The following is a 115,343-nucleotide window of genomic DNA, read 5'->3' as shown; positions in this document are numbered from 1 at the left end:
GATAAAATCCGTCATTTCCTCTGAATTGATGAAATATTTTCTAATGTGAAGCAAATCCAATCCTTCCTGAAATAATTCGTTGATTATTTCAGCTTCATTTTGAATTCGTTCTTCGGGAGTGATTACGATGATCATATATAAATTTCTTTCCCTTTTTCGATGAATTCCTGAGATTTGTCGAACATTCCTTTTTCTGCGGATTCACGGATTTCTTGTGTAATTTTCATCGAACAGAATTTTGGTCCGCACATCGAACAGAAATGCGCAATCTTCGCTCCGTCCGCAGGAAGTGTTTCATCATGATAAGACCTTGCCGTATCCGGATCCAATGAAAGATTGAACTGATCTTCCCAACGGAATTCGAATCTTGCTTTACTAAGGGCGTTGTCTCTGTACTGCGCTCCGGGATGTCCTTTTGCTAAATCTGCCGCATGAGCAGCCAGTTTGTAGGTAATAACTCCAACTTTTACATCTTCTTTATTCGGAAGTCCTAAATGTTCTTTGGGAGTTACATAACAAAGCATCGCACAACCAAACCAGCCAATCATAGCCGCCCCAATTCCGGAAGTGATGTGGTCATAACCCGGCGCAATATCCGTCGTCAACGGACCTAAAGTGTAAAACGGTGCTTCATCACATACTTCCAATTGCTTCTCCATATTTTCTTTGATCATGTGCATCGGAACGTGACCGGGACCTTCAATCATCACCTGAACGTTGTGCTTCCAGGCTATTTTTGTCAATTCCCCTAACGTTTCCAGTTCTGCGAATTGTGCTTCATCATTGGCATCAGCAATCGAACCCGGACGAAGGCCGTCTCCCAAAGAAAAGGCAACGTCATATTTTTTCATGATCTCGCAGATTTCTTCGAAATGGGTGTACAAAAAGTTTTCTTTATGATGAAAAAGGCACCATTTTGCCATAATAGAACCACCTCTGGAAACAATTCCTGTCACACGTTTTGCTGTCAAATGAATATATCTCAACAAAACTCCGGCGTGAATCGTGAAGTAAGAAACGCCCTGTTCTGCCTGTTCGATTAAGGTGTCTTTAAAAATTTCCCAAGTCAAATCTTCTGCAACACCTTTTACTTTTTCTAATGCCTGATAAATCGGGACGGTACCAATCGGAACCGGGCTGTTTCTGATGATCCATTCCCTGGTTTCGTGGATATTTTTTCCTGTTGAAAGATCCATGATCGTATCAGCTCCCCAACGACAAGCCCAGACTGCTTTTTCAACTTCCTCTTCAATGCTTGATGAAACGGCACTGTTTCCGATGTTGGCATTAATTTTAACCAAAAAATTTCGGCCGATAATCATCGGTTCGCTTTCGGGGTGATTGATGTTATTGGGAATGATTGCTCTTCCGGCTGCAATTTCGTCTCTTACAAATTCGGAAGTGATTTTGCTTTTTGGAGTTTTTGCGCCAAAGCTGTTTCCCGAATGTTGAAAAGCCAGATCTTTTGAAACAGAATCCAATTGTTCGATCTTTTGGTTTTCTCTGATCGCGATATATTCCATTTCGGGAGTGATGATGCCCTGTCTCGCGTAGTACAACTGGGTAACTTCATGACCTTCTTTAGCCACTTTCGGTTTGTGATTGTAAGAAAAACGCAATTCATCAAGCTTTGAATCGGCTAGGCGGGCTTTTCCATAGTCAGAAGTAATTCCGTCAAGAACTTCTACATCATTTCTATCCAAAATCCATTGTTCTCTGATTCTTGGGAGTCCTTTTTCAATGTCAATTTCAGAATTTTCATCAGTATAAGGTCCTGATGTATCGTAAATTGTGACAGGAGGATTTTCTTCAATTTTTCCGCTGGAGAGTTTTGTCGGACTTAAATGTATTTCGCGCATCGCTACACTGATGGGGTGAATTTTCCCTTCAACATAGATTTTTTTTGAGTTCGGAAACGGCGAACGTGTGATGTTGTGAGTCATAAAAATATTTTTTTACCCGCCCTGAGTGGCAGTGATTATTAAAACTGAATCTTTATCGTTGAGAAATGTTTCCGCCCAGAATAACTGCGGAATAATGCGATTGTTGAGCGCTACGGCAATACCTTTTTTCTTTTCAGGCAGTTCCATAGCGATGAGAGCTTCCAGATTTTCGGGAAGTACTTCAAAAGTTTTTTTTGTGTGATTGATTGTGAGCTCCATTCCTAAATTTTTAAAACACTTTAGGAATGCCCGTCATTGTACAATAGAATGTACAGCAAAAGCCATCTCACTTTTCCCTACGCTAGTATGATCTAGAAATCAGGTTCAAAGGGTAAAATCTCAGCCCGTTTTCAACGGACACCCCTAAAGTTTGTGACGAAGTTAGACATTTTTTGGGAATGGGCAAAATTTTTTGATGGAGATGGAAGCAGGAGGATGGAAGAAGGAGGTTCTAATATGCAAATATTTTAATTTATTTAAATAAAAAATGGAAGCCGAATCACTTCCAGCTTCCATCTTCTAACATCCTTTCTTATTTATTATTCTTCACAAGCTCTCCATATCGCATCATTTTGCGGAACGGAAGCCGTAATTTCAATATCTTCTTTAGTGACAGGATGAATAAACTTCAATTTTCTGGCATGAAGATTAATTCCACCATCGGGATTGGAGCGTGGTGCACCATACTTTAAATCACCTTTAATAGGAACTCCGGCTTTGGATAACTGAGCTCTGATCTGGTGGTGCCTTCCTGTTTCAAGATCAATTTCCAGCAAAAGATAATTATCTAATGTCTTGATAACATTATATGTAAGAATCGCCTCCTTTGCTCCGTCTGTAGCTTTTGGGAAAACGATGGCTTTATTATTTTTTTCATTTTTCTTCAAATAATGAACGAGCCTTTGAGTCTGGGGAATCATTTCTTTGGCAACAACCGCCCAGTATGTTTTTTCAATTTCACGGTTTTTAACCATCTGGGTCAGCCGGGTAAGCGCTTTTGATGTTTTGGCAAAAATCACCAAACCAGAAGTGGGCCTGTCAATACGATGAACCAAACCCAGAAAAACATTTCCGGGTTTGTTATCTCTTTTTTTGATGAAATTTTTGATGGAATCTAATAGTGATTCATCGCCGGTTTTATCGCCCTGTACAAGCTGTCCGACTTTTTTATTAATCACCAAAAGATGGTTGTCTTCATATACTATCTGCTCCTCCATGATCTACTGACGGTAAGTGGGTCTGTTTGTAAATGAAAGAATGATACCCCCCAAAAGGCCGATCGTTTTTATTCCTGATATTTTCCATTCTAAAGGAAATAATGCTCCCACAATACACAATGCCGCAGCACCGTACATGGCATACATTAAATTTTTATTGGTTAAAAATGGAGCCTGTAAAAAAAAGCTGATCCCGATCAATACATAAAAAACTTTTCTTGAAAGCAAAAGATTGATTTCCGGAGAGAAGAAATTAAACCATCCTGCTGCAAGACAAAGCAATGCAACGATTGATAAAATTCCCTGAGTAGATTGTTGGTTTTTCATTAATGAGTATAAGAATATTAATAACTTTCGTTTTCGTTAGGGAAATCCTGGCCTTTCACATCTTTCACATATTGAGCAACTGCTCCGGTGATTTCTGTGTAAAGATCAAGATATCTTCTTAAAAATTTCGGACTGAATCCTTTATTCATACCCACCATATCGTGATACACCAAAACCTGTCCGTCACAATGAGGCCCTGCTCCGATCCCGATGGTTGGTATTGAGATTGATTCTGTCACCTTTTTAGCTAAATCTGCCGGAATTTTTTCCAAAACAACAGAAAAACATCCCAACTCTTCCAAAAGCTGGGCATCAGCAATTAGTTTTTCAGCTTCAGCTTCTTCTTTTGCTCTTACTTTATACGTTCCGAATTTATAAATCGACTGTGGTGTCAATCCCAGATGCCCCATCACAGGAATTCCTGCATTGATTATTTTCTTGATGGATTTTGAGATTTCTTTTCCCCCTTCAATCTTTACAGCGTGTGCGCCGCCTTCTTTCATCATCCTTACAGCAGACTCCAAAGCTTTTTCCGGATTACTCTGATACGTTCCGAAAGGTAAATCGGCAACCACCAAGGCTCTGTCCGTACCTCTTACCACACTTTGGGAATGATAAATCATCTGGTCTAAAGTAATCGGCAGCGTTGTTTCAAAACCAGCCATTACATTTGCAGCAGAATCTCCGATCAAAACTGCATCAATTCCTCCCGCATCCACCATTTTTGCAGTGGTAAAATCGTAAGCCGTAAGCATGGTTATTTTTTCCTTGTCGAATTTCATTTTACGCAAGGTTTCAGTCGTAACTTTTTTAATTTCAGAGTGAACAGACATAATTATCTATTTTAAAAGTTAAAAAGTCGGCGCTGGGCCGACTTAAAATTGTATGATTTTATAAAACTACGTGTCCTAGTTTCATTAATTTGTCGTGGTTGAGAATTTTTATATTTCTACCGTCTACTTCTATGAGATTATCCCCTTTAAATTCGGAAATAAGACGGATAGCACTTTCTGTAGCTGTCCCGATAATGTTGGCGATTTCTTCTCTGGTTAAAGAGATTTTAATAAAGCCTTCAGGATCTACACCCAGTTTTTGCTCAAGAAGCAATAGGATTTCTGCCAGTCTTTCTCTTACCGTTTTCTGAGCAAGGAAGGTAATGGTATTGGAAGATTCTCCCAATTCGTAGGAAATTTTCTGAAGCATCACAAAAGATAGCTGAGGATCCACTTCCAAAAGATGCATAAATACTTCTGACGGTAAAAAAGTAGCTTCAATGTCTGTCATAGCCTCCGCCTTTGCCTGGAAATTTTCCCCGCAAAGTAAAGAACGATATCCGATAATGTCCCCTTCTTTGATAAATCTAAGAATTTGATCTTTTCCGAAAGCACCTGATTTTGAAAGCTTAGCTGCACCTTTTTCTATCACGTAAACTCCTTTCGGAATTTCACCATCCTCGAAGATGGTATCATGCTTCTGAAAGCTTAGCTTTTTTTTTGCGTTGATATACTTCTCAAAATCTGCACTAGAAAGTCTTTCCTTGAATGATTTATCATTAAAAACTCTGGCGAACCTCTCTTCAATGGCAATCTGTTGTTCTTGCGACATTTTATATGACATTTATCACAAAAATAGAACTTTTTAACTCGATAAACAAAAAAAATTGTTATAATTTTGTAGTTCAATAATTTATGGAGGTGAGCGAGAACTGTTTTCATTGTGGTCAAGGTATAGAAAAGGAAAGAATTTTATTTGATGAAAAGACTTTCTGCTGCAACGGTTGCAAATCTGTTTACGAGATTCTGAATACCAATAACTTAACTAATTTTTACGAGCTTAATAAAAGAGCAGGAATCCGGCCTGATGACAGCTCTTCACAATTCGAATATCTTGATACTCCTGAAATATTTGAAAAAGTAACCGATTTCTCCGAAGGAAACACAAGCTTAATCACATTCAAAATTCCTGTAATTCACTGTTCATCATGTATCTGGCTATTAGAAAGCCTTCATACTTTAAATAAAGATATTAAATATTCCCAGGTTAACTTTACGAGGAAAACCTTACAAGTCTCATTCAATCATAACGATTTAAAATTAAGCGAATTAGCTAATTTTTTAACGAATTTGGGATACAAACCTGTTATCAGCCTTGAAACTGCTGATAAAAATGTTGAAAATCTGGACAAGTCTCTGCTGGTAAAATTTGCCATTGCGGCTTTTGCCTTTGGAAACGGAATGTTTTTGGCCTTTCCGGAATATATTGGCGGAGAAGATTACTGGATGGAGCACTATAAAGGGCTTTTCAGGGCTTTGATGTGTCTTCTGGCTATTCCTGTTGTTGTTTATTCGGCTTCGGATTATTACAAATCTGCTTGGTACGGTTTAAAAAATGGTATTGTCAATATAGACGTACCTATTGTTCTGGGAATCATCGTTCTTTTTGGACGAAGCCTGTACGAAGTGGCAACAGATTACGGCCCGGGATATTTTGATACGTTATGCGGACTTTTATTCTTCATGCTTTTAGGTAAAATCTTTCAAAAAAGAACCTACAGCGCGCTTTCTTATGACAGAGATTACAAATCTTTCTATCCGATTGCCGTAACGAAGGTTGATTTTGAAGGAAAACAGCAAAATATCCTGCTTTCAGAAATAAAAATAGGTGACAGAATTCTGGTAAGAAATCAGGAAATCATACCGGTAGATGCGATTTTGATTAACGGAGAAGGAAATATTGACAACGGATTTATTACCGGAGAAAGCGCCACGATCAGCAAACAGCCGGGAGATAAAATTTTTGCAGGAGGAAAACAAATAGGATCTTCCCTAGAGCTTGAAGTCATTAAAAATGTGGATCAGAGTTATCTTACACAGCTTTGGAACAAAGAAGCATTCAAAAAGCATGAAACGGGTCTTGACACACTTACAAATACCATCAGTAAATATTTCACATTCATTATTTTAGGTATTGCTTTAATTTCCGGAATTTATTGGGCTACAGTGGATCTGGAGAAAATGTTCCAGGTGATTTCTGCCATTTTAATTATCGCATGTCCATGCGCGCTCGCATTATCTGCGCCGTTCACTTTCGGGCACATAATGAGGATTTTAGGACGGAATAAATTTTATGTAAAAGATACTTTAACGATAGAAAAAATCGCGAAGCTTGATACGATTGTTTTTGATAAAACAGGAACGATTACACACAGGAAAAAATCAAACATAAAATATGAAGGCTCTGAGATCAAAGAATTTGATTTACTGAATATTAAAACCTTATTAAAGAACTCCAACCACCCGCTTTCCAAATCTTTATATGAATTCATCGAGGTTAATGACGACTATTTTCCGGTAGAGAACTTTCAGGAAATTTCCGGAAAAGGTTATGAAGCAAGCATACGGGGAAATGTGTATAAAATAGGCTCCGCAAAGTACAACGACCAGGAATCCAAAAATCTGGAAACAGCCGTTTACATCAGCAAAAATGATGAATTCTTAGGAAAGTTCATTTTTAAAAATGAATACCGCGAAAACCTTAAACAATTGTTTAAAAAACTTACAAATTATAAAGTTTTCATATTAAGCGGGGATAATTCTTCGGAGGAAAATCAATTGAAGGAACTTATCCCGAATTATCAGGGAATGGCCTTCAACCAAAGCCCGGAAGATAAGCTGAATTACATCAAAAATCTTCAGGACCAGAAAATGAAAGTGGCGATGCTTGGAGACGGCCTGAACGATGCCGGAGCTTTAAAACAAAGCAATGTGGGGATTGCAATTGCCGATGACACCAACAGTTTCACACCTTCTTCCGATGTTATTATGAACGGAGAAAAAGTAGTTACTCTGGATAAATATCTGAATGTCTGCAAAGGCTCGATTACGATTGTGAAAATGACATTTATAATCAGTTTTCTTTACAATGTTGTAGGTTTAAGTTACGCAGTTACAGGACACATGCATCCGCTTTTCGCCGCAGTCATTATGCCGGCAAGTTCTATCACGGTGGTTTCGTTCACTACACTTTCGACCTGGATACTGGGAAGAAAATATTTCAAAAAACAGGCGTAAAAGCCCTTATTTAGACTGATTTTAAATTAGCTAAAACCCGTATTTCGTGATGAAAGTCATTATTTTTCACTAAATTTGAACCCCGAAAATAGGTTAATTTTGTTGTCTGATGGATATTCTATATTTAATGATCCTTTGCAGCGTTTCTTTGGCTGCTGTTTTCCTGGTCGTGTTTATAGTGTATGCCAGAAAAGGACAGTTTGAGGATGATGAATCTCCGGCTGTACGAATTCTCTTCGACTCTGATGAAATCAAGGAAAAAGAGAAAGATGGCAACAAAGAAGAAGATCATGAGAAAGGAGAAAATAATAAAATTGAAGAAAAAAGTGAATAGTTGATATGGAAACACAAAAGTTTAGTTATGACAACAATATTGTCCGGGCATTTCTTTATGCGACCGTAGTTTTCGGGATCATAGGGTTTTTGTTTGGGCTTACAGCAGCATTAATGCTTTTCTATCCGGAGCTTCCAGAGTTCTTCTTTGGAACGGATGATACTACCATCCAGAGTTTGAGAAGCGGGGACATCCAGGGACTTATAAATTCTCAGGGTGCATTTGGATTCGGTAGAATCAGGATGTTGCATACTACGACTGTAATTTTTGCTTTCGTATGTAATAGTGTTTTTGTAGGGGTGTATTATTCTTTACAAAGACTATTAAAAACAAGAATGTATAGTGATACTTTGTCTTGGATCCATTTCTGGACATGGCAAATTATGATTATCGCTGCTTATATTACATTCTTCATGGGAATCAATACTTCAAAAGAATACGCTGAGCACGAGTGGCCTATTGATATTCTTATTGCATTTTCATGGGTTATCTTCGGAGCGAATATGTTCCTGACTATCGCGAAGAGAAGAGTAAGACACTTATATGTAGCGATCTGGTTCTTTATCGGAACATGGATTGCGGTGGTAATGCTTCATATTTTCAACAACCTTGAGGTTCCTTTATCTTTCACAGGATGGAAATCATATTCAGCTTATGCAGGGGTAAAAGACGCTATTGTACAATGGTGGTATGGCCACAATGCAGTTGCATTTATCTTAACAACGCCGGTTCTTGGTTTGATGTATTATTTCTTACCAAAAGCTGCGGACAGACCGGTTTTCTCTTATAAACTGTCTATTATTCACTTCTGGTCATTAATTTTCGTATATATCTGGGCTGGTCCTCACCACCTTCAGTATACTGCTTTACCAGCTTGGGCTCAGGCTGTGGGAACGGGTTTCTCCATCATGCTTATTGCACCATCTTGGGGAGGAATGCTGAACGGGCTTCTTACATTAAGAGGAGCTTGGGATAAGGTAAGAGAAAATCCTATTTTGAAGTTCTTTGTAGTAGCAGTTACCTGCTATGGTATGGCAACTTTCGAAGGTCCTTTATTGGCAACAAAAAACATTAATAAAATCGGTCACTTTACAGACTGGGTTATTGGTCACGTACACTTAGGTGCACTTGGATGGAATGGTTTCATGGCATTCGGGGTGATCTATTATCTGATCCCAATCCTGTGGAGAACGAAACTATATTCTACCAGAATGGCAAACTGGCATTTCTGGCTGGGAACACTGGGTATTATCTTCTACGCAGTACCAATGTATATCTCAGGATTTACTCAAGGATTAATGTGGAAGCAGTTCAACCCGGACGGAACTTTAGTTTGGAAAAACTGGCTGGATACAGTAACAGCAATCATTCCTTACTTTAAAATGAGATTCTTAGGAGGATTCTTCTACCTTTGCGGGGCAATCTTAATGGTTGTCAACCTTGTTGCAACGGTAAGAAAAGGATCATTCCAGAAAAATGTACCTACAGAAGCACCGGCATTGGCAAATATCAGCGGGAAACGTAAAGAAGGAGAAGGTACTCACCTTTGGCTGGAAAGAACACCAATGTTATTAGGTATCTTATCTTTATTAACAATCTCAATCGGTAGTATGGTGGAAATTATTCCTACCCTTTCACTTAAGAAAAGTGTACCTACCATTTCAGCAGTAAAACCATATTCTCCACTGGAATTAGAAGGTAGAGATCTTTATATCAGAGAAGGATGTAATGCTTGTCACTCGCAGATGGTAAGACCATTCAGAGATGAGATTACAAGATTCAACGGTAAAAACGGACAGTATTCTAAAGCAGGAGAATTTGTTTATGACAGACCATTCCTTTGGGGATCGAAGAGAACAGGACCTGATTTACACAGAGAAGGTGGTAAAAACCCAAGCTCTTGGCATTACAAGCACATGTATAACCCGAGATCTACTTCTGCAGGGTCTATCATGCCGCGTTACCCTTGGTTAATTGCAAATAATCTTGACAGATCTAAAATGGTAGACAAAATGAAGTTAATGAAAAACTCATTCGACGTACCTTATACAAAAGCTGAAATAGATTCTGCAAACTCATGGGCAGATAATCAGGCATCAAAAATCGTAAGAGATATCTTCTCTGAAGCAAGCGACCTTAAAGAAGCTTATGCTAAGAGACCTAAAGGAGAACTTGAGAAAAAAGAAATTGTAGCTCTTATCTCTTATCTGCAAAGATTAGGAACCGATATCAAAACAACAGAAATAAAAACAGCAAGTAACAACTAAAAACATTAAAAGGTTCACATCATGATACCTCAGAACTTTAAAGATATATTATCCAATACAGAAAATGCTGGCTTTTACCAGACGTTGGCTCTGATTTTCTTTATGTTTTTCTTCGTGGCTTTAGTAATCTATGTTTTTAGCAGACCTAAAAAATATTACAAGGAAGAAGAGGAAGCACCTCTGCAGGATGACGAAAATGATGACGATTTTAATTTAAAAAATTAAACTACTTATTATGAAACAAAGAACACCGGTTGTTGTAAACATTTTAATAATAATTGGACTTTTAATAGTTTTTTATTATCTGTTTGTACAAAGTTATGCTTTCTTAGGATCACCATATTTCTGGGGAACTGTAGTAATTGCTGGTATTTTAGCATATATCCACAGTGCCATCGGGGATTTGATTGAAAATAATAAATTCAAAAAATTATCTCCGGAAGAAAAAGCAGCTTATCTGGCTGAGAAAAAAGTTCCTTACTTTAAAAGATTATATAACGCTGCATTCAAAAAACAATCTGCAGCTGAAGAAAAAGATATCCTTATCGACCATGGTTTCGATGGAATTATGGAGCTTGATAATGCATTACCAAAATGGTGGGTAGGATTATTTTATTTTGGGACCGCTTTTTGTATTGTTTATGTTGCAGCCTATTCTTTCACAGATTTCGCGCATCCTTTGAGCGAATATGAGCAGGAATATAAGGAGCAGCTGGCGAGCATTGAAGAGTACCAGAAATCTCAGCCGCCTGTAACAATTGAAACAGCAAAATATTCAGCTGACAACATTGCAGAAGGAAAAGAATTATTTAAAACAAACTGTGCATCTTGTCACAAGGAAGACGGTAGCGGTGGTATCGGGCCAAACCTTACTGATAACTACTGGATCAACCAGCCGGAGAAAACATTATTTAAGACTGTTTTCCACATGGACTGGAATGGTTCTCCTACCAACCCTGCGATGAGACCATTCGGGAAAAACGGCGAGGTTTCCGGTGCTGAAATTGAAAAAATTGCAGCGTATGTATACCACATTAACCAGGAACTTCCTCCGGTAACACAAGATAAAGGTGGTGCTGCCCCTCAGGGAACCGAAGCGCATTGGGAAAAAGAATAATTAATTTTAAATAAAATTAAAAACCATATGAAAAACATAATTTGTTATTAGAAAAAAAATAGTAACGAATTATGTTTTTCTTTTTTTAAATACTTACTAAAAATGTCAGAAATAGAAGAAACAGAAGTACGAGGCGGACAGGGACAGGTTCTGGACCCTGAGACTTACAGAGATTCTATAGGGACAATGGATCAATCCGGTAAACGGAAATGGGTATATCCAAGAAAGCCAAAAGGCAGATATACCAACTATAGATATCTTGTAAGCTATATTTTACTAATCATTTATTTTGCGATGCCATTCATCACGATCAATGGCAATCCATTAATATTATTTAATGTGATAGACAGAGAGTTTTTCATTTTCGGGCAACCCTTCTATCCACAGGATTTTTTCATCCTTACCCTTGGAGCTATTGCTTCTTTGATATTTATTATTGTGTTTACGATTGCTTTCGGTAGAATTTTCTGCGGATGGATTTGTCCTCAGACAATTTTCCTTGAAATGATTTTCCGTAAAATAGAGTATGCTATTGAAGGAGACAGAAACAAGCAAATGAAGCTCGACAGACAGGAGTGGAACAGCGAAAAAATCTGGAAAAGAGGTCTGAAATGGACAATTTACGTCATTATTTCATTAATTATTACCCACTTTATGCTGATGTATATCGTAGGGTATAAGGAGATTTTCAGGATTATCTCTGAAGGGCCTTTTGCGCATCCCACCAATTTTATTGTAATGGTTCTTTTTACTGCAGCGTTTTATTTCGTATTCGCATGGTTCAGAGAACAGGTTTGCACGTTGGTATGTCCTTACGGAAGATTGCAGGGAGTTTTGATTGATAAAGATACTATCAATGTTTTTTACGATTTTAAAAGAGGGGAAAACAGAGCAAAATGGAGAAAAGGCGAAGACAGGAAAGCAGCAGGAAAAGGAGACTGTATCGATTGCCACCAGTGCGTAGTAGTATGCCCTACCGGAATTGATATTAGGGATGGACAGCAGCTGGAATGTGTAAACTGTACAGCCTGTATTGACGCCTGTGACGAAGTAATGGAAAAAGTGGGTCTTCCGAAAGGGCTGATCAGATATGCATCTGAAAATGAGATTGAAAAAGAAACAGACTTCAAATTTACGGGAAGAATGAAAGGTTTTGCCTTATTCCTGGTACTTTTAGTAGGATTCCTTGGATATCTTCTTTATAACAGAGGCGAAATGGAAGCAAAATTCATCAAGCCTGCAGGAAGCACATTCTTTGTAAGAGACGGTAAGATCACCAATACCTACAATTATACCTTCCTGAATAAAACGAACGATAAAAAGATTGTAACCATTAAAGTAATTGAGCCTAAGCATGGTGAAGTAATCTACAGTGCATCCAGCAAAATCCCTGTAGAAAGAGACAAGATCACAAAAGGAACCATCAATATCAGCTTCCCGGAAAGTGAAATGAATCTTTCCAAACAAAATATTACCATCGGGGTTTATGATATGAAGGGAAAACTGGTGGATTCTTACCAGACTTATTTTGAAGGACCATTTAAATTACAATTTTAATTCAGAAAAATGAAAAACTTTAGTTGGGGACACGGTGTTGTAATTGCATTATTTGCATTCATTATTTTTATACTATCCATGCTGTTTCTTTTCCCGAACGGGCAAAAAAACTCAGAAATGGTAACAGATAATTATTATGAAGAAGAATTAAAATACCAGGATGTAATTGATGCTAAAAAAAGAGCTGACGAGCTGCAGGAAAAACCAGCATACAGCCAGGATAAAGCAGGAATTAAGATAACTTTCCCGAAAGATTACGACAATTCCAATACTACGGTAAAATTTGTTTTAAACAGAACCGACGATCAGAACCTTGATATACATAAATCTGTGCAGCTTGATGCCAATAAATCTTTTCTAATTCCTGCCCAGGTTTTAAAAATGGGTAACTATACGTTGAGACTCACTTGGACCAGAGACAAAACAGACTACAGAATGGATTATGATGTGATATGGAAATAGCACTTATTGTATCAGCCATTGGTTTAGGTTTCGCTTCCGGATTCCACTGTATCGGGATGTGCGGGCCTATTGCCCTGTCGATGGGATTAACAAAGAAGCAGGCCACCAATTATTACCTTCAGAACCTTACCTATCAATTCGGAAGGATCTTTACGTATTCGCTTTTGGGAGCTGTTTTAGGAATCATCGGTGAAGGTTTTGAAATGGCTGGTTTTCAGAAATATCTTACCATTGCTGTGGGAGTTTTGCTCATCATAATGGCCGTATCTTCATTTGGAGGAAAAGATTTTGTTTCAAAAATCCCTTTCTTTTCTAAATTTTTATTTAAAGTTAAGTCAAATTTGGGCAGGCTTTTACAAAAAGCAGATTACCGCTCAAGATTTACCACAGGTTTACTGAATGGCTTCCTACCCTGCGGAATGGTTTATATGGCTCTAACGGCAAGCCTTGCAAGCGGAGGAATCTGGCAGGGGGCTTTATATATGGCTTTATTTGGGTTGGGAACACTTCCATTCATGTTTGCGATAGTTTTGCTCGGAAACCTTATGAATCAGGCTTTCAGGGTAAAAGTACTGAAAGTAATTCCTGTAGTAATGATCATTTTAGGAGGATTATTTATTGTGAGGGGCCTTGAACTCGGAATTCCTTATATTTCGCCAAGAGCAGAAGCAATGACTGTCTCCAAAGATAACAATGGCCAATGCCATCTTCCCGGAGATCACAGCACACACAGCCATAGCACCAATTGTCATTAACTAATAGAACATACCATGAAAAAGATTTTATTTTTATTAATCATCAGCATTTTTATTTTGCAGTCGTGTTCCGTAAATTCGGAAATTACTTATCATAAAGATTCGGCTTCTACTACTATTACTAATATTGATATGAAAGAAGCTATGACGATGATGAAATCCATGATCCCGGACTCTGCAAAAACAGATGAAAAAGGCTTTGACGAGCTTGAAAAGATGCCGAGAACATGGACCAGTCTTTATGAATGGGAAAAGCAAGAAGGCAAGCTTAAAACCACCAATCCGGATTCCATCAAAATCATGAAAAAAATCTTTATGAAGTCAAATTTTGATAAAGACGAGCTTGCAGGAATTTCTATGAAAATGGATCATTTTACCAAAGAGGATTACAAAACCGTGGGTGCGATGTCAAGAGACGAAAAACTGCCCATCGATCAGATGGCAATGAACTCATGGGACGGGAAAACCTTAATTATAGACACCGAAAAACTTAGTCTGGACGGCGTTAAAGATATTCTTGCCACAAAAGGTGTTTCAGGACAAGTTTCCGAAACCTCTTTGAGCACTCTGAAAATGATGTATAAAGAAATCGGAACTACATTAAAATTTGAAAATAAAATAAAATCCATTTCAGGAAAGCACGACTGGATCACAAAAGCAGATGATTATTCGAAAATAAATTACGACCTGGATTATCTCTTCGGCGAAGAAAAGGATAAAAAACCTTTGAAAAACGCTGACAAGAAAATTACCGTAATTACAGAATAAAACAACAAAACCCTCCAATTCCAGAGGGTTTTTATTTATCTAAAATAATTCAATTTTAATTAATCAAATCAAATCTCGCATATTCAGCAATCTTCTTCGGAAGCTTTATCCCTTGTGCTGTCTGATTATTTTCCAATAAAGCAGCCATAATTCTTGGCAAAGCCATTGCAGAACCGTTTAGTGTGTGAACTAACTGAGATTTTCCGTCCGCCTTGTAACGGCATTTCAATCTGTTTGCCTGGAAGGTTTCAAAATTAGAAACAGAGCTTACTTCAAGCCACATTTCCTGGGCTGCGCTCCACACCTCAAAATCATACGTCATGGCAGATGCAAAACCAGTATCTCCACCACAAAGCCTTAATACGCGGTAAGGCAATTCAAGATCAGTTAAAATTTCTTTGATATGCTCTACCATTTCTTCCAAAACTGCGTAAGAATTTTCAGGCTTCTCGATTCTTACGATTTCTACTTTTTCAAACTGGTGAAGACGGTTCAGACCTCTTACATGAGCTCCGTAGCTTCCCGCTTCTCTTCTGTAACATTGGGAAAAAGCCGTATTTTTAACCGGAAGATCCTTTTCATCAAATAAAACATCGCGGTAAAGATTCGTTACCGGAACTTCCGCAGTGGGAATCAAATAAAGATCATCAGCCTGAATGTAATACATCTGGCCTTCTTTATCCGGCAATTGTCCCGTTCCATAACCTGAAGCTTCATTTACAACGTGAGGAGGATTCACTTCCATGTACCCTTTTTCAACATTTTTATCTAGAAAATACTGAACCAGCGCTCTCTGTAACCTTGCTCCTTTTCCAAGATAAACCGGAAAACCGGCACCGGCAATTTTTACACCCAGTTCAAAATCGATAAGGTTGTATTTTTTTGCCAACTCCCAGTGAGGAATTGCCCCTTCGCCAAGACCTGCCACATCATGGGACTGATAAATAATTTCATTATCATCAGCAGATGCACCGTTTTTTACCAATTCATTCGGGATGTTAGGAAGCTTGTATAAAATATCCAGTAATTCCTTTTCTTTTAGGTCTAATTGAGATTGTAATTCTTTACTCGACTCTTTATATTGTGCTGTTTTAGATTTTGCGGATTCTGCTTCTTCTTTTTTTCCTTCTTTCATCAGCATTCCTATTTCTTTCGAGATTTTATTGATCTCGGAAAGCTGGGAATCCAATTCAAACTGAATTTTTTTTCTTTGTTCGTCAGTAGCAATAGCCTCGTCTACCAACCCAAGATTCTTGAATTGTCTTTTCTTAAGACCTTCTAAAACGCGCTCTTTATTGTCGCGCAAAAAATTGACTTGTAACATTTTATTTAGATGTTAGTTATTAGAATGTTGAGCATCAAATGTCAACAGTTTTGCAAATGTATAAATTATTTTATGATCGTAACTACGTTTGATGCACCTGGCTCTTTAGTAAATCTCAGCGTATCATTATAATACACTTTCGAGACTTCAAAAACTGTTGGGGTCCAGCGATACTGGATTTCCAGCTCATCATTGATGGTGTCCAGAATAGTATTATTCAGTCTTTTAATCATTGAAACCGTAATGACCGAGTGATACGTTTTATTGTTTGGATCCAGTGTGTCCAGTCCTACTCTTTTGGCTCCTGCAATGTATTCAATAAAAAGCGTGGAGTCTGCCGTAGCTTTTAGAGAGCTGCTTACAGGCGCATTGTCTGAGGTGCCATTTACATCATTCATGGAATAAGTAAAATAAGTAGTATCCTTTTTTTTATGGAAAAGATCTCTCCCCGCACTGTTTTTCATATAAATATTCAAGATCTGATCAATTTTCTGCAAATCTTCATCCTCACCCGTTCTGCAGCTGAGAAAGGCACAAAAAATTACCAGAAATCCAAAAACAATATTCTTCATGTCCAACAAAGATAAAAACTTATTTTAAATTCTTTTATCTAAAGCTTAAAGGTTTAGTCTTAATTTTTCTTTATTATTTTATTGAAAAGAATTCTAATCTCAGACTTTGAAAGGATAAAATCCCGGATATGAAAATCTGTTATCTTATAAAACCTCCAGAAAAGCAATGCAGAAGACAGAATATAGGAAACAGAAGTAATTACACATGCCCCCGGGATTCCCCATCTCGGAATAATATAAAAAGAAGAAATTACGGTGAAAACAAGCCCTATCATTGACTTTACATTTAAAATCCTCAATTTATTGATTCCTGCAAAATAATACCCAACAATATTGCTTGTTGCTATCGCCAGAATTCCCGGCGAAAGAAGCAATACAATTTCTTTTGTCTGGCTAAAATCTTTTCCGAAAATCATGGAATATACCTGTGAAGGCATCAGCAGCATAATGATGATAAATAATAAGGTGATCAAAAAGCTGATTCTCAAAGAAACCTTTGTTTTCTCAATAGCTTCATTTGTGTTTTTATTATTTACCACATCCGCGTAAAGTACAACTGAGAGACTACGGCTCACAGTCCAGACTGCTTCTGAAAACGCAACCCCGATGGAGAAAATACCTACACTTACAATTCCTTTAAAATATTCAAGAAAATAGAATGACAGTCTGTTATTTAAGAACTGTAAAAAACCACTCAATTGTGTTTTCCAGCCATAATCGAATAACTTACTCCAAACTTCCCTCGAAAACGAAATATTTTTAAAATCACAAAGTCTCAGCACCTGAGAAGAACTGATTAAAAAAAGAACGCAAAAACAGCTGATCTGGGCAATAAAATAAGAAGTAACAGAAGTAATTTTAATGATGTAAACAATGACAACAATGAATAAAATATGAACCAACTGCTGTAAAACAGTATATAAATTAAACATTTTAATGTTCTGCTGTCCTACAAATAAATTCACATTGGCGGCCAGAAGCGAAGAAAAAATAGAAAGTAAAATCAAATATCCGGAATATTCTGAAGCATGATTTAAGCTTAAGATCAAAGGAATTAAAAGCCCGATTGCAATAGACCATAGATAAGCAAACGGTAAAATTTCCTCCGTTTTGAACTTTGAAGCGAAATAACTCATGCTGCTTCCTACAAAAACATTGGCAAAAAAACTGATGATCGTAAGGTCTGCGATAACTATGGAAATCACCCCTTTCCCTTCGCTGCCCCACATATTGGTAGAATAAATCACCAATCCGAAATTTAATAATAAAATTAAAAATCTGGATGCAAAGGTTTTAAGAATAGCAGACTTCATGTTATGGCATTGAGTTTTTGATGAAGTTTACAAAAGAATCTTTAATAAGGTTCCAGTTGTATTTCTTTTCATATTCCTTTCTTGCATTTTGGGCGTGCAGAGAATATAATTCCGGATTTATGAGATAATTAAGAATAATTTCCGAAATCTGTTCAGCATTTTCAGGATCAACCAAATATCCAAATTTTGAAACGTCCACATGCTGCCTGGTTGCTTTCAAATCTGTATAAATTACAGGCTTTCCAGAGCCAGCATAGTAAAATATTTTAATGGGAAGACAATGGTGGTTTTCATAATTTAAACTACGCAGGTCAAAGCAGATATCTGCTTCTGAATAAGCCTCAGTAAAGGTTTCAAATGAGGTTGACCTTCCTATTCTTATATCTTCAAATTTATATTTATCAATAAGATTTTGAAAGTATTTTTCATCTTTTTCTTTTCTGGCACCTCCAATTAATAAAATAGAAATATGTAAATCCGGTTTTTTTCTCCTCAAGTTATCAACTGCCGCAAAAAAATTTCCAATTCCTTTTTCTTCTGAAAACTGGCCTGTGTAGCAAAGTGATATAGCATTCGGTTTTAATTTGTTTATATGCTGATAAATATATTGATCGTCAGGATAATAAGAAGAAATAATTCTTTTCTTAAACGGGAAAAAATAAGCTAAAGGAAACTTCTTTGTCTCTTCTCCAAATATAAAATGAGTGCTTATCCAGCCGGCATATAACTGAATCAGGAAAAATTTAATTGCATGAATGATATTTAAAGGAAAGGAAAAATTTTCGACCATCCGCATTGAAGGATACCATTCCGTAATATCATAGAAAACATTTATTTTTTTATTTTTCCTGAAGTTTTTGGTAGCAATTACCGCTAAAGGCTCAGAACAGATGATACTATCCGGTTGAAATGAATCGCAGACTCTTTCGAAAACTTTTGTTTTCTCTTCCGTGCTTTTTTCGAGAACAGGATAAGACTCCACATCAATTCCGTCTATAACACCCTGAAAATCCGATGAGAGACTGCAAATTTTAACCTGACAACCTGAATTTTTCAATGCTTTTGCCTGATGATAAAAGATTCTATCATCATCATATCTGTGGGCTGTAGTTAAAAAAAGGATTTTAGGCATTTGCTTTTTTCTCCCCCGAAGAGGAATTTCTACAAATATAGTTTTAAAACGAAAAAAGTGGAACTGCTTCCACTTTTATTTATTGATTTACTGTAAATTTATTTAATTCCAGCCGCCCAGCTTCTCTCAAAGGGCAAAAGGAAGTTACCCAAAAACTCCAGATAGGTATTTTTAGAAAAATCAAAAACCTGGATATCTTTAGAAATTTCGCCGTTTCTTACTTTTGACTTAAAATCTATAAGCTTCATGGTTTTTACTTCTCCATTTTCGATGAAGCTCGCTTTCATTCTGTCGAATAATCCCAATTGATATTCCTCATCAATTTCTCTCATCACTTTTCCCAACGCATCAATGCTGCAGCCGGAAGCCATTTCTTTTTCTTCATCCACACAGATGATGATAAACTGATTTTTTTCAATTTTAAAAGATGATGAAAGCGGTTTTCCGTGTGCTGCCCAAGTCGACAAAAAGTCGAATAATTTTTCTGTAATTGCTTTGGCTTCCTTAGTTTCCAAAGGCCTTGATGCAGGATATATGATTACTCTGTAGTCGTTTGCTTCTACTATATTTGATTCTTCAATCTTCATTTCTGATACATTTAAAGTTCAAAATTACACAATTTTCCTGAGTTTAAAGCCATTATACTTTTTACTTAAAGCATATAAAAATAGGATTAATAGCATCATAATTAAGCCAAAGAAAAATCTTAACCCTGCGGAATGTGGAAAAAATAAAAATTTAATATAAATATTTACGAAAATCAAAAGCGCGCAGGTTCTTATCCATGAGTCTTTTGAAAAATAAAATGTTAATCCTAAAAGTCCGACAGCCGTCAGGGTAACTTTTTTGAAATAAATAATCTTAATAAAAAGTATATCTAAATATTCTTTCATACTAAAGTTTGGCGGAGGACCCGAAATGAATGCACGTCTTTGTATGAAAGTGTCATAAAACAGATGTTTCCATCCCGGATAATTAAAAAGCTTAATAATCGTAAAATATAAAAGTAAAATAATGACTCCTTGAATGACAAGAGTCAAATCTAATTTTTTATTTTTAAAATATCCGTAAACAAACAGAACCGCTAAATAACTTAAGGTAAAGGGTACATAATCCGGTCTTGTAAAAGTAATAGCAAAAAGAATGATGAACATGATCCATTTACCCCAATTTTTAAGGAACCCAATCATGAAAATCAATAAAAACTGGAAGATAAACATATCAGGTGTGGCCACTCGTGACATATAAGTCATAGGCGGCAAAACCATTATTCCTACCGTTAAAAAGCTTGTAAGCAGGTAATTTTCAGGGAAAATAATTTTTAAAGCAAAAAACAACAGCAATCCTGAAAAAAAATAAGAAATGGCACTCAAAACGATAACTGAATCCGGTGATGAGAATCCTAATTCATACATGACAAGAATTGCCAGATTATAGCCCACTTTAATCTGAAAATAAGGAAGTTGCTCCATGAAAGATTGGGTATTGGTCGCAAAAGACTGCCTTATTTTATCCTGTACCGGGAGTGTCCCTAAAATATCTCTGTACTCCGTCTCAGGTGCATCTTTTTTAATCTCCTGATAAGTAAGTACCCGGATTTTATCTGGAGAATCAGGAAATTTTAAATTATATAAACAGCCAATGTAGCCAGGCATATCCCAATCGTACACCCTGTTTTTATAGTTCCAAAAGCTGAGAATCGCAATAGCTGTTACTATAAAAAAAAAGGAAACCCTCCATTGTGCTTTCATGGATACCAATTCGGTTGATCGTCTTATAAATTATAAATCTTCCGCTTCAGCAAGAAGTTCCACGATATCTTTTACAGCTACTTCTGTATTTTTATTAAAATGTTTGACACCATCGGTAAGCATCGTATTGCAGAACGGGCAACCCGTAGCAATTACTTTTGGCTCAAAGGACAATGCTTCTTCCGTTCTTTCTATATTGATGTCTTTATTTCCTTTTTCCGGTTCTTTAAACATTTGGGCACCTCCTGCTCCACAGCAAAGACCGTTTGTTTTGCAGCGTTTCATTTCTACAAGCTCGGCATCCAGCTTTTCCAGCAGAACTCTTGGAGCTTCATATTCGTCATTTGCCCTTCCAAGATAACATGGATCATGGAAAGTAATCTTTTTTCCTTTGAAGGCTCCACCTTCAATTTTCAAACGTCCTTCCTCCATCAGTTTTTTAAGGAACTGTGTATGATGAATTACTTCAAAATTCCCTCCAAGGCTCGGATATTCGTTTTTAAGAGTATTAAAACAGTGTGGGCAGGCCGTTACAATCTTTTTTACTTCATAAGCGTTCAGAACTTCAATGTTCGTTAAGGCCATCATCTGGAAAACGAACTCATTTCCGGCGCGTTTTGCAGGATCTCCCGTACAGCTTTCTTCCTGTCCCAGAACAGCAAATTCTACCCCTATTTTATTTAATATTTTGCAAAATGCTTTCGTAATCTTTTTGGCGCGGTCATCAAAACTTCCCGCACAGCCAACCCAAAACAAAACTTCAGGTGATTTTCCTTCGGCAGCATATTCTGCCATTGTTTTAATTTGCATTTTCTTTCTGTTTAATTAAAAAATCAGCATAATATTCTTTAGCCGTTTTCATGACCTCTGCTGAAACAATTGATATGAACAAAGGATTGGCCTCATCATAATTGATATATTTCCAGATATTCCCTGTAGACTTATCATTAACCGCAATGATCATACTCTCTTTGCTTAGTTCCAAAGTACTGTCATCTACAAACTTTGATTTCATACCCTGAAGCTCCATCATATTCGTCATCATTTTCTTCTTTTCATCATCAAACTTTTCTTTCAGAAAAGACATTTTCATATTCATCGGGTAGGTAACAAAAGCATACTTCCCTTTTTCTTTTGTATTATAAACTTCAGAAACTTTAAATGCAGCAGGATTGATATCAGCAATATCCATTTTAAACTCTTCATCCCCTTCCAGCATTGACTTAAAAGCATTAATTAAATCCTGTTTATTTACCTTGTCAAAAAGCGCAGGATGAGTAAGATCCATAATTCCATCGTAGTTCTTATTCTTTAATAAAGACATGAATGAATTGGAATCTTCAAGAATTTTTTTCTGATCTGAAGTCTGTGCCATCAGCAATGATACACACATCAACAAAAAAACTGCAAGTATGTTTTTCATAATGGTTTTATTTAATCATTTGCCCAATTCAGACGGTCTGCCTGGTTATACTGCCAAGGTGCGGCATTATTTTCAACATTCGTCATCATCAGGTTGAGCTCCTGAGGTGCAGCAGACTGCTCCATTACCAGGAATCTTCTCATATCAAAGATGATAGAAAGCGGATCAAGCAATACAGGGCAGGCCTCTGTACATGCATTACAAGTGGTACAAGCCCAAAGTTCTTCTTTTGTGATATAATCGTTTAGAAGCTTCCTTCCGTCGTCTACAAACTTCCCGTTTTGGTCAATGTTTTTTCCAACTTCTTCCAGACGGTCTCTTGTTTTCATTAAAATTAATCTCGGGGAAAGTTTTTTTCCGGTAATATTTGCCGGGCAAACTGCTGTACAACGTCCACATTCTGTGCAGGAATAAGCATTCAGCAATTGAACCTGATTCAGATCAAAAATATCTTCTGCACCAAACTTCGAAGGTGCTTCTTCCGCCTGTCCTTCAGCCGGAGCAGCATAAGGATCTGCATTGGGATCCATCATCAGCTTGATTTCTTTGGTAACAGATTCAAGGTTATTGAATTTCCCTTTTTTCTCCAAATTAGCGTACCAAGTACTTGGAAAGGCTAAGATAATATGTAAATGTTTAGAATAATAAAGATAGTTCATGAAGAACAAAATCCCTACAAAGTGGAACCACCACGCTGCTCTTTCTACAAAAACTAAAAAGCCATTATCAAAACTGAATACTTCAAAAAACGGCACAAAAGTCATCTGGCTTACAGGAAAGCTTCCATGTGCATGAAGAACACCTCTTTGCTGCAAAATCCAGTCGGTGGAGTTCATAGTAAGAAAAGCCATCATTAAGGCAAATTCTATGATAAGAATCCAGTTGGCATCCTGTTTTGGCCATCCGAAAAGCTCCTTCATCGTTAATCTTTTCACCCCGTAAAAATTTCTACGGATAAAGAATGTTACCACCCCTATTATCACTAACAGGGCTAAAATTTCAAGCGTAGACGTAAAGAAGCTGTAAAAGCCATCTCCAAGAACAGTTGCTAAAAATCTATGTGTCCCGAAAATTCCGTCAACAATGATTTCAATAAGTTCTATATTAATAATAATAAAACCTACATAAACGAAAAGGTGCAAAATCCCTGCAACAGGTCTTTTTGACATTTTGCTTTGTCCCATTGCCACTCTGGCCATGGTTTCCCAACGCTCACCTTTCCTGTCGTTTCTGTTGATTTCACGTCCTAATCTGATGTTTCTGTATATCTTCTGAAGACTTTTTGCAAACAGCCCAAAACCTGCAACTAATAAAATCAGAAAAAGAATATTATCGATATATTGCATGGCCAGTGTATTAGTCTTTGTTATTCTTACCAAATACCGAGAAATTAATGTATCTCTTCGGATTTGCTTTCATATCTTCAATTAATGAATTCAGATTGGTAGAGGCGGAATTCAGATTGTTGTAAAGCTGCTCATCTTTCATTAATTTTCCTAAACTACCTTCCCCATTGTTAATTCCTGCTACTACCTGGTTAAGCTTTCCAACGGTAACATCTAGGTTAGCAATCGCAGCATTCAGTTTCTGAGTATCGATGCTTTCTGCAAGATTTCCGTATTTATCAAGGGTTACTTTACCGCTTTGCATAGTAAGGCTTGCATCATCCAGTACTTTCTGAAGTTTAGGGTCATTGTGTCCTACCAAAGTATTTACGCTTCCTGCGGTAGTCTGCAGCGCGCTTACTGTTTTATTAAGATTTGAAAGCAAAGCTTTAATTTCTGCTCTGTTCTGCTCATCAACAATTCTGTTTGCATTAGACATTAATGAGTCTACACGGTATAAAACAGTCTGCAATTGATCTTTAACCGGCCCTACCTGCGAAGAAAGGCTTCCCAGCGTTCCCAGCTTGAAGGCTCCTTTCAGAGTATCTCCGTCTTTTGCTGTCGGCCCGCCGTACATGAGGTTAATTCTCATTTCTTTTCCTGACATTAATCCCGGCTCAAAAATTTCCAGTGTGGAATTTTTTGAAAACTCAAAATTATTATCTACAGTAATTTTAACAAGAAAATCAATTTTCCCGTCTTTATCTGTATGAGGAATGATTTTGTCAACCTGCCCTACCTTCAAACCATTGATGGAAACAGGAGATGATTGCGCTAATCCTTCTACATTATCATATTTTGCGTAAAATATATTATCTGTGGTAAAAAGGCTTCTGCCCTTCATAAATTGGAATAATACTACAAAACCAACAATAGCTAAAAGTGCGATTACACCAGCTTTTAATTCTTTACTGAACTTCACTTGCTAAATTTTTTCTAATGAGCAAATATACTACATTTAAATTAATGTTTTTCTTTATTGCTCTGCATTACACACAAAAAAAGTGGCAAAAATTCTGCCACTTTCATTATTTATAAAATTAATTTTTTACTGTTGCTGAGAACCCATTTTGTCCCAGATTTCTATTCTGTAATCATCGATATCAGAATTGTCCTGCAGGCTCTTTAACCAAGACTGGCCAAACATTCCTGCATTTCTCTGGCTGATAGATTCTGTAAATTGCTTAATATCTCCAGGCTGCTTGTTTACGATTTCATTCTTTTTAACTAAAACATAAACCCCTGTTCCTCCCTCAATTGGGTTAGAAATCTTACCTTTTGCAACACCAAATGCTGCTCCGGCAACTTTAGGCTCCATGGCACCTGCAACTGACGGGCTCAATAGGTTTACCTGTGCAGATTGTTTTGTAGTTCCAAACTGCTTAGCAATCTGATCAAGGCTTCCGGCTTTACCAATTTTTTCAGAAATCTGTTTTGCAGCTAATTTATTTTTAACCACCACTTCAATCTGATCTCTTACAGATTCCGGATCTGCCGTTCCTCTTTCCTGCTTACCGTTAAGATAGACTACAATTCTGTCTCCGGTTCCGTCTACATTAAATAATTCAGTATCTCCTTTCTCTCTTTTTTTATCAAAAGCCCAAGCTAAAATATCTGCATCTTTATCTGTTCCAAGACCTTGGATCTGACCATCAAATCTTTTTGCCTGTTTTGGATTGGAGAACTGATAGTTTCCTTTTTTAGCAATATTCACAAAATCGTTGAAAGACTTTCCCTGAACCTGCTGAACGAATCTGCTTGCTTTTTTATTAACATCAGCTTCCGTAGCTTCAGACGGCTTAATTGCTTTCACAAGGTTAGCAACTTTATAGCCCATTGCTCCCGGTTTTTTATCTTCTATATTAATGATATGGTACCCGAACTGAGTCTCCACAACACCTGTAGCACCTTTAGGATTATTAGCTAAATAAGTTAAGAACTCAGGAACGAAAGGCGTTTCCGGAGTTGTCCATCCAAGGCTACCACCCTGAGCAGCAGAATTTGGATCGTTTGATAACTTAAGGAATTCTGTGAATTTACCAGGATTGGCTTTTACAATAGCTCCGATAGAATCTGCTAGTTTTTTAGCCTGTTCTTTAGATCTTGAAACACCTTCTCCCGCAGGGCTTCCTTTAAATGCAATAAGAATATGTCTTGACAATGTAGAATCCGAAGTCTTTTTATCCAAAAGTTTAGAAACTACATAGAAGTTTTGTTCTTTGTAAGGTCCGAACGTCTGCCCGATCGCAGCAGTAGTGATCTGCCCCTGAATAGTCTGTGGCAATTGGTTTGGCTTCAAATACTGATTATTAAAAGGCATATCAGAATTTGCCATTACGAACATTGAGTCGTTAGTAGTGTTTTGGAAGTTTTCCGCACCTCCGCTTGCATCAGTTCCTGCTGAGAATAGTTTAGTAATTTCTTTCTGAGCCGCTGCATCATCTGCTGCACTTGGCTGAGAAGGAAAATAAACAACACCTATGTTTCTGCTTGGTTCCGCTTTGAACATTACAGGATGCTGCTTAATATAATTTGCTAAATCTTCAGTAGTAACTTTGATATTATTTTTTTGAAGGTAAGCTGCGTAATCAATTTTAACAAAATCGATTTCGGCAAGCTGATCTCTCTGCTTCATAAGCTCTTCAGCTTCTTTTTTCCCGGTAGTAATACCCTGAGAAATATTAGCAAAAACCTGTCTTGCCATCAATCTGTACTCGATTGACTTTCTGGTTTTCAACCATTGGTTGTAACCTTCCGGGCTTGCAGCCTTCATTTCTTCGATCTGTTTTTTAAGCTCCTGAGTTTTGAAATTCCCTTTCTCGTCAAAGAACTGCTTTTGCTGTGCAAACATCTGATCATACTGGATCTGATTCCAGAAATAATCTTCCGTCATCTCAAAGCCCATTTTCTCAAACTGCTGTTTGATAAGCTTTGACTGCACAAGCAACTGCCAAGCCTGCTCCTCAAGACCGGCCTTCGGCTGACCTTGCTGGTCGGCCTGCTGCTGCAGCACAAAAAGTTGATCATTAAACTCTTCGCGGGTAATTTTCTCACCATTTACTTTTCCTAAAACATCAGGATTTTTACCAAAAACCTTATCAATACTATCGGGATTCACTAAGAACGCCAAAAGCGCCAGTGCAATTACTCCCATCAAAAGCCAAGGTCTACTCCTAATTTGTCCTAAAATTGCCATTATATATATTATAGTTTTTTATCAGTGTGCGAAAATACACATTTTTAAGAAATTACGGAAATCAAAGACCTTTTTTTAATTTTTTAAAATTTTATTTTTACAAAAAAGGAAATTTTGACCATATTTTTTATCAAAAAATGAATGGCATAAGTCTTGTGCCATAAAGCATACCTTAATATGCTGCCCGTTTTTAAAGCATATTATAAAATTTCACGTTAACGAATTAACACGATAATGACAATTTGTCATTCGATTTACTATGACAGAATTTGAAGATATAAGTTTAGAAGAAATGATAAGCGACGGATTTGATATTGTTGCTGAAGAGATCAGCCTTTCTGATCTTTCGGAAACAGAAAAAAATTCTGAGCAAAAGATATTCCCTATCCTTCCGGTAAGAAATATGGTGATGTTCCCCAATGTGGTCATCCCGATTACTGCAGGAAGAAAAGCATCCATACAGCTCCTGGAAGAAGCCCAGAAAAACGGAGACCTGATAGGAATTGTAAGCCAAAAAAATTCTGATCTGGAACAGCCTCATGAGAAAGATCTTTACCAAATAGGTACTTTAGCGAAAATCATCAAGATCATTAAGCTTCCTGAAGGCAATATTACAGCCATCACCAAAGGATTTTACAGATTCAAGATTAAAAAAATTGTTGAAACCCAGCCGTATTTCAAAGCTGAAATCAATAAATTAAAAGACGGAAAGGCAAAAAACAAGGAAGAATACGAAGCATTACTGGAAAACGTAAAAGATCTTGCTTTAAAAATCATAGAGCTCGATCCAAACATCCCGAACGCGGCCAATTTTGCTATAAAAAACATCAACAATAATGATGATTTATTAAATTTCATCTGCACGAACGCTAATTTCCCATCCATCGAAAAGCAAAAGCTGCTTGAAGAAAAAAGCCTGATGGAAAGAGCCAACAAATGTTATGAAATGATGCATGAAGATTTCAGAAAACTGGAATTGAGAAATCAGATTCATCAGAAAACTTCAAAGGATCTGGACAAACAGCAGAGAGAATATTTTTTAAATCAACAGATCAGAACCATTCAGGAAGAATTGGGCGGCGGACCGGAAAGCGACGTTGAAGACCTCATAAAAAAAGCCCGTGAAAAGAAATGGAATGATGAAGTAGAAGAACATTTCCAAAAGGAAATCAACAGGTTACAGCGTCAGAATCCAAACTCACCGGACTATAATGTTCAGAGAAATTATCTTGATTTCTTTACAGATCTTCCGTGGGAAACCTATACAGAAGACGTTTTTGATATTGCAAAAGCCGAAAAGATTTTAGACAAAGCTCATTTCGGGTTAGAAGATATTAAGAAAAGGATTTTGGAGCACATGGCTGTTTTAAAGTTAAAAAACAACATGAAATCCCCTATTCTTCTGTTGGTAGGGCCTCCGGGAGTAGGTAAAACTTCTTTGGGAAAATCTATTGCAGATGCCCTCGGAAGAAAATATGTAAGGCTGTCTCTGGGCGGGCTTCATGATGAAAGTGAAATCCGTGGTCACAGGAAAACATACATTGGGGCAATGGCGGGAAGAATTCTTCAGTCCATCAAAAAATCCGGAACTTCCAATCCTGTAATTGTACTGGATGAAATGGACAAAATCGGGCAGGGATTACACGGTGACCCAAGTTCTGCACTTTTAGAAGTTCTTGATCCTGAACAAAATAAGTCATTCTACGATAATTTCCTGGAAATGGGTTACGATTTGTCTAAAGTACTCTTTATTGCAACAGCAAATTCACTTTCAACCATCCAGACTCCGTTATTGGACAGAACGGAAATCATCCAGATTGCGGGTTATACTCTGGAAGAAAAAATTGAGATCGCAAAAAGACATTTAATTAAAAAACAGCAGGAAGAAAATGGTTTGGATTCAAAATCATTCAAGCTTGGAAATGCTGAATTAAAGCACATTATAGAAGCCCACACTTCAGAAAGCGGTGTAAGAACCCTTGAAAAGAGAATTGCGGGAATTGCCCGATGGGTAGCCCTGCAGACAGCTTTAGTAAAAGAATATGATTCAAAAATTTCGATTGAAAAAATTGATGAGATTCTGGGAGTTCCAAGACCAAAAAGCTTGTCAGAAATCACCGGAGTTCCGGGTGTGGTGACAGGTCTTGCCTGGACAAGCGTAGGCGGAGATATCTTATTCATTGAAAGCATTTTAAGCAACGGAAAAGGTGCTTTAACCATGACCGGTAACCTGGGAACAGTGATGAAAGAGTCCGCAACCATTGCTTTGGAATATATTAAAGCAAAATATGATGAACTGGGAATTTCTCAGGATGATATCGAAAAGAAAAATATCCACGTCCACGTTCCGGAAGGGGCAACTCCAAAAGACGGACCTTCAGCGGGTATTGCCATGCTGACATCCATGGTGTCTTCCTATAAAAATAAAAAAGTAAAACCTCATCTTGCGATGACCGGCGAAATTACCTTAAGAGGAAAAGTACTTCCTGTAGGCGGAATTAAAGAAAAACTACTGGCCGCAACAAGAGCCGGAATTAAAGATGTTATTCTTTGTGAAGCCAACAGAAAAGATGTAGAGGAAATTAAAAAAGATTACCTTAAAAACCTTAAAGTACATTATGTCAACAGAATGGAAGAGGTCATTGATATTGCCATCGAAAAATAATTCATAACATATTAACATTCTCAATAAAAAGAAACCACGTTCCAGAATCTGGGACGTGGTTTTGATTATGACTTGGATATTTAGGTTAAATTAATAAATCACCCTGTTAATCCGAAGGGTTTTTGTATTTTTATAGAGTAGATTTTGATATTATGAATTTTATTCGGCTCCCATTTCTCGTTAAGCTTACACTGGTTGTGATTTCCATCATCGGGATCGGTTACCTTCTGGCGTTGGGCGAAAGTATTTTTGCCCCCTTCTTTTTAGCATTTCTTATGGCAATGCTTTTTCTGCCGGTTGCTACCTTTATGGAAAGAAAACTGAGATTTACCCGGTCGATATCTACTATTGCTTCGGTTTTGATTATGCTGATGATCTTAACGGGCATGGTTTATTTCTTCGGGTCACAGTTATCAGATTTCAGCAAAGATATTCCGCATCTTAGGGTTCAGTTTACGAAGGTTTTTAATGAGCTTCAGAATTGGGTTTCAGATACTTTTCATGTAAAAATTGATGAGCAGCTGGATTATCTGGATCAGGGAGTGAATAAGCTTCTTTCTTCATCCGCCGTGATCCTGGGGTTCACATTCGGAGTGTTTTCCACGGGGCTGGGTTTTATTGTTTTTTTTATTCTTTTTTTTATTTTCATTTTAAACTACAGAAGAGTTTTAAATAATTTTATTGTAACAGTTTTTAACGAAAAACATAAGGCCAGCGTTCAGGAAATCGTGAATGAAGTGAGAATCATGACTAAAAAATACATCATAGGATTATGTTTGCAGGTGGTTATTGTTTCTATCCTTACTTCTATTGTTTTAACAATTTTAGGGGTGAAATATGCTATTCTGCTAGGTATTCTTACGGGATTATTAAATGTAATTCCTTATCTGGGCATCTGTATCGGGCTGTTGATTTCCTGCTTTATTGCCTTTGCGACTACAACTCCCACTACGTGCATTTACGTAATCATCGGCTATGTAGGAGTTCACATTGTAGACGGAAATATTGTCCTTCCATTTGTGGTAGGTTCTAAAGTGAAAATCAACGCACTTTTCTCATTTATCGGAATTGTTATCGGCGAACATCTTTGGGGAATTGCAGGAATGTTTCTATGTATTCCGGCTATTGCTATCATCAAAATCATTTTTGAAAGAGTGGAAGGTTTGCAGCCTTGGGGAAAACTGCTCGGCGAAGAAGAAAAACCAAACAAAAAGAAAAAGAAATACAAGATATCCAAAAATATTACGCTGGAAGAGATGGATTAAATATGAGTAATGAGTAATTGGCAATGAGTAATAAGAAATCAATAGTAATTTTAAATTTTATTTGATTTTTAATCAACGAATTAGAATTTTATTTAATTTTAATAAAAAATTCTCACACTCATGAAAATCGTAAAATTTATTTTTGCCCTTCTGTTTGGCCTGATGTTTATCAACGCAGGATTAAACAAATTCTTAAATTATATGCCAATGGAGAAGCCTACTCCTGAGCAAATGAAGCTTTTTGCTGCATTCAATGAAATCAGCTGGCTGATGCCATTAATAGGAATTGTAGAAATCATTGGCGGCCTGCTATTTATTTTCCCAAAAACAAGAGCTTTAGGCGCTATTGTTATTTTACCTGTAATGGTAGGAATTGTCGCTCATGTTTTCACATTAGATAAATCTCCAATGGGAATGACAATCGCAGGAGTTTTATTTCTAATCAATATCTGGATCATTATTGATAATAAAGAAAAATATAAGGCTTTGGTGAGCTGAAAGTCAATAGTGAATGGTCAATGGTCAATGGTGAATTTGCTTTGCTTGTCAATTTTAAATTCACTTGCTGGGAAAATCCACCATTGACCATTCACTATTCACTTTATCATACAAATGCACTAAATCCAGTAATCGATCTACCTACAATCAGGGAATTAATTTCTTTTGTTCCTTCATAAGAATAAATAGCCTCTGCATCAGCTACAAATCGGGCTACATCATATTCCAGGAGAATCCCGTTTCCGCCCATCACTTCACGTGCTCTGGAAACGATATCGCGCGTTCTCATTGTACAGAAAACTTTGGCTAAAGAAGCATGTTCATCTTTTAAAATCCCTTCGTCCTGCATTTCCGAAAGCCTGAAAACCATAGTCTGCATTGCCGTAAGATTCGACAGCATTTCCACCAAATGCCCCTGAATCATTTGAAAAGAAGCGATCGGCTTTCCGAATTGTTCTCTTTTTCTGGTATAATCCAAAGCACTTTCATACGCTCCTCTTGCACAGCCAGTTGCCATCCAGGCTACTCCGGCGCGCGTCATTCTCAATACTTTAGCTGTATCTTTAAATGAATTGGCATTTTGCAGCCTGTTTTCTTCTGTCACCACACAATCTTTCAGCGTAATCAATCCGTTTTGAACGATTCTTAATGCCATTTTTCCTTTGATTTTCTCAACAGAATAACCCGGATTGTCTTTTTCAACGATAAAGCCTTTCACTTCGCCATCATCAAGATCTCTTGCCCAGATGATGATTAAATCAGCGAATGTTGCGTTACCGATCCATTTTTTCTGGCCGTTCAGTATCCAGCCTTCGGGCGTTTTTTTGCAGGTAACCGTTAAGCCGCCGGCTGCTCCGGAACCCACTTCAGGCTCTGTAAGGCCAAAAGCTCCTATTTTTTCAAATTTCTGCATCTGCGGAAGCCATTTTTGTTTTTGTTCTTCCGAACCGCAGATATAAATGGAGCCCATCGCCAGACCGGACTGTACCCCAAAAAACGTGGCTATTGAAGCATCAATCCTTGCCATTTCCATAGCAATGACACCTTCCATTAAGAAAGGCATTCCTGGACAGCCGTAACCTTCATAAGTAACACCGCAAATATTCAGTTTTTGAAATTTCGGAATTAATTCATGTGGAAACTCATCACGAAGCCAGTAATGATTCACCAGAGGTTTCACTTCTTTTTCCATGAAAGCCCTTACTTTTAACTGAACTTCTCTTTGTTCCGGGCTTAAGGTGTGATAAATATCGTAGAAATCACCATCAATAGGCGGAAGATCCTTCTTTTTTTTATTGGGATCCAGCATTTTCATCATTCCGCTAAGCTGCTTATCATCAAGCTTGGAAAAATTTTCCATAAGCTTGGGAAGGTTTACTTTTTGGGAAATTGTGCTCAATTGATCAAAATCTATTGTTCTGAATAATTCTATTGCGTTTCTGATTTTGGAAAAAGTATTTGACATAGTAATGTATTGTGTGTTTTGATTGTAAAAAGATAAGCAAAAATTACTCCGAAAACAAAAGTACACATACAACATTATTTTACAAATTATTGATTTTTAAATATTTAAATCAGAATTTCTCTTTACAAATTTTTTACCCGCGTTTTTCAAACATTACAAACGTTTCCTCCTGAACTTTGGATTAAGCAAACAATAAAAAATCAATATATGAAAACCACTTACATTAAATTATCAATCGTATCAGCACTTTTACTAGGAATCTATTCATGTAAAAAAGGAGAAGCGGCATCCAGTGCCTATGAAGCTTCTTCCGGTGCCGATTCTGCCGCAGTAATGACATCGGACAGCATTTCTTCTGTTGCTACCATGAAGGTAAAAGACAAACAGTTCATCAAAACAGCAGATGTAAATATGGAAGTCAAAGATGTTTATGAAGCCACCATTTCCATTGAAAAATTGGTTCAGGATTTGGGAGGATTTGTAACGCACAGCAATTTAAGGAGCAATGTCATATCAGAAGAAACCTATAATACCAATGATGAAGACGCCGTATTGGTGAAAAAATACCAGTCTGAAAATTCAATGCAGGTAAGGGTTCCAACCGAAAAATTAGGCGAGCTTTTAACTTTAATCAACAATAAAAAACTTTTCCTGAATTCAAGATCCATCAACGCAGAAGATGTAACTGCAGGAATAAAATATGCCGAGCTTGAAGGAAAAAGAATCAAAAAAACAGGCGAAAATATTTCGCAGCTAAAGGCCAATAAAGATAAAGTGAAACTAGACGACGAAAATATGTCCGAAAATAATCAACAGCAATTGGCAAATATGGATGTTACCGACCACCTGAAGTACAGCACTGTTGATATTTACATTAAAGAACCCAAAGTAAGAACCGCAGAAATAGCCATTACCAATACAAAAAATATTGATGATAAATATAAGTTTGATTTTGTATACAGCGTAAAATCTGCTTTTGTGGAAGGTTTTTATATGATTCAGAAAATTATTGTGGGGCTGATTACTATCTGGCCGATTCTATTGATTGCCGCAGCCATTATTTTTTTGATCAAGAGAAAAAAAACGGTTAAAAAAGATCAGCCGGCTTCTGAAATTTAATGCTGTCCTAACCTTTATGGTTATCAATATATATTTTAAGCTTTTAAAACAATTGCTGCTTTTTTAACGTAAAGTTTGAATTTTAATACTTTACAAGAGAATCAACAATTGATTGAATGAAGCGATCTTTTAAAAAAGAGAAACCTCCAGATTTTTTGGAGGTTTTTTATCTAAAATTTCCTTTTCAGAATTTCGGGTTTTGTGGTATAAAGATGGAGAATCAGTTCTCCGAAGAGCGTATTCGCCCAAGCAAACCAAGATCTTGTAAAATCTTTCGGATTATTTACATCAAAAGATTCATGGATAAATCCGGTTCCGGCATGAGTGTTTTTTAGCATTTTTAAGCATGAAATAATCTCTTCATCCTCATCAGTCGTTAAAGCCTGCATAATTAAGCCCAAAGGCCAGATTTTGTGCTCCCCTATATGCGGACCGCCGATTCCTTTCGCAAATTTACCTTCACTAAACCAGGGATTAGAATGGCTTAAAGAAAACTTCCGTGTATTTTTATACACTTCGTCGTCTTTTGATCTGTAACCCAGATAAGGAATTGATAATAAGTTCGGAACATTGGCATCATCCATAAATAAGGCGTTTCCAAATCCATCAATTTCCAATGCATAAATTTTTCCTGCTTCAGGATGATTTAAAATAGCATATTTCTGAATAGCTCCATCCACTTCTTCAGCCAAATTCTTAAATTGAGCCGAAGAATTTTCATCCTTTAAAATTATTGAAAAAATCTGCGCTGTTTCCCTCAGAGAAACCACTGCAAACATATTGGAAGAAATCAGAAACGGATAAAAAGTAGCATCATCAGAAGGCCTGAACATGGAGTGGATCAAGCCTATTTTCTTGGTGGGATTTCCAAAACCGGCTGCAAATTGTGTATCTAAAGCATTACCGTTTGCCCTTTGAAATGCATACGACCCTTTTGAATCTTTTCTCTGCTGTTCTTTAAAAGTCTGTAGGATCAGAAGCATTGCCTTTTTCCAGTCGGAATCAAAAACTGAGGAGTCTCCTGTTTTTTTCCAATAATTATAAGACAGCCGCATCACATAGCAGAGGGAATCAACCTCCCATTTCCGCTCATGGACGCCGGGCTTCATCAATGTTCCATCACTTTTCCATTCGCTTATTTTACTGCTGTCATCGAAAAAGGCATTAGCATAAGGATCAAGAAGAACGCATTCTACTTGTTTATTGATAACACCTTTCAACAGATTTTTTAATTGCTCATCTTCGTTAGCAAGGCTCAAATAAGGATACACCTGCGCTGAAGAATCCCGAAGCCACATCGCATCAATATCCCCGGTGATGACGTACGTATACGGTTTTCCGTTTTTATTGTAATATTTTACCGTAGTATCTAATGTATTGGGGAAACAATTCTCAAACATCCACGCCAGTTCTTCATCAACAATGGACTTTTTTACTGTTGTGATTGTTTTTTCAACAGCCTTGGAAGTGAATTTTCTTTGATCTAATGCAGGCCTTTTCGAAATATAATTATCGGCATAAAAAAACTTCGCAGATGTGGGTATCGCAAAAAAGCCCAACCCGATTCCTGATTTTTTAATAAATTCTCTTCTATTGATCATTGTTTTAAATTAAAAATATAAATCTAAAATAACAATTTTAATCTATCTGTATTTTATTAATAGCAAAGACATCGTTATTATTTAATATGTCTCATAAAGCCAATTACCTATTTTTAATCACCAATTAACATCATTGAAGTAAAATTCCTTAAATTTGCAAATCAATAATTTTGCATAAGGATCAGATCATTCGTAATCCAAAGTCCTTATCCGTAAAACCTTAATTTCTAAATATATGCTATCAAAAATAAATCCTACTCAAACCAACAGCTGGAAAGCTTTAGACGAACAATTCGCAAATAATGATTTTGACCTGAGAAGCCTTTTTGCATACAATCCGAACCGCTTTAATGAATTTTCAGTCAAAAGACCTGGTTTTTTATTTGATTATTCAAAAAACTTAATAGATTCCAAAACAAAAAATCTTCTTTTAAACCTGGCAGAAGAATGTGAATTAAAAGATGCTATTTCCAAAATGTTTTCGGGAGACAAGATCAATGAAACAGAAGGAAGAGCAGTTTTACATACAGCTTTGAGGGATTTTTCCGATAAGGAAATTCTGGTAGACGGAGAAAATATAAAGCCTCAGATTAAAAGGGTTTTAAACCAAATGAAATCTTTTTCTGAAAGTATTATTTCAGGAGAGCATAAAGGTTTCAGCGGAAAAGAAATTACAGATGTTGTGAACATCGGAATCGGGGGTTCAGATTTGGGCCCTGTGATGGTTGTTTCGGCTTTGAAGCATTTTAAAACAAGATTAAATGTACATTTTGTTTCCAATGTAGACGGAAATCATATTGCAGAAGTTGTAAAAAATCTAAATCCTGAAACTACTCTATTCATCATTGCTTCAAAAACATTTACCACCCAGGAAACCATGACAAATGCAAACTCTGCAAAAGACTGGTTTTTAAAAGCAGGAAAGCAGGAAGATGTTGCAAAACATTTTGTAGCTTTATCTACTAATGTTCAATCAGTTAAAGACTTCGGAATTGCAGAGGAAAACATTTTCGAATTTTGGGATTGGGTCGGCGGAAGATATTCATTATGGAGCGCCATTGGTTTAAGCATTGTTCTGGCAGTAGGATATGAAAATTTTGAACAATTATTAAAAGGAGCTTACGACACAGATCAGTATTTCCAAACGGCAGATTTCTCTGAAAACATTCCCGTTTTGATGGGATTAATTGGAATCTGGTATCGTAATTTTTATGCGGCAACAACGTATGCCATTCTTCCTTATTCTCAGTATTTAGACAGGTTTGCAGCGTATCTTCAACAGGGAGACATGGAAAGTAACGGTAAATGTGTTGACAGAAATGGAGAATTCGTAGAATATGAAACGGGACCCATTATTTGGGGAGAACCGGGAACTAATGGACAACACGCTTTCTATCAACTGATTCACCAGGGAACCGAGCTGATTCCTGCTGATTTTATTGCCTATGTAAAAAGCCCAAACAAAGTTTCTGATCATCAGGATAAATTACTGGCAAACTTCTTTGCTCAGACCGAGGCACTCGCCTTCGGGAAAACGGAAGAGGAAGTTGAGGAAGAATTAAGAAATGCAGGAAAGACTGATGAGGAAATTGATTTCGTATTAAACTACAAGGTTTTCCACGGAAACACACCTACTAACTCAATACTATTCAAAGAACTAACTCCTTTTTCATTAGGCCAGCTGATTGCCATGTACGAGCACAAAATTTTTGTACAGGGTGTGATCTGGAATATTTTCAGCTTCGACCAGTTCGGGGTGGAATTAGGAAAAGTGCTGGCTAATAAAATCCTGTCGGAACTTGAAAGTAATGAAACAATTAGCTCTCACGACAGCTCTACAAATGGATTAATCAATTATTATAAAAAACATGCTTAACACAATTAAACGAAAAATTAATTTTATTAAATTATCATTAAGTTCCCATACAAAACATCTGAAAAAAGATATTGATCTTAAAAAAGAATGGCTTGGTAATGATTATGGAGGCTTTTTTATTGCCCCCGAGTTTTTGAATCAAAACTCTATCGTCTATTCTTTTGGTATTGGTGAAGACATTTCTTTTGATTTGGGCGTGATCAATAAGTTCAAAAGTTTTGTATTTGGCTTTGACCCCACTCCTAAATCTATTAACTGGATAGCTTCACAGAATATTCCCTCTAAGTTTAGCTTCTTTGATTATGGGATTGGTAGTAAAACCATGAAAGATATATTTTATCTTCCTAAAAATCCGGATTATGTATCCGGAAGCACTATACAGCAGAGTAATGTGAATCTGGATTCCAAGATTGAAGTTCAGCTTAAAAATTTAAGCGACATTTCTGCTGAATTAGGTCATAAAAAAATAGATGTTTTAAAAATAGATATAGAAGGTTCAGAGTATGATGTAATTGAAAATATTTTAAATTCTGATATTGAAATTGGGCAAATTCTGGTTGAAATTCACGAACGTTTCTTTAATGATGGAAAACAAAAAACTATAAACATGCTAGGGAATCTCAGAGAACATGGTTTCTTAGTTTTTGGTATTTCTGAAACATTTGAGGAAATCTCATTAATAAATAAAAATCTAATTAAGCAATAATAAAAAATGGCAGAAATTCTTGACGGATTAAAAGTATCCAAAGAAATAAAACAGGAAATAAAGGCTGAAGTTGAAAAAATTCTTGAAAGCAAAAGAAGAGCACCCCACCTGGTGGCTATTCTCGTTGGAAACAACGGAGCAAGTAAAGCGTATGTAAATGCTAAAGTGAAAGACTGTGAAGAAGTGGGTTTTCAATCCAGCTTAATCAAATTTCCAAGCACGGTTTCTGAATCTGAATTATTGGAAAAAATCGATGAATTAAATAAATCTAAAGCCGTTGACGGATTTATCGTTCAGCTGCCTTTACCGGATCAGATTGATCAGGAAAAAATCATCAACGCTATCGATCCAAGAAAGGATGTAGACGGATTCCACCCTGAAAACTTCGGTAAAATGGCCTTGGAAATGGATACATTCCTGCCTGCAACACCGTTCGGGATTTTAACATTATTGGAAAGATATAATATTGAAACAAAAGGTAAAGACTGTGTAATCATCGGGAGAAGTAAAATTGTGGGAAGACCAATGAGTATCCTGATGGGAAGAAAAGATTTCCCGGGAAACTCTACGGTTACTTTGACACACTCTTATACAAAAGACATCGAAGAATATACTAAAAAGGCAGACATCGTTATTACAGCTTTAGGTGATCCTCATTTCCTGAAAGGAGATATGATCAAAGAAGGAGCCGTGATTGTAGACGTAGGTATTACAAGAGTAGACAACGATTCTCCGAAAGGATATTATCTTGCAGGCGACGTAGATTTTGACAGCTGCGCGGCAAAAGCAAGCTGGATCACGCCTGTTCCGGGAGGAGTTGGGCCTATGACAAGAGCGATGCTGATGAAAAATACCATCATTGCTTACAAAACTTCGGTCTATAACGACTAATTTTAAAATGAAAATAGAAGAAGATATTTTATTAAAAGAAGGTAAAATGCTCCCTGTGATGGAGCATTTTTACACTCTTCAGGGAGAAGGAGCACATACCGGGAAAGCAGCTTATTTCATAAGACTAGGCGGCTGCGATGTCGGGTGTCACTGGTGTGATGTAAAAGAAAGCTGGGACCCGAATTTACATCCATTAATGAATGCGGAAGAAATTGCTGAAACCGCAGCAAAACACTGTAAAACAATCGTTTTAACAGGGGGAGAACCTCTAATGTGGAATCTTGATATTTTAACTTCCAGATTAAAAGACCTGGGATGCACCATTCATATTGAAACTTCAGGGGCTTACCCAATGAGCGGTCACATTGACTGGATTACCCTTTCCCCTAAGAAAACGGGGCTTCCAAAAGAGGAAATCTATCAGAAAGCTCACGAGCTTAAAGTGATTGTTTTTAATAATAACGATTTCAAATTTGCTCAGGAACAGGCGGCAAAAGTTTCGGCAAACTGTACATTATATCTTCAAAGCGAATGGAGCAAACGAGACGAAATGTACCCGAAAATCACAGACTTCATTTTGGAACATCCAGAATGGAGAGCATCAGTTCAGACCCATAAGTATCTCAATATCCCGTAAAATTTATGTAAATTAGCCCTTCGTATCCGTTAATACTCATAGATGCAGAGAATTCGATACTCTAGATACCTGAAATCGATCATTGTTTTGCTTGACCTCCTGGTTATTGCATCTATTTTTATATTCTTTTTCGTCAGCAGAAATCAGGACCTCAAATACAATCAGGAAACCTGGTATCAGAACGTTTTTTCTTTGGTATTATTATTTTTGTTCTGGATGCTTCTTAGCGGCAGGACAAGAATTTACAATATCCCCAGAAACCTTACCTATACGCTGTTTCTGGAAAGGCTTCTCGTACATTTTTTGCTGTTTATTCTTGGAGTATTGCTGATAGGAAAAGTAAGCTATAATGTATTTTTTAATTCTGATATTTACTGGCTGTCTTTTTATCTTTTCTTCTTTATATTTTTAACTAAATCATTAATATTTTTCGGGATTAAATATGTAAGAAGTCTGGGGATCAATCACAGGAACATCATGTTTTTAAGTGAAAACAGCTCCACAGAAGTTTTAAAGAATATTTTAAAGGAAAGAAAAGATTACGGTTACAAAATTTTCGAATACAATAACTCCGAAATAAAGAGTAAAGAATTAGTAGAATTCTGGAAAACGAACGGGATCCACACCTTATTTATTCCTATAGAAAATTCTTACGAAGAAAAAACAGAAAAAGAAATATTCCTGCTTGCAGAGGATAATAAAGTACATATTTCCCTGATCCCCAGTATTACACAAAGTGATTTCTTTTTGTATGACATGGGATATATTCAGACACAACCCGTTCTGAACCAGGCAAAATATCCTTTAGATTATTATTCTAATTTTTTACTGAAAAGAACTTTCGATATTCTTTTTTCCGTCATTATTTTAGTTGGGATTTGTTCGTGGCTGTTCCCGATTATTGCAATTTTAATTAAATCTTCATCAAAAGGGCCCGTTTTTTTCATACAGAGAAGATATGGTTTTCATGAAGAGGTTTTTAGCTGCATTAAGTTCCGGACCATGATTGTAAATGACGAATCTACCACAAAAACTACAAGTGAAAATGATTCAAGGATTACCAGAATCGGTAAATTTTTAAGAAAAACAAGCCTTGATGAGATGCCGCAGTTTTTGAATGTGCTGAAAGGTGAAATGTCCGTTGTAGGTCCCAGACCGCACATGCTGGCAGTAGACAATTATTATAAGCCGAAAATCGGTCGGTACAGCCTGAGAAGCATGGTAAGCCCCGGAATTACCGGGCTTGCACAGGTAAACGGGCTTCGGGGAGATGCAGGAGATGTGGAAGTGGAAATGAATAAACGGGTTCTGGCAGACGCCTTTTATGTAAGAAACTGGAGTTTTGTACTGGATCTTGTTATCATTTTAAAGACCGTTTTGTTGGTTGTAGGTGGTGATAAAAATGCAAAATAGGATGTAGGAAAAGGGTAAATGTAATTTTAATTTAACATTAATTCCGGCCTCAGTCTTAGCCTCAATCTTAATCTAATTAAATAAAAAAAGTCTAATTTAGCAGAATGTTAAAAAAGTTTTTTACAGCAGTAGGAGAATACATGATCCTCATGGGTAAATCCATGCAGAAACCTCAGAAAATGAAGGTATTCTGGAAGCTGTTCATGAGAGAAATCAATGATTTGGGAGTCAACTCATTCGGGTTGGTGATCTTTACATCTATATTCGTGGGGGCCGTAGTAGCCATTCAAATGTTTAATAACTTTGATGCTTCAGATTTCCCGATCCCGCCTTCATTTGTGGGTTATGCTACAAAAGCCGTATTGGTTCTGGAATTTTCACCCACCATTATCAGTTTGATTCTGGCGGGAAAAGTAGGTTCTTATATTGCTTCAAGTATCGGTACAATGAGGGTTTCTGAACAGATAGATGCTCTGGACATTATGGGCGTAAATTCTCCCAACTTCCTTATTTTACCAAAAATACTGGCCTGCGTTATTTTCAATCCATTGCTGATTGCCATCAGTATTGTATTTGGTATCGGCGGAGGTTATGTAGCCGGAATTTTAACCGGAAACTGGACTACCAATGACTATATCACGGGTATTCAGATGTATATGCCGAATCTTTTCATTTACTATGCTTTTACGAAAACCATAGTTTTTGCTTATATTATTGCAACGGTTCCTTCTTATTTCGGGTATAATGTGAAGGGAGGTTCTTTGGAAGTAGGTAGAGCGAGTACACAGGCGGTAGTTTGGACGATGGTATTTATCATCCTTTCCGAATTATTATTAACCCAATTAATATTAAGCTAAATGATTGAGGTAAAAGATCTTAAAAAAAGTTTTGATGAAGTTGAAGTTCTTAAAGGTATTTCAACCTCTTTTGATAAAGGAAAAGTAAATCTTATCATCGGGCAGAGTGGATCCGGTAAAACCGTTTTCCTGAAAAGCTTACTAAATGTTTACCAACCCACTTCAGGAGAAATCCTTTTTGACGGGAGAGATATTAATGTGATGACGCGTGAAGAAAAGCAGCATCTTCGTTCGGAAATCGGGACCGTATTTCAGGGAAGTGCTTTGTTTGACTCGCTTACGGTAGAGGAAAATATTATGTTTCCTCTGGATATGTTTACCAATCTAAGCTTCAGGGAGAAAAAGAAACGTGTTTTTGAAGTTATCGGAAGAGTACATCTTGATAAGGCCAATAGAAAATTCCCGTCCGAAATCTCAGGGGGAATGCAGAAGCGTGTTGCCATTGCAAGAGCAATTGTAAACAACCCGAAATACCTTTTCTGTGACGAGCCGAACTCCGGACTGGATCCTTATACATCCAATGTCATTGACGATCTTCTTCTGGAAATCACACAAGAATATAATACTACCACCATCATCAATACGCACGATATGAACTCTGTAATGACGATTGGCGAGAAAATTGTTTACCTAAGATTAGGAATTAAAGAATGGGAAGGCAATAAAGACATTCTCATTACTGCAGGCAATAAAAATTTGATAGACTTCGTTTATTCATCGGAGCTTTTCAAGGAACTGAGAGAATATTTACTGGAGAACAATAAAACTATTGATAATACAATCACAAAAATAGACGAAAATGAAAAAGGTACTTAGTTTAGCATTAATCGGTTTTTCTTTATTCGCTTCTGCACAGATCTCACTGGCGGGTAAAGCGAATATCATATTCCCGACAGGATCTCCTTCATGGAAGAATATTAAAGGATCAGTAAACCAGGCAATAGAAGGAGAAGGGAAAAATAATGTAGGCTTCAATGTGGGTCTTTCATTAAGAGTTCCGTTACCGGCTTCTTTATTTCTGATGCCGGAATTGTATTACACGCATTTTAAAAGTGATTTTACAGACCCTACTTCCAATACTACTTTTGATATTAAAAGTAACCGTATTGATGTACCTGTTTTATTGGGTTACAATATTTTAGGTAATACTTTAGGGGTTTTTGTAGGTCCTGTAGCGAGCTACAATTTAAGTAAAGAGGATACTTTCAATGATTTTAATGAAAATGCAAGAGACAATTTTACGGTAGGCTACCAATTCGGAGCCCAGGTAGAAATCTCTAAATTGATTTTAAATGCAAAGTATGAAGGTGCTTTCAGCAAAGATTCCAGAAACTTTATCAACAGGGTAACCGGAGAAGAAGTTAGATATGACAACAGACCGAACCTGTTTATGGTAGGTGTCGGATACAAATTTTAATCAGATTTAAAAATTGATTTATAAAAAATCCTCAAATTTAAATTTGAGGATTTTGATTTTGTTGATTTCTGAGTTCTGCTTCACGTCTTGCAATATCTGCAGCCTGCTTTTCCAGATCTTCTTTATCTTTTTGTAATTGTTTAAATTCTTTTCTTTTCTGCTCCTGCTTGATGGCGCTTCCTTTACTTACATAGCCTACCAATCCGCCGATAATTAAGCCTATCCCTATCCCGGCCATTATTCCCATGATATGGGGCATCCTGATTTGTTCTACGGCAAAATCTGTTGTAAGATAAAAAAGTAAAGCTGAAACGGCCAAAAGAACCAGTCCTGTAAGTGATAAACTTTTCATGATGTTGTGTTTAAGTGGTTAAAAAATTAAAAAGCCTCATCAAATTTACTAAAAATTTAATAAGGCCTGCTCAAGATTAAAATTCTATATTCGTTTATATCTTTCCACCTGCTGCCTTATAATATTCAAGCGCCTGAGGAAGATCTTTATTGATATCTGAAATTCTTGTTTCCGGGTTTGGGTGGGTAGAAAGGAATTCCGGTTGTCTTGCACCTTTGGATGCAGCTTCCATTCTTCCCCAGAAAGGAACTGCCTCTCTTGGATCGTATCCGGCCATTCCCATCAGGTATAGTCCCATTTTATCTGCTTCAGACTCCTGGTTTCTGCCATATTTTAATAACGCCACTTGAGAACCGATAGGATAAACTTTCTGGAAAACACTTGCCCACTGAGCATTTGAAATAGTTCCGCCAAGAATAGCGCCTCCGTACTGTGCTACCATAGCCTGAGAAATTCTTTCGTTTCCATGTCCTGCCAATGCGTGGGAAACCTCGTGCCCCATTACTACGGCAAGTCCGTTATCATTTTTTGTAACAGGTAAAATCCCTGTATAAACGGCTACTTTTCCGCCCGGCATACACCATGCGTTCAGTTCGTTGCTCTGTAAAAGATTAAACTCCCAATTGTAATTCGTAAGGTCCGCAGAACGTCCGATAGACTGATAATATCTTTCTGCTGCAGACTTTATTCTGGATCCCACACTTACCACTCTTTTAGCATCTGCCGTTCCTGTAATTACTTTTGATTTACCCAAAGTAGATTTATATTCCTGGGCAGACATGGTCATAATTTCTGAGTTATTTGCTAATTGCAAAGAAGATCGTCCCGTAATAGGGTTTGTTGTACAAGCTACAACTGACAGAGCAACCGCTCCTATTCCTAATAAAAAATTTAATTTCATAGTTTTGAGTGTATTAGTTCAACCTTAACAATTTTTATTCCAAAAGTATTCGGAAGGCATATATTTGCATACATTTTGCTATTTAAATTTAATAATTATTTTACGATCATGAAAAAGTATATTTCTATCATATTTATTTTCGGATTTTTGTTTCTCTTCCAAAACTGCTCCTCCCAAAGCGGGATGGATTCTCAAACGGTAAACATGCTGGTGAATTCTCAGGATTTCTCCTTCCGTGCAGAAAGAGCAACACCTACCAATTATGATGTGATAAACGTGATGAATTCCTTACCGAATTCTACCTCAACAAGGATCTTGGATCTTACCGGAGGAAATTACAGTATTGATTTAAGAAGTGACAAGCTGGAAGTGGTTCTTCCTTATTTCGGGAGAGTTTTCAACCCTAGTTATGGTAACAGCGATAAAAACAGCTACAGATTTACCTCAAAAGATTTTACGGTAAACAAATCTCAAAACAAAAAAGGAAACTGGGTAGTAAGAATTAAACCGAATGATGTGAGCAATGCAGATGAAATAATCATTGAAGTTTTTAAGAACGGAAAAGCATTCACATCCATTAGGAGTAACGACAGACAGCCAATTTCTTATGACGGCTACATCACAAAAAATGAAGAGGTAAAACCTCAGCCTTAATCATTAAAAAGGCTTCGAAAGCCTCCTCAGCCTGACAGCGTAAAATCATACAGCTACCCTCAGACTGCTATTAAAATATCTAAATGGGAAAATTAAGTTATTTATTCTCAGATAAGAATTTTTCAACAAATAATTTTGCTTCGGTGCTTGGATTGGAAACCATCGTCGAAGCATTTTTTTTGTGCTGAATATACGCCTCTTCCACGGAATCATTTTTTTTCATCATCGATAAAATATATTCCTGAACCCAATATTCAAACCGTTTTTCTGCCTGCTGAATTCTTACTTCTTCGAAGCGGTTGGTTTTCTTTTTAAGGTTAATGAATTCATCAATTTTATTAAAAACCTCACCCAGACCTTCATTGTTCAAAGCAGATCCGAACAATACAGGAACTTTCCAGTTTTTTTCTTTTGGCGGAATAAAATCTAATGCTCTTTTTAATTCAAGTCTTGTATTTTTTGCTTTCTGAAGGTTATCAGCATCCACTTTATTAATGAAAATGATATCCACCATTTCCATAATTCCGCGCTTGATTCCCTGAAGCTCATCTCCACCACCGATTATTTTTAAAAACAAAAACACGTCCGTAATATCCGCAACCAGCACTTCAGACTGGCCAACTCCTACAGTTTCAATTAAAATATAATCATAACCTGCTGCTTCACAGATCATCATGGTTTCAAAAGTAGTATTGGCAACACCTCCTAAGAATCCCGAGCTGGGAGAAGGGCGGATAAAAGCATTTTCTTCTTTTGCAAGCTCTTCCATTCTGGTTTTATCACCCAAAATGCTGCCTTTATTGATGGCTGAACTGGGATCAATGGCTAAAACAGCCACTTTTTTTCCATTAGAAATCGCCAGCCTTCCGAAATTTTCTATAAAAGTTGATTTTCCCGCACCCGGAACTCCTGTAACCCCTACCCTGATTGAATTTCCTGTAAATGGCATGATCTGCTTCAATAATTCCTCGGCTTGTAGTCTGTGTTCAGCCTTTTTACTTTCAACTAAAGTAATAGCTTTTGCGATCAGGCGTTTGTTTCCTGACCGTATTCCTTCTATTAACTCTTCTGTAGAAAATTTCATTGATTCAAAAATAGACAATTAAACGTCAATGGTCAATAGTGAATTCATTTTCGTTTATTTTTTAGGTTATTAATTTCTTAAACCACCCCGTCAAAAATTCTCCGAATTTTCGCCACCACTCCAGAGGAGGAGAATTTTCCGCGCTATATTTGAAATAAGGGATTTACAATTCATTTACACAAATTATTTGTACTTCTTCTAAATTAAGACCGGCTTTATTCTCTCGGACGGGTTTTTGCTACATTTGTTTAAATCAAATTTTTAAACTAATGAGAAAAATTATCGCTGTAGCATCATTTACTGCTGTTTTATTGGCATCATGTACATCGAAAGCCTCTACAGCTACAGCTCCTACGGGACCTGCAACTTCTACAGCCGAGCAAATTGCACAGGGAAAAACCATTTTTGAAAATTCATGCGGCAGATGTCACAAATTACCTGATCCTACGGCTCATACATCAGTTCAGTGGGTTGGGATTATGAATTCGATGGCCCCAAAAGCTAAGCTTACAGACGAGCAGCATCAATGGGTTTATGATTACGTGGTTTCTGTGAAAAAATAAATCACTTCAAAAAAATAATAATATGAAAAAATTGATTTTTGGTATGTTTCTGATTTCCGCACTGATGGTGACATCCTGCGGACCGAAAAGTACTGCTGTAACCGGACCAAAATACACCTCATCCGAACAGCTGGCTCAGGGAAAAACCATTTTTGAAAACTCCTGCAACAAAATGTCACGGATTACCCAATCCTGAAAAGCATGACGATCAGGGATGGATAAAAACCCTAAGCAGAATGGCTCCAAGAGCTAAACTGAGTGATGATCAGCATCAAATGGTTTACGATTATTTAATTTCTGTAAATAAAAAATAGGCTTCTGTTGAAGTCTATTTTATTTTGATTTTTATCGTTCTTGATGCTAAGACGTAAAGATCTTTATTTTTGAGAATGTTAACTTTTTGTTTCAAGGGCATTTCACTTAGCAAATGATCATTGAAAACAAGACGAATGATTATTTACAATTTGATAGTTCACTTTAAATCAATCCCCAAACCAGGTTTGTCGGATAAGATTATTTTTCCGTTTTCAACAAAGCTTCCGGTGGCATAATCATTGGAAATAAGATTGGCTCCGTCAAGGTCAGCATAATCTGTAAGCCCTGTGAGGGCACATCCTGCAGAAATTCCAATAGTAGATTCCGTCATGCAGCCGATCATGATTTTATAGTTCAGCTCGCGCGCTCTTTTAATCATTTCTAAAGCAGGAGTCAATCCGCCGCACTTCATTAATTTGATATTGATGCTTTTGTAATACGGAACTAACTCATCCAAAGAATGTAAATCCTGAGCATCTTCATCCGCCATCCAATTGGCAAAACTTTCTTTTTTTAAAATTTTATAGCGGTCAATCGGTCTTGGCTGTTCTAAATAGGAAAACTTTTGAATATCAAAATTTTCCTGAAGCCAGATACAATCTTCATCGGTAAAACTTGCGTTGGAATCCAAGGCAATGTTTCTATTTAATTTTAAAAGCCTTTCAATATTATTTTTATGTAAGCCATTGCATTTTACTTTGAATTTATTCCAGCTGCTGTTTTCAATTTTTTTAATCTGATGATCTATTTCTCCTATGGAAATAGTGATTGAACTTTCAGATAAATTTTCAGAAGGAAGCTGATTTAATTCAATAAAGCTTTTGTTTTCCAGCTTTCCGAAAAGATCCCAATAGCCACAGTCCAGTGCAGAAAGCAAAAACGGATGAAGATTTAAGCTTAATAAATTTTGAAAAAATTCTTTCGGATGATTGATTTTCATGGCTTCGATTCGAAGCTGGATTTGTTTTAATTTTACTATAAAATCCTGAAGGTTAATCTGGTAATAATCAATGGCCACGCATTCTCCATAGCCTTTGTAATTTTGATGTGATAATTCTATCAGCAACGCTTCCCTTTTATCATAATTTCCATAAGAGATTGAGAATGTTTCCTTTAAGTAAAGTTGTTTTAATTCAAACCGTAATTCCATAATTAAAGCTACAAAAAAAGGAGACTTAATCCGTCTCCTTCTTCTTTTTATTTGCTTTTTTCCTCGGCATTTTAGATTTCACAAATTTCTTTCGGTCTTTTACTGTATTCAAACTGTACTCGGTAAAGCAATATTTTTCAGCTTCTTCCAGAAATTTTAACGCGTTGATCAAGCTTCCTCTTTTTTCTGAAAGTAAGGATCTGTACATCCATAAAGAAACCTTGTCTATCCCTTTAATTTTCAAAGAATAAGCTATCAACTTATCTGCTTCCTGAAGGTCATCATTATCCAAAAGACATTTAATATAATATTGCGGAACATTTAAATTCGTAACATCACATTGCATTGCTTCTTCAAAATACAGCTTTGCTTTTTCGTAATCGTTCAGCATTTCGCTGTAAATTCTTCCCATCAGACAAAGACTGTCTGCATCTTCAGGATCGTAAGACAAAGCATAGTTTAGTGCTTCCAGACAATCCGGCAGGCTGTAAGGATAATTATCCAGCGCCTCGAAGTAATATTTACTTTTAGTTAAGGTCATTTTTGTAGTTTTTTAATTCATTTTTCAGAATATTTCTTTGTTTTTTAAAGGATTTTTCCTGATAATTCTTTTTAAAATCTGTTCCGGAAAATGTACGGACCGGGTTTCCTCTTTGCACCTGCAAATGATTGTTCCAGGTTTCCTGCATCCTTTTTTGAAGCTGAATAATATTCTGTTCCAGCACATTTTCCTTTAATCTTGTGATTGACAGCTTTTTATTTTCCAGCTGCGAACGTGAATCCTGTACGAAAACACTTTGCCCTGTAGGAACGTGAGTTGCCCGGACAGCTGTATTTACCTTGTTCACGTTCTGGCCGCCACTTCCCTGGCTTCTTGTTGTCTGGAACTGAATATCTTTTTCTTTAAAATCAATTTTCTCCAAACCTTCAAGCTCAAAAATGCCAATGAACCAGTTGCTTCTTTTATGAAGTTTGCGGAATGTACTTTTTCCTGTCCAGCAAATGCTCCCGAGCCAGCTTTTTAAAAATTCATTTATATTTTTTGCTTTTAAAAGAATGGTTACGGATTTCAGGGTCAGATTTTCATCACCATTTTCGCGGTGGATGATTTCATACTCTATTTTATTATCTTTTGCATCCTCAAGGAAAACCTTCAGAACTTTTGCTACTACCCATTGGCATTCTAAAGGTCCTCTTCCTGAGGTTATTTGTATTAATTTGTCCATTTTAATTTAGTTTAGTTTCTGGTTTCTGGTTATTATTAATCGGAAACTAATAACCAGAAACTTGCAACAAAAATTACTTATCCATTCTCACAATTCTAGGCTGAAAAGTTCCAAGAATATCTACCAGCTCACTTTGAGCATTCATGACTTCATTGATGTCTTTATATGCCATGGGTGCTTCTTCTGTATTTCCACCCATCAAGGTGACATTTTTTAGTTTTAATTCTTTTTTGATGTCATTTTGCGTAAAAAGACTTCGGCATTCACCTCTGGAATGTGCTCTTCCAGCTCCGTGTGAAGCTGAATTCAAAGAATCCGGATTTCCTTTACCGCGAACGATGAAACCTTTTGCGGTCATTGATCCGGGGATCATTCCCAATTCATTTTCATTGGCCGGAGTGGCGCCCTTTCTGTGGACGATCACTTCTTTTCCGTTGTGGAATTCTTTCCAGGCGAAATTGTGATGATTTTCAATTTTGGCTTTCACTCTTCCACCAACTGCCTTCACCAATCTTCTGTGAATATCATCATGACATGCTGAAGCATAATCTCCCGCCAAATTCATCGCCGTCCAATATTCTAATCCGAGATGCGTGTTCAGATCCAGCCATGCGAAGTTCTGCGCTTCTTTCGGCAACGGACATTGCTCTGTAGCAACTCTTGAATAATATTGAGCGATCTCAGCTCCCAATCCGCGCGAACCACTGTGAGAAAGAATTCCGAGGTATTTTCCTTTCGGAAGCCCGATCTGCTCGTCTTCTTCAGTGATTTCCACTTCCCCGAACTCTACAAAGTGATTTCCGCCACCGGAACTTCCCATTTGTTTGATGGCTTTTCCTTTTAGTCTTCTCAAAATCGGAATTAAATCGAACGTATCTCTGTCGAAAATTTCGTGATCGACATGAGATTTGTGCGTTTCGTACATCCCGAATTTTGTGTGTTCGGCAAGAGCTTTTTCATATTTGTCTCTTGCTCCGTCAAGATATGAAACGGGCGTATCCAAAATACTGAGGCTCATTCGGCAGCCAATATCCATTCCGACCCCATACGGAATCACGGCATTTTCCACCGCCAGAACTCCTCCTATCGGAAGTCCATAGCCGCTGTGTGCATCAGGCATCAAAGCTCCCTGTGTTGCAATGGGCAGCTTCAATGCAGTGTACAATTGATTCTTTGCTTCATCTGAAATATTATTTCCGAAAACCTGAAAAGAAGCCCGGTTTGTATTGAGCATTCTTTTTTCTGTTTTCTTTGATGAAAGCAGGGCTTCTGCGATTTGTCCGAAGGTTAAATCTTTTTCAAAATTCTCCGGATTGATCAGGATTTCCTTTAAAAGAGATTTCACATGATGAATATTTTTGGTTGCAAAATTCCTTTTCATAACTTCCAAAGCGATATTTACGCTCTGATTGTTTGGATAACCTATTTTTAATATATCTTTTCCTTTAAGTTTTAAATTTCCCATTGTTTTTGTTTAAAATTTTTGGACACTAAAGTCCTCTAAGACTTCTGCAATCTCTGCTGCAGATATTTTGTAGTGAAAGTATTTTTTACTTTCGACAAGATTAGCTTCTTTACCGTAGCATTTCCAGTTTCCTGATTTACCATGAATTTTCTTATTGATTAGTCCAACAATTTTATGTTGATTTAAATAAGAATTGAGTTCATCATATTCTTTCTCCAAATCAGAGTTTAAAGGTTTGTAATGGGTAATTATGTTAGGTTCTACCCTTAATGCAAATCTCCAAGGTTCGATAAATTCGTAGTAAATGTTATACCTTTTTCTGAATGAATTGTATTCTTCCTTTTTCAGAAAATATTGTTTTTCTCGGGGTGTTAACCCTAACTTTGGATCGTTCCACTGATATGCTGAAAGCTGAACCAATTTCTGATCTCTTTCAACATAGATCTTTCGTCCGAATTTTCTTTTTTTCTTTATGAATTTTCTGGTTTCGGAATACATTTTTGTATTGATTTTATTCAGTATTCCTTGGAAAAAATCTCCGTTTTTGGATCGTTTTACATCATCTCTTACCACAAAAAACCTTACAAAACCCTTTTGATATGGTTTTTCCAATGGTACTAACGGAATATTTCTTTTTATTTTCCAAAGTTCATCGCTACGTAAATACTTTTTTCTAATCTGTTTTTCTACATCTTTTTTTATTATTCTTTTTCTGCTTCTCAGACTTCTTAATCTTGAAAACAGAAGGTTATCATTTTCCATTAATTATAGATATTAGAGGTGAGGCATAAATCTTCATCAACTTAATTTTAGTTGACGTTATTCAAGCCTAACAGGTTTTGACTGTTAGAGCTTTGTTACTAGCCCCGATTGCAACGGCATCCTTTTTTGTGGCGGCCGCAGCGAAGCGGAGGCCGTAATAAAAAGATATAGTGGAAAGCGGGATCAGCTCCTAAATTTTATAAAAAAAGATTCCGGGAAAACTTGTTTGAGTTTTGAAATATTGCGCAATAAAAAACCCGAAATCTTTACGACTTCGGGTTTTGATATTTCATTATACTGTTATTCTAAAGAGTGTACCAAACCACGAAGCCTTACCACTGTAAGCGGCAATCCAGACGGAGAATTCTTTTGAAATTTGAACATTGCTTCGTTATTTTTTATTGGTTAAACTTGATTTTCAGGTGCAAAGATAGAATATTTTTTTATTCACCAAATATTTTTTTAAGAAAAACAAAAAAAAGTCTGAAAATTATTATTTCCAGACTTTTTTATCTTTAAACTTTTAGTTTAATCTTTTGAACCAAGATCGTCCATGGGATCATCCATTCCTTTGACTACATTGGGATGGTAAACCCTTTCTGATCTGAGGAAGTAAATGTTTGTGCTTTGCTTTTGCAATAATGCCGTTATATTCTTCTTCCGTCATTCCTTCCGGGATATCCGTCTGCTTGTCGGACGGTTTTCTATACACCTCAAGAGCCCCGTTTTTGTTTAATATAGAATTAGCAGTCATCGCCTGTTCAAGATCATTTGCATAAACAACTATATTATTTCTTCCAATGCTGTGCTTTCGGTAAGCATCTAACATTTCTGCATCGTGTGCGAATGTATATTCGAAGAAACCTTTTGTCTGCTCGTCTTCCTGATAATGATCAGTTGACAGTCCACTTTCCACGCTTGATTTTGAAACAATAATGTTTGCTTCATCCAAGCCGTTTTCTATTAAATCTTTTTTAATTTCCTCTGTATCTACAGTCACCGGAAATACTGAAACTACTGTATAAGCCATAATGAAAATTTTCATTAAACTATACAAAAGCCATGCAACTTATTATTTATTGAAATTAATTTAATTTAAAAATTTCTCTAAAATATCTACAGCACACTTCGGAAGGTTCGTTCCGGGACCGAAAATAAAGTCTGCTCCGTTAGCATATAAAAACTCATAATCCTGCTGAGGAATTACTCCTCCTACAACGATGGTGATATCGTCTGCACCAAGCTTTTTCAGTTCTTCTACTACTTGCGGAACCAGTGTTTTGTGACCTGCCGCCAAAGATGAAACACCTAAAATATGGATGTCATTTTCAACCGCCTGTTTTGCCACCTCTTCCGGCGTCTGGAATAAAGGCGCCACGTCGACGTCAAATCCCATATCTGCAAATGCTGTTGCCACTACTTTTGCCCCTCTGTCGTGTCCGTCCTGACCCATTTTTGCAACCATCAATCTTGGCCGGCGCCCTTCTTCCTCTTCAAATTTCTGAGTAAGATGAAGCGCTTTTTCAAAGTATTCATTTTTACCTGCATTCATGGCATATACACCGGAAATTGTTTTAATATTAGCTTTATATCTTCCGAAACTTTCTTCCATTGCATCGCTCATCTCACCCAGCGTCACTCGTCTGCGTGCTGCTTCAATGCATAATGCCAGAAGATTTCCGGTTCCTGTTTTTGCACTTTCACGGATTTCATTTAGAATCTGTTCTACTGCTTCAGAATTTCTGTTTGATTTTATTGAATTTAATCTTTCGATCTGTTTTCTTCGAACCTCCGTATTGTCTATATCCAAAATATCAATCTGATCCTGCTTTAATGCAGACCTGAAAGAATTAACCCCGATAATAAACTCTTCTCCGCTATCAATTTTCGCCTGTTTTTTTGCTGCTGCTTCTTCAATTCTCATCTTTGGAATTCCGGCTTCGATAGCCTTTGTCATTCCGCCTTCCTGCTCAACCTCATCAATGTATTTCATTGCTTCTTCGATCATCTGCTGAGTGAGACTTTCAACCAAATTGCTTCCGCCCATCGGATCCACCACATCGCAGATTCCGCTTTCCTGCTGAAGGATAATCTGAGTATTTCTTGCAATTTTCGCTGAATAATCCGTTGGAAGCGCAATAGCTTCGTCCAAAGCATTGGTGTGAAGAGACTGAGTTCCTCCTAACGCTGAAGACAGCGCTTCAATGGCCGTCCTGGTAATATTGTTAAACGGTTCCTGCTCTGTTAAAGACCATCCTGACGTCTGAGAATGGGTTCTTAATGCTAAAGATTTTGGATTTTGCGGGTTAAATTGCTTTAAAAGAGTGGCCCAAATATATCTTGCGGCACGCATTTTTGCAACTTCCATGAAGTGATTCATCCCGATTGCCCAGAAAAAGGATAATCTTGGTGCGAAATCATCGACGTTCATTCCTGCTTTTATTCCTGTTCTCACATATTCCAGCCCATCTGCAAGCGTGTATGCCATTTCGAGAACCGGTGTTGCACCGGCTTCCTGCATGTGATAGCCTGAAATTGAAATTGAATTAAATTTCGGGATATTTTTAGACGTATATTCGAAAATATCTGCAATGATTTTCATGGATGGCGCAGGTGGGTAAATGTATGTATTTCTCACCATGAATTCTTTCAAAATATCATTCTGAATAGTTCCTGAAAGCAATTCCTGAGAAACTCCCTGCTCCTCTGCCGCGACAATATAAAAAGATAAGACCGGAAGAACGGCGCCATTCATTGTCATGGAAACTGAAATCTGATCTAATGGAATTTCATTGAATAAAATCTTCATATCTTCTACGGAATCAATGGCTACTCCGGCTTTTCCTACATCACCTACCACTCTCGCATGATCTGAGTCATAGCCTCTGTGAGTTGCTAAATCAAATGCCACAGAAAGTCCTTTTTGTCCTGCCGCCAAATTTCTTCTGTAAAAGGCATTGGATTCCTCTGCCGTAGAAAAACCCGCATACTGACGAATCGTCCACGGTTTTTGAACATACATGGTGGAATACGGGCCTCTCAAATAAGGTTCGATTCCCGGCGTTGTCTGTGTGAGTTCCTGATTTTTAATATCTTCCGGTTTGTAAGAAGATTTCAGCTGCAATCCATCCTTTTCAAAGGGATAGATTTCCGTGTTTTTTTCGGTTATAGTAAATTGAGGAGTTTTATTTTGAACTTCCCTTCTCATATGATCAGATTTATTGATGGCTAAAAATACGGATTTTTGAGATAATATTTATTTTACATTAATTTTATGATTATCAGCATTATAATTATTTAAAATATAGCAAGATCTGCCCGGAATTAAAAATAAAAGCTCCGGTTAAAATTATAACCGGAGCCTTTTTTATTTGTAATTAACTATTATTTCTTAATCAATTTAGTAGTGTATGTTTTTGTTTCATCTTTTATTGTGATGATATACATTCCTTTTACTAAACCAGTCACATTGATAATCTGATCGTCAAGCTTACCACTCTGTACTAATCTTCCTTCAGCACTGAAAATTTTATAATCAGCCTTACCTTTCAGATTTCTAACTCCAACAAAAGTATCAGCAGGATTCGGATAAATTTCAATTCCTGATTTTGTGTCTGCCGTTTCATCCACAGCAAGCGCTGTATCTGTAATTCTAACGGTAAAGTCCATTACAGAACCTGCTCCACTTGGAATATTTCCGCATGCACTTGTAAGAGCAGCATTAAAGTTACTTGCTATTCTCATTCTCGTTGTTTTATCCCCTGAATAAGCTGTAGCAGGAACAGTGAAGTTACCTGAAGCTAAACCTACACCATTGGAATTCGGTAAGACAGCAGCACTTGTATATACTTTTTCAGAAGCTTCAAAAGCACCGTTTCTGTTATAATCAATCCATACATTATAGGTCATCGGCGCATTCTGAGTATAAACTCCGAAGACACTTATAGGGTATGATGTTCCTTTTACAAGGTTGATGAAATTAGCAGGAACTTCACTACGATCCTTATAAGATCTTAAAGAAGCATCTGTATAATCAACATTTGCAACCTGCACTCTTCCGATATTTCCTACATACGGGTAACCTGTATTTAAAATACAATAATCAACTCCTGTTTTTAATGCTTTAGTTTTAAATGTATAATTAGAAGAATAACTTCCCGGCACTGTGTTTACAACAGCAGCTACCTGTACTTCGTAGTTTGTTTCATCTTCAAGCGAATTCAAGACTACAGAGTTTACAGTACTTGTAGTAGCCGTCCAGGTTGTAACACCTGCTTTTCTGTAATTAATAGCGTATGTAGCACCCGGAACAGCATTCCAAGAAACTCTTGCTGTCGTTCTGAAAACTTCTGTATCTATTGTAGAAACACCTGTAGGAGCATTCGTTGTAGAAGTTGGTGCAGCTCCAACGTTTATTGCCGGAGATACCGCATAGAATACATTTCCAATTGCTGAAACTCTCAACTTAACTGCACCCGATAAGCCTGATGGCATTTGTGCGGTGTAGCTTCCTGTATTTGGCGTAGAAGCTACCAGGTCTGTCCATGTAGTTCCATTATTAGTAGTATAATCTATTTTTACGTTTGCTACATTATAAGGTGCAGCCGTCGTATTGGCAACTTCCCAATAAATGGTATTGGAAGCATTGTTATATAAAACTGAAGAAGTTGTAAGACCGTTAAATTTAAATGGCCCGTCATTTCCAACAGTTACTGTAGTTTCTGAAGAAGAAAGCATTGGTCTTACCGCATTTTCATCTCTTACAGTAACAGCATAGTTTAATGCTCTAGGAATATAAGAAACAGTTTCCCAGTTTGTTTTATTCGTTAGCTGTCCGTTCATTACCTGAAGTAAGCTAGGGAAATATCTTCTTCCGCTTGTAGTTCCAAAATATGATCTTGTAAGGGCTCCCTGAGGATTGTATCCCCAACCGCTGTCTCCTGAGATAGATCCGAAGTCATCTACACTGTCATACTGCTCCCATGTATACTTCAAAGGGTCATTTTGAGCATCCGTTGCAGTTGTTTCCAGATAATAAGCTGTCCCTTTAGGAACATTATATGCAGTAAGCGGAGCGATTACCGGAGGCGTATTAGTAGTAATATCCGTTGATACTCCACATGTAGGTTTTGATTCTAAGTTTGTAAGTATCTGATCAACGGAAGAATAATGGAAATACGCATCAGAATTCATCTGAACATTGTCACCTGTAATACCTGCATACCCCATGATAGTAGTACCACCACCCGGCTCTACATTTACTCCGGAACCTTCTGAAAGGTTTGAATACGTGTGGTTTCCTCCCAGCTGATGCCCCATTTCGTGAGCTACATAATCAATATCAAATGTATCTCCCTGAGGAGTAGTATTCTGAGTATATCCTGAACCTTTTGCTAATGTAGTACTTGTTGCCGGATTAGTACAAATACAGCCGATACATCCCGCATTACCGTCTCCACCGTCAGCATTGAATACGTGCCCGATATCATAATTTGCATTTCCTACTTGTGAAGTCAGGGTCTGCTGTAATTGTAAATTTAAATTATTTGTGTAAGGGTCAGTCGCTGAATCTGGAAAGATGATTCCCGGGTAGTTCTGAATATTTAAATGGATACCAAAATCTTTCTCAAAAACACCATTAACACGGGTCATAGTATTATTCATCTGTGTCAGAGCTCCTGCAACACCTCCGAACAATGAAGTATATTCTCCCGTTGTGGATAATGCCAGCCTGTACGTTCTGTATTTTGTACTTGAAGGTCTGCTTGTAATCCCTACGTTAGAAAGCTTTTTTTTCCCGTTTTCTTTTAAAGCCTTAATGTCTTTAATATTTTTTTCTTCCGTACCACATTCAAAACCAGCTTCATCTTTTGTTCTTTTAGTTTTAAAGAATACCCCATACGTTTTCTTATCAGAGCTGATAGGCTCTAAGAACTGAAATACCCCATCTTTAATAATCATGGACTGGATTTCAGTAGGAGATGTACTGAATCTTATGTATTTTGAAGGATCTTCCACACCTACACCTACATAAGAACCAAGCTGGTACTGATCTGCTAAAGATTTTTCCATTACCGGGTTACTGTAAACCGCAAATTTTTCTATTTTGCCTTCTACTGTTGGCAGGGAAACAATCACCGCCTTTGCATTAGGACCTGTTTCAACTGCATCTCTCAGCATATTTCTCAGATTGGCTAAATCTACTTTATAAGCAAACTTCACCTCTACTTCTTTCCTGATTTCGGAAGTCTTTTGGGAAACCTGCTCCCATCGCTGTGCATAAACACTGGTACCAAGACCCGCTAATGCACAAATGAGTAAAACTCTTTTTTTCATAAAAAATTAATCTTTTTATTTTTAAAAAATTATATTTAACAAATTTATAAATTCTTAGCAGAAAACAAAAAACAAACGGCTGTTTATTGAAAAAACAACCGCTTATTTTATAATTTTTATTATTTTATTTTTTTAACCCCCATTTCAAAAAGAGCAAAAGAAATCAAATCTGCATTCTCACTGATCACCTGCTCTGTAGATCTTCCGGCTCCATGACCTGCGTTTTTTTCGATTCTTAATAAAATCGGGTTGCTGCAAGCCTGTTTTTCCTGCAATTCTGCACCGAATTTAAAAGAATGCGCAGGAACTACCCTGTCGTCATGATCACTTGTAATAATCATTGTTGAAGGATAGCAAACTCCCGCCTTCACATTATGAACCGGAGAATAAGATTTTAAATACTCAAACATTTCTTTGCTGTCTTCTGCTGTACCGTAATCATAAGACCATCCTGCTCCTGCTGTAAATTTATTGTACCTCAGCATATCCAAAACACCAACTCCCGGAAAGGCTACTCTTGCTAAATCAGGACGCATGGTCATGGTAGCACCTACAAGCAATCCTCCGTTTGATCTTCCTGAAAGCGCCATATATTCTTTTGAAGTATAGCCTTTACTTTGCAAATATTCTCCTGCAGCAATGAAATCTTCGAAAACATTTTTCTTCTGCTGCTTGGTTCCCGCATCATGCCATTTTTTGCCATATTCTCCTCCGCCACGGATGTTAGGAACTGCATAAATCCCTCCATTTTCCATCCAAATAGCATTTACAACTGAAAAAGCAGGCTGTAAACTGATATTAAACCCTCCGTAGGAATATAAAATCGCTGGATTTTTACCATCCAGCTTTGTTCCTTTTTTATAATTGATCATCATTGGGATTTTCGTCCCGTCTTTTGAGGTATAGAAAACCTGCTCAGACACGTAATTATCAGGGTTAAATTTCACATTCGGTTTCTGATATACTTCTGATTTTCCGGTATCTGCGTTAAATTTATAAATCGTTCCGGGGGTAGTATAATTGGTAAAAGAATAATAAAGCTCCTTTTCTTTTTCCTTTCCTCCCAAACCTGAAAGATTTCCTTTTCCTGGAAGATTTATTTCCCTGATCAGCTTTCCGCTTCTATCATATTGTTTTACCTGATCAATAGCATCGATCATATAAGTTGCGAAGAAGTAGCCGCCGCCTGTGTTAATTCCCAATACATTTTCGGTCTGTGGAATTACATCTTTCCATGTTTCAGGGGCAGGATTTTTGATTGAGGTCTTAACTAATCGTCCATTTGGGGCATCTTTATCCGTATAAATAAAAATATCATCGCCCTGTGTATCTACAATATTTGCATTAATATCGAAACCTTTGTTGATCTGGATGAAATCTCCCCCGTTTTTTAAATCTTTAATATACAATTCGTTTCCACTGGTAGCATTGGCCGCGGAAATAATAAGATATCGCTGATCTTCTGAAACACCGGCTCCCAGGTATCTTCTTGGAGTCTGATCTCCTCCGAAAATCAATTTATCTTCAGCTTGCTTCGTCCCTAATTTATGAAAGTACACCTTATGCCTGTCTGTCATTCCGGAAAGTACGGTGCCTTCTTTCGGCTTGTCATAGCTTGAATAGTAGAATCCTTCATCACCCTGCCAGGAAATTCCGCTGAATTTTACATCCACTAAAGTTTCATCAATCTGTTTTTTTGTGATTGCATCAATGATAATGATCTTGTTCCAGTCGCTTCCGCCTTCTGAAATGGAATAAGCGGCAAGATTTCCTTTCTTGTTGAATGAAAGCTGCGAAAGAGAAGTTGTTCCTTTTTCGGAAAATTTATTCGGATCCAGGAAAACTTCTGTGGTTTTGGTTTTATTGTTTGTCCTGTAATAAACAGCCTGTGCCTGAAGGCCGTCATTTTTTGTAAAATAAGTATAATCTCCTTCTTTGAAAGGTGCCGAAATTTTTTCGTAGTTCCAGATATCTGTCAGTTGTTTTTTAATTTGATCTCTGAACGGTATTTTAGAAAGATAGCTCTGGCTGTGTGCCACTTCTTCGTCTACCCATTTTCTGGTTGCTTCAGAATCATTTTCAAGATCTCTGAAAGGGTCTGCCACAGCAGTTCCGAAGTAAGTATCTGTCTGGCTTCCTTTTATTGCTTTTGGATACGTCATTTTTTGTGAATAAAATGTTGCCGAAAACAAAACTCCGGCGGTCAATAAGAAAGGTTTCAGTTTCATATCAAATTCGATTTTCTCAAAAATAAGCAATCTGCTTTAATAAAAAAAGCTGTACAAAATACAGCTCCTCTTTATTAATTGATATTTTTAAAATAAAATTCATTAAGCTTCCAGGCAAGCTCCTGCGGCCCGCCATTCCAGTAGAATGTTCCACGGTCATCCTTCATTTGATATAAATTAAACTTTTGTTCTGAAGAAACCACTTTATCCGCGTTTTTAAGATGATTGGTAAGATCTATGAGGTATTTTCTCATCTCACCCGGGCCAATTTTTTTAAGATCACCCATATTTTTATCAGAAGCGCTGGGAACTTTAAAGCGTGCCTCGAAGACTACTTCAGAAAACTCCTGATCCTTCAGCTTTTCATCTGAATGTTTTTCTATGCTTTTGATGGTGTATTTCGCTTCTTTAAAATTATTAACTAAAACAGTGAAATAGTTTTTTGCTTCTACCTTACAGGCAGCGGCCATATCGGCAGAAAGATTGGAAAGAAAAATATTGGTAAAATAATCTACTCTTTCGTCTGAAGAATCCCTGAGATTCATCTTGTGGGTATTGTCTTTTCCCAGGAAATTAATGAGATAGCTGTTAAGTTCCTTTAGTGAATCATCATCATATTTAACAAAAGAATTAAAATAAAGATTAAACACATTTTCAGGTGTCTGGATATTTTGTGATTTCAGATTGTGAAAGCAAAAAATAAGCATCAATACAATTAAAGCATTAAAGGTCCTCATTAGTATATTTTTTAAATTTAGTGTATAAAAAAAGCTCCCGAAAACCCAAGAGCGCGTGCAAATATATTTATTATTTGTGTAAAAAAATACCACAATAACATCATTTTGAATAAAATTTTAAATTTAAACAGCGCGTTTATCTGATTTTTTTAAATAAAAACATCCAAAATCAATATTTACGACTAAAAAAAAGTCCCCGGAAAACCGGAGACTTTAATTGATTTTTATTTTTATAAGTTTTCTTCTTCACCTTTCATCTTTTCTGCATTTTCTGCCATGATTACTGCATCAATCATTTCAGAAATATCTCCATTCATGTAGGCATCAAGATTGTACATCGACTTATTGATTCTGTGATCCGTAACTCTTCCCTGAGGATAATTGTACGTTTTGATCTTTGCAGAACGGTCACCTGTAGAAACCATCGTTTTTCTTTGAGCTGCAATATCTCCCTGCACTTCCTGCAATTTGATATCATATAATTTAGCACGAAGCATTTCCATGGCCAGTTCACGGTTAGCCAGCTGGGAACGTGCCTGCTGACAAACTACCACCAATCCGGAAGGCTTGTGCGTAAGCTGTACTTTTGTTTCTACCTTGTTTACGTTCTGACCACCGGCTCCACCTGAACGTGAAGTCTGCATTTCAATATCCGCCGGGTTGATTTCCACATCTACTTCTTCAGCTTCAGGAAGAACAGCCACAGTAATTGCAGAAGTGTGAACCCTGCCCTGAGATTCTGTCTCCGGAACACGCTGTACACGGTGAACCCCGGACTCGAATTTCATGATTCCGTAAACGCCTTCACCTTCTACCTTCATGATTAATTCTTTGTAGCCTTTTGCCGCTTCATTAGAATCCGTAATCTCATGTCTCCATCCTTTCGTTTTGAAATACATGGAATACATTCTGTAAATATCTTCCACGAAAATAGCTGCTTCATCTCCACCGGTTCCGGCACGAAGCTCCACGATTACGTTTTTATCATCCGCAGGATCTTTAGGAATTAATAATACTTTTAATTCTTCTTCCAATCCCGGAATTTTTTCTAATGCTTCGTTTTTCTCTATTTTTGCCAGTTCTACAAACTCCTTGTCAGAACCATCCGCAATAATTTCGTCTGATTCTTCAATGGTATCCAAAGCACCTTTATATTGATCGTAAACTTTTACAATTTTCCCCAAATCGCTGTATTCTTTGTTTAAAGAAGAATATCTTTTTTGGTCTGAAATGACATCAGGCTGTATAATAAGGTCTGCCACCTCATTATATCTCTGTTTTATCGCTTCTAATTTTGGAATTAATGATTTAGACATTATGAAAATTTTGTGGGTGCAAAGATACGGATTATTAATTCAAAACTCAATAACCATTTGATTACATTATTCTTTAGGTAAGCTTATAATTTTGATAGCTTAAAAAAGTTATATTTAAATTAAGAATCAGCCTTAGAAAGCTTTTTATCAATCCAATATAAAACCACTCCTACGGCTACAATTCCCAATCCGATAATGCTTTCCTTCGGATTATGAATTAACGTAAAATATAAGATGTAAACACTGAACAACAGGAAAACTGTCGGAAAAATATAGAATAGATTCGACTTAAATATTTTCCGCTGATCTTTTTCAATAAAATAGGCCGTGGAAATCGCCAGACTGGCAAACAGCTGAAGAATAAAGGCCGTATACACAAAAATTTCTTTGAAGCTCCCCGTCAAAATTATTAATGTGGCAATCACGGCATGCGCAAAAATAGCCCGCACCGGGATTCCCCTTTTATTATTCACAGATAAAGATTTCCACAGGCGGTTTTCTTTAGCAAAAGCCTGCGTAAGCCTGGAACCTACCCATAAATAACCGCTGATTGTAGCTACAAGCTGTAAAGCAATAAATACATTCACCACTTTTCCGAACGTATGTCCCAGCATATTGTTTGCAGCCTCCCCCATCACATCTTCCTTACCTGCCAATTGCGCTACCGGAGCATGCTTGAGCATAGTAAAATTTACCAGAAGATAACAGACCGTTACGAAAACTGTTCCTATAATAAGAGATTTCGGAAGATTTTTCTGAACATCTTTAATTTCCCCTGCAATATAAGACGCTGAATTCCAACCTGTATAGGAATATGTTACAAAAACCAAAGATGTTGCAAAAGCAGGAAGCATGATCTCATCCTTCCACGAAGCATCAAACTGCAGGCTGTTTCCTACCTCAGGCTCAGAAAGCCATACCCCAAGAAAAATCAAAACAATTATAAACGCGATCTTAATAAAAGTAAAGAAGTTATGAAACCTGCTGGAAGCCTTTAAACTAAAAGATAAAAAAATAGCAACAAGAAAAATCATTCCTATTGCAAAGCCGTTCCCAAAAGAAAAATCAAATACAGAAAGGTATTTCGACATCGCCAGAGCCGCCAGAGCCACCGGTGAAGAAAACCCGATAATTAGTGAAATCCAGCTGACAAGATATCCTAAAACCGGATGATACGTTTCTTTAAGATAAATAAAATCACCACCGTTTCCTTTGAAATGAGAACCCAGCTCGGCATAGCAAAATGCTCCGAACAGGGCAAGAACTCCGCCGATAATCCAAAGAGCAAGGATGCTGTAGCTATTCGTAATATCAGCCAGCTGGAAGCCCAGCGTCGTAAAAATCCCAGTGCCGATCATATTCGAAACGACAATGGCTACTGCGGTTTTCCAGCCGATTTGATGTGACGTGTTTTCCATTTAATTAAAATGTAAAATTAAGCCTTCCGAAGAAGTAATTTCCCAATGTTCCCATCTGAACCGGAGCGTATTTGAAAACACCAAAATATGAATTTTCATATATCTGAAGATCCGGGAAGACATCAAAAACATTATTGGCACCTACGGTAAGGTTAATGGTTTTGGTGAAATTGTAGCCTACACTTACATCTGTCACCACTTTAGGTGCAAATTCCTGAACACCTCCAAACGGATAACCGTCTCTTATCACCTTTCCGAAATAGGTATTCCTCACAAGGAAATTGAATCTTCCGATTCCATAATTAAGACCTAAAGTAGCCTTTGTTTTTGGGGATAACGTTTCTATGATATTGATCTGATCCGGCCCGAAGAATTCGTTTTGCGGAGTTTGCAGATTGGCAGGAAAATGGAAATCTTTGATTTTTGTTTCGGTGTAATTTCCTGCAAGATTGATGTTTAAATTTCCACCACCTACTTTCCAGTCATAAGAAACGACCAAGTCTACACCTTTTGTTTCCGTGTCGATGGCATTGGCGAAAAACCTTGCACTTTCGACCTCATTTCCCGCACCCACAATATTAGGATCCTGCAATCTTGAATCTGTGATATTGCTTGTGATTACGATTCTGTCTTTGACTCCAATCCAGTAACCATCCAATGTTATAAATAACCCACGGGCAGGTTTTAGGGTGAATCCGACACTTCCATTAACAGAAGTTTCCTGTTTAAGCTTATCAAAACCTAAAACTTCTGCAGCTTTACTATAATTTGTAAATATTCCTTTTTTTACAATCTCATTTCCAGTTGTCGAAATATCCGCATAAGAATTATTAAAATACTGCTGCTGGAGTGAAGGAGCTCTGAAACCTGTTCCCACCGCAGCACGAATCGCATAATTTTTCACAAATTCATATCTTACAGCTAATTTTCCATTTAAAGTGCTTCCGAAATCTGAATAATTTTCAAATCTTCCGGCTAAATCTATATTTAATTTTTTATCTAAATCATAAGAAACATCTGCATAAACTGCTGTAGAATGCCTGGACTTCGACAAAGCATTATCCGGTGAAAATCCAATAAAGGACTGTGAACCTCCCGCTCCTACAACCGGAACTGTGGATCCTGGAACAGCTATATTTCCATTAATATCATATCTCGCATAAGAAGCTTCCTCACCTGCTTTGATGTCATACTGCTCAAATCTGAATTCTCCCCCGAAAGCAATATTGAAATTATTTATATTCTTCGAAACATCAAGATTTATCGTATTCTGAAGGAAGCTGTGCGATCCAGCCTTGAAGCTTGTTGGTGATTTTGCCCCAAGAGAAGCATTGACCGTATTGCTGACATCGTAATTAAAAGTATTGCTCCCGAAAGTATTGCTTAGATCAAAAAACCAATTGTTGGTATTGTATTTTGCGCCTACTGCATAAGAAATATCATAGATTTTCGAACCTAAAGTGGGCTGAAAACCGTTTGGATAGATAGAATACACATTATTGGAAGTTTCACTCGGAAGCCTTCTGAAACCAAAACCCTGCCCTTCTTTTATGCTAAAACCTCCAAAAGAATAGATTTTAAACTGATCATTAACCGGGTATTCGGTATTAACAAACAATTGGGCCTGTCTTATCTGCGCATCGCCAATCTGGAAATTAAAATCATCACGGCTTAAGCCTCTCTGCTTAATAATTTCATCGTCTGAAGCCCTTGCAGCATCAGGATTATCTGCAAAGTCATAAGCAAAATTATCTCCGAAAATATCAAGATTATGATTCTGCGTTCTTGTCGTTTTTCCTTTATGGCTTAATTGTAAAGAAAGATTAATATATCCGTCTTTTTTTCCTAATGATGTTCCGTAATTTGCTCCTGCCTGGTAAGTTTCGCCGTCATTTCTTCCTGAAATACCGTAATTAAGGCTTGCGGTACCTCCTACATTTTTCTTTAAAATAATATTGATAACTCCTGCAATGGCATCAGAACCGTATTGTGCAGCAGCGCCATCCCTTAGAACTTCTATCCTGTCGATCGCAATTACAGGAATTGTTCCTAAATCTGTTCCTACAGAGCCGTTCCCGACTGTATTTTGATAATTAACCAAAGAGGTTGTATGTCTTCTTTTTCCGTTCACTAAAACTAGTACCTGATCCGGACCCATCCCTCTTAACGAAACAGGATCAATATGTTCGGTACCGTCTGAAGACGTCTGTTTTACGGAATTAAAGGAAGGTATAACGTAGTTCAGTAACTCCTGAACGGTAATTTGAGGTGAAGATTTTTGAATTTTTTCGATGCTGATAATATCTACGGGAACCGGAGTTTCCACTTTTGTTCTTTTTACATTTCGGTTTCCGACAATGACTACATCTTCAATTTGAGTTTCTTTTTCCTTTTCCTGAGCTGATATGAAAACCGCTCCAAGCAATGTTATAGAAATGCTTAGTTTTTTCATCTTTTGTTTTTTGCAAAATTAATAATAAACCCCAACGGACACAATCCGTTTGCAAAGATTATTCAAGAAATGGATAAAAATTGAGAATTTTTGCCTTTATCTTCCCCCATCCGGGTTGGAATTAGCACCTTTACACACTGGAAATGTGTCGGTTGCTAAGGTTTCACAGGGCCAAATCCCTCCACCTTTCTTGATAAATCTACTGCAAAGGTAGACTAATATTTTTATTTTACAAAAAATTATGAATTGTATATAAGGAAATAAAAAAGAGAGGCTATTCTGCCTCTCTTGTTGAATATTGTCAAATTACTTTGAGTTTTTAAGCCACCCCGTCAAAAATTCTCTGAATTTTCGCCACCCCTCCAGAGGAAGGGAATTTGAGCAGTGGATCGTTATTTAATGATCATTTTCTGAATTGCAATTCCTGTATCTGAATTCAAATGAACCAAATATGTTCCTGCTGGATAATTTGCTTTTAATTCATAAGTTCCGTCTTCATTTTTTAATTTAAACGAATCTATTTTTTTACCGCTCATATCGAAGATGGTGACGGCTCCGTTTTTAGCTTTATGATAAATCAATTTTGCTAAACCTTTTTTTACTGGGTTATCTGCAATCTGAAGGGATAATCTGTTTGCTGCGTTTTCATCGATTGTAGATAAATTCCCCACATAATTCCCGAAAATCCTGAATTCTCCGGGCTGAAGAGTAATTGGAGCCGTTGTAGATGTAATATTTGACACAGAATTATCCATTAAATTCTGCCATTGCCCAACATACGGGAAATATGGCACTACATCCTGTGATGCAGTCGTGTAGTTGGCAAGAACTACTACATTTTTCATTCCGTTGGTCAGTAAATTATCATAAACGTAAATTCTCGTAATCAACCCGTTTGGATCATTTGCAAGGTTATTAGATTCAACACTGTATGTTTTGGATTTGAAAACCGGATAAGTGTTTCTGATGTTGATAATCTTTGCCCAGGTGTCATAAACTGCTTTTCTGTTCGCATTTGTATCATATCCTAAAGTAAATGCTACAGGCTTCTCATCTGTTCTGCAGCCACTGTTGATGGAACCGTCCGGACATCTGTTGATACTGAATTCATAACCTAACTCCCCAAACTGCCAGATCATTTTCGGGCCAGGAATCGTGAAGAATGTTGCCCCGAACGTTTTCATTCTTTCAAGAGCTGTGTTCAGGTTTTTAACGCTGTAAGAACCATTGATTGCTCCATATTCAAGGTTTTTATACATTAGCCTTTCTTCATCATGACTTTCGCCATAACCTACAGTATGCATATTTGTGAAGCCATGAAGCGCGTGATTCATCCTGTCGTAACTGCTGTTTTCCTTGTAGCCCATTGTATTCTGGTTGTAAGGCTCTGTCTGCTTATTCCAAAGCATAACACCTTTTCCCTCTGCAATTTTGTAGTTGGCCCATTGCTGCTCTTCCTGATCTGTGCCCAAATGTTCAAAAATCATATAAGAATTTGGATCAATTGCCCATTGCTTGTCTGCATAGTATTTCAAAATATCAACCCTGTCCTGCTGGTAAGCGTTTGTACAGGTTTCATCGTTTTCAGAGCAGCTTTGTGTAAAGCCTTTCGTAAGATCCCAACGGAACCCGTCTATTTTATATTCTGTCAGCCATTGCTGCAGACATCTTTCAACGTAATATTTAGTTGAAGGACTTGTATGGTTAAAATCATTAAAGACATTATAAGAATGTTTAGGAACCTGATTAAAATAAGGATTATTAGCTGCAATATTCCCGTAACCGTCTCCATCCGGGTCAATATTCCAAAGTCTGGCCAGCGGAGAACGCCCTGTAGCATGGTTGAATGCAATATCCAAAATCACGGCAATACCATTCTGGTGGCAGAGATCTACAAACTCCTTAAATTTTTCCGGCGTTCCATAAGCTTTATCTAAAGCATAATGAAAGGATGTATTGTATCCCCAGGAAAGATTTCCTTCAAACTCCATGATCGGAAGAAGCTCGATAGCATTAATATTTAATCCTTTTAAATACGTAATTTTATTAATTAAAGACTGCCAGTTTTTCTCCTGAGTAAAGTCTCTTAACAGCAATTCATAAACAACAAGATTCTCTTTTGAAGGTCGCTGAAAATTGGTTACCTGCCAGTTGTACGCAGTTTGCCCTGTTTTAAACATAGAAACCTCGAAGCCCTGTCCGGCAGGAAAAGGAGGAAGATTCGGGTAAGTAGACGCCGAAATCCACTGGTCATCATAAGAAGACAAAATCTGCGGAGAATATGGATCTGCAACTTTTCTCAGATCATTTGTTCTGTATTGAAAAGTGTATAACTGCTGAGGAGTTAATCCGCTCAATTCAATCCAGTACAGGTCCGGATTTGTAGTATCTCTCTTCATTAAATAGGTATCATTCACCGTCCAGTTATTAAAACTGCCAATCACATGAACGAAATCTTTAGATGGAGCATATAAAGCAAGCCCAACCTTAGTGTTGTCTGTAGGATGATAATTGATTCCCTGCCTCATCCAGTTCGGAATAGCTTCAGAAATAACGGTTCTCGGAACCTGCAGAATGAAAGATGCATTTTTTACACTTGAGTTGGCATCCGTCGCGATCAGCTCCATATTGGCATCACCAGTTACCGTGTAGTTATAAGCATAAGACTGCGAAGGCGTGGAAGTAGAATTCACTACTGCTCCGTTTGCCTTTAACTGGAACGTTGCGTTGACGTTTGTGGAAGCAGTAATATTGATGGAATTTCCCGTTGGAACGGATGTCAAGCTGTTCGCAGCCGGATTGGTCATGTTAAGATTTAAGACTCCCACATTTACAAAAATATCCGGTGAAGTCTGGTGCGCACCTGTTTTATCTTTTAATAAAAAACCAAATCTTCCGATCCCGGTTCTGCCGTAAAAAGCAGTAGGCGTAAAGGATAGGGAATAAGTGTCTGTTGTGGAATTATAATTTAATTTGTTTAATTCATTCGAATTGTTCCAGCTCCCATTGGTAGGGCAATCCTGGCTATTCTGACAATTGGTGTCCAAAGACCATGTCCAGATATAAACTGCATTATTTGAGACCCCCCAAGCCGCTTCATCAATCTGGTTTCCCGGTACGGTAAGGGTAATTGCATCTGTTTCATTGAAAGGATTTGGTGTGATTGTATAGCTTATCTGGCCAAAAACCAAAGCTATTGCAAAGAGCAGCACACCGGAATAAAATTTCTTCATAAAAATTTCTTTTTTTAAGTTAGTACTTTACGAAAATAATTCATTTTCTAGGAATTATTCATATTTAATTGAAAAAAGATAAACTTTAACCTTCTGAAATACTATGCATTAACTAACACATTTTCTCGCTTTTACTTTAATCTTCTTTTTGTCCGTTTTACGGTTGACTTTGTCCGTTTGATATTGTTTATAATGGTTTCGTTTGATTAGCATTTCTACTTTTGAGGCATCAATTTTAAACCTAAAAAATTATGCATCACAACTCATTACCTACAAAAATATATTTCTTTAGAAAATATTTGATCAGCGCAATATTTGTCTTTGTTTTAAACGTAGGATTAAATGCTCAACAGCCGGAATCTTCCCTGGGAACCCTAAAACAGATCAATGCCGGTGTCCTGAATGTAGGCTACCTACGATTTCAATAAACTCATCTGGAAAACAGCTTCGCCGCTCTGGAATTTTGATAAAAAGACCTATGACCGGACAGCTCAGTCATTCAATAATGCTGACCATGTAGCCATTGTGATGCATAATTACCGTTGGAGACTGTCTCTGGCTAAAGGTGAATCAAAATATGATGATCTTGAAAAAAAGCTTTCAACAAGACCTATAATTACAGTTCCCACTGTTACAATAAGCAGTGATTTTGACGGAACCCTTGCAGATGGAAAAGCCTATGCGGGGCAATTTACCGGAAAATATTCGCATAAAATTTTAAAAGGAATTGGCCATAATGTTCCTCAGGAAGACCCGGAATCATTTGCGGCAGCAATCATTGAGGTAGACGGATATTCTAAATAATTCATAATTCATAATTCATAATTCATAATTCATAATTAACAACATAATTTTAAAAAATGGAAAATAAAGTTTTAAACAAGGGAAAAGTTTTATATACAGGGAAGACGCATACAACAAGGAGGCCGCGAAGGTTTTTCTAAAAGCTCTGACGGTAATCTTAATATAAAGCTTTCCACTCCGGGAGGAAATGAGCAGGGAACAAATCCGGAGCAGCTTTTTGCAGCAGGATGGTCGGCATGTTTTATCGGAGCCTTGGGAATAGCCGCCAGAAAAAGAAAAATAAGACTTTCTCAGGATACTGCCGTTGATGCTGAAGTTGACCTTTGCATGGATGATGACGCTTATTTTTTACAAGCCCGCCTTAACGTAAGCCTTCCGGGAATTGACAACAAAACGGCAAAAATACTCACTGAAGAGGCTCATCAAACCTGTCCGTATTCTAAAATGTTCAGAGGAAATATTAATGTGGAAATTAATATCGTCTGATCTTCTCATATTTACCTGTATTTTCTAAACAGAATCCGGCGCGGGACTTTGTCCCGCGCCGGATTCCCTATGTAATTTAAATGAACTAATTATCAAAACGAAAGACTTTTTGCAAAGCCTTTTGCCAGTCAATCAAATACGTGGAAATTAATTTTTAACCACTTTTTTAGAGAACATCTGTCCGTTCTTTAATTTTAATTCTATAATATATACTCCATTAGGAAGTCCCTGCATATTAATCTGGTTACCGGAAAACAGAACATTGAGCTTTTGGCCTACAATATTGTTTACAGCTACTGTATCAATAGCCGAATCGGTTTTAATATTTAAAATTCCGTTGGTGGGATTTGGGTAAACACCCACTGTTTTTAATCCGTTATGAATATCAGAAGTACCCAAACCTGTAATATCTTTAGTACACCTTACCGATTCTCCCTGCCCTCTTGGACCTCCGGAAGTAGGCGTTACAATAGTGGATCCTACATAAAGATATTTCCCTCCGGAATTAGCCGTATCCGAGCTCCAGAAATAACCCCGCTGTCCTACGTAAGTAAGGTTTCCGGTGGAACTGCTTCTGTAGCCTCCCGCCGGTAATTTTAAATAGCTTGCGTATGCCGTTGCGGGATTGCTGATTCCTTCCACTCCCACCAGAGTTACCCATTCTGCGGTCGTCGGAAGTCTCCAACCCTGCCCGATTGCCTTACAGGGATCTGCTCCGTTTGCTGATGTAATGCCACCAACCGTATCTGCTTTCCATGTATCACTGGTTGCATTGGCAGCCCACCAGGAAGCTCCGCTTGGACCTAAGATAAATTGTGTAATACCCGCCAAACCGTCCGGTGAATTAACAGATGGAGCATTTGTGGTTGCTGAATTTCTCAGCTGATGTCCATCATCCCATCTTCCCCACTGGAAAAGATCTCCAAAAGAGTCAGCATCATCAAATGAGCCCGCAACTTTTGTGCTTCCTAAATTTTGCTGAAGCCAGATTTTTCCGTCTGCTCCTCTTACAGTTGTACAGGTCACAGCCTGTCCTCTGTAATTGAATGTTACACATCCAAGATCACCCGTATTGGTTCCCGGATCTGTATTATTACATCCCGGAGTATTGGTATTGGCCAGAGAAATTCTTTTTACTTTGGTCCCGTCCTGAGAATAGGCCGCAACAAGATAATTATTCACGCTATCAACCGCCAGATCATTGAAAGTCGCCTGGCCGTCAGATATAAAGTTTCCTCCAAATACGCCCCATGTTTGGGTAACAGCATCTAATTTGTAAACGGTATTTCTTAAAAAATCATCATTTTCCCAACGGCTGGCAACTACATAAGGTATTCCTCCAGAAGTGACGGCAATCGCTACATGCTGAATTTTTCCTGAAGAAAAATTGGCGTTTCCTAATTGAGCCCAGCTGGTGCCGTCAAATTTTTTTACATTTAATTTCTGCCCGTTCGCTGAATTTGAAACATAAGCAACAAAGAGATTGTTATTTCCATCAATAGCAATATCTGCATTATACTGTTCCCCGGAAGATGATGCATCCACAATGTTTCCACCCGCTAAAATCCAGCTCTCTGCCCCGGTTGCCGTTACACTATTCTCATGCACCCTTACTCCGCCTGAAATATTGCAGGTATAAACTTTATTGTTTGTCCCGATAACCATTTCGGCGAAGGAGGCTCCATTTGAAAATCCTGTATTTCCCACCTGCTCCCAAACTCCTCCCACGTAACGCTGCACAGTTCCGGAATTATGAGTGGAGTAAGTGAACGGAATATTTGAAGGTGAGACAGCAGAGGCCTGATAATTAACCGTTGATGTTGTAGGACTTGCCAATTGTGACCATGAAGTACCGTTAAACTGACGAACCTCTAATCCATTTCCCTGGTTTGTATAGTATATATTTCCCTGCCCGTCAAGGCTTAAAGAATTAAAAGTCGCTGTTCCGGTTGTAATTCCCGCACTTCCGCCAACATACGACCATGAAGAACCGTCGAACACCTGAACTGAGCCCTTCGCAACAGAAATATCATAATAAGAAAGATAATATTTTCCGTTTTTTATGACTAAATTATTATAGCTGCTTCCGGCTGCGGAAACCGTCTGTACTCCTCCTACGTCTTCCCATTGCTGGGCATATATCAAATTTCCTGCGATGAGCATCAGGCTAAAACCCGCTCCTAATTTCCGCACCGCAATCTGTAATTTTCCGAACATAATTAATATTATTTTTATTTATTCTAAATTATATTTAATTTTGCGCAAAATTAGTTGACATATTTAACCTCAAGTTATCATTTCCCAACTTTTTGTTATCCTACAATCAGCTTTTATTTGAAATTGTACCACCAGAAAAAATTTTCCAATGAAGAGCCTACCTAATAAAGGATTATTGTTCAAATCTGATGACATTAAAATCATTTTGCATGAGGGTTTGAATTCCGGAAAATCTTCAGAAAAGATGATTGAAAGCCAATCCAGCTTTAATCTGCTTTTTTTCCTGAGCCAGAACATCAATCTGGAAGCAGAAGATTGTGGAGCAAAATTTTTGTTCAGAAAAAATCAATATATTTTACACTATTCTTCAAAGGAAAGCGCCGCAAAACTTTGGACAGAAAGCCAAGAGTTTCTAAAATATCTGCAGATTGAGATGAATTATAATTATATTTCAAACCTCATCAATCCGGAATCCAACAAAGAAAATGCTGATATATTGGAATGCATGATCAGGAATAATTACATTTTTCTTCATAAGCAGACTCCACCGTCTATGACTGTTGAAATGCACATCATTTTAAGGGAAATCATAAGTTATTCAAAAAAAGGAGTGATGCAGAAGTTATTCGTAGAAGCTAAAATTATCAAGCTCTTACTTCTGATTTTTGATCAGTTTAATGAAAAAAATACTTTAGAGGAAACTCCGAGAATCCCGTTCACGGTAAAAAAATTTGTGGACGAAAATTATCATAAAAACATTAAAGTAGAAGATATCGGAAGACTGATTGGTATTAATCAGAATAAAATACGGAGAGAATTCAAAGTACAATACAATATTACAGTAAGCGATTATATGGCCGAACTGAGAATGCTAAAAGCCAGGAAGCTGATCATCAACAAAGATTTGATGATCAAGGAGATTGCTATTGAATGCGGCTATGAATATGTACAGAACTTTACAAGAGCTTTCAAAAAGAAATTCGGAATGTCCCCGGAAAAGTTGAGAAATGAATAAAGAAAAACCACCTACCGAAATAAGTGGCTTATATATGTTGTTTTGCTTTGATATTGCTTTCTCAGAATTCAGGTGAGAAAACAATGACAATCAATTAATGATGTCCGTGACTATCGTGACTGTGATCATGAATAAAAGGCCCATGCCCTTTAGGCTCGTTGTAGATAACTTCTACACCTTCCTGCTCATAAATCATTTTACTCCTAATATCTTCAGGATCAAATGGTTTTATTTTCCCGAAATATTCTTTCAAACCTTCTGTCAACCACATTGGAATTACCAATCCGAAGAACATAAAGATACACCAGAAACCTACTAAGAACATAGTAAAGAAAAAGATTGTCCAAAGGAACTGGTAAAACGGCCAAAATGCTGATAAAATCGTTATCATTTTTCTTAAAGATTTTAGGCAAAAGTAGGACTTTTTTGTTTTTTAAACAAATATAAGTGCCCTATTTTGAAATTTGTTTTGATTTTAAATTAATTAATGTGCAAGATCTGCGAAGAAATCGTTTCCTTTATCATCTGTAATGATGAACGCCGGGAAATCCCTTACTTCGATCTTTCTCACCGCTTCCATTCCTAATTCAGGGAAATCAACAACCTCGACAGACAAAATATTGTCTTTGGCTAAAATAGCAGCCGGCCCCCCGATAGACCCTAAATAGAACCCACCGTACTTTCCGCAGGCATTAGTAACGTCTTTGCTTCTGTTTCCTTTTGCCAGCATGATCATGCTTCCGCCGTGGCTTTGGAATTCATCTACATACACGTCCATTCTTCCAGCAGTAGTAGGCCCAAAGCTCCCCGAAGCCATTCCTTCAGGAGTTTTTGCAGGTCCTGCGTAATAAATCGGGTGATTTTTGAAATATTCAGGCATTGGCTGCCCGCTGTCTAACAATTCTTTGATTTTTGCATGGGCAATATCTCTGGCAACAATCAGCGTTCCGTTCAGTTTTAATCTTGTTTTGATAGGATATTTTGAAAGCTCAGCTAGAATTTCAGGCATTGGCTTATTCAGATCAATTTCAACGGCAGCTTCTAAGTGTGGCGGAGTATCCGGTAAAAATCTCTTTGGATCCTGCTCCAGTTGCTCTAAGAAGATACCTTCTTTAGTAATTTTCCCTTTAATATTTCGGTCTGCAGAGCAGGAAACACCCATTCCAACAGGGCAGGAAGCGGCATGGCGAGGAAGCCTGATCACTCTAACGTCATGCGTTAAATATTTCCCTCCAAACTGTGCTCCAATGGCACTTTCCTGGCATATTTTCTGAACTCTTGCTTCCCATTCCAGGTCTCTGAACGCCTGTCCGGCTTCATTTCCCTCCGTAGGAAGATTGTCATAATATTTTGCTGATGCTTTTTTTACCGCTGCCAGGTTAGCTTCCGCAGAAGTTCCCCCGATAACCAGAGCCAAATGATAAGGCGGACAAGCTGCTGTTCCCAAATCTGAAATTTTCTCTTTGATGAATTCTTCCAGGGATTTTTCATTCAATAAAGATTTTGTCTTTTGATAAAGGAAGGTTTTATTGGCGGAACCTCCTCCTTTTGTTAAGAACAAAAATTCATAGTAATCTCCTTTTTTGGTATAAATATCAATCTGGGCCGGAAGATTAGACCCGGAATTTTTTTCATCGAACATCGTAAGCGGAACGATTTGAGAATATCTTAAATTTCTTTTTTGATAGGTGTTATAAATTCCTCTGCTTAAATATTCACCATCATCCACTCCCGTGTACACATTTTCTCCTTTTTTACCCATTACAATTGCCGTCCCCGTGTCCTGACAGGAAGGTAAAGCCCCTTCCGCAGCAACCGCAGCATTTTGCAATAAGTTGTAAGCAACGAATCTGTCATTATCTGTAGCTTCAGGATCATCAATAATTCTTCTCAAACTTTCTAAATGTGAAGAACGAAGCATAAAAGAAACGTCTGCCATTGCTTCTTCAGCCAACAGCTCAAGACCTTTCGGATCAATGGTTAAGATTTCTCTTTCACCCAGCTTTTCTACTTTTACATAATCTGAAGTAAGCTTCTTGTACACCGTATCATCTTTCTGAATCGGATACGGATCCTGATATCTAAATTCCATTTCAATTTTTTAATGGTGCAAAAATACGGCTTACGAAAAAAGCATGAGTAAAATCAGTGACTTAGATTGATATTTATAATGATTATAAATTGCGAGTTTTTTAAGGTTTGCTTAATTTTAAGAATGCTTATTTTAAATTAAATTCTTTGAAACCTAACAGGTTTTAAAAACCCATTAGGTTTGAGACATAAAAAATATACTTCAATAAAAATTAAAAAATTACAGAATAATGAATTACAGAATAGAAAAAGACACCATGGGCGAAGTGCAGGTTCCTGCGGATAAGTTTTGGGGTGCACAAACGGAACGTTCGAGAAACAATTTCAAAATTGGCCCGGAAAGTTCTATGCCGCACGAAATCATCGAAGCTTTTGCTTACTTAAAAAAAGCTGCAGCATTTACCAACACCGATTTGGGAATTCTTTCCTCTGAAAAAAGAGACATGATCGCAAAAGTCTGCGACGAAATCCTTGAAGGAAAATTAAATGATCAATTTCCATTGGTAATCTGGCAAACCGGTTCGGGAACACAGTCTAACATGAACGTAAATGAGGTGATTTCCAACAGAGCTCATGTAAACAACGGCGGAACGTTGGGCGACAAATCCGAAATCCATCCGAATGATGATGTGAATAAATCTCAGTCTTCCAACGACACTTATCCAACAGCCATGCACATCGCGGCTTATAAAAAAGTAGTGGAAACAACCATTCCTGCGGTTGAAAAATTAAGAGATACTTTAGCTCAAAAATCAGAAGTTTTTAAAGACATCGTTAAAATCGGTAGAACGCATTTAATGGATGCCACTCCTTTGACTTTAGGTCAGGAATTTTCGGGATATGTTGCCCAGTTGAATTATGGAATTAAAGCTTTAAAAAACACATTGCCACACCTTTCCGAACTTGCTTTGGGCGGAACGGCGGTTGGAACCGGCTTAAACACACCTCAAGGCTATGATGTAAAAGTTGCGGAATACATTGCAAAATTTACAAACCTTCCTTTTGTAACAGCAAAGAATAAATTTGAAGCATTAGCAGCTCATGATGCGATTGTAGAATCTCACGGAGCTTTAAAGCAATTGGCGGTTTCCTTGTATAAAATTGCTCAGGATATCAGGCTATTGGCTTCCGGGCCGCGTTCGGGAATCGGGGAAATTCACATTCCGGAAAACGAGCCGGGTTCTTCCATTATGCCCGGAAAGGTAAATCCTACACAAAATGAAGCAATGACAATGGTTTGTGCACAGGTTTTAGGAAATGATACTACGATTTCTTTCGCCGGAACGCAGGGAAATTATGAACTGAATGTTTTTAAACCGGTAATGGCTTACAATTTCTTACAGTCTGCTCAGTTGATTGCGGACGCATGCATTTCATTTAATGATCATTGTGCCGTAGGAATTGAGCCGAATCATGAAAGAATAAAAGAGCTTGTTGACAAATCTTTAATGCTTGTAACCGCTTTGAATACACACATCGGGTATGAAAATGCAGCTAAAATTGCTAAAACAGCCCACAAAAACGGAACAACTTTGAAAGAAGAAGCCGTAAACCTCGGACTTTTAACTGCCGAGCAATTTGATGAGTGGGTGAAGCCTGAAGATATGGTGGGAAGCTTGAAATAAAATATTATTTATTGAATAATTGAACGCAAAAACCTCAGGAATTCTGAGGTTTTTTGTATCGTATTTCAACCCTTCAAGGTTTAGCTTAATGTTATATCTATAGTTTCCACCGGTTTGGAAACCTGATCCGCAAAATACTGCTCCAGATCTTTCAATGTTTCAGGATTGGTCTGAATATCTTTTACCAGAAGGCCTTTATTTACAACAACAATTCGGTTGCAGACTTCCGTAGTATGAGAAAGGTCATGGCTGGAGATGAGAAAAGTTACACCCTCCTGCTTTGATAATTCTTTGATTAAATTTTTAAGCTTAATCTGTGTAGAAGGATCAAGATTAGCGAAAGGCTCGTCTAGAATAATGATTTCCGGATTTCCAATGATGGCTCCTACAATTCCTACTTTTTTCTGGTTTCCCTTGGAAAGATCCCGGACGTATTTACCTGAATTTAAAATTTCACCATTAAATAAATCATGAAACTGCTTCAGAAATTCATCTACGGAAGCTTTGTTCTGCCCTCTTAATTCACCGATAAAATAAAAATATTCTTCCGGTGTAAGGTATCCGATCAAAAAAGAATCATCTACAAATGCCGAAACTTTATTTTTCCATGCCTCAGATTCATTTACTTTGATCCCGTCTATGCTTACAAAACCGGTGGTAGGCTGAATCAGGTCCAGCATTAAACTGAAAAGCGTAGTTTTTCCCGCTCCGTTATTTCCTACCAGCCCGAAAGTTTCACCGTTTGGGATTTCAAGGCTTTCTATATTCAAAACGGTTGCTTTACCGTAAGTTTTTGATAAATTATTAATCGTAATCATATTAATCTTTGTTTTTGAAGGCTTCTAATGTGCTGTATTTTTCTACTTTATAGTGCTTTACGATGATATCGAAGATTTTTTCCCTTAATAAAAATCCTATTAACCCTAGGATCGCAATACTGATAACTCCCGCCGTTATCCCAAAGAAATACTGCATCAGACCGAAAACGGCCATAGGTAAAATCATTTTAGGAATCAGCAGCAGCAATGATTTCATATTAAAACTATTTTTCTGCCCGAATCTTTTTTCTTTTGCATTCAAATCAATCTGGGTTTTGTTAAAGGCGCCTGACCAAAGTGTAAACTGAGAATTAACTCCAATATTATAAATTCCCGCCGCAAAAAAAGTAACATACATTTCCCACCCGAAATAAGCATAGCAGATCGCCAGGATAATAGAAATTCCGGTAACAATATTCATCAGCCACCATTTTGCCTTTAAATATTCTTTGTACGGAACATTGAGTGTCATCATTAAAGGATAGTAAGAGCTGTCGAACGCAGGAACCCGCTGCCCGAACATGAACTGAAATCCGCCCGTTACAAACAATCCCATAAACATCATCATTGCAGGTGTTTTGTAAATGGGAGAAGAAAACATCAGAAGCCCGTAAAAAAGAAACAAAAGGCTTCCTAATAAAATGCCTTTAGTCACTTTATTTCTTCTCAGCATTTTAATATCATTGTTAATGAAAGTTCCAATGGCGCCGTATTTATTTAAGAAAGCAATATTTTCGGTTTTCCCGATTGTCTTTTTAGCTTCCAGACCTTCATCGAGATAAAATATTTTCCTGATGTGATGATAGCAAACCTTCCACAAAACAGAAAATAAAAGTATTGAGAGCAATGCAAAATAAGGTCTTTCAAAAAAATTATAGAAAAATCTTTCAGAATAAGACAAGACAGGGACAATATTGTAATAAGCAAGTCCTCCAACCGCAGCAAAAATACATCCTACAACAATGGCAACATTTTCTTTATCATTAAAAAGTATATTGATAAAATTATTCAGATAAAATAAAAGAGAAACCCCGATAAACCATCCTAAAACACTTACAACACTATATCCGTTGAATAATGCAATTCCGCAAAAAGTAACAAAAAACAGGGAGTTCAACCAGCTCAGAGCAGACAGGAATGTTTTCCCGAGCATATAATTGACAAGTGTTTTTTTCGGAATGTTTAGTGTAAGGAAAGGCTTGATATTCTGAGTAGGCAACTCCTGCCACAAATATTTTAGCATCAAATCAACAGCCCAGGCCGCAATTAAAAACCTTGAAACAACTTTTACAGGATCCTGGTGCATCTCTTCTTGTATAAGATAAAACGCTGCAAACGCGCCTCCTGCCAGACAAAGCATAAAATAAAGGATTCCGATAAAGCGAAGAATCTTCATCGCCAGATTGATCCCTAAAGAACTGCCCCGGAAAAAACTTTTGAATTCTAATCTCAGGAATTTAAAAAACATAGTTACTTTTTTTACATTAGTAAATATATGAGTAAAAATGTTACATCTTTTCAAATACCATTATTAAAATATGCAATGTCTTGCTGGGATTCTCGAAGCCTTTTGCATAATATTTTGAGAGCCGTAGAATACAATTGGGAATAATTTAGCCTATCAATTCTTTTGCCTGCGCTAAAGCCGCTTCCGTAATCTTACTTCCGGAAAGCAATTGGGCAATTTCGTTCAGCTTTTCTTCTTCATTTAAAGAAACAATTGTGGATTGGGTTTTTCCGGCAACGTCCTTTTTTACTACTTTGTAATTATTATTTCCTTTTGCAGCAACCTGTGCAAGGTGAGAAATTACGATGAGCTGCATATCCGCAGACATTTCGCGCATCAGATTTCCTATTTCTTCAGCTACTTTTCCGGAAACTCCGGTGTCGATTTCATCTAAAATCAAAGTGGGAAGCTCATCACTTTCCGCAATGATTTTTTTTACGGCTAACATCACTCTTGATCTTTCACCTCCTGAAATAGCGATCTGGATCGGTTTTAAAGGAAACCCGGAATTCGCCTGAAACAAAAGCTGTATGTTTTCTTTTCCAAAGAGGTTAAAATCTGAGGTATTTTGTAAATCAATATCAACTCTTGCTTTTTCCAGTCCTAATTTTTTAAGCAGACCTTCTGCCTTCTGAATGAAAACCGGAATATTTTTTTTCCTGTTTTTAGAAAGCTTTTCAGCTAAAGTCTGGAGTTTTTTCTCCTGTTTAATGATATTTTCTTCTATATCCGAGATCAAAGATTCCAATTCGGATGCACCTTTTTGTTCGCCGGACAGCTGATCCCTGATTTCTTTCAATTCATTAATATCAGATACATTATGCTTTACAAAAAGATTATTAATCCTGTTGTTTAAATCTGTTAGTAAAGCTAGATTTTCAGGATTTATTTCAATTTCCTCAGCTTCATTTTCAAGCTCTGAAATGATGTCTTTTAATTCCACAAAAGAGGTTTCCAGCCTTTCATCAAGCTCTGCAAAGCTGTTAGAAACTTCTGCAATTTTAGAAAGTTTGTTTTTTGCTTCATTAAAGAAAGACAGAATTCCCACTTCTTCCTGATGAAATCTTGATAACACCTGCGCAAGGTTTTCGGAGATCATTTCTGCGTTTTCCTGAACAGATAACTGATTCTGAAGCTCTTCATAATCCACATTATCCAGCTGAAGTTCTTCAAGCTCATTCAAAAGAAATGTCTTATAATCACTTTCTTTATTGCTTTCGGAAAGCTGTGTCTGATATTTTTTAAGCTGTGTTTTTAAGCTTTGAAAATCTGAAAATTCATGTTGGTATTCCTCAATGAGCTGCCTGTTTTCAGAAAGTCCGTCGATAATTTTAAACTGGTATTCGGAGGTAAAAAGATTTGATGTTTCAAACTGTGAATGAATATCAATCAATTGAGAGGATAGTTCCTTTAAAATATCCAGAGTCACCGGAACATCATTGATAAAAGCCCTTGATTTTCCGGATGGCAAGATTTCCCTTCGGATAATCGTCTGGTGCTCATAATCAAGATCATTTTCAACAAAGAATTTTTTGAATCGATTATTTAAATCAAATTCAGTTTCCACAATGCTTTTTTCTTCTGCGTTTGAAATGGATTTTACATCCGCCCTTTCGCCTAAAATCAGCCGTAAAGCACCTAAAATAATAGATTTTCCCGCACCAGTCTCACCAGTGATTACCTGTAAACCGTTGTGCAATGATACTTCAAGGGTATCAATCAGGGCAAAATTTTTAATGTAAATTCTCGAAAGCATTGATAATAGCAGATTACTTAGCTATTGCAAATATAGAACTTTAGACGTCAGAATTCAAGCGAACATTACTGTTTCCATTTGCTCCATCTGGCATCTATATTTTTCGGAGATAAAATGGTCATTTCATTTTTAAGATCTCCCAGCACAATTCCGCCATTATTCCCGGAATTGAAAATATTAAATATCTCGTCCGCTTTTGTATCTATGAAAAGATTGAAAAAATACGCCTGCTGGAAGGTATTTTCATATTGTTTAAGCTGCATTAAAGCATCAAAAATCACTTTTTTGCCCGCTGTCTGATCCTGATTGAATAAATTATCCAAACCTGCTCTGTGATAAGAATAGATGGTAGCTCTTATTTGGCTCCAGTTCGGGCTCATAATTTCTTTAATTAAAATCGAACGGCTTCTAGGCTCGTTGATCTGCTTCCATCCGTCGTAAGTATTCTGAGATTCTCCGTTCTGCGCGATCTGCTGGGCTTTCTGGAACCATTGTGTTCCCGCCATCGACTGGAAGCTGTCTGCATCAATCCCTAAAATAACATACACATAAAAACTGATAACATCAATTAAATTTTTTCCGGAAAACTGTCTTTCATTAAAGATAAGATTCTCATTTTCAATATAATCGAAAGAAAATCTCTGATCCTGTAAATTGATAAGCGGCGACTCATAAGTGGTATTATAGACCGGCCGCACCGCCTGAACTACCATATTTCCACGGAAACGGTTTCCGTCTCTTTCGGTAATTACAATGGCAAAATTGCATTTTATTTTTTCGAAGTTCTGGAGTCTTTTTCCTGTCCAGCTCGTGTTATTGATAAAGTCGCGCAAGCTTTTCTCGAGGGCTTTGTAAGCTGACTGGTTACTTCCTCCCAGCTGCTGGGAATTCACCTGAACGGTTGCCAATAATTCTTGAGAAAAACTAATATTATATAAGAAAAGCAGTAAAAATAGGCTTATAATCTTTTTCATTATCTATTAAAAATTGAGAACGGAAATTTATTAAAATTATTTTAAAAGTTGAGACTCAACGAAATCCAAAATGTCTTTTGCAACATCATCTTTAGATTTCAGAGTAAATTCTTTCTTTTCCGTAGAGGTAAATATTTTTATTTTGTTGGTATCATTTTTAAAACCTGCGCCTTCATCCCGAAGAGAATTCAGAACAATCATATCCAGATTTTTCTTGGCTAATTTGGCTTTTGCATTTTCCTCTTCATTCTGGGTTTCGAGAGCAAAACCAACCAGGAACTGGTGTGTTTTCTTTTCGCCCATTGTTTTGAGAATATCCGGATTTTTTACTAATTCAATCGTTAAATTCTCATCATTTTTCTTGATTTTCTCTTTTGCCACTTCTTTCGGAGCGTAGTCTGCAACGGCAGCACTGGCAATTCCTATATCTATTGTGTCATAAAATTCAAACACTTTTGCCAGCATTTCTTTTGCTGAAGTTACTTTATGAAGATCAATATTTTTATCATTAATAGTTTGAGCGCTTGGCCCAGAAATCAAAATAACTTTCGCTCCTCTTTTTGATGCTTCTTCTGCCAGAGAAAAGCCCATTTTCCCGGAAGAATGATTCCCGATAAATCGCACGGGATCAATGGCTTCGTATGTAGGTCCGGCAGTAATGAGAACCGTTTTGCCCTTTAAAGTCCTGATATTATTTGAATTAAAAAATATTTCGATGGCATTTGCAATCGTTTCCGGTTCGGCCATTCTTCCCTGGCCTATCAATCCACTTGCCAGCTCGCCGCTTTCAGCAGGAATGATAAAGTGTCCGAAATCTTCCGCCATTTCCAAATTTTGCTTTGTAGAAGGGTGTGCATACATGTCCAAATCCATCGCTGGAGCAATAAAAACAGGGCATTTTGCAGACATATAAGTGGCAATTACCAGGTTATCACACATCCCGTGAACCATTTTCGCTAATGTATTGGCAGTACATGGCGCAACAACCATTACATCTGCCCACAGCGCCATTTCCACATGGCTGTTCCAGGTTCCGTTATCACTGTAAAAGTCTGTATAAACAGGATTTTTGGATAACGTGGAAATGCTCAGCTTAGTTACAAAATGTTCTGCATCGGGAGTCATAATAACCTGTACTTCCGCTCCTTTCTTCACAAAATCTCTGATCAGAAAGTGAGCTTTGTAAGCGGCAATTCCTCCAGAAATTGCGATGAGAATTTTTTTCCCGGAAAGGCTCATTCAGTTTAATTTTTTAAGAATACTAAATTACTTAATTTTAATTGAATATCCGTTTTTAATCCTAATGCTTTTTACGCAAGGCACAGAATTGTAAACGTATATAAACAACAAAGGTCATAAAAGAATAATTTCTTCTATGACCTTTATATATAAAAAACACAAATGATTTTTATTTTCTTTCTTCAGTTTTTCTGAAGTAAATATCTTCATTCAGCCATTCTTCAATTGCAATAGAAGTCGGCTTTGGAAGTTTTTCGTAATGTTTTGAGATTTCGATCTGCTCTCTGTTTTCGAAAACTTCTTCCAATGTAGAATTATGAACAGCAAACTCATCAAGCTTGTTATGCAATTCCGTACGAATTTCAGCATTGATCTGCTCTGCTCTTTTTCCCATGATAACAATCGCTTCGTAGATTGAACCTACTTTGTCTTCAATCTTATCCTTATCGTAAGTAATCGTGTTTACTTCTGCTTTTGTATCTTTTACACTCATTTTGAGAATATTAATTTTATTTAAGTTCGCAAATTTACGAATTATCTTTGAATTTTGAAAGTCGCTGCCGGTGGAGGGGTCTGAAGTGCCGCGCTGTCCCTCTGGATCTGTGTTGCTTTCTTCTCAGCTTCTACCTGATCTCTCATCTGCTGCTCTGTTTTTGTCTTTTCAGCGTTCTGAGCTTCAAGCTTTTTCTGTCTTTCCGTTAATGCTGCAATTCTTGCTTCTGTATTTTTCTTAACAACTACGAAATCTTTTTTCTCTTTTTCAAGTTTTTGTCTCAGATCCAAGGCTGTTTTGGCATATTCTGTATTCGGAAGCTCTTTTTCAACCTGTCTTGAGAAAGCCAGTGCGCTCTCAATACGCTCATCTTTAAGATCATAAACTGATTTTACAGCCAGCTCATAACGAGACTTCATGATATAATCATAAATTTTCGGACGAAGCTTTGTACTTGGGAAATCTTCCAGTACATTTTCCAATGCTACGTTTGCTGCTTTATAATCTCCCATGTTGAAATATTGCCTTGCGTTTTCGTAAGATTTAAATTCCAGCTTATAAGATAATTCTTCAATCAGCGTATTGATATTTTTTGATCTTTCCGATGTAGGATAATTGTTCAAAAAGTCCTGCAGTTCATTGATAGCTAGTTCTGTACTGGACTGATCCAGGTTATAATCCATAGATCCTTCATAGTAACATAAAGCCGACATATAAGCTGCTTCTTCTTTTCTGCTGTCCTGAGGAAAGCTTACTGAGAAGTTTTTGAACTGGTGGCCTGCCAGTTTATAATTTTTATCGTAATAATTTGCATACGCAGAATTGAAAACCACATTCGGGGCATCATCTGTTCCTGCAACAAGGTTGGGAAGCCTGTCATAAAGTGCTAAAGCATTTTTCCATTTCTTTTTAGCAAAATTATCATTAGCCGCCTTCAAGATGAAATTCTTATCAGCACTTTTCATCGCTTTTTCCTGCTGACTCACACATGATGCTACAACAGCTACAGCAAAAAGACCTAAAATATATTTTTTCATATAAAAAATTCAACAGTTTTCGGATTATAAAGCCGATTTACTAATTTGCAAAAATATAACTTTTTTGTCAATAGATTTTTTTTTATGATTATTTAACGTATTTTTAGTCTGTTGCGTATCCCAAAATTGCAAAAACGCTCATCAGGAGATTCATTCTTACCTTTTTTTCCGCTTCTTTGGCGTAGGTTTCCTCATTTTTATTCGGAACATACAACTCGTAAAAATTTCTGTTGCGTATCACAAATAAAGTAGACCCTATAATGGTTGTAAGAACATCTTCAGGCTTTGGGGTAAAGGTAAAAACCCCAGATGCAACCCCTTTTTTAATCACCTCATCAAGCTTTTTAACAAATAACTGGTAAAAATCCAGCAGCTCATCTTTCAGATTTTCCGTGTGACGAAGCTCCTGGGTAACGAATCCATGAAAATAATTATATTTAAATAACTGAGAGACAATATATTTAATAATTTCTTTCATTTGCATTTCCGGTTTACCATCCTTAATCGTATCAGCAAATTCTGAAAAGTTTTCCCTTGTTTTCAATACCCTGTACTGATAAAGGTATGACATCATTTTTTCTTTAGACCCAAAATAATAAGAGATCATCGCTACATTGATATTCGCTTTTGAGCAGATGTCCCTTACAGATGTCCCTTCGTAGCCTTTCTTTGCGATCAGCTCCTCGGCAATGTCTAAAATATGGATTTGTTTTTCTGTAAATTTTTTCTTCATGAAGTGTACTTTTAGTAAAGTTAAGAAATTTTTAACAGATTTATAAACGTTCGTTTAAGAAATTTACGTTAAATCTAAATTAATAGTATTTTTGAAAATGGAATTTTTTGATTTTCATCACCATAAAAAAAATACAGCATTCGGAATCTACAACCTCGACTATTACGATGTTCCGGCTAACATTCCTTATTCAACAGGCATTCATCCGAAAGATATTGATGTTAATAATATGGAAAACCAATTCCGCTGGCTTACATCGAACATTAAAGAAAATTGCTTTGCTATTGGAGAGTGCGGCCTTGATTCCTTTGTTGAGGTTGATCAGAAAATACAGGAAGACGTTTTTTTAAGACAAATAAAATTCGCTAATGAGATTAAAAAACCTATAATTATTCATTGCGTCAGGAAATTTTACGAAATAATTTCATTTAAAAAATACACTGAACAGCCGATGATTATTCATGGTTTCAATAAAAAGCAGAGCATTGCGGATGATCTTCTTAAAAATAATTTTTACCTGAGTTTTGGAAAAGCGGTTTTGTATAATTTATCTTTGCAAAATACTTTGAAAAGCACTCCTTTAAACAAAATTTTTCTGGAAACGGACAATGACGATTTCAATCTCGAAGAATTGTATCAAAAAGCTTCGGAAATAAAGGAAATTTCTCTGGAAAATTTAAATAAGCAGATTTTAGAAAATTTAGAGACGATAAAAAATGGATAAATACTGGTTGGAAAGAACGGAACTTCTCATCAAGGAAGAAGGTTTGGAAAAGCTGAATAAAGCGACTGTTCTTGTGGTAGGTTTAGGCGGAGTCGGTTCATTTGCAGCCGAATTTCTGGCCAGAGCAGGGGTTGGAAACATGACCATCGTGGATGGAGATACCGTAGATATCACTAACATTAACAGACAGTTACCTGCCCTGCATTCAACCGTAGGGAAACATAAGGTGGAAGTGGTAGCTGAAAGGCTTCTGGACATAAACCCTAAGCTTAATTTAATCAAAATCAATGAGTTCCTTAACCCGGAAAGGATGAATGAGGTGCTTGATGAAGGTAAATTTGATTATATCCTGGATTGCATTGACAGTTTAACTCCGAAACTTACTCTTCTCATTGCTGCCAGAAGAAGAAAAATAAAAGTCGTAAGCTCTATGGGTGCCGGCGGCAAAACGGATCCGAGCATGGTAATGGTACGCGACATCAGCAAAAGCCACAATTGTCACCTGGCAAGACAGGTGAGGAAAAGATTAAAAAAAGAGAAAATTAATAAAGGTATCCGTTGTGTTTTTTCCAATGAGATACAAAACGAAGAAAGCCTGAAAATGACTGACGGAACCAATTATAAAAGATCTTTTTACGGTACGATAAGCTTTATTCCCGCAATTTTCGGGTTGTATGCTGCTGCGGAGGTTATTAATTATTTAACTAAAAAAGATTAATATTTTTAATAAGATGCTTCGATAGTCTCAGCAAGACATTTTCAAATACTAACAGTCATAATTAGTACATTTATAGCAATACGTACGAATCTATCGAAGCATCTTAAACAATAAAAATTATACCTTATATTTACAGTCCGTAAATGACAAACTTCAAATATCCCAGAGCCGAAAAACTCAAAAAAAATGCTGAGATTACTTTACTTTTTGAAAAAGGTAAATGGAAAACGAATGGGAATCTGAGAATTATTATCCTTAAAAACAAACCAACAACTCCCGTAGACAGTACAAAGTTTGCCGTATCTGTTTCTAAAAAATATTTCAAAAAAGCAGTTCACAGGAACCGCATCAAAAGACTTTTGAGAGAATGCTACCGCTTAAATAAAGACCTGTTCAAGGAAGCTTTCGGGGAGAAAACGATGGCGATGATGTTTTGGGCTTCTCATGAAATGCCACAGAAATTCCAGGATGTGGAAGCACAGTTTAAAAAGCTTTGCCAGGCTCAGAAAAAATCTTGATTTTTTTTTAAATTATCATTTTAATAAAGATAAAGCGTAAGTATCTGTGTCAATCTGTGAAATCCGCGGGAGAAAAATAACCACAGATTTTCACAGATTGACACAGATGTTCGGGGAGATTTCTTTTAATAATTGAAATTTTTTAAAAATATATTTTTGTAACTTTAAGGAAACAAATCTGAAAATTAATATGTTAGACAACGTTCCTTATTTACCTTATGTGGTAAGCGCGTTTATCGGTATTGGACTTGCTGCTGCAACCGGCTTCAGGGTATTTCTGCCGATGTTTGCTGTGAGCCTGGCCTCTTATCTTCACTGGATTCCGATGAATGAGAATTTCGAATGGCTTGCCGGGCTTCCAACACTTATTACAACAGGAATCGCTACGGTAATTGAGATTTTAGCCTATTATATTCCTTTTGTAGACCATTTATTAGATACAATCTCGGTTCCAATGGCTACAGTGGCAGGTTCTGTATTATTTGCAAGTCAGTTTGCAGATCTTGGAACATTTCCCCAATGGGCACTGGCGCTGATTGCAGGAGGCGGAACAGCAGCCACAATCAGCTCAGGATTTGCCGGACTTCGGGCAGCTTCCACAGCAACAACGGGAGGAATTGGGAATTCTGTAGTAGGCACCACCGAAACGGCCGGAGCGGGAATTATGTCTGTGCTAGCAATGGCGGCTCCCATTATTGCGGCTATCTGCGCGATTGCACTGGTACTATTTGTAATATTTGTAGGGCGGAAAGCGTGGCGGAAATTAAGACCCAGCAAAGATGTTATCAATCATACTGAATAAAAAAAGGCTGAAATTTCAGCCTTTTTTTATTTTCTTTTAAAATTTCCAAGAATGATTCCTACCGGAGCCAATACAGGAAATATGAGTAATGCTAAATAAGGCAATATCCCAGATTTCTTTTTAAATAAAATAGAAATTGCCACAATATATAATATTATTACTGCTATCGCTACAAACAGGATTTCGAAAGGCGTTATTACCAGAATATTCATTATTTTAATTTTTACTTCTGAAATCTTTTATTTCCTGAATTTTTCCTTCGTAATATTCTTTCTTTTCAGGCGTTTTTTTAATCAGTGCTTCGAAAGCTTTTATTGCTTTTGTATAAAGCTTTTGCTCAATATAAAGATTGGCAAGAGTCTCCGTCATAAGGTGTGAAATATCATCATTTTTTTCCTTTACAACGAAGTTGACTTCTTCTTTTAACTGACTGATTTTAGGATTATTTTCAATGAAGGCTTCAATTACTTTCTTTTTAACCTCTGTTTTATCTTTTCCTCTTTCTTCCGTTCTGTCGATTTTCAGCCAGCTCTGCCAAGTATTGATAAACCCTGGAACATTGCTGTCAGGATTCTGAGCAGCATTAGTTTCGGTTTTTTCCTGTTTAATTTCCTTATTTTCTTCTTTTGTGTCGCGGTTATTTTCCTGCCTTTCAGATTGGGAAAGCGTCCATCCGGAACCGAAGAAAGATACATTCATTACCGGAGCTTCCTCTTTTTTCTCCTGTGGAGCTTCGGGAGCTTCCTCATCTATTTGCAGCTCTTGCGTATGGCCTTCAAATTTTTCAGATTCATCTAATACCAGCTCAGGAATTTCTTCTATTTCAGGCAGAATTTCTTCTGGTTTAATGACATCCTCATTTTTAGCTTCTGTCTGGGAAACTTCCGGCTTTGGAGCAGAAGGAATTTCTACAGATTTGTTAATTAGAGAGTCCGGCAAATTAGATTCGAAAAACATGGGCTTCCATGAAGAATTAACCTGAGTTTCTTCAATCTTCTGGTCTGATTTATCTTCAACAATATCTGTTAAAGCAGCCGGCTCTGGCTTATCTTCTTTCTTAGTAACTGGTTCTGATGGTTTTACTTCAAAACTCTGTGTCTCTGCAAAACTGATATCATGGCCAATATTTTCCGGTTCTTCTTCTTTTTTAATTTCCTGCGATGCGGCTTTTTCTTTCATTTTTTTCTCAACCTCTTCAATCAGGCGACGCATTTCCTCTTCATGCTTATTGATTGTTGGTTTTGAAATTTCCGGAGCCTTTTCATCAGCGTTAGCCTGTATTTTTACTTCCGGCAAAAAAGACGGCATTCCGTGGAAACTTAACTCCTCATCATCACGAACAGATTTTGTCTCCTTTTCAGAGGAAATTTTATCTTCATTAATGATTTTTTCAGGAGTAAAATCTGCTGATTCAATAGTTTTAGCGAATTCTTTAACCTCTTCTGCAGGCTTTTCTGTGTCTTCCGTTTTATTGGTATTAACCTGAACATCCGGCAAGAAAGATTGTGTTTCATGGAAACTTAATTCCGATTCATTTACAATTTCTTTTTCAGCTTCTGAAGTTATATTCTCTTCTTCGATAATGGTTTCAGGAGTAAATTCTTCAACTATTTCAGGCGTTTCTTTAACAGGAATTTCCTCGTTATGTATATTTCCCTGAATATTATCCGTTGGCTTTTCTGTTTTTTGCGTAACAATAGATACGGATTCTAAAGTAGATTCAAGATCAATCCTGTCTACATTTTCATCTTCAAGGAAGTTTTCTTCACCTTCAAATAAAATCCTGTTGCGTTCCCCGTTCACATACAGATGTTTGATCTCCTGCGGCGGTGTAGGAAGAATGGAGAATTGTTCTTTTTTGTCTGTTTCCTCCTCCTTTATATTTTCAATTGCTTCAGGCTCTGTTTCCACAACTGAAATCTCTTCTCTTTTAATGGGGAAGCTTCCTGCTTTTGTCTGATATAAAATTTTAAGCGGGTTCTCTGCCTGAGCGGGTTTTTCTTTTGTAATCTCAGGCTTAGTCCTGTGTTGAATTTTACCGTTGATTAACTGGTATAAAATCTTTTTATCCGTAGTGTAAGCCGCCGTTGTAGAAAGTACCTTCTGATAGTTTTCTTTATCATGAACATGAACTCCGTACAGGTACAAAGCTCTGATATTTTGAACATAGGGAAAAGAATTAATTTCCTCTTTCAGAAGATCGAGATCCTCTGACTGAATATTTTTCGGGGCCTTTAATAATTCTAAAACTCTATGATTCATCTTACCAATTCGCTACAATATCGTTAAATATTTTATTAATAATTCTGTCTGTCGCAATTTTCACCTGAGATGTTTCAATATCAGACTGCGATAGATTGCTGTTGAACACCGCCTCATCAGAATACGTCCTGTCAAAGCTGAAATCCGGGTGAAGCTTGTTTTCATAATGTACTTTCACTGTTATCGTAAGCTTGTTTTGGGATTCATTGACAACCCCGCCGGTATTTTGGTTCGTTATTGTATTTGACCCGATGGTTGTAGGTGTGATAGAATAATCTGTAATCTCACCTTCCACCAGAATATCAGGATTTTCTTTTGTTCCTTTTAAAGTGGTTCTCTGTAAAAAACGGTTCTGAATATCCGTAGAAAACTGCTGCGATAATGTAGGATTTACCAAAGCTGCATTGTTCGGAAATTCATTGATCTGGATCGTTTTCTCATCCGTTAAAGAAGAGCCTGTAAAGCTGTAGCACGAATGAAGCATCGTAAGGCACAGCAATAAAAACCATAAAAAAGCTTGCCGTTGTATTTTGATATTTTTTTTAATTTTAAAATTCATTTTTAGATCCGATTTCTTTTATTTCGTCATGCTCAATCTGCTGCATTGCATCTTCAAAAGCAAAATAATTCGTAACATATAAATAAGGCAGCGTCAAAAATATTCCAATTCCGCAAAGAATGATCCCCAATTGTGAAAGAATACTTACCACAATGCAGAAAAGGAAAATAGACAATAGATTATCTTTTGTCATTATTTTAGACATATTCCATGCTGTTTTTATGTCTTTTACTCCACCTAATGAGATGAGCGCTGCCATGTAAAAAGCTTTTAAAGCAACCACCAAAACACCAATATAAACCACTATCATATAAGGTATCATAATAAATGAAGCTACCGGTGAAGGCTCCCCTCCATTCTGCGTAATCAGCATAATGATAATCAGCGGAATATAAAGCGCGAATATACCCCCTATAATAATTAACTGCAAAATAAAATAAGGCGCAAAATCATCAAAATTAAAAATTTCTCCCGGCGCAGCATTCTGCCCTCTTCTTAGCTTTCTAAGATATTTGTACATATTTCCAACCGCCACTAATCCGCAAAAAGGAATAATTGACATGATGATACAAAAAATAAATGCGAGGAAGATATCTCCGAAGTTACTTTTCAAAAACTCATATCCGTTACTCAGATATTCATTAAATTTAAAATTGACTGGTTTTGCGTTGATTTGCATCATAATTTTATTCTTCTAGGTTATATTGTTTTATTTTTCTGTATAAGGTTCTTTGTGAAATTCCCAGTTCATCTGCCGCTTTGTTCCGCCTTCCTTTATGCTTTTCCAATGCTTTGATAATCAAATCTTTCTCGTTATTCTGAAGAGAAAGGGATTCTGGCCTGTTTTCCTCAATTTCAATATCCTCAATATCTTCATAACTATCTTCCGGACTTGAAATAATTGTCGGATTCTGAATTACGGGATTATCATTGGCATTTTCAAAATACAATAAAGAATTCGGAGCTGCATTCTGCTGTGTTTCAGGAGTATAAATTCTATTAATTAAATTTTTCTCATGATTGCTCAGATCTGCGGTTCCGCGGTTCTTTATCAGTTCCGAAGTTAAGGATTTTAAATCATTAATATCGCTTCGCATGTCAAATAGAATTTTGTACATAATTTCTCTTTCACTGCTGAAGTCACTTTGCTTTTGGGAATTCGGGGCATTGACAACCATCGGAAGATGGGCATCCATAGGGATATATTCCGCCAATTTCTCAACGGTAACGTGTCTGTTTCTTTCTACGACGGTCATTTGCTCCACCAGATTTCTCAGCTGACGGATGTTCCCCGGGAAAGTATAATTTTCGATATAATGTACAGCGCTCGGTTCCAGCTCCAGTTCCGGCATTCTGTATTTTTCTGCAAAATCAATGGCAAATTTACGGAACAAAAGATGAACGTCTCCTTTTCTTTCTCTCAAAGGCGGCATATCAATCTGCACCGTATTCAGACGGTAGTATAAATCCTCACGGAATCTTCCGTCCTGAATGGCTTTCATCATATTGACATTGGTAGCGGCCACGATTCTTACATTGGTTTTCTGAACCTGGGAAGATCCCACTTTCATGAATTCGCCGCTTTCCAGAACCCTTAAAAGACGAACCTGGGTCTGCAGTGGCAGCTCACCCACCTCATCAAGGAAAATAGTTCCGCCGTCTGCCACTTCGAAATATCCTTTTCTGGTAGCCGTTGCCCCGGTAAATGCTCCTTTTTCGTGCCCGAATAACTCAGAATCTATGGTTCCTTCCGGGATTGCTCCGCAGTTTACTACAATATAAGGCTGATGTTTTCTTTTTGATTCTGAATGAATGATTTTAGGAATAAATTCTTTCCCAACTCCACTTTCCCCGATTACCAATACTGAAATATCTGTGGGTGCCACCTGGATTGCTTTTTCCAAGGCACGGTTTAAAGCAGGAAAGTTTCCGATAATTCCGAAACGGTTTTTTATATTTTGTAGCTCGTTGCTCATAAGTATTAGATTATTTTTGTTTTACAGTTGTTTTTTATCTGTAAAATATTAGTTAATTGCTTGAATTGATTTAAAATTACCCTTATTAATTAACCAATCACACTTAAATAATCTTTGTTTCTGACCTTTGAAACTTTAGTTTTAAAATATAATACATTGGTAAAGAAATTTTCCTTACCGGTTTTTTCGAAATTTTTCAGGAGCTGATCGTGCTTTTCTTTCTCAGAAAAATCTGCTCCGGATTTGTTTTTTGATAAAAAGTCTTGTTTTTTTCCTTTTGGAATTTTGCCCAGAAGATCAATTGCATTTTGCTTCTGCTGAATGGCAAAGTTGGGTTTTGTATTTTCCTTAAAACAAAATCGCTGCGAGCTTTCGCATGTTTGATTTAAAATCCGGTTATAAAGCTCATACAATTGCTTACAGTCGTCACTTTCAGCGGTTCCATTCGTAATCTGCGCCGAAATATTACTGCAGATTATTACCAACAATACACTTAGGCAATATTTATGAAATTTTTCCATTGTCTGAGTTTAAAATGTTAATATAATCTTGTTTACCCGGTAAAACTGTAAAATATCTTTGTAATTCCCTTAGGCACCAGTTATTTTTAATACCTTCTATTTCGTAGAATTTTCTTTCGTTACTGTCTTTTTTTCCAAATTCCGCACGGTTTTCTCCATGTTGTTCGTTCTCTACAATCATCCTGCTGATCCCGTAATAAGTGAGAACCATTGTCTGATTCATGGCAACCGCGGCTCTTTTTCTTGCATTATCCAGTAATGCAGAAATATTCTGTAAGAGTTGTTGTGATTGTAGATTGTTCATTATTTGAAGAATTTAAACTTAAATTCTAACTGTTTCCCCTAAAAGCGTGCCCTGCGTATTGTCAAAAACAAAAACGTCCACAATGTCACCAATTTTTTGTCCTTCCAGCATATCAAAGACACAAACGGCATTTTGGGAATTTCTTCCTTTCCATTGGTTTTTATTCTTTTTGGAGATTCCTTCTATTAAAATTTTATGTGTCTTTCCAACGTAAGATTTCATACGTTTTCTGGACAATTCGCCCTGTAAAGCAATAACTTCTGCTAAACGCCTCTGCTTCACATCTGCAGGAATATTGTCTTCCATCTTTTTGTGAGCCGGCGTGCCTGGTCTTTCTGAATAGGCGAACATATAGCCGTAGTCATATTCCACTTCTTTCATCAGGCTTAAGGTATCCTGGTGATCTTCCTCGGACTCATCACAGAAACCAACAATCATATCCTGAGAAAATGCAACTTCAGGAACTATTTCTTTAGCTTTTTTAATTAATTCTAAATATTCTTCGCGGGTATGCTGTCTGTTCATTGCTTCCAGCATCCTGTTACTTCCGCTTTGTACCGGCAAATGAACATATTTACAGATATTATCATGCTTTGCCATCATTCTGAATACATCCAGGCTCATATCCTGAGGATTGGATGTAGAGAACCTGATTCTCATTTCGGGCACTGCTTTAGCTACTAAATCGAGTAATTGTGCAAAATTTACAGCTGTTGCTTTCTGCATTTCAGATGCTTTCGCAAAATCTTTTTTAGGACCTCCTCCATACCAAAGATAAGAGTCTACGTTTTGTCCTAAAAGTGTAATTTCTTTGTATCCGCTATTCCAAAGGTCTTTGCATTCTTCCAAAATAGAATGTGGGTCACGGCTTCTTTCTCTACCTCTTGTGAAAGGTACCACGCAGAATGTACACATATTATCACATCCTCTGGTAATGGTAACGAATGCTGTAACACCATTTCCACCTAAACGAACCGGATTAATATCAGCATAAGTCTCTTCTTTTGAAAGGATTACGTTAATAGCATCTCTTCCGTCCTCAGTTTCTTTTAAAAGATTGGGTAAGTCTCTGTAAGCATCCGGACCAACAACAAGGTCTACCAGCTGCTCTTCCTCTAAGAATTTGGTTTTCAGCCTTTCTGCCATACATCCTAATACCCCAACCGTCATATTCGGTTTTTCTTTTTTAAGATTTTTGAACTGAGAAAGACGCATTCTTACAGTCTGCTCAGCTTTTTCACGGATTGAGCAGGTATTTAGAAGGATAAGATCTGCTTCTTCAGCTTTAAGAGTGGTATTATACCCCTGCTCGTTAAGAATAGAGGCTACAATTTCAGAATCAGAAAAATTCATCTGGCAGCCATAGCTTTCTAAGAACAGCTTTTTAGAATTACCGTCTTTTTCTGCGATGGCAAATGCCTCTCCCTGTTTCGTTTCGTCTATATATTTTTCTTGCACTTTAGTATCTGTTTAAGGTTAAAGTTTAAAATTCAAGGTTCAAATTGTATCTTTTGAACTCAAACATTAAACTTGAACTTGTTGAATTTGCAAAGATACAAAATATTGTGACAGAATGTCAGTGATTTATCTATATCTGTTATTACGCATATTTTGATACATGGATTGTTTCATCTCGTCTTCTACCTCCATCTGAATATCAAAATTTTGAACTATTGGCTGCCTAAGTTTTGTTTTCACCGGAATGTTATTAAAAGTGGCAGGGTTCCATTGTCCTTTTATTCTGGAAAAGCTATTAATAATATTTTTCTTATCATTTTCAGAAAAATCGCCGCTGATTATGATATTTTCCATTTCCCCTTTTTCATTGACTGTAAATGTTAAATCACCTTTTCTATCTTCATTCCTTCTTATTGTTTGTTCAAAAATCTTTCTTGATTCTTCCATAAAAGCATTCATTCCTTTCTTATATGTTGGATTTTTCATTTCATTTTTCTTCGGATCGTCTTTTGAATGATATAAATAAAAAGGATTTATCTGTACAAGGGTGATTGCTGAAACATATTTACCATTTTCTTTTGCAGGAATCCATCTTTTTAAATGGGGGAAAATTTTACGGCTGAAATCAAAGGCGCATTTATTTTTATTAATGTTTAAACTATCCATATCCTTTACATAATTGATAGAAGAATCTTCATTAACAAGAATTTGAACAAAATATTGTTCCTCATTGTTTTCACAAGGTAGTAATTTTTGTTCCTTAACAATTCTTACCATTTCTTTTTCAAGTTCATTCTTGCCTCCAGCATAAAAATCCTGGCCATATGGATATCCATCTAATACTTCTTTCTGGGCGAAGAACAGATTTATCGAAATAATAGAAATGAGGGTTAAAATTTTTGTAATCATTTGTGTTATTTATAATAATTTAATTTCATTTTTAAACATCCGTTCCCATTGAAGATAAGTTCATTTTAATCTTCACTTTTGACGTTACGGGCTGCCCGTTACACATTGCCGGAGTCCAGTTCTTCTTGATTCTCCTTACCACATATTTCATATCATCAAAAAATACTTCACTGTTAGCTACCTTTGGGGAACCTTCAATATTGGTCACTTTTCCGGTTTGATCTATACTAAGAGTAAATGTAAAATCTCCATTAAGAACATAAAAATCCGTATTGAGATAAACATACATATACTTTCGCAGTGTATCCGTGTAGGCAGGAATACCTCCTTCAAAACCGGCGGCTTTAAAATCATTACAATTCTTTACAGCAACCTGAAGCAGTGGTTCTTTAATATCAATTTTGAGAATATTCTTATTATTTTCGGTAATAAAATTATCATCCCTTTCCTCTACATCATACTGCCCGAAAACCGGACTGAATAACAGAAGGCTAACTATCAGTATAAGATTTTTCATAGCTATACATTAAGGTTGCAAATGTAAATAATTATAGTCTTTAGAGACAAAAACTTCACACTTATAAGTATGAAGTCCTGTTGGTGATCTAAAATATTTTAAAGTAAATCTTTGATGTGCTTATAATTGCTTTTTACAGTTTCCAGCGCTTCTTCCATTTTACCGCCGAGCATTAGCTGCGTCATTGCTTTTGTCATCCCGAATACCTGTTCAAATTCTATCTTCGGAGGCAATGCCAGTGCATTCGGGTTGGTGAATATATTCAGCAGATAGGGTCCGTTATAATCCAGACATTCCTGAATAGCACCTTCCACTTCCTCCGGCTTATCCACATTTTTACCCGGATATCCCATTGCATGGGCAATCATTCCAAAATCAGGATTAATCATATCTGTTTCATTATCCGGCATTCCGCCAACTTCCATTTCCAGCTTTACCATCCCTAAAGACCTGTTATTGAATACAATGAGTTTTACAGGAAGCTTATACTGATGAATGGTGGCCATATCTCCTAAAAGCATTGAAAGACCTCCATCTCCACATAACGCAATGACCTGTCTGCCGGGATGGGCCAAAGAAGCTCCGATTGCCATCGGCATTGCATTCGCCATGGAACCATGATTGAAAGAGCCCAGCATTTTTCTTTCTCCGGTACCTGTAATAAATCTTGCTCCCCAAACGCAGCACATTCCCGTATCTACGGTGAAAATAGCATCTTTTTTAGCCAGCCTGTCCAAAGTATGGGTTACAAATTCCGGTTGAATTGCATTTTCATGCCCTCGATCTTTAACGTAAGTGAGTTGGTTTTCTTTTACTTTTTTATAAAATTCCAGTTGCTGATTAAGGAAATTAATATCCGTTTTTTCTTTAAGTAAAGGTAGTAATGCCTTTATGGTTTCCTTTACATCACCCGCCAATCCCAATTCCAGCTTCGCTCTTCTTCCCAGTCTTTCCGGGCTTTCATCAATCTGAACGATTTTGTTTTTAACAGGCATAAATTTCTGATATGGGAAATCTGTTCCCAAAAGAATCAGCAGATCTGCTTCGTGCATGGCATGATACGCTGAAGGCAGCCCCAAAAGCCCCGTTAACCCTACTTCATTCGGATTATTGGGCTGGATGGCCATTTTTCCACGGAAAGAATAGCCTACCGGAGCTTTAAGATATCGTGATAGTTCTGCCACTTCAGCATTTGCTTTCTCAGCACCTATTCCGCAGTAGAGGGTTACTTTTTTGCTTGAATTGATTAATTCGGCTAATTGATTTAATTCTTCATCAGACGGACGAATAACCGGATTTGTTTTAAATATTTTATTGGAGGTTGCAGCTTCTTCCGCATCCAATTCAGATACATCACCCGGCAAACCGATCACTGCTACGCCTTTTTTGGAAATCGCATGCTGAATAGCCGTCTGAACCGTCCTCTGCACCTGCTCCGGCCTTGTAATCATTTGATTATAATGGCTGCAGTCATCAAATAATTTTATTGTATTGGTCTCCTGAAAGTAATCCATTCCCATCTCATCGCTCGGGATGGTGGACGCAATCACAAGCATAGGAACATGGGAACGGTGCGCTTCATAAACTCCGTTAATCAAATGAACATGCCCCGGACCGCAGCTTCCTGCGCATACTGCAAAGCCGTCAAGTTCTGCTTCTGCAGCGGCCGCATAAGCTCCCACCTCTTCATGCCTTAAATGAATCCATTCAATACTGCTGTTTTTTACGGCAATATTTAAATGATTGAGGCTGTCTCCGGTAACGGCATAAATTCTTTTCACATTTGCGTTTTCGAGCATTTCTACTATTTGCTCTGCTACGTTTTTGGCCATATTTATATTTTTTGGTGTTATGAAGTTATTGATAATATTTCATATTAAAAACATATTTATCGCTGTAAAGATTATGCCACAGCAATGTATTTTACGAATAATTTTAACAATAAAAAACTCCGCAATTTCTTGCGGAGCCATATCATTAAATTACTTCAATCTGATTTCTCAAAAGATCTTCAAACTCATCTCTTTTTCTTATCAGGTGAGCTTTTCCGTCTAAAAATAAAACCTCGGCAGGCTTTAATCTTGAATTAAAATTTGAACTCATTTCAAAACCGTAAGCCCCGGCATTGTGGAAAGCAAGGATATCCCCTTCTCTTACTTCATTCAGTTTTCTGTCCCAGGCAAAAGTATCTGTTTCACAAATATTTCCGACAACAGTATAAATTCTCTCTGCTCCTTTCGGATTTGATAGATTTTCGATAACGTGATAAGAGTCATAGAACATAGGACGGATCAGATGATTGAATCCTGAATTTACTCCTACAAACACGGTAGCGGTAGTTTGTTTAATAACATTAGCCTTAACGAGTAAATATCCGCTTTTTCCAACCAGGAATTTTCCCGGTTCAAACCAAAGCTCAAACTTTTTACCTGTTGATTTTGAAAATTCTGAAATTACTTTTTCTACTTTTTTACCAAGCGTTTTTACGTCTGTCTCCTCTTCACTGTCCTGATACGGAATTTTGAAGCCGCTTCCCATGTCCAGGTATTTCAGGTTCGGGAAATGTTCTGATAATTCCAGCATGATTTCCAGCGCCTGCAGGAATACTTCAGGATCTTTGATCTCACTTCCGGTATGCATGTGAAGTCCTTCCACATTAAGGTTGGTACTTTTCATCACTCTTTCGATATGGCGAACCTGGTGAATGGAGATCCCAAATTTACTATCAATATGCCCTGTAGAAATCTTATAATTTCCTCCGGCAAAAATATGCGGGTTGATTCTTACTAAAATAGGATAGGTATCCCCGTATTTATTCCCGAACTGCTCCAGAATAGAAATATTATCAATATTAATATGAACACCATACTGCATTGCCTCTTCAATCTCAGCAAGGTCTACACAGTTTGGGGTAAATAATATTTTTTCTTTCGGAAAACCGGCTTTAAGACCAAGCTTTACTTCATTAATGGATACGCAATCCAAAGAAGCGCCAAGGTTCTTGACATATTTCAGGATGTTAATATTCGTCAAGGCCTTCGCTGCGTAGAAGAACTTAGTATGTTTTAAAAAAGAAGATGTAAGTTTCTCGTATTGAGTCTTAATAGATTCTGCGTCATAAACATACACCGGCGTGCCAAACTCATTGGCAATCTTTAGCAATTCTTTTGAATTCATAATTTCATTTTAGCATAAAAAAGGCAGATCCTTCGGAAAAAGAGTCTGCCACAATAATTATTTTTATGCAATACAACTCTTTTATACATTCCAAACCTTAGAGAACTTTACAGTTCCCTTTTTACCAGTTTTATTTTGTTTAAAATTTAGCATTGCTTCCTTTATTTTTTTGCAAAAATACTAATTCTTTTTTTATTTATAGAAAATTGATCTGAAGTTTGAAAATTCCTTTTTATTTTGGTAGGGGGAGCGTCTCAAAATCGCCACGGATCAGGGCCAGCTGCAATTCATTATTAAGATCGCCGGACTGGAAAAGCAGGTCGATTTTCAGTTTTGAAAGTTTGCTTAAAGTCTGAATCTGCGTAAAAAGCTCGTAAAAACCATAAGAAACCACTTTTCCGTTTTCGATGATCAGGAATAATTTTTCTCCCAGCTTCCTTCCCTGCCCAAGCCAAAGCTCACTCTTTTTTTTGAAATCTATTTTCTTTTTAAAAGCCTCTATATCACTATATTCTTCTATTTTACCAATAAACTGGGTCGCTTTTGAACCCTGGGTAAAAGACCTGAATTTCAGGATCGGTTTTTCCAGCTTGTTGAGCTTATTTTTTTCAACGATGTACTTGTCATTCCTGTAATAAAGCCCGAATGGAAGTACTTCCCTTTTTTTAATTCCTTTTGAATTTAAAATTAATTTCGCAATAATATCCGTTCCTGTAAGCTCAAAATTGATCTGTTCAACATCCCTCTGAATGCCTTCCCATTTTTTTGATTTGGAATTAAAAATTTTCTTGGAAAATTTATTAATATCCTGAACATGATCCGAAAAAATGATCTTTCCTTCTTCATTCTGAAAGTAAACAAAACCTTTTTCGTTCGGAAGATCCTGCGTTAATTCTTTGATTTTATTGATATATGTTTTCGCATTCGTTTCTTCATGCTGTTTTTGAATGATTTCATTTTCTGTATCTTTTGATACCAAAAGCCTGAATAATTCCAGCGTTGCGCGCGCATCTCCTTCCGCCCTGTGATGGTTCGTCAAAGGAATTCCCAAAGACTTCACCAGCTTCCCGAGAGAATAGCTTACCTCATCAGGAATAAGCTTTTTAGCCAGAGGGATCGTATCTAATGTATTGATTTTAAAATCATAACCAAGTCTCTGAAAAGACTGTCGCAGCATCCTGTAATCGAAATCTATATTATGTCCTACTAATGTTGTATTAGCCGTAATTTCAATAATTCTTCTTGCAATTTCATGAAACTTCGGGGCGGTTTTGACCATTTTCGGGGTAATATTGGTCAGTTTTTGTACAAAAGGCGTGATATCGTTTTCGGGGTTTACAAGAGAAATAAACTGGTCAACAATTTTCTGACCATCATATCTGTAAATGGCGATATCTATAATGCATTCTTTCCTGTAACCTGCACCATTACTTTCTATATCGATTATTGAATACATTTAAATTTTATACAAATTCTTTTTAGATTAAATAATATCCTTTAAGACAAAATTTTTAATAAAGCTAAAATACACAACATTTCCTTTGTTGACAGGGCAATCCTGCTAAAATAATAAAAAATTATAATTTTACCGCCTTCTTCCTCCTAAACCAAGCATTCCAAGGATCGCTTTTGCTCCTTCACGCATCAATGTACTGGTGAAAGTTCTTCCCGCCCTGCTTTGCAAAACCTGCTCAAACATTCCCGGCTCTTCTTTCACCGGTCTGGTTTTTTGTTCAGGAGATGCATTCTGTGCTGCGCCTTCCATCCTTTTTACAAGCATTTCGTAGGCAGATTCGTTGTCTACAAGTTTATCATATTTTGCAACGAGCGCAGATCTGTTGGTAAGCTCCGTGATTTCTGCATCATTAAGAACATCCATTCTGGATTCAGGAGAAATTAAATAGGTGTGAACCAGCGGAGTCGGGATTCCTTTTTCATCCAAAGCCGTAATAAATGCTTCCCCGATTCCTAAATTCTGAATGAGGGTGGAAGCATCGTAAAACTCTGTGGTAGGATAATTTTCTACTGCTTTCGAAATTTCCTTTTTATCTTTTGCCGTAAAGCCTCTTAGGGCATGCTGTATTTTTAAGCCTAATTGTGAAAGCACGGATTCCGGAACATCTCCGGGAATCTGTGTAATAAAATAAATCCCCACTCCTTTTGAGCGGATGAGCTTTACCATAGTTTCGATCTGAGAAACCAAAGCTTTTGAAGATTCATCGAAAATAAGATGGGCTTCATCAATAAACAGCACCAGCTTAGGTTTTCCGCTGTCGCCTTCTTCCGGGAAAGTCATATAGATTTCCGCAAAAAGAGAAAGCATAAATGTTGAAAATAATTGTGGCTTACTTTGAATATCAGCAACGCGCAGGATATTTACCACTCCTTTTCCGTCCCTGGTTTCAAGCAAATCATGCACATCGAAGCTCAGTTCGCCGAAAAAGCTTCCCGCACCCTGCTGCTCCAACGCAACAATGGACCTCAGAATAGCACCCAATGAAGCAGAAGCAATGGAACCATAATTGGAAGCCAGCTCTGCTTTACCCTGAGCATTTTCTGTGACGTATTGTAAAACTTTTTTCAGGTCATTAAGATCAATTAAAGGCAATCCTTTATCATCACAGTATTTAAAAACAATTGACATGATACTTTGCTGAGTTTCATTCAACTGTAAAATTTTACTTAATAAAACCGGCCCGAATTCCGTGACGGTAGCCCTCAGCTTCACTCCTCTTTCTCCGGAAATCGTCATCAGCTCTACTGGAAAAGCCTGTGGATTGTAAGGAAGCTGGGTTTTTGCATATCTTTCTTCAATCATCGGATTTTTTTGCCCTGCTTCTGCAATCCCGGAAAAATCTCCTTTAATATCCAAAACCAATGAAGGAACTCCCGCATGGGAAAGCTGCTCTGCAAAAACCTGCAGCGTTTTGGTTTTCCCGGTTCCTGTTGCTCCTGCAATAAGACCGTGGCGGTTGATGGTTTTAAGAGGGATAGTGACATTAACTTCAGGAACAACTTCCCCGTCCAGCATTGCTTTCCCCAGTATAATATGCTCTCCTTTAGGGGTGTATCTTGCGTTCAGTTCTTCAATAAATTTTGCTTTATCTGCCATTTGATATTTTTAAACATATAAATATAAAATTTTTTGGAAAATATCTGTTCATTAAAAAATATTATTAATGAGGCGCTGTTATTAATTTTTATAGATATTTTTGTTTTAACAATCAAATTAAACCATGATAAAGAAAAATTTATTTTTTGCTCTGAGTTTTATTTTCTCGGTGTTTTTCTCACAGGATAGGAAACAGCCGGTGGATTTGAAAATAACATCGGATTTTACCCATCCTGCCACGAAAATCATCTTTCCAATGCTTTGGTCAGGTTTTCAGAGACAGGCCATTTATTCTTATGACATGAAGAATAGGCATATCTCTGTGAGCTATGTGCAGCAGCTTTCAAAGAAAAGTAAAAGTCTGGTTACCATCTACCTTTATCCTAAAAATTCCATTGATAATCAATTGCTAAGGGATGAATTTTACACTTATAATTATGCTCTGAATCAGAACTCAAAGGATTATGTTAAACTTAAACCATCTTTCGGAAGCTTATCCAATGAAAATGTGAGAGTTAATTACATCTATTCCATCTTCCAAAATTCTTTGGGAGAGCGGGATTTTTTCAAGGGAGTAAAATATGTGGATAAAAATTCTCTTCTTTCCATTTATGAATGTGGCGGCTGGACTTTTAAGATCAGGGCAAGCAGCGATGAAATGAGTAATGACCAGCTGAAAGAGCTTAAAGATAAGGTTGAAAATTATTTTGGGGTTCTCAATGTTGCTTCCATCAAAACTTTACCGATAGAAAATGTTCCGGATATCGTTCTCTCGTCCTCAGTAAAAAGAGATTCCATGATGATGCACGCCACTACCGAAGCTGCAAAAGCAAAAATAGTATGGCTGGGGAAAAATCTTGAAAAGAAGGAAATCCTCACGGGCTTCAGTGACATGAAAATAGATTCTGAAGTCTATGCCGCAGAGAAAATGCTTGAATATTTTAAGGCTCACGAAAAAGAATGGCCACTGAATGACGACACAAAAAAATATTTCGCTGACATGACTGTCATCGCTGAAAACGGAAAATTAAAGGATTATATCTATGACAAGTATAAAGGCTTAATTGATTATCCTGAAGGCGAAACACAGCAGGAAAGCTATGCCCGGTTTAAAGCAGATCATAATATTTCCAAATCTTCCAACGAGATTCTCTACAAAATTTTCTACGTTTTAGAGTGATTTGCGCTTTATAGATTTCCTCTATCAACAGAGATTCTTTATTTTTAGCCATATTTAAAAAAATAAACACGATTTTTGTAATCGAATAACAACAATAAAACTGTTACATCAATAATGAAAGTTGAACAAATATATACAGGATGTCTGGCTCAGGGTGCGTACTATATTGTATCCGAAAATGAGGCGGCAATCATTGATCCGCTAAGGGAAGTAAAGCCTTACCTGGATCGTCTGGAAAAAGACAATGTAACTTTAAAATATATTTTTGAAACCCATTTCCATGCAGATTTTGTCTCGGGACATTTGGATTTAAGCAAAAAAACAGACGCTCCTATTGTTTACGGACCTACCGCACAGCCTGAGTTCGATGCTATTATTGCAGAAGACAATCAGATTTTTGAAATCGGAAAGGTAAAAATTAAAGCGCTGCATACTCCCGGCCACACCATGGAAAGTACCACTTACCTCCTTATTGATGAAAACGGCGTTGAAACGGCAATTTTTACGGGAGACACTTTATTTTTAGGAGATGTCGGAAGACCGGACCTTGCTCAGAAAGCCACCAGCCTGACCCAGGAAGACTTGGCAGGAATTTTATATGAGAGCCTTCAGACAAAGATTATGCCTCTGGATAACAGCATTACGGTATATCCGGCTCACGGTGCAGGCTCTGCTTGCGGGAAAAATATGCAGAAAGAAACGGTTGATATCTTAGGAAATCAGAAAAGAACCAATTATGCATTAAATCAGCCTGATAAAGAATCTTTCATCAAAGAAGTTCTGGACGGACTTACCGCTCCGCCAAAATATTTCGGGATGAATGTTGCCATGAACAAAACAGGTTATGAAAGCCTTGATGTGGTAATGGATAAAGGGTTAACTCCAATTTCGGCAGAAGATTTCGAAGCGTATGCCGAAGATACCGGAGCTTTGATTCTTGATACAAGAAGCGCAGCAGAATTCCACAAAGGATTTGTTCCGAATTCTGTGAACATTGGTTTAAAAGGAGATTTTGCTCCTTGGGTGGGAACTTTAATTGTTGATGTAAAACATCCTTTACTACTGGTTGTAGACGAAGGTACGGAAGAAGAAGCTATCACGAGACTGAGCCGCGTAGGTTTTGATCATGTGGTTGGATATCTGAAAGGAGGTTTTGAAGCCTGGAAAAATGCAGGAAAAGAAACAGATGAAGTTAAAAGAATCTCTCCGGAAGAATTTGCAGCTCAATTTAATGAAAATTCAAAAGTAATTGACGTTCGTAAAATCTCGGAATATTCTGCAGAACATATTGATAATGCTTACAATAAACCTTTAGACCTTATCAGCGACTGGGTAAGCACAATTGATGATTCGGAACATTTCTTCCTTCATTGCGCAGGAGGTTACAGAAGCATGATTGCGGCAAGCATCCTTAACTCTCACGGAATCAGAAACTTTACTGAAATAGAAGGCGGCTTCAACGGTATTAAAAAAACAGAGAAATTCCCTACTTCGGATTTTGTGTGCCAATCAAAAACAATGTAACAGATAAATAATGAAAGGAAAGATTTTTGGAATTATTCTTGCTTCAACTTTTATGCTAACTGCCTGTAAAACAGCAACAGTAGCAGAAGCACCCAAAGCCAATATCAGAGAAGTGGTTAACAGCCCTGATGTAACCTTGGTAGATGTAAGAATTCCTGAACAATATGCAGAAGGAACCGCAAAAAATGCCATCAATATTCCGCTTGCAGAAATTGAGAACAAGGCAGAAAGCCTGAAAGGTAAAAAGGTGGTTGTATTTTGCAACTTAGGAGTTCAGGCCGATAAGGCAACAGAAATTTTAAAGAAAAATGGCGTGGAAGTTTATGACGGCACAAGCTGGAAAAATGTAAAAGCCATTCAGGATGAGAAATCTTCAATCAAATAATTTTAAATACACCACTTTAGTTTATTAAATAAAATATTTTGAAGACACAAAGTTTCGGTAACCATCGATTTTATACTTTTAAGTGATTTTAATTTCAATTAAGCTTTTAAACTAAAGTGTTTTTAATAAAATACAAAACTATGTCACAAAAATTCCAGGAAATAATAGACTCTGAAAGACCGGTTCTAATCGATTTTTTTGCCACTTGGTGCCAGCCGTGTAAAGTACAGTCTTCAGTTCTGAATACCGTAAAAGAAAACGTAGGCGAAGGAGCAAGAATTATAAAGGTAGATGTAGACCAATATCCGGCTCTTGCCAGCCAGTACGGCGTTCGTGGGGTTCCTACTTTAGCCATCTTCAAAAAAGGAGAAATGCTTTGGAAAGAAAGCGGCGTTCATGATGTCAATACACTTACCCAGCTTTTGAAGCAGTATGCTTAAATATTGAGATTAAGGTTAAGATTAAGACTCAGATAAGCGTGATTCTTTCAGCCTTAACCTTAATCTCGACCTTATTATAATTGAATTGAAAAAGAATCCCTGTCATTCAAAAACTGAAAATGTTTTCTAAAATCCTTCAGCTCATCCCTATTTAATTCTGCTGTAACCAAACTTCCTTTTTTCTCAGAAATTTCCTTTCCATCTGCAAAAAAGCAATGTGAACTTTCCTGATAAAACAGGTTATTTCCATCCGTTCCGATCCTGTTTAAACCAAAAACAAAAGATAAATTTTCAATGGCCCTCGCCTTCAACAGATGCTCCCAGGCTCCGACTCTCTTTTCCGGCCAGTTGGCCACGTATAAAATGGCGTCATAATCGTCATTATTCCGTGCAAAAACAGGAAAACGAAGATCATAGCAAACCTGTAATAAAATTCTGAAACCTTTATATTCCACAATGATTCTTTCCCGACCGGGTGTGTACACTTTATCCTCTCCTGAAAAGGAAAACAGGTGTCTTTTATCATAAAAATCAACCTGAGAATCCGGCTTTACAAAATACATTCTGTTGTAAAACTTCCCCTCTTCTTCCACAGGAGCACTGCCACAAAAAGCTGCGTTTTTTTCTTTTGAAATTTTCTTTAAAAACTCCAGTGATTCCTGATTTTTATCCGAAACTTCCGCCGCATCCATACAAAAACCTGTTGAAAACATTTCCGGAAGAAGAAATAAATCAGATTCCTGATTTTGTAATTCTTTTTCTATTAATTGAAAATTTTCTGCTTTATTTTTCCAGACAATATCTAAATTGAGTCCTGTGATCTTCATAATGTCAAATTTATTCCGGTTTAGCTAAAGCCAACATTTACTTTAGTATTAACAATAAATAATTTAGCCTTTTTGCTTATTTTACGGTTTCCAACCCATAAAAACTTCACTAAAAATACAATTTTCCGCTGATTTCGGTTCTATATTTGATGCGAATATTTTTTAGCAATAACTTTAAAAAAGTAAAATTTATGAAGAAATTGATTCCAATGTTCATGATAATTTTTAGCGGAACAGCTGTGAATGCTCAGGCATGGACAGGCAAAGGAGATCAGAAGATTAATGCAGGGCTCAGCGCATGGGGCTACGGAACGGGGATTACAGGAACTTATGATTACGGATTAAACAATCTTATCTCCGTAGGAGCCGGGCTTAACGTTTATTTTAATGATTACAAGGATAATGATAAAGACAACAGGGTTTTTGCATTCGGAAGGCTGAATTTTCATTTGAAAGAAACCCTGCAGCTGCCGGAAAAACTGGACATCTACCCGGGAATTGACGTGGGTGTTGTCGGTCGTGAATTCGGCCTTGGGGCGCATATCGGAGCAAGGTACTTTTTTACTGACAGAATTGGGGTTTTTGCAGAAGTCGGCAACAATGGCAGTCTTGGAGTTTCTATTAATTTGTGATAAATCATCTTATTATATGACAAAGCTTCTCGTTTCGGGGAGCTTTTTTATTTGGCATCATTTTGATAATTGTTACCTTTGCAAATTAAACATAAAAAGTATTAATGGAATTAGCAATCAAGATTTTCCAGTTCATTTTAAGTATTTCTATTTTAGTAGTCCTTCATGAGCTTGGGCACTTTCTCCCGGCAAAGTGGTTTAAAACAAGAGCGGAAAAATTTTTCCTTTTTTTCGATCCTTGGTTTTCAATATTTTCAATGAAGAAAATCAACGGGAAATGGCAATATAAATTGTTCTCAAAAAACCTTCCGGACACAGAAATCATTAAAGTAAACGGAGAGGAGAAAGAGGTTCCTATCGACATATCAAAACTTCCGGAAAACGACTGGAGAAAACATCCTGAGCAAACCAAATACGGTATCGGCTGGCTTCCTTTTGGAGGTTACGTAAAAATCGCCGGAATGGTTGACGAAAGCATGGATACCGAGCAGCTGAAAAAGCCGGCTCAGCCATGGGAATTCAGATCAAAACCAGCTTGGCAGAGGCTTATTATTATGCTGGGCGGGGTAACGGTAAACTTTTTCCTGGCGTGGATTATTTTTTCCGCTTTAGTAGGAAAAAATGGTGAACACATCTTTGAAGCAGATAAAATCACTACTCCTCTTCACTATACGGAAGCAGCAAAAAAAATGGGTTTCCAGGATGGAGATAAAATCTTAAAAGTTGATGGTAAGACACAAAAAGACTTCAAAAAACTTGCTTTGGATGTTTTATTAAGTGATGAAATTACAGTTTTGAGAAACGGACAGGAGGTTACTTTCCCAACCAATGATGATGGAAAGGCAATGGCATTTCAGGATCCTGAGCCAAGGTCTTTCCTTACTCCAAGAATGACTCCCGTGGTAGATACTATCGTAACGAAATCTACTATGGATGCAGGCTTGAAAGTGGGTGATAAAATCGTAGCAGTTAATGGAAAACCTTTAGAATATTATGACCAGCTAAAGCCTTTGGTGGTTCCAAATGCAGGAAAAATTACTGACTTTCAGGTGATGAGAAACAACCAGCTGACGGATTTAAAAATTCCTGTTTCCAAAGATGGAACTATAGGAATTCTATCTTTCAAGGAAGTTGAAAAATATTATGTTCATAATAATTATAATTTCTTTGGATCTATTACGAGAGGTTTTACGCTTACCATAGAGAGTTTAACCTACCAGATCAAGCAGTTTAAATTAATTTTCAACAAAAAAGTACAGGGTTACAAAAAAGTTGGAGGACCAATCGCTATCGTCAAAAATATGCCTGTAAACAAGGATGCACAGGGGCATGTTTCTATTGACTGGGCTGCATTCTGGGGCTTCACAGCAATGTTCTCTGTTTGGCTTGCATTTTTGAACCTTATTCCAATTCCTGGACTTGACGGTGGGCACGTTTTATTTACACTTTATGAGATGATTGTAGGTAAGCCGGTTCCACAAAAAGTGCTGGAAAATGCACAGATGGTGGGGGTTATCTTCCTTCTGGGCTTAATGTTACTGATCTTCGGAAGTGACATCTTTAAATGGATTACAGGAAGCTTATAATATTTTTTAAAAATTTATTAAAAATATTTGTAGGGTATAAATATTCGTCCTATATTTGCACCACTAAAAACAAAGGACATTCCTCCTTAGCTCAGTTGGTTAGAGCATCTGACTGTTAATCAGAGGGTCGCTGGTTCGAGCCCAGCAGGAGGAGCCAGAAAAGACTTACAGAAATGTAGGTCTTTTTTTATTGTTGTAATTCTAAATTTCAATCCTAATATACAGGCTCTTCACTTCGAAAAGATATCACCTTATATCATTTAAAATCTAAGAATTCTGGTTAGGCAGAAAAAAAACTTACTCTTTAAATTATTAGTTTAAAAATTATTTAATCCATAAGTTAAAAAGTATAAGTTCCAAAATACTGAAAAATAGACACATAAAAAACATGGGTTATTTTCTGGCCTTTAAATAAAGGAAAATTCGCTTCTGACACTTGCTTCGTATATATTTTCATATTATATTTGCATCACTAAAAACAAAGGGAAATTCCTCCTTAGCTCAGTTGGTTAGAGCATCTGACTGTTAATCAGAGGGTCGCTGGTTCGAGCCCAGCAGGAGGAGCAAAAAGACTTACAGAAATGTAGGTCTTTTTTTATTTTCATATTCAAGTCCTTTTATTGTTAATAAAATTTAATTTTATTCTATTCAAATTAATTATCAATATTCATTAATAATGCTTCACCTTTTTTTGAATTAATAGCCGGTTTACGTTAAAAAAAAGAATATCTTTTGTAAATTGTAGGGATATTAATCATCAAACCAAAGCATTATGAGAAAATTACTTTTATTTATGTTTACTCCTGCTGCTATGATAGCCCAAGTAGGAATTAATACACCTGCCCCCACTTCCACATTGGATATTTTTGCAAATAATCCTACCGGAACAGCTTCTACAGTAGATGGAATTGTAATTCCAAGAATAGACAGACAGCGAGCCCAGTCTATGACCTCCATTCCCGTCTCTACATTAGTCTACATCAATAATATTTCTACCGGAACTGCAGCAGGAATAACGCAGGACGTAACATCCGTAGGATTTTACCACTTTGATGGCACCAAGTGGGTCGCTCTTGTAACTACTCCATCCAATAATGACTGGCGTACTACAGGAAATACAGGAACTACACCTGCCACAAACTTCATCGGTACAAGCGATAATCAGCCATTGGTCTTTAAAGTGAATAACATCAATTCCGGTTTTATAAATTCAACTTCAGCTGTAGCATTCGGGCTAAATTCATTACCTTATAATGCAGCCCCCAACCTTGGAAACTCAGCATTCGGTGCAAGCGCTTTAGGAACTACAACAACTGGGGTTTTTAATTCTGCCCTTGGATTAAGTGCTCTTGGTACTAATACTTCAGGTACCCTGAACACTGCCTTAGGATATCAGGCTCAGCTTAATAACACTACCGGGCAGCGAAATACATCAGCAGGTGTTTCAGCTCTTCGGGATAATATTTCCGGACAGGGAAATACTGCAATAGGATACCAGTCTTTATTAAATACAACCGGAGGATTTAATTCAGCTATGGGGCTGGACGCTTTACGCACCCTCACGACTGGAACTGAAAATATAGGGATTGGTTATCAGGCAGGCTTTGATGCTAATTCCGGAGGAACCAATACTCAAATCAGCACCGGAAGCAAAAACATTATGCTGGGTGCAAATACAGGCCTCGTAAATCCTGCCGGAAACGACCAGATGAATATAGGAAACATCATTTTCGGGACCAATATAAACGGAACATTAGCAAATCCCAAAGGGAATGTAGGAATCGGAATTTCTAATCCTACGGCAAAAGTAGAGATCGCCTCGGGCACAGCTAATGTCTCAGGGTTAAAATTTACCAATATTAATAATACCACTCCTTCTACAGTAAGTGCAGCTGCATTAGGAGTAGATTCCGCAGGAAACGTAGTTATACAAAACGTAGCACCATTAACAACAAGTTTTAAGTCTTTTTCAATTGATGCAAATGTTCCTACAAACTCTGTAGTCACCATTGGCTCTTTGGAATTCAGATATCCGACTACAACCTGTACAAATACTGACACTTTTTTTCAGGTAAGATCTACCACCGGAGCTAGTAATATAGGTATTATGCATGGAGCTTACAGAACAGCACAGAATGCTTCCACCTTTGTAAACACAACACCTGTAACTGTGTCAACAGCCTTTTCAAATCTTACACCGGCTGCTGTTAACTGTGTTCAGGACGGAAGCGCGCAATTCAACTTTTTCTCTTATACAGACCGAACTTTTTACAGGGTAAGCTTTCATATTGCAGATGGTGATTCAATGGGCTTTGGAGCTTTGGGATATATTTTTGCGGAGCTGCAGAAATAGATTATTTTCAGATTTATCATTTTAACAAATATTTATCTATAACACCATCAAAATGACGGTGTTATTTTTGTTACCTTTGCAGTTTTGTAATTATTTATAAAAACCTTTAAAAAATTTAATCTTTTTACATAAACAGCATACTTTTTGTTTGTCGTAAATGCTTGAATAAAAAACAAATGTTAATTAATAACTCTAAATATTATTATTTCTATTTTTTCCTGATTTTTTCCGGATTCCTGTACGCACAAAACACTGCATCAGGGCGGATTGTAGATGAAAAAACCAATAAAGAGGTTTCTGGCGTAGATGTATTTATCAATGAAAATAAAAAACCCCAGCTTACCACAAGTTCGGGGAGTTTCAGTGTACAGTCGGACAGTATTATTTATAAGCTAAGATTTCTCAGAAAAAATTACTCATTAGAAACGGTAGAAGTTACACCGGACAACGCTTCCAATATTTTTGTGAAACTCTCCCAGGAAAAAGTGGGAAATATTCAGGAGGTGGTAATCCATAACGAAAAACCGAAATATAAAAATAAAAAGGAAAATCCCGCGTACGCCATTATGCAGGAAGTCTGGAAAAGAAAAAGAAATAACGGTCTGGATAAATTCGATACCTATACTTATAAAGAATACGAAAAAATTCAGTTTGATGCGAATAATCTCGACAGCGCATTCATGAAAAGGAAAATCTTTAATAAGCTGGATTTCATTTTCGATTATGCAGATTCTACCGCAAGCGGCAAGATGGCCCTTCCTCTGTTCCTGAACGAAGCCGTTTATGAAAATTATGGAGAAAACAGGCCTTCAAAAAGAACAAAAAGACTTTTAGTAGCACAAAAAACATCTGGTTTTGAAGATAATCAAATCGTTACTTTAACGGCCAAAAACCTTTATCGTGACATCAATATTTATGATAATACATTAAATTATTTTGACATCGGATTTCCAAGCCCTGTTGGCGAAACAGGTTTCAGCACGTATGATTACAACCTTGTAGACACCATCTCCGTACGGGGCGAAAAAGCCTATAGAATCCGGTATCAGCCAAAGAGAACAGAAGTTCTGGCATTTCAGGGATATCTATATATTGATACCGACAGCTATGCCGTTTTGGGAGCAACTTTAAAATCAACTCAAAAAATAAACGTCAATTTCATCAACGCCATTTCCACCGAACTGGAATATGACAACCCTGATGAAAATACATTTTTACCTCGAAAATTTGCTACAGAGATTGAAATGACTCCTTTTTCCAAGAGAAAAACAGCTAAAAGCCTTATTGCAAAAAGATCAGTAGATTATTCTGAATATCAATTCAACAAACCGCTTGAAGCGAAAGTTTTCAACCGAAAGCAGGAGGAGTATGATGACAGTTTTGTAGAAAAAGATGATGCCTATTGGTTAACAGCCAGACCTGATTCATTGTCAAAAAGCGAGCAGGGAATTTACGAAATGCTGGACAAGCTTGAGCAGACCCCGAAGTTTAACCGTCTCGTAAAGCTTTATGAAACACTCGGCTCAGGCTATTATAATGTTACAAAAGGAATTGATCTCGGGCCGATTTTCTCAATTTATGGTAAAAACGAAGTGGAAGGTAACCGTATTAGACTTGGAGCAAGAACATATTTCACCAGAAATGATCCGTGGAGAGTGCAGTTTTATACCGCTTATGGATTTAAAGACCAACAGGTAAAATATGGTGCTGAAGCAAGATTTATGTTTAACAGGGTCAACAGATTTACAGTAGGTGCAGGAACCAGAAGAGACATATTACAGCTGGGGGTTCAGCTTACCAATGATGATGGGATTATGGCAAGAACTTTTGCTTCGTCAACACTTTTTGCCAGAGGAGAAAATGCTTCCTTAAGCTCAGTAAATCAAACCAACGTCTTCACATCCATTGAACCTTTGAAAAACTTCCAGATACGCCTGGACGGGACTATGCAGAGCATAAAATCTGCTAATCCGGATGGGTTTAATCTTATGTATTACAAGGACGGGAATTTAAGGAAAACCACCAACGATTCTCACCTTACTTTAAGCTTAATTGCAAGGCCCGGAGCCAAGTTTTCACAAACCGGTATCGACAGGTATGAGCATGGAACACTCGCCCCGACTATTATTTTAAAATATACTCGGGGAATCCAAGGGTTATTTGGCTCGGATTTTAATTATAATAAATTACAGTTTATGTTCTACAAGCCGGTATTAATTGGAAGCTGGGGAAAAACTTTGATTAATTTTGAAGCCGGGAAAAACTTTGATACCGTTCCTTTGGCCCTGCAAAATGTAATTCCGGGAAACCAGTCGTACAGCTTAGCAGCAAACACATTTGCTCAGCTTAATTACTACGAATTCGTGGCAGATACTTATACTACGCTTCATCTTGAGCATCATTTTAATGGTAAGATTCTTTCTTTTATTCCTTTAATTAAGAAATTAAAATTAAGAGAGGTTGCTTTTCTAAGGGCTGCGTACGGAACTTTAAGCGATGAATCAAAAGCCATCAATGTAGAAGGATTTAAATATTCTGCACCGAGCGAA

General features: G+C 37.1%; 105 protein-coding genes, 2 tRNA genes and 2 riboswitches (2 of these 109 running past the window's edge). Of the genes, 44 read left to right on the top strand and 63 right to left on the bottom strand.

Annotated features, from left to right (window positions below; genetic code table 11):
- From H560_RS0104090 to H560_RS0104060, 7 genes are all read right to left on the bottom strand, one after another.
- Positions 1-135, bottom strand: partial view of a thiamine phosphate synthase gene (locus H560_RS0104090; protein ID WP_027378860.1) — the 5' portion only. It extends 450 nt beyond the left edge of the window; 135 of the gene's 585 nt are visible here — the first part of the coding sequence; the start codon lies at positions 133-135; the stop codon falls past the left edge of the window.
- Positions 132-1,943, bottom strand: coding sequence for a phosphomethylpyrimidine synthase ThiC (gene thiC, locus H560_RS0104085; protein WP_027378859.1), 1,812 nt, complete (start codon positions 1,941-1,943; stop codon positions 132-134). The genes H560_RS0104090 and thiC overlap by 4 nt, the downstream gene beginning before the upstream one ends.
- A 12-nt stretch (positions 1,944-1,955) precedes the next feature.
- Positions 1,956-2,162 (bottom strand): sulfur carrier protein ThiS, encoded by a 207-nt coding sequence (gene thiS, locus H560_RS0104080; protein WP_027378858.1) that lies wholly within the window; start codon positions 2,160-2,162, stop codon positions 1,956-1,958.
- Positions 2,163-2,219: 57 nt separating this feature from the next.
- Positions 2,220-2,318, bottom strand: a riboswitch (TPP riboswitch).
- 164 nt (positions 2,319-2,482) lie between these two features.
- The gene (locus H560_RS0104075; protein ID WP_027378857.1) at positions 2,483-3,163 is read right to left on the bottom strand and encodes an RluA family pseudouridine synthase; all 681 of its coding nucleotides are present in this window, start codon (positions 3,161-3,163) and stop codon (positions 2,483-2,485) included.
- Positions 3,164-3,487 (bottom strand): hypothetical protein, encoded by a 324-nt coding sequence (locus H560_RS0104070; protein ID WP_027378856.1) that lies wholly within the window; start codon positions 3,485-3,487, stop codon positions 3,164-3,166.
- A 17-nt stretch (positions 3,488-3,504) separates the two neighbouring features.
- A complete protein-coding gene (gene panB / locus H560_RS0104065; RefSeq protein ID WP_027378855.1) occupies positions 3,505-4,320 on the bottom strand; it encodes a 3-methyl-2-oxobutanoate hydroxymethyltransferase in 816 nt (271 codons plus the stop codon).
- 58 nt (positions 4,321-4,378) lie between these two features.
- Positions 4,379-5,092, bottom strand: coding sequence for a Crp/Fnr family transcriptional regulator (locus H560_RS0104060; protein ID WP_027378854.1), 714 nt, complete (start codon positions 5,090-5,092; stop codon positions 4,379-4,381).
- An 89-nt stretch (positions 5,093-5,181) separates the two neighbouring features.
- On the opposite strand from H560_RS0104060, the gene H560_RS0104055 reads away from it, so the two are divergent.
- The 9 genes from H560_RS0104055 to H560_RS0104015 all read left to right on the top strand — a co-directional run bounded on the left by H560_RS0104055 (position 5,182) and on the right by H560_RS0104015 (position 14,817).
- Positions 5,182-7,557: a heavy metal translocating P-type ATPase gene (locus H560_RS0104055; RefSeq protein WP_027378853.1), complete on the top strand. Its 2,376-nt coding sequence runs from the start codon at positions 5,182-5,184 to the stop codon at positions 7,555-7,557.
- A 109-nt stretch (positions 7,558-7,666) separates the two neighbouring features.
- Positions 7,667-7,891 carry a cbb3-type cytochrome oxidase assembly protein CcoS gene (gene ccoS / locus H560_RS0104050; protein ID WP_027378852.1) on the top strand — a complete coding sequence of 75 codons (225 nt, stop codon included), beginning with the start codon at positions 7,667-7,669 and terminating at the stop codon, positions 7,889-7,891.
- A 5-nt stretch (positions 7,892-7,896) separates the two neighbouring features.
- A complete protein-coding gene (gene ccoN, locus H560_RS0104045; protein WP_027378851.1) occupies positions 7,897-10,158 on the top strand; it encodes a cytochrome-c oxidase, cbb3-type subunit I in 2,262 nt (753 codons plus the stop codon).
- 21 nt (positions 10,159-10,179) lie between these two features.
- On the top strand, positions 10,180-10,383 hold the full coding sequence (locus tag H560_RS0104040) for a cbb3-type cytochrome oxidase subunit 3 (RefSeq protein WP_027378850.1): 204 nt from the start codon (positions 10,180-10,182) through the stop codon (positions 10,381-10,383).
- A 10-nt stretch (positions 10,384-10,393) separates the two neighbouring features.
- Positions 10,394-11,275 (top strand): cbb3-type cytochrome c oxidase N-terminal domain-containing protein, encoded by an 882-nt coding sequence (locus H560_RS0104035; RefSeq protein ID WP_027378849.1) that lies wholly within the window; start codon positions 10,394-10,396, stop codon positions 11,273-11,275.
- Between the two features lie 102 nt (positions 11,276-11,377).
- Entirely contained in the window at positions 11,378-12,832 is a 1,455-nt protein-coding gene (gene ccoG / locus H560_RS0104030) for a cytochrome c oxidase accessory protein CcoG (protein ID WP_034752169.1), read from the top strand.
- 9 nt (positions 12,833-12,841) lie between these two features.
- Positions 12,842-13,294, top strand: coding sequence for a FixH family protein (locus H560_RS0104025; protein WP_027378847.1), 453 nt, complete (start codon positions 12,842-12,844; stop codon positions 13,292-13,294).
- Positions 13,285-14,049: a sulfite exporter TauE/SafE family protein gene (locus H560_RS0104020; RefSeq protein ID WP_027378846.1), complete on the top strand. Its 765-nt coding sequence runs from the start codon at positions 13,285-13,287 to the stop codon at positions 14,047-14,049. The genes H560_RS0104025 and H560_RS0104020 overlap by 10 nt, the downstream gene beginning before the upstream one ends.
- A gap of 15 nt (positions 14,050-14,064) precedes the next feature.
- A complete protein-coding gene (locus tag H560_RS0104015) occupies positions 14,065-14,817 on the top strand; it encodes a hypothetical protein (RefSeq protein ID WP_027378845.1) in 753 nt (250 codons plus the stop codon).
- 55 nt (positions 14,818-14,872) lie between these two features.
- Here H560_RS0104015 and serS read toward each other — a convergent pair whose 3' ends face one another.
- The 11 genes from serS to H560_RS0103960 all read right to left on the bottom strand — a co-directional run bounded on the left by serS (position 14,873) and on the right by H560_RS0103960 (position 26,913).
- Positions 14,873-16,141, bottom strand: a complete 1,269-nt coding sequence (gene serS / locus H560_RS0104010) for a serine--tRNA ligase (protein WP_027378844.1) — start codon at positions 16,139-16,141, stop codon at positions 14,873-14,875.
- 65 nt (positions 16,142-16,206) lie between these two features.
- Positions 16,207-16,713 (bottom strand): hypothetical protein, encoded by a 507-nt coding sequence (locus H560_RS0104005; RefSeq protein WP_027378843.1) that lies wholly within the window; start codon positions 16,711-16,713, stop codon positions 16,207-16,209.
- Between the two features lie 59 nt (positions 16,714-16,772).
- The gene (locus H560_RS0104000; RefSeq protein WP_027378842.1) at positions 16,773-18,026 is read right to left on the bottom strand and encodes an MATE family efflux transporter; all 1,254 of its coding nucleotides are present in this window, start codon (positions 18,024-18,026) and stop codon (positions 16,773-16,775) included.
- 1 nt (position 18,027) lies between these two features.
- Positions 18,028-19,158: a glycosyltransferase gene (locus H560_RS0103995; RefSeq protein ID WP_027378841.1), complete on the bottom strand. Its 1,131-nt coding sequence runs from the start codon at positions 19,156-19,158 to the stop codon at positions 18,028-18,030.
- 98 nt (positions 19,159-19,256) lie between these two features.
- Positions 19,257-19,745: a hypothetical protein gene (locus H560_RS0103990; RefSeq protein WP_027378840.1), complete on the bottom strand. Its 489-nt coding sequence runs from the start codon at positions 19,743-19,745 to the stop codon at positions 19,257-19,259.
- Positions 19,746-19,769: 24 nt separating this feature from the next.
- Positions 19,770-20,909, bottom strand: a complete 1,140-nt coding sequence (locus H560_RS0103985) for a hypothetical protein (RefSeq protein WP_027378839.1) — start codon at positions 20,907-20,909, stop codon at positions 19,770-19,772.
- A gap of 30 nt (positions 20,910-20,939) precedes the next feature.
- Complete coding sequence (locus H560_RS0103980) at positions 20,940-21,719, bottom strand: (Fe-S)-binding protein (protein ID WP_034752167.1); 780 nt, start codon at positions 21,717-21,719, stop codon at positions 20,940-20,942.
- Positions 21,709-22,332 carry a hypothetical protein gene (locus H560_RS0103975; RefSeq protein ID WP_155844953.1) on the bottom strand — a complete coding sequence of 208 codons (624 nt, stop codon included), beginning with the start codon at positions 22,330-22,332 and terminating at the stop codon, positions 21,709-21,711. The genes H560_RS0103980 and H560_RS0103975 overlap by 11 nt, the downstream gene beginning before the upstream one ends.
- Positions 22,333-22,343: 11 nt before the next feature.
- On the bottom strand, positions 22,344-23,678 hold the full coding sequence (locus H560_RS0103970) for a (Fe-S)-binding protein (RefSeq protein WP_027378836.1): 1,335 nt from the start codon (positions 23,676-23,678) through the stop codon (positions 22,344-22,346).
- Positions 23,679-23,688: 10 nt separating this feature from the next.
- Positions 23,689-24,639 (bottom strand): MlaD family protein, encoded by a 951-nt coding sequence (locus tag H560_RS0103965; protein ID WP_027378835.1) that lies wholly within the window; start codon positions 24,637-24,639, stop codon positions 23,689-23,691.
- A gap of 126 nt (positions 24,640-24,765) precedes the next feature.
- Complete coding sequence (locus H560_RS0103960) at positions 24,766-26,913, bottom strand: peptidylprolyl isomerase (RefSeq protein ID WP_027378834.1); 2,148 nt, start codon at positions 26,911-26,913, stop codon at positions 24,766-24,768.
- 259 nt (positions 26,914-27,172) lie between these two features.
- On the opposite strand from H560_RS0103960, the gene lon reads away from it, so the two are divergent.
- The 3 genes from lon (at position 27,173) to H560_RS0103945 (ending at position 31,341) form a co-directional block, all read left to right on the top strand.
- Positions 27,173-29,578: an endopeptidase La gene (gene lon / locus H560_RS0103955; protein WP_027378833.1), complete on the top strand. Its 2,406-nt coding sequence runs from the start codon at positions 27,173-27,175 to the stop codon at positions 29,576-29,578.
- Between the two features lie 152 nt (positions 29,579-29,730).
- On the top strand, positions 29,731-30,843 hold the full coding sequence (locus H560_RS0103950; protein WP_027378832.1) for an AI-2E family transporter: 1,113 nt from the start codon (positions 29,731-29,733) through the stop codon (positions 30,841-30,843).
- A 120-nt stretch (positions 30,844-30,963) separates the two neighbouring features.
- Entirely contained in the window at positions 30,964-31,341 is a 378-nt protein-coding gene (locus H560_RS0103945) for a DoxX family protein (RefSeq protein WP_027378831.1), read from the top strand.
- 106 nt (positions 31,342-31,447) lie between these two features.
- Here the strand turns inward: H560_RS0103945 and H560_RS0103940 are convergent, their stop codons facing one another.
- Complete coding sequence (locus H560_RS0103940; RefSeq protein WP_027378830.1) at positions 31,448-32,806, bottom strand: acyl-CoA dehydrogenase family protein; 1,359 nt, start codon at positions 32,804-32,806, stop codon at positions 31,448-31,450.
- Positions 32,807-33,013: 207 nt separating this feature from the next.
- Here H560_RS0103940 and H560_RS0103935 point away from each other — a divergent pair, with 207 nt between their 5' ends.
- A complete protein-coding gene (locus H560_RS0103935; RefSeq protein WP_027378829.1) occupies positions 33,014-33,925 on the top strand; it encodes a DUF4349 domain-containing protein in 912 nt (303 codons plus the stop codon).
- 170 nt (positions 33,926-34,095) lie between these two features.
- Here H560_RS0103935 and H560_RS0103930 read toward each other — a convergent pair whose 3' ends face one another.
- On the bottom strand, positions 34,096-35,526 hold the full coding sequence (locus H560_RS0103930; protein ID WP_027378828.1) for a glycoside hydrolase family 125 protein: 1,431 nt from the start codon (positions 35,524-35,526) through the stop codon (positions 34,096-34,098).
- Between the two features lie 235 nt (positions 35,527-35,761).
- Here H560_RS0103930 and pgi point away from each other — a divergent pair, with 235 nt between their 5' ends.
- From pgi to H560_RS0103890, 8 genes are all read left to right on the top strand, one after another.
- A complete protein-coding gene (pgi, locus tag H560_RS0103925) occupies positions 35,762-37,402 on the top strand; it encodes a glucose-6-phosphate isomerase (protein ID WP_027378827.1) in 1,641 nt (546 codons plus the stop codon).
- The gene (locus tag H560_RS0103920) at positions 37,395-38,108 is read left to right on the top strand and encodes an FkbM family methyltransferase (RefSeq protein WP_027378826.1); all 714 of its coding nucleotides are present in this window, start codon (positions 37,395-37,397) and stop codon (positions 38,106-38,108) included. Before pgi ends, H560_RS0103920 begins: the two co-directional genes overlap by 8 nt.
- 6 nt (positions 38,109-38,114) lie before the next feature.
- Complete coding sequence (locus tag H560_RS0103915; protein WP_027378825.1) at positions 38,115-38,999, top strand: bifunctional 5,10-methylenetetrahydrofolate dehydrogenase/5,10-methenyltetrahydrofolate cyclohydrolase; 885 nt, start codon at positions 38,115-38,117, stop codon at positions 38,997-38,999.
- A 7-nt stretch (positions 39,000-39,006) separates the two neighbouring features.
- Positions 39,007-39,636: a 7-carboxy-7-deazaguanine synthase QueE gene (locus H560_RS0103910; protein ID WP_027378824.1), complete on the top strand. Its 630-nt coding sequence runs from the start codon at positions 39,007-39,009 to the stop codon at positions 39,634-39,636.
- A 42-nt stretch (positions 39,637-39,678) separates the two neighbouring features.
- Positions 39,679-41,049 carry an exopolysaccharide biosynthesis polyprenyl glycosylphosphotransferase gene (locus tag H560_RS0103905; protein WP_027378823.1) on the top strand — a complete coding sequence of 457 codons (1,371 nt, stop codon included), beginning with the start codon at positions 39,679-39,681 and terminating at the stop codon, positions 41,047-41,049.
- Positions 41,050-41,153: 104 nt separating this feature from the next.
- A complete protein-coding gene (locus tag H560_RS0103900) occupies positions 41,154-41,906 on the top strand; it encodes an MlaE family ABC transporter permease (RefSeq protein WP_027378822.1) in 753 nt (250 codons plus the stop codon).
- A complete protein-coding gene (locus H560_RS0103895; protein ID WP_027378821.1) occupies positions 41,907-42,722 on the top strand; it encodes an ABC transporter ATP-binding protein in 816 nt (271 codons plus the stop codon).
- Positions 42,706-43,323: an outer membrane beta-barrel protein gene (locus H560_RS0103890; protein ID WP_027378820.1), complete on the top strand. Its 618-nt coding sequence runs from the start codon at positions 42,706-42,708 to the stop codon at positions 43,321-43,323. Before H560_RS0103895 ends, H560_RS0103890 begins: the two co-directional genes overlap by 17 nt.
- A gap of 37 nt (positions 43,324-43,360) precedes the next feature.
- Here the strand turns inward: H560_RS0103890 and H560_RS0103885 are convergent, their stop codons facing one another.
- Positions 43,361-43,675: a lipopolysaccharide assembly protein LapA domain-containing protein gene (locus H560_RS0103885; RefSeq protein WP_027378819.1), complete on the bottom strand. Its 315-nt coding sequence runs from the start codon at positions 43,673-43,675 to the stop codon at positions 43,361-43,363.
- A 94-nt stretch (positions 43,676-43,769) separates the two neighbouring features.
- Positions 43,770-44,576, bottom strand: coding sequence for a M48 family metallopeptidase (locus H560_RS0103880; protein WP_027378818.1), 807 nt, complete (start codon positions 44,574-44,576; stop codon positions 43,770-43,772).
- Positions 44,577-44,684: 108 nt separating this feature from the next.
- On the opposite strand from H560_RS0103880, the gene H560_RS0103875 reads away from it, so the two are divergent.
- Positions 44,685-45,230, top strand: a complete 546-nt coding sequence (locus H560_RS0103875) for a DUF4251 domain-containing protein (RefSeq protein ID WP_027378817.1) — start codon at positions 44,685-44,687, stop codon at positions 45,228-45,230.
- A 97-nt stretch (positions 45,231-45,327) separates the two neighbouring features.
- Here the strand turns inward: H560_RS0103875 and meaB are convergent, their stop codons facing one another.
- Entirely contained in the window at positions 45,328-46,314 is a 987-nt protein-coding gene (gene meaB / locus H560_RS0103870) for a methylmalonyl Co-A mutase-associated GTPase MeaB (RefSeq protein WP_027378816.1), read from the bottom strand.
- Between the two features lie 269 nt (positions 46,315-46,583).
- On the opposite strand from meaB, the gene H560_RS0103865 reads away from it, so the two are divergent.
- The 3 genes from H560_RS0103865 to H560_RS23250 are packed head-to-tail and all read left to right on the top strand — an operon-like array spanning position 46,584 to position 47,191.
- Positions 46,584-46,877 carry a c-type cytochrome gene (locus tag H560_RS0103865; protein WP_027378815.1) on the top strand — a complete coding sequence of 98 codons (294 nt, stop codon included), beginning with the start codon at positions 46,584-46,586 and terminating at the stop codon, positions 46,875-46,877.
- Between the two features lie 22 nt (positions 46,878-46,899).
- Complete coding sequence (locus H560_RS23255) at positions 46,900-47,073, top strand: hypothetical protein (protein ID WP_228372411.1); 174 nt, start codon at positions 46,900-46,902, stop codon at positions 47,071-47,073.
- Positions 47,030-47,191 (top strand): hypothetical protein, encoded by a 162-nt coding sequence (locus H560_RS23250; RefSeq protein ID WP_228372410.1) that lies wholly within the window; start codon positions 47,030-47,032, stop codon positions 47,189-47,191. The genes H560_RS23255 and H560_RS23250 overlap by 44 nt, the downstream gene beginning before the upstream one ends.
- 158 nt (positions 47,192-47,349) lie before the next feature.
- Here the strand turns inward: H560_RS23250 and H560_RS0103855 are convergent, their stop codons facing one another.
- From H560_RS0103855 to H560_RS0103785, 14 genes are all read right to left on the bottom strand, one after another.
- Positions 47,350-48,342 (bottom strand): enolase C-terminal domain-like protein, encoded by a 993-nt coding sequence (locus H560_RS0103855; protein ID WP_027378814.1) that lies wholly within the window; start codon positions 48,340-48,342, stop codon positions 47,350-47,352.
- Between the two features lie 25 nt (positions 48,343-48,367).
- Entirely contained in the window at positions 48,368-48,883 is a 516-nt protein-coding gene (locus H560_RS0103850; RefSeq protein ID WP_027378813.1) for a tetratricopeptide repeat protein, read from the bottom strand.
- Positions 48,870-49,568: a peptide chain release factor H gene (gene prfH / locus H560_RS0103845; RefSeq protein WP_027378812.1), complete on the bottom strand. Its 699-nt coding sequence runs from the start codon at positions 49,566-49,568 to the stop codon at positions 48,870-48,872. Before prfH ends, H560_RS0103850 begins: the two co-directional genes overlap by 14 nt.
- Before the next feature lie 73 nt (positions 49,569-49,641).
- Positions 49,642-51,033, bottom strand: a complete 1,392-nt coding sequence (locus tag H560_RS0103840) for an RtcB family protein (protein WP_027378811.1) — start codon at positions 51,031-51,033, stop codon at positions 49,642-49,644.
- Between the two features lie 9 nt (positions 51,034-51,042).
- Positions 51,043-51,795, bottom strand: coding sequence for a hypothetical protein (locus H560_RS0103835; protein ID WP_027378810.1), 753 nt, complete (start codon positions 51,793-51,795; stop codon positions 51,043-51,045).
- 559 nt (positions 51,796-52,354) lie between these two features.
- Complete coding sequence (locus H560_RS0103830; protein WP_155844952.1) at positions 52,355-52,825, bottom strand: hypothetical protein; 471 nt, start codon at positions 52,823-52,825, stop codon at positions 52,355-52,357.
- A gap of 60 nt (positions 52,826-52,885) precedes the next feature.
- Positions 52,886-55,003, bottom strand: coding sequence for a methylmalonyl-CoA mutase (gene scpA / locus H560_RS0103825; protein ID WP_027378808.1), 2,118 nt, complete (start codon positions 55,001-55,003; stop codon positions 52,886-52,888).
- A 176-nt stretch (positions 55,004-55,179) separates the two neighbouring features.
- The gene (locus tag H560_RS0103820) at positions 55,180-58,131 is read right to left on the bottom strand and encodes a reprolysin-like metallopeptidase (protein ID WP_027378807.1); all 2,952 of its coding nucleotides are present in this window, start codon (positions 58,129-58,131) and stop codon (positions 55,180-55,182) included.
- A gap of 119 nt (positions 58,132-58,250) precedes the next feature.
- Entirely contained in the window at positions 58,251-60,359 is a 2,109-nt protein-coding gene (locus H560_RS0103815) for a prolyl oligopeptidase family serine peptidase (RefSeq protein WP_027378806.1), read from the bottom strand.
- Positions 60,360-60,433: 74 nt separating this feature from the next.
- Positions 60,434-61,096: a hypothetical protein gene (locus H560_RS0103805; protein WP_027378805.1), complete on the bottom strand. Its 663-nt coding sequence runs from the start codon at positions 61,094-61,096 to the stop codon at positions 60,434-60,436.
- 230 nt (positions 61,097-61,326) lie between these two features.
- Complete coding sequence (gene prfA, locus H560_RS0103800) at positions 61,327-62,412, bottom strand: peptide chain release factor 1 (RefSeq protein WP_027378804.1); 1,086 nt, start codon at positions 62,410-62,412, stop codon at positions 61,327-61,329.
- 119 nt (positions 62,413-62,531) lie between these two features.
- Complete coding sequence (locus H560_RS0103795) at positions 62,532-63,830, bottom strand: APC family permease (RefSeq protein ID WP_027378803.1); 1,299 nt, start codon at positions 63,828-63,830, stop codon at positions 62,532-62,534.
- A gap of 4 nt (positions 63,831-63,834) precedes the next feature.
- Positions 63,835-66,282 (bottom strand): TonB-dependent receptor plug domain-containing protein, encoded by a 2,448-nt coding sequence (locus tag H560_RS0103790; RefSeq protein WP_027378802.1) that lies wholly within the window; start codon positions 66,280-66,282, stop codon positions 63,835-63,837.
- A gap of 93 nt (positions 66,283-66,375) precedes the next feature.
- Positions 66,376-66,482: riboswitch (SAM riboswitch) on the bottom strand.
- Between the two features lie 192 nt (positions 66,483-66,674).
- A complete protein-coding gene (locus H560_RS0103785; protein ID WP_027378801.1) occupies positions 66,675-69,515 on the bottom strand; it encodes an alpha-amylase family glycosyl hydrolase in 2,841 nt (946 codons plus the stop codon).
- Positions 69,516-69,766: 251 nt separating this feature from the next.
- Here H560_RS0103785 and H560_RS22905 point away from each other — a divergent pair, with 251 nt between their 5' ends.
- The 3 genes from H560_RS22905 to H560_RS21050 all read left to right on the top strand — a co-directional run bounded on the left by H560_RS22905 (position 69,767) and on the right by H560_RS21050 (position 70,805).
- Positions 69,767-69,943, top strand: a complete 177-nt coding sequence (locus H560_RS22905) for a hypothetical protein (RefSeq protein ID WP_155844951.1) — start codon at positions 69,767-69,769, stop codon at positions 69,941-69,943.
- A 100-nt stretch (positions 69,944-70,043) separates the two neighbouring features.
- Positions 70,044-70,319, top strand: coding sequence for an alpha/beta fold hydrolase (locus H560_RS21055; RefSeq protein WP_027378800.1), 276 nt, complete (start codon positions 70,044-70,046; stop codon positions 70,317-70,319).
- Between the two features lie 93 nt (positions 70,320-70,412).
- Positions 70,413-70,805 (top strand): organic hydroperoxide resistance protein, encoded by a 393-nt coding sequence (locus H560_RS21050; protein WP_228372416.1) that lies wholly within the window; start codon positions 70,413-70,415, stop codon positions 70,803-70,805.
- Between the two features lie 147 nt (positions 70,806-70,952).
- Here H560_RS21050 and H560_RS0103770 read toward each other — a convergent pair whose 3' ends face one another.
- Positions 70,953-73,022 (bottom strand): T9SS type A sorting domain-containing protein, encoded by a 2,070-nt coding sequence (locus H560_RS0103770; RefSeq protein WP_027378799.1) that lies wholly within the window; start codon positions 73,020-73,022, stop codon positions 70,953-70,955.
- A 148-nt stretch (positions 73,023-73,170) separates the two neighbouring features.
- Here H560_RS0103770 and H560_RS0103765 point away from each other — a divergent pair, with 148 nt between their 5' ends.
- Positions 73,171-74,037 carry a helix-turn-helix transcriptional regulator gene (locus H560_RS0103765; protein ID WP_027378798.1) on the top strand — a complete coding sequence of 289 codons (867 nt, stop codon included), beginning with the start codon at positions 73,171-73,173 and terminating at the stop codon, positions 74,035-74,037.
- A 94-nt stretch (positions 74,038-74,131) separates the two neighbouring features.
- Here the strand turns inward: H560_RS0103765 and H560_RS0103760 are convergent, their stop codons facing one another.
- Together H560_RS0103760 and H560_RS0103755 are read right to left on the bottom strand one after the other, a co-directional pair.
- Positions 74,132-74,428 carry a hypothetical protein gene (locus H560_RS0103760; RefSeq protein WP_185095850.1) on the bottom strand — a complete coding sequence of 99 codons (297 nt, stop codon included), beginning with the start codon at positions 74,426-74,428 and terminating at the stop codon, positions 74,132-74,134.
- A 93-nt stretch (positions 74,429-74,521) separates the two neighbouring features.
- Complete coding sequence (locus H560_RS0103755) at positions 74,522-76,129, bottom strand: fumarate hydratase (protein ID WP_027378796.1); 1,608 nt, start codon at positions 76,127-76,129, stop codon at positions 74,522-74,524.
- A gap of 229 nt (positions 76,130-76,358) precedes the next feature.
- Here H560_RS0103755 and fumC point away from each other — a divergent pair, with 229 nt between their 5' ends.
- On the top strand, positions 76,359-77,753 hold the full coding sequence (gene fumC, locus H560_RS0103750) for a class II fumarate hydratase (RefSeq protein WP_027378795.1): 1,395 nt from the start codon (positions 76,359-76,361) through the stop codon (positions 77,751-77,753).
- Positions 77,754-77,833: 80 nt separating this feature from the next.
- On the opposite strand, the gene H560_RS0103745 is transcribed toward fumC, so the two are convergent.
- The 8 genes from H560_RS0103745 to H560_RS0103710 form a co-directional block, all read right to left on the bottom strand.
- Positions 77,834-78,571: an ABC transporter ATP-binding protein gene (locus H560_RS0103745; protein WP_027378794.1), complete on the bottom strand. Its 738-nt coding sequence runs from the start codon at positions 78,569-78,571 to the stop codon at positions 77,834-77,836.
- Between the two features lies 1 nt (position 78,572).
- Positions 78,573-80,039: a DUF5687 family protein gene (locus H560_RS0103740; protein WP_027378793.1), complete on the bottom strand. Its 1,467-nt coding sequence runs from the start codon at positions 80,037-80,039 to the stop codon at positions 78,573-78,575.
- Positions 80,040-80,184: 145 nt separating this feature from the next.
- Positions 80,185-81,834 carry a DNA repair protein RecN gene (locus H560_RS0103735; protein WP_027378792.1) on the bottom strand — a complete coding sequence of 550 codons (1,650 nt, stop codon included), beginning with the start codon at positions 81,832-81,834 and terminating at the stop codon, positions 80,185-80,187.
- 65 nt (positions 81,835-81,899) lie between these two features.
- The gene (gene porD / locus H560_RS0103730; RefSeq protein WP_027378791.1) at positions 81,900-82,808 is read right to left on the bottom strand and encodes a type IX secretion system protein PorD; all 909 of its coding nucleotides are present in this window, start codon (positions 82,806-82,808) and stop codon (positions 81,900-81,902) included.
- Positions 82,809-82,844: 36 nt separating this feature from the next.
- The gene (gene coaBC, locus H560_RS0103725) at positions 82,845-84,047 is read right to left on the bottom strand and encodes a bifunctional phosphopantothenoylcysteine decarboxylase/phosphopantothenate--cysteine ligase CoaBC (RefSeq protein WP_027378790.1); all 1,203 of its coding nucleotides are present in this window, start codon (positions 84,045-84,047) and stop codon (positions 82,845-82,847) included.
- A gap of 169 nt (positions 84,048-84,216) precedes the next feature.
- A complete protein-coding gene (locus H560_RS0103720; RefSeq protein WP_027378789.1) occupies positions 84,217-84,540 on the bottom strand; it encodes a DNA-directed RNA polymerase subunit omega in 324 nt (107 codons plus the stop codon).
- Positions 84,541-84,581: 41 nt separating this feature from the next.
- A complete protein-coding gene (locus H560_RS0103715) occupies positions 84,582-85,577 on the bottom strand; it encodes an outer membrane protein assembly factor BamD (RefSeq protein WP_027378788.1) in 996 nt (331 codons plus the stop codon).
- A 103-nt stretch (positions 85,578-85,680) separates the two neighbouring features.
- Positions 85,681-86,310: a TetR family transcriptional regulator gene (locus H560_RS0103710; protein WP_027378787.1), complete on the bottom strand. Its 630-nt coding sequence runs from the start codon at positions 86,308-86,310 to the stop codon at positions 85,681-85,683.
- Positions 86,311-86,407: 97 nt separating this feature from the next.
- Here H560_RS0103710 and H560_RS0103705 point away from each other — a divergent pair, with 97 nt between their 5' ends.
- The 4 genes from H560_RS0103705 (at position 86,408) to H560_RS0103690 (ending at position 89,072) form a co-directional block, all read left to right on the top strand.
- Positions 86,408-87,034 (top strand): TatD family hydrolase, encoded by a 627-nt coding sequence (locus H560_RS0103705; RefSeq protein ID WP_027378786.1) that lies wholly within the window; start codon positions 86,408-86,410, stop codon positions 87,032-87,034.
- Positions 87,027-87,752 carry a tRNA threonylcarbamoyladenosine dehydratase gene (locus tag H560_RS0103700; RefSeq protein ID WP_027378785.1) on the top strand — a complete coding sequence of 242 codons (726 nt, stop codon included), beginning with the start codon at positions 87,027-87,029 and terminating at the stop codon, positions 87,750-87,752. Before H560_RS0103705 ends, H560_RS0103700 begins: the two co-directional genes overlap by 8 nt.
- 143 nt (positions 87,753-87,895) lie before the next feature.
- A complete protein-coding gene (gene rnpA, locus H560_RS0103695; RefSeq protein ID WP_027378784.1) occupies positions 87,896-88,270 on the top strand; it encodes a ribonuclease P protein component in 375 nt (124 codons plus the stop codon).
- Positions 88,271-88,460: 190 nt separating this feature from the next.
- Positions 88,461-89,072: a DUF4126 domain-containing protein gene (locus tag H560_RS0103690; RefSeq protein WP_027378783.1), complete on the top strand. Its 612-nt coding sequence runs from the start codon at positions 88,461-88,463 to the stop codon at positions 89,070-89,072.
- A gap of 26 nt (positions 89,073-89,098) precedes the next feature.
- On the opposite strand, the gene H560_RS0103685 is transcribed toward H560_RS0103690, so the two are convergent.
- The 14 genes from H560_RS0103685 to H560_RS0103620 form a co-directional block, all read right to left on the bottom strand.
- Entirely contained in the window at positions 89,099-89,284 is a 186-nt protein-coding gene (locus H560_RS0103685) for a hypothetical protein (protein WP_027378782.1), read from the bottom strand.
- 4 nt (positions 89,285-89,288) lie between these two features.
- Complete coding sequence (locus tag H560_RS0103680) at positions 89,289-91,334, bottom strand: hypothetical protein (RefSeq protein ID WP_027378781.1); 2,046 nt, start codon at positions 91,332-91,334, stop codon at positions 89,289-89,291.
- Position 91,335: 1 nt separating this feature from the next.
- Positions 91,336-91,893 carry an LptE family protein gene (locus H560_RS0103675; RefSeq protein WP_027378780.1) on the bottom strand — a complete coding sequence of 186 codons (558 nt, stop codon included), beginning with the start codon at positions 91,891-91,893 and terminating at the stop codon, positions 91,336-91,338.
- Positions 91,883-92,575: a hypothetical protein gene (locus tag H560_RS0103670; protein WP_155844950.1), complete on the bottom strand. Its 693-nt coding sequence runs from the start codon at positions 92,573-92,575 to the stop codon at positions 91,883-91,885. The genes H560_RS0103675 and H560_RS0103670 overlap by 11 nt, the downstream gene beginning before the upstream one ends.
- 4 nt (positions 92,576-92,579) lie before the next feature.
- Positions 92,580-93,869, bottom strand: a complete 1,290-nt coding sequence (locus H560_RS0103665; RefSeq protein WP_027378778.1) for a sigma-54 interaction domain-containing protein — start codon at positions 93,867-93,869, stop codon at positions 92,580-92,582.
- An 89-nt stretch (positions 93,870-93,958) separates the two neighbouring features.
- A complete protein-coding gene (locus tag H560_RS0103660) occupies positions 93,959-94,390 on the bottom strand; it encodes a hypothetical protein (RefSeq protein WP_027378777.1) in 432 nt (143 codons plus the stop codon).
- Positions 94,374-94,694, bottom strand: a complete 321-nt coding sequence (locus H560_RS0103655; RefSeq protein WP_027378776.1) for a DUF1016 N-terminal domain-containing protein — start codon at positions 94,692-94,694, stop codon at positions 94,374-94,376. The genes H560_RS0103660 and H560_RS0103655 overlap by 17 nt, the downstream gene beginning before the upstream one ends.
- An 18-nt stretch (positions 94,695-94,712) precedes the next feature.
- Positions 94,713-96,152, bottom strand: coding sequence for a tRNA (N6-isopentenyl adenosine(37)-C2)-methylthiotransferase MiaB (gene miaB / locus H560_RS0103650; protein ID WP_027378775.1), 1,440 nt, complete (start codon positions 96,150-96,152; stop codon positions 94,713-94,715).
- Positions 96,153-96,278: 126 nt separating this feature from the next.
- Entirely contained in the window at positions 96,279-97,061 is a 783-nt protein-coding gene (locus H560_RS0103645; protein WP_027378774.1) for a hypothetical protein, read from the bottom strand.
- Between the two features lie 31 nt (positions 97,062-97,092).
- Positions 97,093-97,578 carry a hypothetical protein gene (locus H560_RS0103640; protein ID WP_034752163.1) on the bottom strand — a complete coding sequence of 162 codons (486 nt, stop codon included), beginning with the start codon at positions 97,576-97,578 and terminating at the stop codon, positions 97,093-97,095.
- A gap of 98 nt (positions 97,579-97,676) precedes the next feature.
- A complete protein-coding gene (locus tag H560_RS0103635; protein WP_027378772.1) occupies positions 97,677-99,410 on the bottom strand; it encodes a thiamine pyrophosphate-dependent enzyme in 1,734 nt (577 codons plus the stop codon).
- Positions 99,411-99,555: 145 nt separating this feature from the next.
- On the bottom strand, positions 99,556-100,755 hold the full coding sequence (gene lysA / locus H560_RS0103630) for a diaminopimelate decarboxylase (protein WP_185095849.1): 1,200 nt from the start codon (positions 100,753-100,755) through the stop codon (positions 99,556-99,558).
- Between the two features lie 232 nt (positions 100,756-100,987).
- Entirely contained in the window at positions 100,988-102,211 is a 1,224-nt protein-coding gene (locus tag H560_RS0103625) for a 3'-5' exonuclease (protein ID WP_027378770.1), read from the bottom strand.
- A 129-nt stretch (positions 102,212-102,340) separates the two neighbouring features.
- Positions 102,341-103,867, bottom strand: coding sequence for a helicase HerA-like domain-containing protein (locus H560_RS0103620; RefSeq protein ID WP_027378769.1), 1,527 nt, complete (start codon positions 103,865-103,867; stop codon positions 102,341-102,343).
- 124 nt (positions 103,868-103,991) lie between these two features.
- On the opposite strand from H560_RS0103620, the gene H560_RS0103615 reads away from it, so the two are divergent.
- The 4 genes from H560_RS0103615 to H560_RS0103600 all read left to right on the top strand — a co-directional run bounded on the left by H560_RS0103615 (position 103,992) and on the right by H560_RS0103600 (position 107,396).
- Positions 103,992-105,047, top strand: a complete 1,056-nt coding sequence (locus H560_RS0103615; RefSeq protein WP_027378768.1) for a hypothetical protein — start codon at positions 103,992-103,994, stop codon at positions 105,045-105,047.
- Between the two features lie 114 nt (positions 105,048-105,161).
- Entirely contained in the window at positions 105,162-106,571 is a 1,410-nt protein-coding gene (locus H560_RS0103610; RefSeq protein WP_027378767.1) for an MBL fold metallo-hydrolase, read from the top strand.
- A 10-nt stretch (positions 106,572-106,581) separates the two neighbouring features.
- Positions 106,582-106,956, top strand: coding sequence for a rhodanese-like domain-containing protein (locus H560_RS0103605; protein ID WP_051289133.1), 375 nt, complete (start codon positions 106,582-106,584; stop codon positions 106,954-106,956).
- Between the two features lie 140 nt (positions 106,957-107,096).
- Positions 107,097-107,396: a thioredoxin family protein gene (locus H560_RS0103600; RefSeq protein ID WP_027378765.1), complete on the top strand. Its 300-nt coding sequence runs from the start codon at positions 107,097-107,099 to the stop codon at positions 107,394-107,396.
- 74 nt (positions 107,397-107,470) lie between these two features.
- Here the strand turns inward: H560_RS0103600 and H560_RS0103595 are convergent, their stop codons facing one another.
- Positions 107,471-108,223: a nitrilase family protein gene (locus tag H560_RS0103595; RefSeq protein ID WP_027378764.1), complete on the bottom strand. Its 753-nt coding sequence runs from the start codon at positions 108,221-108,223 to the stop codon at positions 107,471-107,473.
- A gap of 191 nt (positions 108,224-108,414) precedes the next feature.
- Here H560_RS0103595 and H560_RS0103590 point away from each other — a divergent pair, with 191 nt between their 5' ends.
- The 6 genes from H560_RS0103590 to H560_RS0103565 all read left to right on the top strand — a co-directional run.
- Positions 108,415-108,855, top strand: a complete 441-nt coding sequence (locus H560_RS0103590) for a DUF6646 family protein (RefSeq protein ID WP_027378763.1) — start codon at positions 108,415-108,417, stop codon at positions 108,853-108,855.
- A gap of 104 nt (positions 108,856-108,959) precedes the next feature.
- Entirely contained in the window at positions 108,960-110,441 is a 1,482-nt protein-coding gene (gene rseP / locus H560_RS0103585) for an RIP metalloprotease RseP (protein ID WP_027378762.1), read from the top strand.
- An 80-nt stretch (positions 110,442-110,521) separates the two neighbouring features.
- Positions 110,522-110,598, top strand: a tRNA-Asn gene (locus H560_RS0103580).
- A gap of 333 nt (positions 110,599-110,931) precedes the next feature.
- Positions 110,932-111,005 (top strand) — tRNA-Asn (locus tag H560_RS0103575).
- A 208-nt stretch (positions 111,006-111,213) separates the two neighbouring features.
- Positions 111,214-112,794, top strand: coding sequence for a hypothetical protein (locus H560_RS0103570; RefSeq protein WP_027378761.1), 1,581 nt, complete (start codon positions 111,214-111,216; stop codon positions 112,792-112,794).
- A 176-nt stretch (positions 112,795-112,970) separates the two neighbouring features.
- Positions 112,971-115,343: the 5' portion of a DUF5686 family protein gene (locus H560_RS0103565; RefSeq protein WP_034752162.1), read on the top strand. The gene runs 153 nt beyond the window's last position; only the first 2,373 of its 2,526 coding nucleotides appear in the window; its start codon is at positions 112,971-112,973; its stop codon lies off the right edge, out of view.

This window comes from Chryseobacterium daeguense DSM 19388 (assembly GCF_000430825.1).
GTDB classification, from domain to species: Bacteria; Bacteroidota; Bacteroidia; order Flavobacteriales; family Weeksellaceae; genus Chryseobacterium; species Chryseobacterium daeguense.
Note: the sequence above shows the minus strand (reverse complement) of the source record. Positions and strands in the feature narration are given on the sequence as shown.

Bases quoted from the DNA above. Each gene is read 5' to 3' on its own strand.
- thiC (WP_027378859.1), bottom strand. From the start codon at position 1,943: ATGACTCACAACATCACACGTTCGCCGTTTCCGAACTCAAAAAAAATC.
- thiS (WP_027378858.1), bottom strand. From the start codon at position 2,162: ATGGAGCTCACAATCAATCACACAAAAAAAACTTTTGAAGTACTTCCC.
- H560_RS0104070 (WP_027378856.1), bottom strand. From the start codon at position 3,487: ATGAAAAACCAACAATCTACTCAGGGAATTTTATCAATCGTTGCATTG.
- panB (WP_027378855.1), bottom strand. From the start codon at position 4,320: ATGTCTGTTCACTCTGAAATTAAAAAAGTTACGACTGAAACCTTGCGT.
- H560_RS0104060 (WP_027378854.1), bottom strand. From the start codon at position 5,092: ATGTCGCAAGAACAACAGATTGCCATTGAAGAGAGGTTCGCCAGAGTT.
- ccoS (WP_027378852.1), top strand. From the start codon at position 7,667: ATGGATATTCTATATTTAATGATCCTTTGCAGCGTTTCTTTGGCTGCT.
- ccoN (WP_027378851.1), top strand. From the start codon at position 7,897: ATGGAAACACAAAAGTTTAGTTATGACAACAATATTGTCCGGGCATTT.
- H560_RS0104040 (WP_027378850.1), top strand. From the start codon at position 10,180: ATGATACCTCAGAACTTTAAAGATATATTATCCAATACAGAAAATGCT.
- H560_RS0104035 (WP_027378849.1), top strand. From the start codon at position 10,394: ATGAAACAAAGAACACCGGTTGTTGTAAACATTTTAATAATAATTGGA.
- ccoG (WP_034752169.1), top strand. From the start codon at position 11,378: ATGTCAGAAATAGAAGAAACAGAAGTACGAGGCGGACAGGGACAGGTT.
- H560_RS0104025 (WP_027378847.1), top strand. From the start codon at position 12,842: ATGAAAAACTTTAGTTGGGGACACGGTGTTGTAATTGCATTATTTGCA.
- H560_RS0104020 (WP_027378846.1), top strand. From the start codon at position 13,285: ATGGAAATAGCACTTATTGTATCAGCCATTGGTTTAGGTTTCGCTTCC.
- H560_RS0104015 (WP_027378845.1), top strand. From the start codon at position 14,065: ATGAAAAAGATTTTATTTTTATTAATCATCAGCATTTTTATTTTGCAG.
- serS (WP_027378844.1), bottom strand. From the start codon at position 16,141: ATGTTACAAGTCAATTTTTTGCGCGACAATAAAGAGCGCGTTTTAGAA.
- H560_RS0104005 (WP_027378843.1), bottom strand. From the start codon at position 16,713: ATGAAGAATATTGTTTTTGGATTTCTGGTAATTTTTTGTGCCTTTCTC.
- H560_RS0104000 (WP_027378842.1), bottom strand. From the start codon at position 18,026: ATGAAGTCTGCTATTCTTAAAACCTTTGCATCCAGATTTTTAATTTTA.
- H560_RS0103995 (WP_027378841.1), bottom strand. From the start codon at position 19,158: ATGCCTAAAATCCTTTTTTTAACTACAGCCCACAGATATGATGATGAT.
- H560_RS0103990 (WP_027378840.1), bottom strand. From the start codon at position 19,745: ATGAAGATTGAAGAATCAAATATAGTAGAAGCAAACGACTACAGAGTA.
- H560_RS0103985 (WP_027378839.1), bottom strand. From the start codon at position 20,909: ATGAAAGCACAATGGAGGGTTTCCTTTTTTTTTATAGTAACAGCTATT.
- H560_RS0103980 (WP_034752167.1), bottom strand. From the start codon at position 21,719: ATGCAAATTAAAACAATGGCAGAATATGCTGCCGAAGGAAAATCACCT.
- H560_RS0103975 (WP_155844953.1), bottom strand. From the start codon at position 22,332: ATGAAAAACATACTTGCAGTTTTTTTGTTGATGTGTGTATCATTGCTG.
- H560_RS0103970 (WP_027378836.1), bottom strand. From the start codon at position 23,678: ATGCAATATATCGATAATATTCTTTTTCTGATTTTATTAGTTGCAGGT.
- H560_RS0103960 (WP_027378834.1), bottom strand. From the start codon at position 26,913: ATGGCAATTTTAGGACAAATTAGGAGTAGACCTTGGCTTTTGATGGGA.
- lon (WP_027378833.1), top strand. From the start codon at position 27,173: ATGACAGAATTTGAAGATATAAGTTTAGAAGAAATGATAAGCGACGGA.
- H560_RS0103950 (WP_027378832.1), top strand. From the start codon at position 29,731: ATGAATTTTATTCGGCTCCCATTTCTCGTTAAGCTTACACTGGTTGTG.
- H560_RS0103945 (WP_027378831.1), top strand. From the start codon at position 30,964: ATGAAAATCGTAAAATTTATTTTTGCCCTTCTGTTTGGCCTGATGTTT.
- H560_RS0103940 (WP_027378830.1), bottom strand. From the start codon at position 32,806: ATGTCAAATACTTTTTCCAAAATCAGAAACGCAATAGAATTATTCAGA.
- H560_RS0103935 (WP_027378829.1), top strand. From the start codon at position 33,014: ATGAAAACCACTTACATTAAATTATCAATCGTATCAGCACTTTTACTA.
- H560_RS0103930 (WP_027378828.1), bottom strand. From the start codon at position 35,526: ATGATCAATAGAAGAGAATTTATTAAAAAATCAGGAATCGGGTTGGGC.
- pgi (WP_027378827.1), top strand. From the start codon at position 35,762: ATGCTATCAAAAATAAATCCTACTCAAACCAACAGCTGGAAAGCTTTA.
- H560_RS0103920 (WP_027378826.1), top strand. From the start codon at position 37,395: ATGCTTAACACAATTAAACGAAAAATTAATTTTATTAAATTATCATTA.
- H560_RS0103915 (WP_027378825.1), top strand. From the start codon at position 38,115: ATGGCAGAAATTCTTGACGGATTAAAAGTATCCAAAGAAATAAAACAG.
- H560_RS0103910 (WP_027378824.1), top strand. From the start codon at position 39,007: ATGAAAATAGAAGAAGATATTTTATTAAAAGAAGGTAAAATGCTCCCT.
- H560_RS0103905 (WP_027378823.1), top strand. From the start codon at position 39,679: ATGCAGAGAATTCGATACTCTAGATACCTGAAATCGATCATTGTTTTG.
- H560_RS0103900 (WP_027378822.1), top strand. From the start codon at position 41,154: ATGTTAAAAAAGTTTTTTACAGCAGTAGGAGAATACATGATCCTCATG.
- H560_RS0103895 (WP_027378821.1), top strand. From the start codon at position 41,907: ATGATTGAGGTAAAAGATCTTAAAAAAAGTTTTGATGAAGTTGAAGTT.
- H560_RS0103890 (WP_027378820.1), top strand. From the start codon at position 42,706: ATGAAAAAGGTACTTAGTTTAGCATTAATCGGTTTTTCTTTATTCGCT.
- H560_RS0103885 (WP_027378819.1), bottom strand. From the start codon at position 43,675: ATGAAAAGTTTATCACTTACAGGACTGGTTCTTTTGGCCGTTTCAGCT.
- H560_RS0103880 (WP_027378818.1), bottom strand. From the start codon at position 44,576: ATGAAATTAAATTTTTTATTAGGAATAGGAGCGGTTGCTCTGTCAGTT.
- H560_RS0103875 (WP_027378817.1), top strand. From the start codon at position 44,685: ATGAAAAAGTATATTTCTATCATATTTATTTTCGGATTTTTGTTTCTC.
- meaB (WP_027378816.1), bottom strand. From the start codon at position 46,314: ATGAAATTTTCTACAGAAGAGTTAATAGAAGGAATACGGTCAGGAAAC.
- H560_RS0103865 (WP_027378815.1), top strand. From the start codon at position 46,584: ATGAGAAAAATTATCGCTGTAGCATCATTTACTGCTGTTTTATTGGCA.
- H560_RS23255 (WP_228372411.1), top strand. From the start codon at position 46,900: ATGAAAAAATTGATTTTTGGTATGTTTCTGATTTCCGCACTGATGGTG.
- H560_RS0103855 (WP_027378814.1), bottom strand. From the start codon at position 48,342: ATGGAATTACGGTTTGAATTAAAACAACTTTACTTAAAGGAAACATTC.
- H560_RS0103850 (WP_027378813.1), bottom strand. From the start codon at position 48,883: ATGACCTTAACTAAAAGTAAATATTACTTCGAGGCGCTGGATAATTAT.
- prfH (WP_027378812.1), bottom strand. From the start codon at position 49,568: ATGGACAAATTAATACAAATAACCTCAGGAAGAGGACCTTTAGAATGC.
- H560_RS0103840 (WP_027378811.1), bottom strand. From the start codon at position 51,033: ATGGGAAATTTAAAACTTAAAGGAAAAGATATATTAAAAATAGGTTAT.
- H560_RS0103835 (WP_027378810.1), bottom strand. From the start codon at position 51,795: ATGGAAAATGATAACCTTCTGTTTTCAAGATTAAGAAGTCTGAGAAGC.
- H560_RS0103830 (WP_155844952.1), bottom strand. From the start codon at position 52,825: ATGGCTTATACAGTAGTTTCAGTATTTCCGGTGACTGTAGATACAGAG.
- scpA (WP_027378808.1), bottom strand. From the start codon at position 55,003: ATGAGAAGGGAAGTTCAAAATAAAACTCCTCAATTTACTATAACCGAA.
- H560_RS0103820 (WP_027378807.1), bottom strand. From the start codon at position 58,131: ATGAAAAAAAGAGTTTTACTCATTTGTGCATTAGCGGGTCTTGGTACC.
- H560_RS0103815 (WP_027378806.1), bottom strand. From the start codon at position 60,359: ATGAAACTGAAACCTTTCTTATTGACCGCCGGAGTTTTGTTTTCGGCA.
- H560_RS0103805 (WP_027378805.1), bottom strand. From the start codon at position 61,096: ATGAGGACCTTTAATGCTTTAATTGTATTGATGCTTATTTTTTGCTTT.
- prfA (WP_027378804.1), bottom strand. From the start codon at position 62,412: ATGTCTAAATCATTAATTCCAAAATTAGAAGCGATAAAACAGAGATAT.
- H560_RS0103795 (WP_027378803.1), bottom strand. From the start codon at position 63,830: ATGGAAAACACGTCACATCAAATCGGCTGGAAAACCGCAGTAGCCATT.
- H560_RS0103790 (WP_027378802.1), bottom strand. From the start codon at position 66,282: ATGAAAAAACTAAGCATTTCTATAACATTGCTTGGAGCGGTTTTCATA.
- H560_RS0103785 (WP_027378801.1), bottom strand. From the start codon at position 69,515: ATGAAGAAATTTTATTCCGGTGTGCTGCTCTTTGCAATAGCTTTGGTT.
- H560_RS22905 (WP_155844951.1), top strand. From the start codon at position 69,767: ATGCATCACAACTCATTACCTACAAAAATATATTTCTTTAGAAAATAT.
- H560_RS21055 (WP_027378800.1), top strand. From the start codon at position 70,044: ATGCATAATTACCGTTGGAGACTGTCTCTGGCTAAAGGTGAATCAAAA.
- H560_RS0103770 (WP_027378799.1), bottom strand. From the start codon at position 73,022: ATGTTCGGAAAATTACAGATTGCGGTGCGGAAATTAGGAGCGGGTTTT.
- H560_RS0103765 (WP_027378798.1), top strand. From the start codon at position 73,171: ATGAAGAGCCTACCTAATAAAGGATTATTGTTCAAATCTGATGACATT.
- H560_RS0103760 (WP_185095850.1), bottom strand. From the start codon at position 74,428: ATGATAACGATTTTATCAGCATTTTGGCCGTTTTACCAGTTCCTTTGG.
- H560_RS0103755 (WP_027378796.1), bottom strand. From the start codon at position 76,129: ATGGAATTTAGATATCAGGATCCGTATCCGATTCAGAAAGATGATACG.
- fumC (WP_027378795.1), top strand. From the start codon at position 76,359: ATGAATTACAGAATAGAAAAAGACACCATGGGCGAAGTGCAGGTTCCT.
- H560_RS0103745 (WP_027378794.1), bottom strand. From the start codon at position 78,571: ATGATTACGATTAATAATTTATCAAAAACTTACGGTAAAGCAACCGTT.
- H560_RS0103740 (WP_027378793.1), bottom strand. From the start codon at position 80,039: ATGTTTTTTAAATTCCTGAGATTAGAATTCAAAAGTTTTTTCCGGGGC.
- H560_RS0103735 (WP_027378792.1), bottom strand. From the start codon at position 81,834: ATGCTTTCGAGAATTTACATTAAAAATTTTGCCCTGATTGATACCCTT.
- porD (WP_027378791.1), bottom strand. From the start codon at position 82,808: ATGAAAAAGATTATAAGCCTATTTTTACTGCTTTTCTTATATAATATT.
- coaBC (WP_027378790.1), bottom strand. From the start codon at position 84,047: ATGAGCCTTTCCGGGAAAAAAATTCTCATCGCAATTTCTGGAGGAATT.
- H560_RS0103720 (WP_027378789.1), bottom strand. From the start codon at position 84,540: ATGAGTGTAAAAGATACAAAAGCAGAAGTAAACACGATTACTTACGAT.
- H560_RS0103715 (WP_027378788.1), bottom strand. From the start codon at position 85,577: ATGAAAAAATATATTTTAGGTCTTTTTGCTGTAGCTGTTGTAGCATCA.
- H560_RS0103710 (WP_027378787.1), bottom strand. From the start codon at position 86,310: ATGAAGAAAAAATTTACAGAAAAACAAATCCATATTTTAGACATTGCC.
- H560_RS0103705 (WP_027378786.1), top strand. From the start codon at position 86,408: ATGGAATTTTTTGATTTTCATCACCATAAAAAAAATACAGCATTCGGA.
- H560_RS0103700 (WP_027378785.1), top strand. From the start codon at position 87,027: ATGGATAAATACTGGTTGGAAAGAACGGAACTTCTCATCAAGGAAGAA.
- rnpA (WP_027378784.1), top strand. From the start codon at position 87,896: ATGACAAACTTCAAATATCCCAGAGCCGAAAAACTCAAAAAAAATGCT.
- H560_RS0103690 (WP_027378783.1), top strand. From the start codon at position 88,461: ATGTTAGACAACGTTCCTTATTTACCTTATGTGGTAAGCGCGTTTATC.
- H560_RS0103685 (WP_027378782.1), bottom strand. From the start codon at position 89,284: ATGAATATTCTGGTAATAACGCCTTTCGAAATCCTGTTTGTAGCGATA.
- H560_RS0103680 (WP_027378781.1), bottom strand. From the start codon at position 91,334: ATGAATCATAGAGTTTTAGAATTATTAAAGGCCCCGAAAAATATTCAG.
- H560_RS0103675 (WP_027378780.1), bottom strand. From the start codon at position 91,893: ATGAATTTTAAAATTAAAAAAAATATCAAAATACAACGGCAAGCTTTT.
- H560_RS0103670 (WP_155844950.1), bottom strand. From the start codon at position 92,575: ATGATGCAAATCAACGCAAAACCAGTCAATTTTAAATTTAATGAATAT.
- H560_RS0103665 (WP_027378778.1), bottom strand. From the start codon at position 93,869: ATGAGCAACGAGCTACAAAATATAAAAAACCGTTTCGGAATTATCGGA.
- H560_RS0103660 (WP_027378777.1), bottom strand. From the start codon at position 94,390: ATGGAAAAATTTCATAAATATTGCCTAAGTGTATTGTTGGTAATAATC.
- H560_RS0103655 (WP_027378776.1), bottom strand. From the start codon at position 94,694: ATGAACAATCTACAATCACAACAACTCTTACAGAATATTTCTGCATTA.
- H560_RS0103645 (WP_027378774.1), bottom strand. From the start codon at position 97,061: ATGATTACAAAAATTTTAACCCTCATTTCTATTATTTCGATAAATCTG.
- H560_RS0103640 (WP_034752163.1), bottom strand. From the start codon at position 97,578: ATGAAAAATCTTATACTGATAGTTAGCCTTCTGTTATTCAGTCCGGTT.
- H560_RS0103635 (WP_027378772.1), bottom strand. From the start codon at position 99,410: ATGGCCAAAAACGTAGCAGAGCAAATAGTAGAAATGCTCGAAAACGCA.
- lysA (WP_185095849.1), bottom strand. From the start codon at position 100,755: ATGAATTCAAAAGAATTGCTAAAGATTGCCAATGAGTTTGGCACGCCG.
- H560_RS0103625 (WP_027378770.1), bottom strand. From the start codon at position 102,211: ATGTATTCAATAATCGATATAGAAAGTAATGGTGCAGGTTACAGGAAA.
- H560_RS0103620 (WP_027378769.1), bottom strand. From the start codon at position 103,867: ATGGCAGATAAAGCAAAATTTATTGAAGAACTGAACGCAAGATACACC.
- H560_RS0103615 (WP_027378768.1), top strand. From the start codon at position 103,992: ATGATAAAGAAAAATTTATTTTTTGCTCTGAGTTTTATTTTCTCGGTG.
- H560_RS0103610 (WP_027378767.1), top strand. From the start codon at position 105,162: ATGAAAGTTGAACAAATATATACAGGATGTCTGGCTCAGGGTGCGTAC.
- H560_RS0103605 (WP_051289133.1), top strand. From the start codon at position 106,582: ATGAAAGGAAAGATTTTTGGAATTATTCTTGCTTCAACTTTTATGCTA.
- H560_RS0103600 (WP_027378765.1), top strand. From the start codon at position 107,097: ATGTCACAAAAATTCCAGGAAATAATAGACTCTGAAAGACCGGTTCTA.
- H560_RS0103595 (WP_027378764.1), bottom strand. From the start codon at position 108,223: ATGAAGATCACAGGACTCAATTTAGATATTGTCTGGAAAAATAAAGCA.
- H560_RS0103590 (WP_027378763.1), top strand. From the start codon at position 108,415: ATGAAGAAATTGATTCCAATGTTCATGATAATTTTTAGCGGAACAGCT.
- rseP (WP_027378762.1), top strand. From the start codon at position 108,960: ATGGAATTAGCAATCAAGATTTTCCAGTTCATTTTAAGTATTTCTATT.
- H560_RS0103570 (WP_027378761.1), top strand. From the start codon at position 111,214: ATGAGAAAATTACTTTTATTTATGTTTACTCCTGCTGCTATGATAGCC.